At 71.8% G+C, this 113493-nt stretch carries 107 protein-coding genes, 1 tRNA gene and 1 pseudogene (2 of these 109 only partly in view); 49 read left to right on the top strand and 60 right to left on the bottom strand.

Features of this window, described 5'->3' with window-relative positions; translation table 11 throughout:
* The 4 genes in view from qcrB to ctaE are tightly spaced (at most 38 nt apart) and all read right to left on the bottom strand, a layout consistent with a single transcriptional unit that may run on beyond the window.
* Positions 1 to 335: the 5' end (the start) of a cytochrome bc1 complex cytochrome b subunit gene (gene qcrB, locus ACZZ97_RS07270; RefSeq protein WP_399540325.1), read on the bottom strand. Its footprint begins 1333 nt before the window's first position; only the first 335 of its 1668 coding nucleotides appear in the window; its start codon is at positions 333 to 335; its stop codon lies beyond the left edge, outside the window.
* Positions 332 to 1399 carry a cytochrome bc1 complex Rieske iron-sulfur subunit gene (gene qcrA / locus ACZZ97_RS07265; RefSeq protein ID WP_463472709.1) on the bottom strand — a complete coding sequence of 356 codons (1068 nt, stop codon included), beginning with the start codon at positions 1397 to 1399 and terminating at the stop codon, positions 332 to 334. The genes qcrB and qcrA overlap by 4 nt, the downstream gene beginning before the upstream one ends.
* A gap of 38 nt (positions 1400 to 1437) precedes the next feature.
* Entirely contained in the window at positions 1438 to 2283 is an 846-nt protein-coding gene (qcrC, locus tag ACZZ97_RS07260) for a cytochrome bc1 complex diheme cytochrome c subunit (RefSeq protein WP_133737450.1), read from the bottom strand.
* Positions 2284 to 2304: 21 nt separating this feature from the next.
* Positions 2305 to 2949 carry an aa3-type cytochrome oxidase subunit III gene (gene ctaE, locus ACZZ97_RS07255; RefSeq protein WP_123545607.1) on the bottom strand — a complete coding sequence of 215 codons (645 nt, stop codon included), beginning with the start codon at positions 2947 to 2949 and terminating at the stop codon, positions 2305 to 2307.
* A 109-nt stretch (positions 2950 to 3058) separates the two neighbouring features.
* On the opposite strand from ctaE, the gene trpD reads away from it, so the two are divergent.
* The gene (trpD, locus tag ACZZ97_RS07250) at positions 3059 to 4111 is read left to right on the top strand and encodes an anthranilate phosphoribosyltransferase (RefSeq protein WP_463472708.1); all 1053 of its coding nucleotides are present in this window, start codon (positions 3059 to 3061) and stop codon (positions 4109 to 4111) included.
* 154 nt (positions 4112 to 4265) lie between these two features.
* Here the strand turns inward: trpD and glpK are convergent, their stop codons facing one another.
* Complete coding sequence (gene glpK / locus ACZZ97_RS07245) at positions 4266 to 5783, bottom strand: glycerol kinase GlpK (protein ID WP_123545611.1); 1518 nt, start codon at positions 5781 to 5783, stop codon at positions 4266 to 4268.
* Positions 5784 to 5903: 120 nt separating this feature from the next.
* Positions 5904 to 6641 carry an MIP/aquaporin family protein gene (locus tag ACZZ97_RS07240; protein ID WP_314102696.1) on the bottom strand — a complete coding sequence of 246 codons (738 nt, stop codon included), beginning with the start codon at positions 6639 to 6641 and terminating at the stop codon, positions 5904 to 5906.
* Between the two features lie 228 nt (positions 6642 to 6869).
* Between ACZZ97_RS07240 and dhaK the strand changes: the two genes are divergently transcribed.
* Genes dhaK through dhaM form a run of 3 tightly spaced genes read left to right on the top strand, consistent with a single transcriptional unit; the run spans position 6870 to position 9287 of the window.
* A complete protein-coding gene (dhaK, locus tag ACZZ97_RS07235; RefSeq protein WP_314102694.1) occupies positions 6870 to 7871 on the top strand; it encodes a dihydroxyacetone kinase subunit DhaK in 1002 nt (333 codons plus the stop codon).
* Between the two features lie 43 nt (positions 7872 to 7914).
* Complete coding sequence (gene dhaL, locus ACZZ97_RS07230; RefSeq protein WP_314102692.1) at positions 7915 to 8586, top strand: dihydroxyacetone kinase subunit DhaL; 672 nt, start codon at positions 7915 to 7917, stop codon at positions 8584 to 8586.
* A 2-nt stretch (positions 8587 to 8588) separates the two neighbouring features.
* A complete protein-coding gene (dhaM, locus tag ACZZ97_RS07225) occupies positions 8589 to 9287 on the top strand; it encodes a dihydroxyacetone kinase phosphoryl donor subunit DhaM (protein WP_463472707.1) in 699 nt (232 codons plus the stop codon).
* Between the two features lie 68 nt (positions 9288 to 9355).
* Here the strand turns inward: dhaM and ACZZ97_RS07220 are convergent, their stop codons facing one another.
* The 6 genes from ACZZ97_RS07220 to ACZZ97_RS07195 all read right to left on the bottom strand — a co-directional run bounded on the left by ACZZ97_RS07220 (position 9356) and on the right by ACZZ97_RS07195 (position 13527).
* Positions 9356 to 10012 carry a pyrimidine reductase family protein gene (locus ACZZ97_RS07220; protein WP_463472706.1) on the bottom strand — a complete coding sequence of 219 codons (657 nt, stop codon included), beginning with the start codon at positions 10010 to 10012 and terminating at the stop codon, positions 9356 to 9358.
* Positions 10013 to 10142: 130 nt separating this feature from the next.
* Complete coding sequence (gene folP / locus ACZZ97_RS07215; RefSeq protein ID WP_463472705.1) at positions 10143 to 11051, bottom strand: dihydropteroate synthase; 909 nt, start codon at positions 11049 to 11051, stop codon at positions 10143 to 10145.
* Positions 11044 to 11637 carry a GTP cyclohydrolase I FolE gene (gene folE / locus ACZZ97_RS07210; protein ID WP_463472704.1) on the bottom strand — a complete coding sequence of 198 codons (594 nt, stop codon included), beginning with the start codon at positions 11635 to 11637 and terminating at the stop codon, positions 11044 to 11046. Before folE ends, folP begins: the two co-directional genes overlap by 8 nt.
* 70 nt (positions 11638 to 11707) lie before the next feature.
* Positions 11708 to 12178 (bottom strand): hypothetical protein, encoded by a 471-nt coding sequence (locus tag ACZZ97_RS07205; RefSeq protein WP_463472703.1) that lies wholly within the window; start codon positions 12176 to 12178, stop codon positions 11708 to 11710.
* Between the two features lie 112 nt (positions 12179 to 12290).
* Positions 12291 to 12746 (bottom strand): NUDIX hydrolase, encoded by a 456-nt coding sequence (locus ACZZ97_RS07200; RefSeq protein ID WP_463472702.1) that lies wholly within the window; start codon positions 12744 to 12746, stop codon positions 12291 to 12293.
* Between the two features lie 13 nt (positions 12747 to 12759).
* Positions 12760 to 13527, bottom strand: a complete 768-nt coding sequence (locus tag ACZZ97_RS07195; RefSeq protein ID WP_314100989.1) for an SDR family oxidoreductase — start codon at positions 13525 to 13527, stop codon at positions 12760 to 12762.
* Between the two features lie 159 nt (positions 13528 to 13686).
* Between ACZZ97_RS07195 and ACZZ97_RS07190 the strand changes: the two genes are divergently transcribed.
* The 4 genes from ACZZ97_RS07190 to ACZZ97_RS07175 all read left to right on the top strand — a co-directional run bounded on the left by ACZZ97_RS07190 (position 13687) and on the right by ACZZ97_RS07175 (position 16530).
* Positions 13687 to 14151, top strand: a complete 465-nt coding sequence (locus ACZZ97_RS07190) for an NfeD family protein (protein ID WP_133737457.1) — start codon at positions 13687 to 13689, stop codon at positions 14149 to 14151.
* An 11-nt stretch (positions 14152 to 14162) separates the two neighbouring features.
* Positions 14163 to 15287: an SPFH domain-containing protein gene (locus ACZZ97_RS07185; RefSeq protein ID WP_463472701.1), complete on the top strand. Its 1125-nt coding sequence runs from the start codon at positions 14163 to 14165 to the stop codon at positions 15285 to 15287.
* On the top strand, positions 15287 to 16078 hold the full coding sequence (locus ACZZ97_RS07180; protein WP_463472700.1) for a glycerophosphodiester phosphodiesterase family protein: 792 nt from the start codon (positions 15287 to 15289) through the stop codon (positions 16076 to 16078). The genes ACZZ97_RS07185 and ACZZ97_RS07180 overlap by 1 nt, the downstream gene beginning before the upstream one ends.
* An 86-nt stretch (positions 16079 to 16164) precedes the next feature.
* On the top strand, positions 16165 to 16530 hold the full coding sequence (locus ACZZ97_RS07175; RefSeq protein ID WP_314100996.1) for an RNA polymerase-binding protein RbpA: 366 nt from the start codon (positions 16165 to 16167) through the stop codon (positions 16528 to 16530).
* Positions 16531 to 16701: 171 nt separating this feature from the next.
* Here the strand turns inward: ACZZ97_RS07175 and lnt are convergent, their stop codons facing one another.
* The 9 genes from lnt to ACZZ97_RS07130 all read right to left on the bottom strand — a co-directional run bounded on the left by lnt (position 16702) and on the right by ACZZ97_RS07130 (position 27102).
* On the bottom strand, positions 16702 to 18369 hold the full coding sequence (gene lnt / locus ACZZ97_RS07170; RefSeq protein ID WP_463472699.1) for an apolipoprotein N-acyltransferase: 1668 nt from the start codon (positions 18367 to 18369) through the stop codon (positions 16702 to 16704).
* Positions 18370 to 18465: 96 nt separating this feature from the next.
* On the bottom strand, positions 18466 to 20988 hold the full coding sequence (locus ACZZ97_RS07165) for a DEAD/DEAH box helicase (RefSeq protein ID WP_463472698.1): 2523 nt from the start codon (positions 20986 to 20988) through the stop codon (positions 18466 to 18468).
* A 4-nt stretch (positions 20989 to 20992) separates the two neighbouring features.
* Positions 20993 to 21829 (bottom strand): twin-arginine translocase subunit TatC, encoded by an 837-nt coding sequence (gene tatC / locus ACZZ97_RS07160; protein WP_314100999.1) that lies wholly within the window; start codon positions 21827 to 21829, stop codon positions 20993 to 20995.
* A 3-nt stretch (positions 21830 to 21832) separates the two neighbouring features.
* Positions 21833 to 22090: a twin-arginine translocase TatA/TatE family subunit gene (gene tatA, locus ACZZ97_RS07155; RefSeq protein ID WP_314101001.1), complete on the bottom strand. Its 258-nt coding sequence runs from the start codon at positions 22088 to 22090 to the stop codon at positions 21833 to 21835.
* A gap of 112 nt (positions 22091 to 22202) precedes the next feature.
* Entirely contained in the window at positions 22203 to 23177 is a 975-nt protein-coding gene (locus ACZZ97_RS07150; RefSeq protein WP_314101003.1) for a helix-turn-helix transcriptional regulator, read from the bottom strand.
* Positions 23174 to 24232: a helix-turn-helix transcriptional regulator gene (locus tag ACZZ97_RS07145; protein ID WP_314101005.1), complete on the bottom strand. Its 1059-nt coding sequence runs from the start codon at positions 24230 to 24232 to the stop codon at positions 23174 to 23176. The genes ACZZ97_RS07150 and ACZZ97_RS07145 overlap by 4 nt, the downstream gene beginning before the upstream one ends.
* 74 nt (positions 24233 to 24306) lie before the next feature.
* Positions 24307 to 25236, bottom strand: coding sequence for an FKBP-type peptidyl-prolyl cis-trans isomerase (locus ACZZ97_RS07140; protein WP_463472697.1), 930 nt, complete (start codon positions 25234 to 25236; stop codon positions 24307 to 24309).
* 67 nt (positions 25237 to 25303) lie between these two features.
* Positions 25304 to 26335 (bottom strand): tRNA (adenine-N1)-methyltransferase, encoded by a 1032-nt coding sequence (locus ACZZ97_RS07135; protein WP_314101009.1) that lies wholly within the window; start codon positions 26333 to 26335, stop codon positions 25304 to 25306.
* Positions 26336 to 26409: 74 nt separating this feature from the next.
* Positions 26410 to 27102, bottom strand: coding sequence for an HAD family hydrolase (locus ACZZ97_RS07130; protein ID WP_314101011.1), 693 nt, complete (start codon positions 27100 to 27102; stop codon positions 26410 to 26412).
* A 167-nt stretch (positions 27103 to 27269) separates the two neighbouring features.
* On the opposite strand from ACZZ97_RS07130, the gene ACZZ97_RS07125 reads away from it, so the two are divergent.
* A complete protein-coding gene (locus ACZZ97_RS07125; RefSeq protein ID WP_133738066.1) occupies positions 27270 to 28169 on the top strand; it encodes a proteasome assembly chaperone family protein in 900 nt (299 codons plus the stop codon).
* A gap of 49 nt (positions 28170 to 28218) precedes the next feature.
* Here ACZZ97_RS07125 and ACZZ97_RS07120 read toward each other — a convergent pair whose 3' ends face one another.
* The 5 genes from ACZZ97_RS07120 to ACZZ97_RS07100 form a co-directional block, all read right to left on the bottom strand.
* A complete protein-coding gene (locus ACZZ97_RS07120) occupies positions 28219 to 28950 on the bottom strand; it encodes a response regulator (protein ID WP_463472696.1) in 732 nt (243 codons plus the stop codon).
* Positions 28947 to 30278, bottom strand: a complete 1332-nt coding sequence (locus ACZZ97_RS07115) for a sensor histidine kinase (protein WP_463472695.1) — start codon at positions 30276 to 30278, stop codon at positions 28947 to 28949. Before ACZZ97_RS07115 ends, ACZZ97_RS07120 begins: the two co-directional genes overlap by 4 nt.
* Before the next feature lie 86 nt (positions 30279 to 30364).
* Positions 30365 to 31624, bottom strand: coding sequence for a cysteine--1-D-myo-inosityl 2-amino-2-deoxy-alpha-D-glucopyranoside ligase (gene mshC, locus ACZZ97_RS07110; protein ID WP_463472694.1), 1260 nt, complete (start codon positions 31622 to 31624; stop codon positions 30365 to 30367).
* On the bottom strand, positions 31621 to 32463 hold the full coding sequence (locus ACZZ97_RS07105; RefSeq protein ID WP_314101019.1) for an undecaprenyl-diphosphate phosphatase: 843 nt from the start codon (positions 32461 to 32463) through the stop codon (positions 31621 to 31623). Before ACZZ97_RS07105 ends, mshC begins: the two co-directional genes overlap by 4 nt.
* 25 nt (positions 32464 to 32488) lie before the next feature.
* A complete protein-coding gene (locus ACZZ97_RS07100; protein ID WP_314101021.1) occupies positions 32489 to 33811 on the bottom strand; it encodes a M20/M25/M40 family metallo-hydrolase in 1323 nt (440 codons plus the stop codon).
* Between the two features lie 98 nt (positions 33812 to 33909).
* Here ACZZ97_RS07100 and ACZZ97_RS07095 point away from each other — a divergent pair.
* The 5 genes from ACZZ97_RS07095 (at position 33910) to ACZZ97_RS07075 (ending at position 37990) form a co-directional block, all read left to right on the top strand.
* Positions 33910 to 33994 (top strand) — tRNA-Leu (locus ACZZ97_RS07095).
* 121 nt (positions 33995 to 34115) lie between these two features.
* The gene (locus ACZZ97_RS07090; RefSeq protein WP_463472693.1) at positions 34116 to 35003 is read left to right on the top strand and encodes an alpha/beta hydrolase fold domain-containing protein; all 888 of its coding nucleotides are present in this window, start codon (positions 34116 to 34118) and stop codon (positions 35001 to 35003) included.
* A 106-nt stretch (positions 35004 to 35109) separates the two neighbouring features.
* Positions 35110 to 36087 carry an aldo/keto reductase gene (locus tag ACZZ97_RS07085; protein ID WP_314101024.1) on the top strand — a complete coding sequence of 326 codons (978 nt, stop codon included), beginning with the start codon at positions 35110 to 35112 and terminating at the stop codon, positions 36085 to 36087.
* An 82-nt stretch (positions 36088 to 36169) separates the two neighbouring features.
* Positions 36170 to 36415 (top strand): hypothetical protein, encoded by a 246-nt coding sequence (locus ACZZ97_RS07080; protein ID WP_463472692.1) that lies wholly within the window; start codon positions 36170 to 36172, stop codon positions 36413 to 36415.
* 180 nt (positions 36416 to 36595) lie between these two features.
* The gene (locus ACZZ97_RS07075; RefSeq protein ID WP_463472691.1) at positions 36596 to 37990 is read left to right on the top strand and encodes an NAD(P)/FAD-dependent oxidoreductase; all 1395 of its coding nucleotides are present in this window, start codon (positions 36596 to 36598) and stop codon (positions 37988 to 37990) included.
* A 276-nt stretch (positions 37991 to 38266) separates the two neighbouring features.
* Here the strand turns inward: ACZZ97_RS07075 and ACZZ97_RS07070 are convergent.
* From ACZZ97_RS07070 to ACZZ97_RS07060, 3 genes and pseudogenes are all read right to left on the bottom strand, one after another.
* Positions 38267 to 38584 (bottom strand): annotated as a pseudogene (locus ACZZ97_RS07070) (PadR family transcriptional regulator); the annotation flags it as partial.
* A gap of 768 nt (positions 38585 to 39352) precedes the next feature.
* Positions 39353 to 39991, bottom strand: coding sequence for a response regulator (locus ACZZ97_RS07065; protein ID WP_463472690.1), 639 nt, complete (start codon positions 39989 to 39991; stop codon positions 39353 to 39355).
* An 8-nt stretch (positions 39992 to 39999) separates the two neighbouring features.
* Complete coding sequence (locus tag ACZZ97_RS07060; protein WP_463472689.1) at positions 40000 to 41271, bottom strand: sensor histidine kinase; 1272 nt, start codon at positions 41269 to 41271, stop codon at positions 40000 to 40002.
* Between the two features lie 163 nt (positions 41272 to 41434).
* On the opposite strand from ACZZ97_RS07060, the gene ACZZ97_RS07055 reads away from it, so the two are divergent.
* Together ACZZ97_RS07055 and ACZZ97_RS07050 are read left to right on the top strand one after the other, a co-directional pair.
* On the top strand, positions 41435 to 42019 hold the full coding sequence (locus ACZZ97_RS07055) for a small multidrug efflux protein (RefSeq protein ID WP_463472688.1): 585 nt from the start codon (positions 41435 to 41437) through the stop codon (positions 42017 to 42019).
* Between the two features lie 1205 nt (positions 42020 to 43224).
* Positions 43225 to 43599 carry a hypothetical protein gene (locus ACZZ97_RS07050; protein ID WP_314101042.1) on the top strand — a complete coding sequence of 125 codons (375 nt, stop codon included), beginning with the start codon at positions 43225 to 43227 and terminating at the stop codon, positions 43597 to 43599.
* 328 nt (positions 43600 to 43927) lie between these two features.
* Here ACZZ97_RS07050 and ACZZ97_RS07045 read toward each other — a convergent pair whose 3' ends face one another.
* Both ACZZ97_RS07045 and ACZZ97_RS07040 read right to left on the bottom strand, forming a co-directional pair.
* Complete coding sequence (locus ACZZ97_RS07045) at positions 43928 to 44497, bottom strand: recombinase family protein (RefSeq protein WP_463472687.1); 570 nt, start codon at positions 44495 to 44497, stop codon at positions 43928 to 43930.
* Between the two features lie 246 nt (positions 44498 to 44743).
* The gene (locus ACZZ97_RS07040) at positions 44744 to 45967 is read right to left on the bottom strand and encodes an MFS transporter (RefSeq protein ID WP_463472686.1); all 1224 of its coding nucleotides are present in this window, start codon (positions 45965 to 45967) and stop codon (positions 44744 to 44746) included.
* A 79-nt stretch (positions 45968 to 46046) separates the two neighbouring features.
* On the opposite strand from ACZZ97_RS07040, the gene ACZZ97_RS07035 reads away from it, so the two are divergent.
* The 15 genes from ACZZ97_RS07035 (at position 46047) to ACZZ97_RS06965 (ending at position 66323) form a co-directional block, all read left to right on the top strand.
* Entirely contained in the window at positions 46047 to 47435 is a 1389-nt protein-coding gene (locus tag ACZZ97_RS07035; RefSeq protein ID WP_463472685.1) for an LLM class flavin-dependent oxidoreductase, read from the top strand.
* Between the two features lie 285 nt (positions 47436 to 47720).
* Entirely contained in the window at positions 47721 to 48371 is a 651-nt protein-coding gene (locus ACZZ97_RS07030; protein WP_463472684.1) for an ABC transporter permease, read from the top strand.
* Positions 48358 to 49728, top strand: coding sequence for an ATP-binding cassette domain-containing protein (locus ACZZ97_RS07025; RefSeq protein ID WP_463472683.1), 1371 nt, complete (start codon positions 48358 to 48360; stop codon positions 49726 to 49728). The genes ACZZ97_RS07030 and ACZZ97_RS07025 overlap by 14 nt, the downstream gene beginning before the upstream one ends.
* Before the next feature lie 14 nt (positions 49729 to 49742).
* A complete protein-coding gene (locus tag ACZZ97_RS07020) occupies positions 49743 to 50510 on the top strand; it encodes an ABC transporter permease (RefSeq protein WP_463473774.1) in 768 nt (255 codons plus the stop codon).
* The gene (locus ACZZ97_RS07015; protein WP_463472682.1) at positions 50507 to 51532 is read left to right on the top strand and encodes a glycine betaine ABC transporter substrate-binding protein; all 1026 of its coding nucleotides are present in this window, start codon (positions 50507 to 50509) and stop codon (positions 51530 to 51532) included. Before ACZZ97_RS07020 ends, ACZZ97_RS07015 begins: the two co-directional genes overlap by 4 nt.
* 679 nt (positions 51533 to 52211) lie before the next feature.
* Positions 52212 to 53891, top strand: a complete 1680-nt coding sequence (locus ACZZ97_RS07010) for a sugar transferase (RefSeq protein ID WP_463472681.1) — start codon at positions 52212 to 52214, stop codon at positions 53889 to 53891.
* Positions 53891 to 54496 carry a hypothetical protein gene (locus ACZZ97_RS07005; protein ID WP_314104019.1) on the top strand — a complete coding sequence of 202 codons (606 nt, stop codon included), beginning with the start codon at positions 53891 to 53893 and terminating at the stop codon, positions 54494 to 54496. The genes ACZZ97_RS07010 and ACZZ97_RS07005 overlap by 1 nt, the downstream gene beginning before the upstream one ends.
* A complete protein-coding gene (locus tag ACZZ97_RS07000; RefSeq protein WP_463472680.1) occupies positions 54493 to 55923 on the top strand; it encodes a hypothetical protein in 1431 nt (476 codons plus the stop codon). The genes ACZZ97_RS07005 and ACZZ97_RS07000 overlap by 4 nt, the downstream gene beginning before the upstream one ends.
* Positions 55920 to 59966, top strand: a complete 4047-nt coding sequence (locus tag ACZZ97_RS06995) for a LamG-like jellyroll fold domain-containing protein (RefSeq protein WP_463472679.1) — start codon at positions 55920 to 55922, stop codon at positions 59964 to 59966. Before ACZZ97_RS07000 ends, ACZZ97_RS06995 begins: the two co-directional genes overlap by 4 nt.
* Positions 59967 to 59969: 3 nt before the next feature.
* Positions 59970 to 61259, top strand: coding sequence for a glycosyltransferase family 4 protein (locus ACZZ97_RS06990; RefSeq protein ID WP_463472678.1), 1290 nt, complete (start codon positions 59970 to 59972; stop codon positions 61257 to 61259).
* Complete coding sequence (locus ACZZ97_RS06985; RefSeq protein WP_463472677.1) at positions 61256 to 62065, top strand: CDP-alcohol phosphatidyltransferase family protein; 810 nt, start codon at positions 61256 to 61258, stop codon at positions 62063 to 62065. Before ACZZ97_RS06990 ends, ACZZ97_RS06985 begins: the two co-directional genes overlap by 4 nt.
* Positions 62062 to 63873 carry a Wzz/FepE/Etk N-terminal domain-containing protein gene (locus ACZZ97_RS06980; RefSeq protein WP_463472676.1) on the top strand — a complete coding sequence of 604 codons (1812 nt, stop codon included), beginning with the start codon at positions 62062 to 62064 and terminating at the stop codon, positions 63871 to 63873. The genes ACZZ97_RS06985 and ACZZ97_RS06980 overlap by 4 nt, the downstream gene beginning before the upstream one ends.
* Positions 63870 to 65168 carry a hypothetical protein gene (locus tag ACZZ97_RS06975; protein WP_463472675.1) on the top strand — a complete coding sequence of 433 codons (1299 nt, stop codon included), beginning with the start codon at positions 63870 to 63872 and terminating at the stop codon, positions 65166 to 65168. The genes ACZZ97_RS06980 and ACZZ97_RS06975 overlap by 4 nt, the downstream gene beginning before the upstream one ends.
* Entirely contained in the window at positions 65165 to 65677 is a 513-nt protein-coding gene (locus tag ACZZ97_RS06970) for an FAD synthase family protein (RefSeq protein WP_314103841.1), read from the top strand. Before ACZZ97_RS06975 ends, ACZZ97_RS06970 begins: the two co-directional genes overlap by 4 nt.
* A gap of 130 nt (positions 65678 to 65807) precedes the next feature.
* Complete coding sequence (locus ACZZ97_RS06965; RefSeq protein WP_463472674.1) at positions 65808 to 66323, top strand: hypothetical protein; 516 nt, start codon at positions 65808 to 65810, stop codon at positions 66321 to 66323.
* On the opposite strand, the gene ACZZ97_RS06960 is transcribed toward ACZZ97_RS06965, so the two are convergent.
* From ACZZ97_RS06960 to ACZZ97_RS06940, 5 genes are all read right to left on the bottom strand, one after another.
* Positions 66272 to 66526 carry a hypothetical protein gene (locus tag ACZZ97_RS06960; RefSeq protein WP_314103837.1) on the bottom strand — a complete coding sequence of 85 codons (255 nt, stop codon included), beginning with the start codon at positions 66524 to 66526 and terminating at the stop codon, positions 66272 to 66274. The two genes, ACZZ97_RS06965 and ACZZ97_RS06960, sit on opposite strands and share 52 nt — an antisense overlap.
* A 71-nt stretch (positions 66527 to 66597) precedes the next feature.
* A complete protein-coding gene (locus tag ACZZ97_RS06955; protein WP_463472673.1) occupies positions 66598 to 67482 on the bottom strand; it encodes an MSMEG_6728 family protein in 885 nt (294 codons plus the stop codon).
* Positions 67483 to 67505: 23 nt separating this feature from the next.
* Positions 67506 to 69299 (bottom strand): DEAD/DEAH box helicase, encoded by a 1794-nt coding sequence (locus ACZZ97_RS06950; protein ID WP_463473773.1) that lies wholly within the window; start codon positions 69297 to 69299, stop codon positions 67506 to 67508.
* Positions 69300 to 69394: 95 nt separating this feature from the next.
* Positions 69395 to 70702 carry a DNA polymerase IV gene (gene dinB / locus ACZZ97_RS06945; protein ID WP_463472672.1) on the bottom strand — a complete coding sequence of 436 codons (1308 nt, stop codon included), beginning with the start codon at positions 70700 to 70702 and terminating at the stop codon, positions 69395 to 69397.
* A gap of 66 nt (positions 70703 to 70768) precedes the next feature.
* Positions 70769 to 71959 carry an acyl-CoA dehydrogenase family protein gene (locus tag ACZZ97_RS06940; RefSeq protein ID WP_463472671.1) on the bottom strand — a complete coding sequence of 397 codons (1191 nt, stop codon included), beginning with the start codon at positions 71957 to 71959 and terminating at the stop codon, positions 70769 to 70771.
* Between the two features lie 45 nt (positions 71960 to 72004).
* Here ACZZ97_RS06940 and ACZZ97_RS06935 point away from each other — a divergent pair, with 45 nt between their 5' ends.
* Positions 72005 to 72802 (top strand): SGNH/GDSL hydrolase family protein, encoded by a 798-nt coding sequence (locus tag ACZZ97_RS06935; RefSeq protein WP_123545760.1) that lies wholly within the window; start codon positions 72005 to 72007, stop codon positions 72800 to 72802.
* Positions 72803 to 72848: 46 nt separating this feature from the next.
* Here ACZZ97_RS06935 and ACZZ97_RS06930 read toward each other — a convergent pair whose 3' ends face one another.
* Positions 72849 to 74078 (bottom strand): D-alanyl-D-alanine carboxypeptidase family protein, encoded by a 1230-nt coding sequence (locus ACZZ97_RS06930; RefSeq protein ID WP_463472670.1) that lies wholly within the window; start codon positions 74076 to 74078, stop codon positions 72849 to 72851.
* A complete protein-coding gene (locus tag ACZZ97_RS06925; RefSeq protein WP_463472669.1) occupies positions 74075 to 74926 on the bottom strand; it encodes a TrmH family RNA methyltransferase in 852 nt (283 codons plus the stop codon). Before ACZZ97_RS06925 ends, ACZZ97_RS06930 begins: the two co-directional genes overlap by 4 nt.
* 171 nt (positions 74927 to 75097) lie before the next feature.
* On the opposite strand from ACZZ97_RS06925, the gene ACZZ97_RS06920 reads away from it, so the two are divergent.
* Complete coding sequence (locus tag ACZZ97_RS06920) at positions 75098 to 76027, top strand: NAD-dependent protein deacetylase (RefSeq protein ID WP_463472668.1); 930 nt, start codon at positions 75098 to 75100, stop codon at positions 76025 to 76027.
* The gene (locus ACZZ97_RS06915; protein ID WP_314101353.1) at positions 76024 to 76683 is read left to right on the top strand and encodes a histidine phosphatase family protein; all 660 of its coding nucleotides are present in this window, start codon (positions 76024 to 76026) and stop codon (positions 76681 to 76683) included. The genes ACZZ97_RS06920 and ACZZ97_RS06915 overlap by 4 nt, the downstream gene beginning before the upstream one ends.
* On the opposite strand, the gene ACZZ97_RS06910 is transcribed toward ACZZ97_RS06915, so the two are convergent.
* Together ACZZ97_RS06910 and ACZZ97_RS06905 are read right to left on the bottom strand one after the other, a co-directional pair.
* Positions 76680 to 77795, bottom strand: coding sequence for a glycosyltransferase family 4 protein (locus tag ACZZ97_RS06910; protein WP_463472667.1), 1116 nt, complete (start codon positions 77793 to 77795; stop codon positions 76680 to 76682). The two genes, ACZZ97_RS06915 and ACZZ97_RS06910, sit on opposite strands and share 4 nt — an antisense overlap.
* Complete coding sequence (locus ACZZ97_RS06905) at positions 77792 to 78697, bottom strand: alpha/beta fold hydrolase (protein ID WP_463472666.1); 906 nt, start codon at positions 78695 to 78697, stop codon at positions 77792 to 77794. Before ACZZ97_RS06905 ends, ACZZ97_RS06910 begins: the two co-directional genes overlap by 4 nt.
* Positions 78698 to 78768: 71 nt before the next feature.
* Here ACZZ97_RS06905 and treS point away from each other — a divergent pair, with 71 nt between their 5' ends.
* Positions 78769 to 80505 carry a maltose alpha-D-glucosyltransferase gene (gene treS / locus ACZZ97_RS06900; protein WP_463472665.1) on the top strand — a complete coding sequence of 579 codons (1737 nt, stop codon included), beginning with the start codon at positions 78769 to 78771 and terminating at the stop codon, positions 80503 to 80505.
* Positions 80506 to 80586: 81 nt separating this feature from the next.
* Positions 80587 to 81297, top strand: a complete 711-nt coding sequence (locus ACZZ97_RS06895) for a 3'-5' exonuclease (RefSeq protein WP_233569040.1) — start codon at positions 80587 to 80589, stop codon at positions 81295 to 81297.
* Positions 81298 to 81433: 136 nt separating this feature from the next.
* On the opposite strand, the gene ACZZ97_RS06890 is transcribed toward ACZZ97_RS06895, so the two are convergent.
* The 3 genes from ACZZ97_RS06890 to glgA form a co-directional block, all read right to left on the bottom strand.
* On the bottom strand, positions 81434 to 81682 hold the full coding sequence (locus ACZZ97_RS06890; protein ID WP_043594989.1) for a type B 50S ribosomal protein L31: 249 nt from the start codon (positions 81680 to 81682) through the stop codon (positions 81434 to 81436).
* A gap of 137 nt (positions 81683 to 81819) precedes the next feature.
* Positions 81820 to 82605 (bottom strand): ABC transporter ATP-binding protein, encoded by a 786-nt coding sequence (locus tag ACZZ97_RS06885; RefSeq protein WP_463472664.1) that lies wholly within the window; start codon positions 82603 to 82605, stop codon positions 81820 to 81822.
* A 10-nt stretch (positions 82606 to 82615) separates the two neighbouring features.
* Positions 82616 to 83800, bottom strand: a complete 1185-nt coding sequence (gene glgA / locus ACZZ97_RS06880) for a glycogen synthase (protein WP_314101340.1) — start codon at positions 83798 to 83800, stop codon at positions 82616 to 82618.
* 47 nt (positions 83801 to 83847) lie between these two features.
* On the opposite strand from glgA, the gene ACZZ97_RS06875 reads away from it, so the two are divergent.
* Both ACZZ97_RS06875 and serB read left to right on the top strand, forming a co-directional pair.
* The gene (locus tag ACZZ97_RS06875) at positions 83848 to 85089 is read left to right on the top strand and encodes a glucose-1-phosphate adenylyltransferase (protein WP_146900896.1); all 1242 of its coding nucleotides are present in this window, start codon (positions 83848 to 83850) and stop codon (positions 85087 to 85089) included.
* A gap of 100 nt (positions 85090 to 85189) precedes the next feature.
* A complete protein-coding gene (gene serB, locus ACZZ97_RS06870; protein WP_314101337.1) occupies positions 85190 to 85828 on the top strand; it encodes a phosphoserine phosphatase SerB in 639 nt (212 codons plus the stop codon).
* A gap of 78 nt (positions 85829 to 85906) precedes the next feature.
* On the opposite strand, the gene fabG is transcribed toward serB, so the two are convergent.
* Positions 85907 to 86617 carry a 3-oxoacyl-ACP reductase FabG gene (fabG, locus tag ACZZ97_RS06865; protein WP_463472663.1) on the bottom strand — a complete coding sequence of 237 codons (711 nt, stop codon included), beginning with the start codon at positions 86615 to 86617 and terminating at the stop codon, positions 85907 to 85909.
* Positions 86618 to 86743: 126 nt separating this feature from the next.
* Here fabG and ACZZ97_RS06860 point away from each other — a divergent pair, with 126 nt between their 5' ends.
* The 3 genes from ACZZ97_RS06860 to ACZZ97_RS06850 all read left to right on the top strand — a co-directional run bounded on the left by ACZZ97_RS06860 (position 86744) and on the right by ACZZ97_RS06850 (position 88199).
* Positions 86744 to 87085, top strand: a complete 342-nt coding sequence (locus tag ACZZ97_RS06860; protein ID WP_314101334.1) for a DUF3099 domain-containing protein — start codon at positions 86744 to 86746, stop codon at positions 87083 to 87085.
* A gap of 68 nt (positions 87086 to 87153) precedes the next feature.
* On the top strand, positions 87154 to 87330 hold the full coding sequence (locus ACZZ97_RS06855) for a hypothetical protein (RefSeq protein WP_399540006.1): 177 nt from the start codon (positions 87154 to 87156) through the stop codon (positions 87328 to 87330).
* Positions 87327 to 88199 carry an SURF1 family cytochrome oxidase biogenesis protein gene (locus ACZZ97_RS06850; RefSeq protein ID WP_463472662.1) on the top strand — a complete coding sequence of 291 codons (873 nt, stop codon included), beginning with the start codon at positions 87327 to 87329 and terminating at the stop codon, positions 88197 to 88199. The genes ACZZ97_RS06855 and ACZZ97_RS06850 overlap by 4 nt, the downstream gene beginning before the upstream one ends.
* 56 nt (positions 88200 to 88255) lie before the next feature.
* On the opposite strand, the gene ACZZ97_RS06845 is transcribed toward ACZZ97_RS06850, so the two are convergent.
* On the bottom strand, positions 88256 to 89854 hold the full coding sequence (locus ACZZ97_RS06845) for an ABC-F family ATP-binding cassette domain-containing protein (RefSeq protein WP_123545786.1): 1599 nt from the start codon (positions 89852 to 89854) through the stop codon (positions 88256 to 88258).
* 150 nt (positions 89855 to 90004) lie between these two features.
* Between ACZZ97_RS06845 and ACZZ97_RS06840 the strand changes: the two genes are divergently transcribed.
* Positions 90005 to 90610: a biotin transporter BioY gene (locus ACZZ97_RS06840; RefSeq protein WP_194612137.1), complete on the top strand. Its 606-nt coding sequence runs from the start codon at positions 90005 to 90007 to the stop codon at positions 90608 to 90610.
* A gap of 81 nt (positions 90611 to 90691) precedes the next feature.
* Here the strand turns inward: ACZZ97_RS06840 and ACZZ97_RS06835 are convergent, their stop codons facing one another.
* Genes ACZZ97_RS06835 through sufB form a run of 5 tightly spaced genes read right to left on the bottom strand, consistent with a single transcriptional unit; the run spans position 90692 to position 94808 of the window.
* Positions 90692 to 91024 carry a metal-sulfur cluster assembly factor gene (locus tag ACZZ97_RS06835; RefSeq protein WP_146900878.1) on the bottom strand — a complete coding sequence of 111 codons (333 nt, stop codon included), beginning with the start codon at positions 91022 to 91024 and terminating at the stop codon, positions 90692 to 90694.
* 2 nt (positions 91025 to 91026) lie between these two features.
* Positions 91027 to 91818 (bottom strand): Fe-S cluster assembly ATPase SufC, encoded by a 792-nt coding sequence (gene sufC, locus ACZZ97_RS06830; protein WP_314101325.1) that lies wholly within the window; start codon positions 91816 to 91818, stop codon positions 91027 to 91029.
* A gap of 12 nt (positions 91819 to 91830) precedes the next feature.
* Positions 91831 to 92166: a non-heme iron oxygenase ferredoxin subunit gene (locus ACZZ97_RS06825; protein ID WP_463472661.1), complete on the bottom strand. Its 336-nt coding sequence runs from the start codon at positions 92164 to 92166 to the stop codon at positions 91831 to 91833.
* Complete coding sequence (sufD, locus tag ACZZ97_RS06820; RefSeq protein WP_463472660.1) at positions 92166 to 93389, bottom strand: Fe-S cluster assembly protein SufD; 1224 nt, start codon at positions 93387 to 93389, stop codon at positions 92166 to 92168. The genes ACZZ97_RS06825 and sufD overlap by 1 nt, the downstream gene beginning before the upstream one ends.
* Positions 93390 to 94808: a Fe-S cluster assembly protein SufB gene (gene sufB / locus ACZZ97_RS06815; protein ID WP_146900868.1), complete on the bottom strand. Its 1419-nt coding sequence runs from the start codon at positions 94806 to 94808 to the stop codon at positions 93390 to 93392.
* A gap of 288 nt (positions 94809 to 95096) precedes the next feature.
* Here sufB and ACZZ97_RS06810 point away from each other — a divergent pair, with 288 nt between their 5' ends.
* A complete protein-coding gene (locus ACZZ97_RS06810) occupies positions 95097 to 96068 on the top strand; it encodes a COX15/CtaA family protein (protein WP_223269379.1) in 972 nt (323 codons plus the stop codon).
* On the opposite strand, the gene ACZZ97_RS06805 is transcribed toward ACZZ97_RS06810, so the two are convergent.
* Complete coding sequence (locus tag ACZZ97_RS06805) at positions 96029 to 96448, bottom strand: GNAT family N-acetyltransferase (protein WP_463473772.1); 420 nt, start codon at positions 96446 to 96448, stop codon at positions 96029 to 96031. The two genes, ACZZ97_RS06810 and ACZZ97_RS06805, sit on opposite strands and share 40 nt — an antisense overlap.
* 130 nt (positions 96449 to 96578) lie before the next feature.
* On the bottom strand, positions 96579 to 97502 hold the full coding sequence (locus tag ACZZ97_RS06800; protein WP_314101313.1) for a heme o synthase: 924 nt from the start codon (positions 97500 to 97502) through the stop codon (positions 96579 to 96581).
* A 319-nt stretch (positions 97503 to 97821) separates the two neighbouring features.
* Between ACZZ97_RS06800 and tkt the strand changes: the two genes are divergently transcribed.
* The 6 genes from tkt to pgl all read left to right on the top strand — a co-directional run bounded on the left by tkt (position 97822) and on the right by pgl (position 106030).
* A complete protein-coding gene (tkt, locus tag ACZZ97_RS06795; protein ID WP_463472659.1) occupies positions 97822 to 99915 on the top strand; it encodes a transketolase in 2094 nt (697 codons plus the stop codon).
* Between the two features lie 26 nt (positions 99916 to 99941).
* Positions 99942 to 101072: a transaldolase gene (gene tal / locus ACZZ97_RS06790; RefSeq protein ID WP_314101307.1), complete on the top strand. Its 1131-nt coding sequence runs from the start codon at positions 99942 to 99944 to the stop codon at positions 101070 to 101072.
* Positions 101069 to 102664, top strand: coding sequence for a glucose-6-phosphate isomerase (locus ACZZ97_RS06785; protein WP_314101305.1), 1596 nt, complete (start codon positions 101069 to 101071; stop codon positions 102662 to 102664). The genes tal and ACZZ97_RS06785 overlap by 4 nt, the downstream gene beginning before the upstream one ends.
* A gap of 107 nt (positions 102665 to 102771) precedes the next feature.
* Positions 102772 to 104307 (top strand): glucose-6-phosphate dehydrogenase, encoded by a 1536-nt coding sequence (zwf, locus tag ACZZ97_RS06780; protein ID WP_314100833.1) that lies wholly within the window; start codon positions 102772 to 102774, stop codon positions 104305 to 104307.
* Positions 104304 to 105245: a glucose-6-phosphate dehydrogenase assembly protein OpcA gene (locus ACZZ97_RS06775; RefSeq protein ID WP_314100832.1), complete on the top strand. Its 942-nt coding sequence runs from the start codon at positions 104304 to 104306 to the stop codon at positions 105243 to 105245. The genes zwf and ACZZ97_RS06775 overlap by 4 nt, the downstream gene beginning before the upstream one ends.
* A gap of 14 nt (positions 105246 to 105259) precedes the next feature.
* Positions 105260 to 106030 carry a 6-phosphogluconolactonase gene (gene pgl, locus ACZZ97_RS06770; protein WP_314100831.1) on the top strand — a complete coding sequence of 257 codons (771 nt, stop codon included), beginning with the start codon at positions 105260 to 105262 and terminating at the stop codon, positions 106028 to 106030.
* Positions 106031 to 106143: 113 nt separating this feature from the next.
* Here pgl and ACZZ97_RS06765 read toward each other — a convergent pair whose 3' ends face one another.
* From ACZZ97_RS06765 to uvrC, 8 genes are all read right to left on the bottom strand, one after another.
* Positions 106144 to 106500: an RNA polymerase-binding protein RbpA gene (locus ACZZ97_RS06765; protein WP_123545816.1), complete on the bottom strand. Its 357-nt coding sequence runs from the start codon at positions 106498 to 106500 to the stop codon at positions 106144 to 106146.
* Positions 106500 to 106751 (bottom strand): preprotein translocase subunit SecG, encoded by a 252-nt coding sequence (secG, locus tag ACZZ97_RS06760; RefSeq protein ID WP_056054823.1) that lies wholly within the window; start codon positions 106749 to 106751, stop codon positions 106500 to 106502. The genes ACZZ97_RS06765 and secG overlap by 1 nt, the downstream gene beginning before the upstream one ends.
* A gap of 104 nt (positions 106752 to 106855) precedes the next feature.
* Positions 106856 to 107644 carry a triose-phosphate isomerase gene (gene tpiA / locus ACZZ97_RS06755; RefSeq protein WP_463472658.1) on the bottom strand — a complete coding sequence of 263 codons (789 nt, stop codon included), beginning with the start codon at positions 107642 to 107644 and terminating at the stop codon, positions 106856 to 106858.
* Complete coding sequence (locus ACZZ97_RS06750) at positions 107638 to 108849, bottom strand: phosphoglycerate kinase (RefSeq protein ID WP_463472657.1); 1212 nt, start codon at positions 108847 to 108849, stop codon at positions 107638 to 107640. Before ACZZ97_RS06750 ends, tpiA begins: the two co-directional genes overlap by 7 nt.
* A 94-nt stretch (positions 108850 to 108943) precedes the next feature.
* Positions 108944 to 109948, bottom strand: coding sequence for a type I glyceraldehyde-3-phosphate dehydrogenase (gene gap, locus ACZZ97_RS06745; RefSeq protein ID WP_314100827.1), 1005 nt, complete (start codon positions 109946 to 109948; stop codon positions 108944 to 108946).
* A gap of 161 nt (positions 109949 to 110109) precedes the next feature.
* Positions 110110 to 111090, bottom strand: coding sequence for a DNA-binding protein WhiA (whiA, locus tag ACZZ97_RS06740; RefSeq protein WP_314100825.1), 981 nt, complete (start codon positions 111088 to 111090; stop codon positions 110110 to 110112).
* Between the two features lie 85 nt (positions 111091 to 111175).
* Positions 111176 to 112057 (bottom strand): RNase adapter RapZ, encoded by an 882-nt coding sequence (gene rapZ / locus ACZZ97_RS06735; RefSeq protein ID WP_314100823.1) that lies wholly within the window; start codon positions 112055 to 112057, stop codon positions 111176 to 111178.
* A gap of 52 nt (positions 112058 to 112109) precedes the next feature.
* On the bottom strand, positions 112110 to 113493 hold the 3' portion of the coding sequence (gene uvrC / locus ACZZ97_RS06730) for an excinuclease ABC subunit UvrC (protein ID WP_463472656.1). 569 nt of this gene lie beyond the right edge of the window; 1384 of the gene's 1953 nt are visible here — the last part of the coding sequence; the start codon falls outside the window, past its right edge; it ends in the stop codon at positions 112110 to 112112.

The following is a 113493-nucleotide window of genomic DNA, read 5'->3' as shown; positions in this document are numbered from 1 at the left end:
ATGTTGAGGCCCTTGAGCGGCACGTACGAGCCGTTGTAGTTGACCTCGGCCATCGACGGCTGGAAGAAGAACGTCAGGAACGTGCCTGAGAGCAAGATCACGACGAACGAGTACAGCGCGACCTCGCCGAGCATGAACGACCAGTGGTCCGGGAAGATCTTGCGACCCACCTCGCGGACCAGGCCCGACATGCTGGTGCGCTCGTCGACGTAGTTCGCCGCCGCGCCGAAGATCTTGTTCGTCTTGGTCGGCGCGAAGGCCGGTGCCGTGGTGGTGGTGTTCGAGCCCTCGGACGGAGTCGTCTCCGTGCTCGGTGCCGGTGTGGTGGTGATCACTTTTCGCGCTCCCAGAAGCTAGGGCCCACAGGTTCGTGGAAGTCGCTCTGCGCGACGAGGTACCCGTCGGAGTCCACGGCGATGGGCAGCTGCGGGAGGGGCCGCTTGGCCGGTCCGAAGATCACTTCGCAGTTGTTCGTCACGTCGAAGGTCGACTGGTGGCAGGGGCAGAGCAGGTGGTGTGTCTGCTGCTCGTAGAGTGCCACGGGGCACCCGACGTGCGTGCAGATCTTGGAGTACGCGACGATGCCGTCGTACTGCCATCCCTCGCGGCCTTCAGGGATGTTGAGGTCCTCGGGCTTCAGGCGCATGAGCAGCACGGCTGCCTTCGCCTTCTCCTCGAGGAGGTGCTCCGACTCGTTCAGGTTCTCGGGGATCACGTGGAACACCGAGCCCAGGGTCACGTCGGACGCTCTGATGCGCGAGCCGTCAGGGTCGCGGGTGAGGTGCATGCCGTCTTCCCAGAGGGTGTGACGGAGGACCTCGTTGGGGTCCTCTGCCGGGGCCAGGTCGCGGAAGATCACGACGGCCGGCAGGGGAGTGGCGACGAGGGCGCCGATGAGGCTGTTGCGGATCAACGCACGGCGGCCGAAGCCCGACTCCTGGTTGCCCAGGGCGAAGACCTCGACGGCCTTCTCGCGGGTCTCGTCGGTGCCACGGGTGCTGTGGCGCATCTCCGTGATCTCACGGGCCGGCATCAGCGTCTTCGACCAGTGGACGGCGCCGATCCCCACGGAGATCAGGCCCAGGGCGATGCCGAGGCCGAGGAAGAGGTTGTTCAGGCGGACGGAACCCGAGTCGCCCGATGTGATCGGGAACGCCACGTAGGCGCCGATGGCGCCGATGCTGCCGACGATCGAGAGGAAGAACCAGATGCTGACCTGTCGCTCGGCCTTCTTCTCGGCCTTGGGGTCGATGTCCGTGACCCGGTCGCGGTGGGGCGGCTCACCCGGGTTCTCGAAGACGTCCGTCGTGACGACGGCCGTTCCGGCCGACACCTGTCGAGGCTCATGCTTCTCGACAGCCGAGCCCGCGATCGGGGCCTCGTCGTCGTGCTGTGCCATGGTTTCTTGCCTTTCGTGGAGTGCGGGAGAGTCGCGGGTCAGTTGGACCGTGCGGTGAGCCAGATGGTCACGGCGACGATCGCGCCGAGGCCGAAGATCCAGATGAAGAGGCCCTCGGCGACGGGGCCGAGGCTCCCGAGCTCGAACCCGCCGGGCGACGGGTTGTTCTCCAGGTACTTGAGGTAGGTGATGACGTCGGCCTTGTCCTGGGGGGACAGGTTGAGGTCGTTGAAGACGGGCATGTTCTGCGGGCCGGTGAGCATGGCCTCGTAGATGTGCGCACCGCTGACGCCGTCGAGAGCGGGGGCGTACTTGCCCTCGGTGAGGGCGCCTCCTGCACCGGCGACGTTGTGGCACATGGCGCAGTTGATGCGGAACAGCTCGGCACCGTTGGTGGTGTCGCCGTCGGCCTGCAGGTACTCCTCGTCGGGGATCGCGGGGCCGGGGGCCAGCGACGCGACATAGGCGGCGAGGTCGTAGACCTGGTCGTCGGTGAACTGCGTGGGCTTCTCTTCTGCCTGGGGGCCGTTGGCCGCCATGGGCATCCGGCCGGTGCCGACCTGGAAGTCGACCGAGGCGGCGCCGACGCCGATGAGGCTGGGGCCCTCGCCCGTGCCGTCGGCGGCGAGGCCGTGGCAGGTCGCGCAGTTGGAGGCGAAGAGCTTCTGGCCCTCGTCGATGCTCTGCTGCGAGGCGGCGGAGGTGGTGCTCTCGTCGGCGGTGGCCGTCGACGAGAAGAGGGCGTACGCACCGCCGGTGGTCAGCAGGCCGACCAGGAGGAGCGAGGCCGTGGCCAGGGGGCTGCGGCGACCGGTCTTGGCCGGGCGGCGCTTGGGCGTGCGGCCCTCGGGAGAGGACGTGGCTGCTGAGCTTTTGAGGAACATGCTGTGCGAGGGATCCAATGCCTATTTGAGGACGTAGACGACCATGAAGAGGCCGATCCACACCACGTCGACGAAGTGCCAGTAGTACGAGACGACGATGGCGGTCGTCGCCTCCTTGTGACCGAAGTTCTTGACGGCGAAGGCGCGGCCGATCGTGAGCAGGAACGCGATGAGCCCGCCGATGACGTGGGCCCCGTGGAAGCCGGTCGTCATGTAGAAGGCCGAGCCGTAGGCGCTCGAGCTGAGGGTGACGTGCTCGGAGATGAGGTGGGCGTACTCGAAGACCTGGAGGCAGATGAACGCGGCGCCCATGGAGTAGGTGAGGAAGAACCACTCGACCATTCCCCACGAGCCGACCTGGAACAGCTTGCCGGTGCGTCGTGCCTGCATGCGCTCGGCGGCGAAGACGCCGAACTGGCAGGTGACCGACGAGAGCACGAGCATGATCGTGTTCGTCAGGGCGAACGGCACGTCGAGCTTGGCGGTCTCGGCAGCCCACAGCCCCGGGGAGGTGCTGCGTAGCGTGAAGTAGATCGCGAAGAGGCCGGCGAAGAACATGACCTCGCTGCCGAGCCACACGATGGTGCCCACGGCAACCGTGCTCGGCCGGTTCACGACCGGTCCTGCAGAAGGTCTCGAGAGAGAGGTACTTGTCACGAGGACCATTATGCCTGGTAACCGGCCCAGGGTTTGCGCAGGAAACCCCGGGTGGTGGATTTTGCGTTGACGACGAGCTATGTGATGGGCCACCCTGTGCGCCGATAGCCTTGGCGGCATGATCCACGACCTGACCTGGCCCTTCCTCATCGACCAGCTGCTCTCCGGGCACGACCTCTCGATCAGCGAGGCGACCTGGGCGATGGAGCGCGTCATGGTGGGGGAGGCGACCCCGGCCCAGCTCGGCGCGTTCCTCGTGGCCCTCCGTGCCAAGGGCGAGACCGTCGACGAGATCGTCGGCTTCCGTGACGCCGTGCTGGCCCACGCGGTGCCGCTGCCCGTCGACTCCATGGCCGTCGACATCGTGGGCACGGGCGGCGACCGGTTCGGCACGGTGAACGTGTCGACGATGGCGTCCGTCGTCGTCGCGTCGACCGGCGTCCCCGTCATCAAGCACGGCAACCGCGCCGCCAGCTCGTCGTCGGGGTCGTCGGACGTGCTGGCGGCCCTCGGCATCGACCTGGGGCTCGGTGCCGACCGGGTCGCCGAGGTGCTCGGCGAGGTGGGTCTCACCTTCGCCTTCGCCGCGGCGTTCCACCCGGGCTTCGGCCACGCCGCGGCCGTGCGGCGCGAGATCGGCGTGCCCACCGTGTTCAACTTCCTCGGCCCGCTCGTCAACCCGGCGCGTCCCGAGGCCAGCGCGGTCGGCGTCGCGTCGCCCGAGAAGGTCGCCCTCATCGTCGGCGTCTTCCAGACCCGCGGGGCGACGGCGCTGGTGTTCCGGGGCGACGACGGGCTCGACGAGCTCACGACCACGGGCCACAGCCACATCTGGGAGGTGTCGGCCGGCTCGGTGACCGAGCACGACCTCGACCCCCTCGAGCTGGGCATCCCGCGGGCCTCCACCTCTGACCTGGTCGGCGGCGACGCCGAGCACAACGCCGGCGTTGCTCGTCGTGTCCTCGACGGGGAGGCCGGTCCCGTCCGCGACATCGTCCTGCTCAACGCCGCGGCGGGGCTCGTCTCGTACCGCCTCGCCCAGGACCCGAGCCAGCGCGACCGGCCGATCCTCGCCCGGTTCCGCGAGCAGCTCCTGGTCGCCGCCGAGGCGATCGACTCGGGCGCCGCCTCCCGCAAGCTGGCCGACTGGGTGGCCGCCACGCGGCGCTGAGTCGTGCTGACCGCCTCCAGCGGGGCCGCCTGCAGAGGTCCCGAGGAGGCGGTCGTCCCGGGCACGACGGAGGGCCCGTTCCAGACGGAACGGGCCCTCGTGCTGCCACCTCAGGGAGGTCGGCGTCAGCGTGTCGCCTCAGAGGGGGCTGGCGTCAGTTGACGTCCTCGTCGACCCAGTCGAAGGTCTTCGTGACGGCCTTCTTCCAGAGGCGGAGAGTGCGGTCGCGCTCGTCGGCCTCGATGTTGGGCGTCCAGCGCTTGTCCTCCTGCCAGTTCGAGCGCAGGTCGTCGAGCGTCTCCCAGAAGCCGACCGCGAGGCCGGCCGCGTAGGCGGCGCCCAGCGCGGTGGTCTCGGCGACGACCGGACGCACCACGGGCACGTTCAGGATGTCGGCCTGGAACTGCATCAGCGCGTCGTTGCCGGTCATGCCGCCGTCGACCTTGAGCTCGGTCAGGTCGACGCCCGAGTCGGCGTTGACCGCGTCGAGCACCTCGCGCGTCTGGAACGCCGTCGCCTCGAGGGCGGCACGGGCGATGTGGCCCTTGTTGACGTAGCGCGTGAGGCCCACGAGGGCACCACGGGCGTCCGAGCGCCAGTAGGGAGCGAACAGGCCGGAGAACGCGGGGACGAAGTAGACGCCGCCGTTGTCCTCGACGCTCTTGGCGAGCTCCTCGACCTCGGGGGCGGAGCCGATGATGCCGAGGTTGTCGCGCAGCCACTGGATCAGCGAGCCGGTGACGGCGATCGAGCCCTCGAGTGCGTAGTGCGGCGCCGCGTCGCCGAGCTTGTAGCCCAGCGTCGTGAGCAGGCCGTTCTTCGAGTGGACGATCTCCTCGCCCGTGTTGAAGATCAGGAAGTTGCCGGTGCCGTAGGTGTTCTTCGACTCGCCCTGGTCGAAAGCGGCCTGGCCGAACGTCGCGGCCTGCTGGTCGCCCAGGATGCCGGCGATGGGGACCTCGCGGAGGAGGCTGGAGGCCTCGACCGTGCCGTAGACCTCGGACGAGCTCTTGATCTCGGGGAGCATCGAACGGGGCACGTCGAAGGCCTCGAGGATGTCGTCGCGCCACTCGAGCGTCTCCAGGTCCATGAAGAGGGTGCGCGAGGCGTTGGTGACGTCGGTGACGTGCACGCCGCCGTCGGTGCCGCCGGTGAGGTTCCAGAGGACCCAGGTGTCGGTCGTGCCGAACAGCAGGTCGCCGGCCTCGGCCTTCTCGCGAGCGCCCTCGACGTTCTCGAGGATCCAGACGACCTTGGTGCCGGAGAAGTAGGTCGCGAGCGGCAGGCCCACGACGGGCTTGAAGCGCTCGACGCCGCCGTCGGCCGCGAGGCGGTCGACGATCGACTGGGTGCGGGTGTCCTGCCAGACGATGGCGTTGTAGACGGCCTTGCCGGTGGTCTTGTCCCAGACGACGGCGGTCTCGCGCTGGTTGGTGATGCCCACGGCCTTGATGTTGTGGCGCGTGATGTCGGCACGGGACAGGGCCTGGCCGATGACCTCACGGGTGTTCTCCCAGATCTCGGCGGGGTCGTGCTCGACCCAGCCGGCGCGCGGGAAGATCTGCTCGTGCTCCTTCTGGCCGGTCGAGACGATCGAGCCGGAGTGGTCGAAGATGATGGCGCGGGTGCTGGTGGTGCCCTGGTCGATCGCCAGGATGTAGTCGTCGCTCACGGGTGGTTCTCCTTCGTCGTTGATGGTGTGCACCGGGCAGGGGGGACACGCCCCGGCCGTGGCCGGAGCGTGTCCCGGGTGTCCCCGTGGTGCAGTCGTGGAACGGGTGTGGCCGGCCTGCTAGCCGTTGATGAGGGGGAGGAGCGGGTACGACAGGAGCGCTGCGAGCGACCCGCCGACGAGGGGGCCCACGACGGGCACCCAGGCGTAGGACCAGTCGCTGGAGCCCTTGCCCTTGATGGGCAGCAGGGCGTGGGCGATGCGCGGGCCGAGGTCACGGGCCGGGTTGATGGCGTAGCCGGTCGGGCCGCCGAGGGAGGCGCCGATGCCGACCACCAGGAGGCCGACGGCCAGGCCGCCGAGGCCGCCGAGGTCGACCGGTGCGGCGCTGCCGTTGGTGAAGGCGATGATGACGAACACCAGCACGAAGGTGCCGATGATCTCCGTCACGAGGTTCCAGCCGTAGTTGCGGATGGCCGGACCGGTCGAGAACACGCCGAGCTTCGAGGCCGGGTCGGGCTCCTCGTCGAAGTGGTTCTTGTAGGCCAGCCAGACGATGACCGCACCGATGATCGCTCCGACCATCTGCGCCGCGACGTAGACGAGGAACTGCGGGAAGTCGATGTTGCCGAGGATCAGCTGCGCGATGCTGACCGCGGGGTTGAGGTGCGCGCCCGACTTGTACGAGACCGCGATGCCGGCGAAGACCGCGAGGCCCCAGCCGAAGTTGACCATCAGGGTGCCGCCGTTGAAGCCCTTCGACTTCGTGAGGGCCACGTTGGCGACCACGCCGCCACCGAGGGTGAGGAGCATGGCGGTGCCCACCAGCTCAGAGAGAAAAATCGTTCCCAGGTCCACGTCGACCTTCCTTAGTCGTCGGGCGGAGGGCGACTGTGCACCTCCGCGGTGAGCGTGTGGCATCACCATAGACCCGGGCCGCACCCTGGCCGCCACTCGAATCACCACGGATGCACATATGTGCAGGCACGGCGTCGCGCGCCCCGCCTGCACCAGCCCCGGCCGGAGTAGCTTCGAGGCGCGACGGTGCCGTCCGAGCACCGCGCCCGCACCCAGGGAAGGACTTCGATGAAGAAGCTCATCAACGATCCGAAGGACGTCGTCGAGGAGGCGGTGGCCGGCATGGGCGCCGCCCACCCTGACCTGCTGGTCGTCTCGCACGACCCCACCTTCGTGCGCCGGGCCGACGCGCCCGTGGCGGGCAAGGTCGCGATCGTCAGCGGCGGAGGCAGCGGCCACGAGCCCCTGCACGCCGGCTTCGTCGGCCACGGCATGCTCAGTGCCGCAGTTCCGGGCCCGGTGTTCACCTCGCCGACGCCCGATCCGATCGTCGCCGCTACCCAGGCCGTCGACGGGGGAGCGGGCGTCCTCTTCATCGTCAAGAACTACACCGGCGACGTGCTCAACTTCGAGACCGCGGCCGACCTGGCCGAGGCCGAGGGCATCACCGTGGCGTCGGTGCTCGTCGACGACGACGTCGCCGTTAAGGACTCCCTCTACACGGCCGGCCGACGCGGCGTCGCGGGCACGGTCGTCGTCGAGAAGACCGCCGGGGCCGCGGCCGAGCGCGGTGACTCCCTCGAGCAGGTCGCCGAGGTGGCCCGCCGCACGAACGCCGCGACCAGGACGATGGGCGTCGCCCTCGCCGCTGGCGTCGTGCCACACGCCGGAGAGCCTAGCTTCACGCTCGCCGACGACGAGATCGAGATCGGCATCGGCATCCACGGCGAACCCGGTCGCGAGCGCGTGCCGCTCGAGCCGGTCGACCGGATCGTGGACCGCCTGCTCGACGCCGTCCTCGACGACCTGGGCACCGCCTCCGGCGATCGCGTCCTGCTGTTCGTCAACGGGATGGGCGGCACGCCGCTCGTCGAGCTCTACATCGCGTTCCGGCGTGCCGCGGAGGTGCTGGCCGAGAAGGGCGTGGAGGTCGCACGGACCCTCGTCGGCAACTACGTCACGTCGCTCGAGATGCAGGGCATGTCGATCACCGTGACCAGGCTGGACGACGAGCTGACCGAGCTGTGGGACGCGCCCGTCGAGACCGCTGCCCTGCGGCACGGCCGCTGACCCTCCCGCCGCCACCAGACCAGACACCCGAGAGAAGGACGACATGACACTGGACTCCACCTGGGCCCGCCGCTTCGTCGAGCGCGCGGCCGACACCGTCAGCGAGAACCGCTCGGCGCTCGTCGAGCTCGACCGCGAGATCGGCGACGGCGACCACGGCGAGAACCTCGAGCGGGGCTTCTCGGCCGTCCGCGCGAAGCTCGCCGCGCAGCCGGACGACGCCACGCCCGGCGCCCTGCTCAAGATGGTCGCGACGACCCTCATCTCGACCGTGGGAGGCGCCTCCGGGCCCCTGCTCGGCACCGCCTTCCTCAAGGGGGCGGGCGCCCTCGGCGACGCGACGGAGCTCGACTCCGCTGCCGTCGCGGCCTTCGTGGCCGCGGCTCGCGACGGCGCCGTCCTCCGGGGCAAGGCGGAGGTCGGCGACAAGACGATGATCGACGCCTGGACTCCGGCGACGGACGCGGCGCGGGCCGCCGCGGACGAGGGCGACGAGCCCGGGGCGGTCCTGCGTGCAGCGGCCGACGCCGCAGCTGCCGGTGCCGAGTCGACCGAGCCGCTCGTCGCCCGCAAGGGACGAGCGAGCTACCTCGGCGAACGAGCGGTCGGCCACCGGGACCCGGGCGCGCAGTCGTCCGCGCTCATCCTGGCCGCCGCCGCGGACGCCGCCGACGACGTCGCGGCAGCCGCGACCACGACCTCCGGGGAGGCGTGACCATGGCCTCCGTCGGCATCGTCGTCGTCTCCCACAGCTCGAAGATCGCCGAGGGCACGGTCGAGCTCGCCCGACAGATGGCGCCCACCACGACCCTGGTCGCCGCGGGCGGCACCGACGAGGGCGGCATCGGCACGAGCTTCGACGCCGTCTCCGCCGCGCTCGGCACCGCCGACGGCGGCGGGGGAGTCGTGGTGCTCTGCGACCTCGGCTCCGCGGTGCTCACCTCGGAGACGGCGGTCGACTTCCTCGACGACGCGGATCGCGAGCGCGTCGTCATCGTGGACGCGCCGATCGTGGAGGGGGCAGTGGCCGCGGCCGTCGCGGCCGAGACCGGCGGTTCGCTGGCCCAGGTCGCCGAGGCGGCCCGCAGCGCGACGGGCGTCGCGGACCCCCACGCCGACGAGCGCGAGCTGCGCGGCGGCGACGCGGTCGAGCGCTCCGCCGTGCTCGTGAACGCGTCGGGCCTGCACGCCCGACCGGCCGCGGAGCTGGTGACCCACGCCTCCCGGTTCCAGGCCGACGTCACGGTGAACGGCGTCGACGCGAAGAGCCTGCTCCGCATCATGGGCCTGGGTCTCGGCATCGGGTCGACCGTGTCGCTGATGGCCACCGGGCCGGATGCGCAGCAGGCGGTCGACGACCTCGTCGAGCTGATCGAGGGCGGGTTCGGCGAGGGAAAGGCGGCCCCACAGGGCTGACGCGAGGAGGTGCGACGCACGTCGGGCGGGGGAGCGGAGCCGATCTCGGTGCCGTTCCCCTGCTCGTGTCAGGCGGTCTGCGCCCGGTCGCGCACGTACCAGGTGAGCAGCTCGTCGCCGTCGCGCAGCACGTGGGCGAGCCGCATGCGCCGCAGCGGGCTCGAGTCGTCACCGTCGGATCCTTGGCTGACCCGCAGTCCGTGGCCGCCCTCGAGCAGCGGAGCGAGGGTGAGGAACAGCTCGTCGACGGCGTCGGCCCGCACCAGGTCGCCGAAGAGACGAGGGCCGCCCTCGCAGTGCATCTGCGTCAGGCCGCGCTCGACCAGGGCGCCGCGCAGGAGGTGCGGGTCGACGCGCTCGTCGCCGCAGGCCACGACGTCCGCGACGCGCTCGAGCGCCCGACGTGCTCCGGGGTCGGCCCGGTCGGTGGTCAGGACGAGCGGCCGCACCGGCGCCTCCGTGAAGACCGTCGACTCGGGGTCGAGCCGGAGCGATCCCGAGACGAGGGCGAAGACCGGCTGCGGAGCGAGACCGGCCTGCTCACGCCAGGTCGCCGCGTCCTCGCTCAGCCGCATCGCGCCGTAGCCCTCGTCGCGGACGGTTCCGGCGCCGACCACGACGACGTCGGTGACGCGCCTCAGGAGGTCGAAGACCCGGCCGTCGGCCGGCCCGCCGAGCGAGCCGGACACGCCGTCCGAGGTGGAGGCGCCGTCGAGGGTCGTCACGAAGTTGACGCGGAGGCACGGGCGGCTGCGGTCGCGGGGGAGAGAGTCGCCAGCAGGTCCGCGTCGGTGAGGGACGCCTCCTCGGGGCCGCCGGGGACCACGCGGACGAGACGCGAGCCGTCCGAGCCGGTCACGAGACGTTGTGCACGGCGTGCACGGGTCGTCGCCAGCCGAGGATCGCCTCGACCATGCGGGCGGCGTCGACGGAGGCGCGGGCGTCGTGCATCCGCACGATGCGGGCGCCGAGGAACACGCTGGCGACAGCGGCCGCCAGGGAGCCGGCAAGGCGGTCGGGCTTGGCGCGGTCGAGGGCCTCGCCGACGAAGTCCTTGTTCGAGACGGCCGCGAGCACGGGGTGCCCGAGCGCGGCCACCTCGCCGAGACGGCGGGTCAGCTCCAGGGTGTGCACGGTGGTCTTGTTGAGGTCGTGGCCGGGGTCGACGATGATCTGGTCCTCCTGGACGCCGTGGGCGAGGGCGACGTCGACGCGGCGCGCGAGCAGGTCGGTGACCTCGCGGGCGACGTCGTCGTAGTGCGGCCGCGGGTGCGGTCGCCGCGGGGCGGCGAGGCTGTGCGTGACGACCAGGGTCGCACCGCTGTCGGCGACGACGTCGGCGAGGCGCGGGTCGTGCAGCCCGGTGGTGTCGTTGACGACCCCTGCCCCGGCCTCGATCACGGCGGCGGCGACCTCCGGCCGGAACGTGTCGACCGAGATGACGACGTCGGACACGGCGGCGAGGGCCTGGACGACCGGCAGCACCCGGTCGAGCTCGTCGGCCGCCGACAGCTCGGGGCCCGGCGCGAAGGGGACGCCCCCGATGTCGACCCAGTCGGCCCCCGCCTCGGCCGCGGCGACGGCCGCCTGCACGGCGGCGTCGAGCGCGAAAGTGCGGCCCTGGTCGAAGAAGGAGTCGGGGGTGCGGTTGACGACGGCCATCACGGCCACCTGTCGGGAGAAGTCGAAGGTGCGGCGGCCGATCGTGCGCACCGGCAGGCGCAGCGGGGGAGCGACGAAGACCGGGAGCGAGGTCTCAGGCACGGTCGTCACCCGAAGTGATGAGGGCGATCGCCTCGGCCCGGGCCGCGGGCTCGGCGAGGGCTCCGCGGCTCGCGACGGTGACCGTCGAGCTGCCGACCTGGCGAGGACCGCGCGTCGTGACGCAGCCGTGCACGGCGTCGAGGACGACGAGGACGCCGGCGGGGGAGAGGCCCTCGACGAAGGCGTCGGCGATCTCCTCGCCGAGGCGCTCCTGCAGCTGGGGCCGCGAGGCCAGGGCGTCCACGACGCGAGGCACGGTGCCGAGGCCGACGATCCGTTCGCTCGGCACGTAGGCCACGTGCGCCTGGCCGACGAAGGGCAGGAGGTGGTGCTCGCAGACGGACCGGAGCGCCATGCCGCGGACCACCACCAGCTCGCCGAGCTTCTCGGGATCGGAGGCGACGGCCGACGAGCGGACGAGCTCGGCGGCGTCGACCTCGAGGCCGGCGAAGAACTCGGCGTACGCCTCGGCGACGCGTCGGGGCGTCGCGCGGAGGCCTTCGCGCGTGTCGTCCTCGCCGATCGCCGCGAGGATCTCGGTGACGGCCGCCTCGATGCGGGGCCGGTCGACGGGTGGCGGGGTCATCTCGCCATCCTGGCAGGTGGCCGGTCGGGCCTCGGCCCGCCGGGGGCAGTTCCCAGGAGCCTCAGTGCGGTCAGCGGGAGTCGTCGCCGGGGGAGCCGTGCTGCTCGGCGGGGCGCGCCTCGTGGTGTCGCCGACCGGGGCTGCGCCGCTCCTCCTTCATCTCGGACTCGAAGACGTGCCGTCTGCCGCCCGCGAGGGCGTCGCGCACGGTCTTCTCGCTGCGCCGGAACTCGGACCAGTAGGTGTCGTCGTAGTCCTCGACGATCTGGAACGTCCAGCGGCCCTCGACGACGTTGCGCCCGACCAGGTCGCGCTCGAGGGCGTCGGCGTGCTCGTCGTGGCCGGCCTCGCGGAGCAGGTCGACCGCCTCCCCGAGCGCCAGGTCTGCCTTGCCGGTGAGCCGGTGGAAGCCGTAGAGCAGGCCTCGGGCGTGCTCCACGACCTCGAGCGCCTCGGAGAGCTTGCCGAGGGCGGTGATGGTCGCGTCGTCGACGCCGTCGGGTCGGAGGTGGGCGTCGTCGGGGGTCTCGTCGTCGGGCATGGGGCGACTGAACACCGGGAGGCTGTCGGGCAGCAGGGAGCAGGGGGTACGGATCGTCAAGCTGACATAATGTGCATTATCAGCGCACCTGTCAGGTTCGAGCGGAGGCGTCTCAGCCTCGTGGGAGCACGTCGCGGAGCAGGGACGTCAGGTCGGCTGGCTCGACCGGCTCGGCGGTGGACTCGAGCTCGTCGAGCGTCCACCACCGCGACTCGTTGATGTCGACGCGCTCGTCGTCGGTCCACCCGTCGTCGGCCACCTCGAAGTGCGGCAGGCGCACGACGAACCACTCGGCATGGCCGTGGGTGTGGTCGGCGTCGTCCCACTCGACCTCGAAGTCGTCGACCCGGACGACCGGACCAGGATCGGTGACGACCTGACCGGTCTCTTCACGGAGCTCCCGGATCGCCGCGGCGACGTGGTCCTCGCCCGGGTCGACTCCCCCGCCCGGCGTCACCCAGCGGGCGGTGCCGCTCGTGTCGGGCGCCCTGGTCATCATGAGCAAGATCCGGTCCGCCTCGTCGAGGACGAGGAGGCGGGAGGTCGGACGGACGACGCGCTCGGTCACGAGGTGCCCCGTCTCAGACCAGCGGGGCGAAGTCGCTCGTGTCGCCCACGTAGCGCGTGTGGTCGGCGGGGATCGGGTCGACCGCCGCCGAGGCCACCTCGGCGGCGAACTCGGCGACGTTGTACAGCTTGCCGGCGCTCTCCTTCCGCGACGAGATCGCGCCCGGGTTCGAGCGCTCGAGCAGCGTCGCGGTGATCGTGCCCTCGATCATGTCGCCCGAGACGACGACGAACTCGACGCCGGCGGCCTCGAGCTGCGGCAGCATCTCGCGCAGGGCGTCCTCCCCCGCGCGCTTGCTGAGGGCGACGGGCAGGTACTCGGGCATCGTCTCGGTCGTGCGGATGAAGTGCGCCTGGTGGCTCGTGACGAAGACGACGCGCGAGCCGGGCGCCATCAGCGGCAGGGCCGCCGTGAGCAGGGCGACCTGCGCGTCGCGGTTGAGCTTGAGCGCGTAGTCCTCGGCCATGCCCGTCTCCATGCCGCCGGAGGCGTTCATGACGAGGACGTCGAGGCCGCCGAACGCGTCGCGGACCTGCGCGAACATGGCGTCCAGGCTCTCGGCGTCGGTGAGGTCGGCGCCGACGGCGATCGCCTCGCCGCCCGCGGCCTCGATCTTGCCGACGAGCTGGAGCGCGCGCTTCTCCTTGTTGCGGTAGTTGACGACCACGCGGGCGCCGGCCTCAGCGAGGTAGCCGACCGTGTCGGCGCCGATGCCCCGGGACGAGCCGGTGACGAGGGCGCGCTTGCCGGTGAGGGATCCTGCGGCGAGGGGGTTGGACACGGTGGGCTCCAGACTGTCGTGGGGGCGTACGGCGGGTCGCGACGGACCGTCTCGAGACTATCGGTCCCCGTCCGGCTGTCGGTCGCCCCTGATACCGTCGAGGACACGGTGCGTCGGCGACACAGCGAGTCGACCGCACGCGAGGCGAAGGAGGCTGACGTGGACGTCGTGACCCAGTGGGCGTGGCTGATCTGGATCGGGCTGCTCCTCGTGTTCGTCGTGGTCGAGGTCACGACCCTCGAGCTGACCTTCCTCATGCTGGCGATCGGCAGTGCGGGCGGCCTGCTGGCCGGTCTGTTCGGTGCGCCCTGGTGGCTGCAGATCCTCGTCGCCGGGCTGATCGCCGTCCTGTTGCTCTTCACCGTCCGGCCTCCCCTGCTCCGAGCGCTCGGCAAGGGCGGAGACCCGACGCCGAGCAACCTGGCGGCGCTCATGGGGATCCGCGGCACCGTCGTCGTCCCCATCGGCGTCGACGGCGGCCAGGTGAAGCTCGCCAACGGCGAGACCTGGACGGCCCGCCTCCTCCCTCCTCCCCCGGCCTCGGCCGGCATCGTCCTCGACACCGGCGCGCCGGTCGTCGTCACCGCCATCGAGGGGTCGACCGCCCTGGTCGTCCCCGCCTGAAGGGACTGACCATGGACCCCACCACCATCGTGACCGTCGTCGTCGTCGCGATCGTCGTCGTCTTCGTGCTCGTCGTGCTGTTCCGAGCCGTGCGGATCATCCCGCAGGCCAGCGCCGGCGTCGTCGAGCGCCTCGGCAAGTACCACAAGACCCTCATGCCGGGGCTGAACCTGCTCGTCCCCTTCATCGACCGGGTCCGGCCGCTGATCGACATGCGCGAGCAGGTCGTCTCGTTCCCGCCGCAGCCTGTCATCACCGAGGACAACCTGGTCGTCTCCATCGACACGGTCGTGTACTTCCAGGTGACGGACGCCCGGGCGGCGACCTACGAGATCGCCAACTACCTCGGTGCCGTCGAGCAGCTGACCACGACGACCCTCCGCAACGTCGTCGGCGGTCTCAACCTCGAGGAGGCCCTCACGAGCCGGGACAACATCAACGGCCAGCTCCGCATCGTCCTCGACGAGGCCACCGGCAAGTGGGGCATCCGCGTCGGACGCGTCGAGCTCAAGGCGATCGACCCGCCCCTGTCCATCCAGGACTCGATGGAGCAGCAGATGCGCGCCGAGCGCAACCGCCGCGCCGCCATCCTCACCGCCGAGGGCACGAAGCAGTCGCAGATCCTCGAGGCCGAGGGCTCGCGCCAGTCCGCCATCCTCCGCGCCGAGGGCGAGGCCCGGGCACAGGTGCTTCGGGCGCAGGGCGAGGCCGAGGCCATCGACACCGTCTTCAACGCCATCCACCTCGGCGACCCCGACCCGAAGCTGCTCGCCTACCAGTACCTCCAGACGCTGCCGAAGCTCGCCGAGGGCTCGGCGAACAAGCTCTGGATCATCCCGAGCGAGCTGACCGAGGCGCTCAAGGGCATCGGCTCGGGCTTCTTCGCCCCGAAGGACCCGTCGGCGCCCGGCTGGGTCGACCGCGGCACGACGAAGGTGTCCGACACCGAGCAGACGCCCGACCTCGCGACCACCGTCGACCTCGGCAGCGAGCCCGACCTGGGCTTCCCGACCGTCACCCGCCCCGGCTCGGGCGACCTGCCGGGATCCGACGGGGCGACGGGCGCCTCGGACACGACGGGTGCCTCGGACGGCAGCACGGACGTGCCGCCCACGGCTCCCCCGGCCGCTCCCTAGTGGAGCCGGCCCGCGCCTCCGACTGGTTCGACGCGCCGACGCCGCGGGTGCTGGCGCATCGAGGCCTGGCACTCGACGTGCCCGAGAACACGACGGCGTCGTTCCTGCAGGCGATCGTGGCGGGGGTGCTCTACGTCGAGACCGACGTGCACGCCACGCGCGACGGCGTCGCCGTCGTGAGCCATGACCCTGACCTCTCGCGGGTCGCGGGCCGTGACGTGTCGGTGCGCGACCTCACCCTGGCCGAGGTCCGGCTGGTCCGGCTCGAGGGCGGCTACGAGATGCCGACCCTCGAGGAGGCGCTGGACGCGTTCCCCGAGACCCGCTTCAACGTCGACGTGAAGGTCGCCGAGGCCGTGGGCCCGACCATCGACGCGGTGCGTCGGGCGCGGGCCGAGCACCGCGTGCTGCTCACCTCGTTCGACCAGCGCATCCGATGGCGGGTGCTGGCCGGGCTCCCCGGCGTCGCCACGTCGGCGTCGTCCTGGGGCGTGGTCGCCGTGGTCGCCCTCGGCGCCGTGCCCGTGACGTCGCTTCGGCGTCGGCTGATGGCCCGTGCGCTGCGCGGCTGCGGGGCCGTCCAGGTGCCCGAGCGCCAGGGACCGCTCCGCGTCGTCACCCGTCGCCGGGTCCGCGACCTCGAGGCGATCGGCGTCGAGACCCACGTGTGGACCGTCAACGACCCCGTCGCCATGCGCCGTCTGCTCGCCCTAGGTGTGCACGGACTCGTGTCCGACCGGGCCGATCTCGCCCTCGCCGAGGTGCGGGCGGCCACTGCCAGGGCACTGTGAGCGGACTGTGAATCCGTCTCGGATGAAACAGGCGGACCCGACCTGACGTTACAACGGGAGATTGCAACGCGAGAGGAGACCACACAATGGCAGATCGCAGTTTGCGTGGCATGCGGCTCGGCAGTCAGAGCCTGCAGAGCGAAGAGGGCGTGGAGTTCTCACCCCGGAAGCGTGCCGTCTACCAGACGGCTGACGGCACGGAGTTCGACATGGTCTTCGCGGCAGACGCGGAGATCCCCGACATCTGGCAGTCGCCCAAGAGCGGCCGGGAGGGTCGTCTGCTCGCCGCGGACGGCAAGCCCGTCGAGATCGAGGCCGGAGACGTCAAGGTTCCCAGGAGCCACTGGGACATGCTGTTGGAGCGTCGCAGCCGTGAGGAGCTCGAGGAGCTTCTCGAGGAGCGTCTGACGTTCCTCCGCGCGCGTCGCGGCAAGCAGGCCATCGGAGCCTGAGCTCCCGACCCGCTCCCCCACCATCGGCCCCGGTCGTCGTCACGACGCCGGGGCCGATGTGCGTCCCGGGGCCCGCCGTGACGGCCTGCCTGCCGTGACGGCCTGCCTGCCGTGACGGCCTGCCTGCCGTGACGGCCTGCCTGCCGTGACGACGTGCGTCCCGTGGCTTCGTCAGCGGCGGCGGCCGCGCCGTACCGAGTCGAACTGGCCGGGGTCGTCGAGTTCGTCCTCGAGTGCCACGGGCTTCTCGGCGGCCAGCCGCGGCGTGGTGAGCTCGGCCCACGGAGCCGAGGTGAGGAGGCGCCGGCGCCGGCTCCGGCGGCCGCCGATCAGCACCCGCGAGAGGACCAGCAGGGCGAGCCCGAGGAACGAGACGAAGAGCTCGATCGCCCGGCTGTCGACGACCGCGGGGGTCGTCCCGGTGCCGAGGTCGACCGTGTGCACCATGGTGCCGGCCGTGAAGTCCTGGACGCCGGCGACGATGTCTCCCCGCGCGTCGATGACCCGGCTGGAGGCGATGGTCGACACGTTGACGACCGGGCGCGCCGTCTCGATGGCCCGCAGCCGGGCGATCGCCAGCTGCTGGGCGTTCTCGTCGGTGTCGCCGAAGTCGGCGTTGTTGGTCTGCGCGATGATCACCTGGGCGCCGTCGCGCATCATGTTCGTGACGAGCTGGTCGTCGACGATGTCGAAGCAGATCGAGATGCCGGCGGTGAAGTCGCCGATCGTCATCGCCTCCGGTCGCGTGCCGGGCGTGTAGTCGCGCGCGATGAGGTCGATCAGGTCGGGTGCGAAGGGCCGCCAGAAGGAGCGGTCGGGCACGTACTCGCCGAACGGGATCGGGTGCTTCTTGTCGTACTGCCCCCGCACCTCGCCGTCGTCCCAGAGGATCGAGGAGTTCCAGACGGTGTCGCCGTCGTCGCTCTGCGTGATGACGCCCGACAGCAGGGGCGCGTCGTAGCCCGTCGTGATGGCGTCGAAGACGTAGCGGCCGTAGGCGTCGCGGGTGGGGTCGCGGTCGCTGCCGCCCTCGGGCCAGACGACGAGGTCGAGGTCGTCGCCGGGCTGGAGGCCGCTCATCGCGAGCACCTGGGAGTTGAGCAGGTCGCCCTGCTCCCGCTCGTCGAAGTAGCCGGCCGGACCGTTGCCCTGCACGCCGGCGATGCGGGCGGTGCCGCTCGACGACGTGGGCCAGGCGGGGACCGCGAGCACGGCGACGACGGCGATCGCGCCTGCCAGCAGCCGGGTCGCGCGCGGCAGCGTGACCATGAGGGCGAGCTGGATCAGGGCCGCCACGAGGGCGACCATGAGGAAGCTCAGCCCCGAGATGCCCACCCACGCCACGAGCCCGGCGAACGGGCTCTGCGACTGGCTGAGCGCCATGCGGCCCCACGCGAACCCGCCGTAGGGCCAGTTGCCCGCGACGAACTCGCGGAGGGTCCAGAGGCCGGCGACGACGACCGGGACGACGACGGCCTGGCCGACGAGTCCGGGCCAGATGCGGGGCACCCAGCGGTAGGCGAGGGCGATGAGCACGGCCCCGCCGCCGAAGAAGAGGGCCTCGAGGGTCGAGAGCGCGGCCCACGGCAGCAGCCCGAGGTAGAGGGTCGCCCAGAAGATGTGGACGAGGTAGAACGAGAGGCCGGCGACGAGGCCCACGAGGAACGCTCCCCCGGCCCGCCGACCGCGCAGGCACACCAGCACGAGGGCGATCCCGACGAAGGCGAGGGGCCACACGTCACCGTCGGGGAAGCCCGCGTCGAGGACGACCCCGGCCCCGGCCGCCACGAGGACGGCCACCCAGAGCGGCAGGCGGAAGTCGGTCACGCGGAGGGGCACCGTGCGATCCTACGGGGGCGAGGCTGGGAGGCGGGGCGCACCTCCTGCGGGTCTCGGGCGACGCTGCAGAGCCGGCTCGGACCGTCGAGCCCCGCCTCACACCGCCGAGTAGGAGACGATGCCGCGCCGGACGGCGTCGAGCGCCCGGCGGGCGATCGGCCCGACCGGCAGGTCGGCCACGACGGACAGCTGGTCGAGCAGGTCGATGGTCTGCTTCGTCCAGCGGACGAAGTCGCCCGCGGCGAGCTCGGCGTCCTCGAGGACGGAGTCGAGGTCCGCTCCCCTGGCCCACCGGTGCATTGCCAGCGCCAAGCCAGGAGCCGGCGGGTTGCTGCCGGGCAGACGGTGTTCCTGCTCGAGGTCGTCGAGCTCGGCCCAGAGCTTCTGCGTCTCGTCGAGCGCCTCGCGGTACGCGCCGCGCGGCAGGAACCGCTCGCTGAGCTGGCCCTCGTCGCGGCGGGGCTCGTAGACGAGGGTAGCGGCCATGGCCGCCATCGAGGGCACGTCGAGCGCGTCCCAGAGCCCGAGCCGCAGGCTCTCGGCGACGAGCAGGTCACGGTCGCCGTAGATGCGGCGGAGGGTGCGCCCGGTCGACGTGACCGCGACCTCGGCCGTGCGGTCGCCTCCACGCCTCGACGAGCCGGGTGCGGCCGCGCCGGACGTCGACGAGCGCGGCGACGCGGGCTCGAGGTAGCCACGGTCGAGCAGCACGTCGGTGACCCGGTCGAAGACCTTGGCGACGGCGCCGGTGCGCCCCCGGATCTGGGCGGACAGCTGGTCGGTCTGCTTCTTGAGCTTCCACCAGCGCTCCGACCAGCGGGCGTGCTGCTCGCGCTCGGGGCAGGCGTGGCAGGGGTGCTGGCGGAGGCGACGGCGCAGGTCGGCGAGGTGCCGCTGGCGCTTGTCGTGCTCGGCCCGCGACTGCGCGTCGGCTCGCGCCGCGCCCTGCTTCTCGAGGTCGCCGAGCTCGCGGCGGATGGTGGTGTACTCGCCGAAGTCGCCGAGGTGGCACTGCATGCTGCGGGCGTAGCCGTCGAGGCTCTCCTGCTGCGTGCGGACCTTGCGGGCGAGGTCGACGACGGCGCGGTCGGCCTGGAACTGCGCGAACGACGTCTCGAGCACCTCACGGGTGCGCGACCGGCCGAACTGCTCGATCAGGTTGACCGCCATGTTGTAGGTCGGGCGGAAGCTGGAGTTCATCGGGTAGGTGCGCCGGGAGGCGAGGCTCGCGACCGCCTGCGGGTCGAGGCCCTGCTGCCACTGGATGAGGGAGTGGCCCTCGACGTCGATCCCCCGTCGGCCTGCGCGGCCGGTCAGCTGGGTGTACTCGCCCGGCGTGATCGGCACGCGGGCCTCGCCGTTGAACTTCTCGAGCTTCTCGAGCACGACCGTGCGCGCGGGCATGTTGATGCCGAGAGCCAGGGTCTCGGTGGCGAAGACGACCTTGACGAGCTTCTTCTGGAACAGTTCTTCGACCACCTCCTTGAAGGCGGGCAGCAGGCCGGCGTGGTGCGCGGCGACCCCGCGCTCGAGGCCGTCGAGCCACTGCCAGTAGCCGAGCACGGCGAGGTCCTCGTCACGGAGCGTGCGGCACCGGGCCTCGACGATCTCGCGGATCTCCTGGCGCTGGTCGGCCGTGGTGAGACGGATGCCCGACCGCAGCACCTGTTTGACGGCCTGGTCGCAGCCGACGCGGCTGAAGACGAAGAAGATGGCCGGGAGCAGGTTCTGGTCGTCGAGCATCTCGACGATCTTCCAGCGGTCGAGGCGCCCCTGGGCGTGCTGCGTCGGCGGCACGACGTGTCCGCGCGGGCCGCGACCCGAGAAGCCGTCGCGACCGCCGCGCTCGCGCCGGCTGCCGCCTCCTCGTCTCGACAGCGACGTGGCCCGCAGCAGCTCGGGGTTGACGCGGTTGGTCGCCGCCTGCCCGCTCGAGTCGAACAGGTCGAGGAACTTGCCGCCGACGAGGACGTGCTGGTCGAGGGGCACCGGTCGGTCCTCGGAGACGATCACGTCGGTGCCGCCGCGCACGGTCTGCAGCCAGTCGCCGAACTCCTCGGCGTTCGACACGGTGGCGCTGAGCGAGATGAGGCGCACGTCGAGCGGGAGGTGGATGATCACTTCTTCCCACACGGCGCCGCGGAAGCGGTCGGCCAGGAAGTGCACCTCGTCGAGCACGACGTAGCGGAGGTCGTCGAGCATCTCGGAGCCCGCGTAGATCATGTTGCGGAGCACCTCGGTCGTCATCACGACGATGCGGGCGCGGGAGTTGACGTTGGTGTCGCCCGTGAGGAGGCCGACCTCGGACGCACCGTACTCGGCCACCAGCTCCTGGAACTTCTGGTTGCTCAGCGCCTTCATCGGCGCGGTGTAGAAGACCTTGTCGCGGGGGTGCTGCATCGCGAGGTGGATGGCGAACTCGGCGACCAGGGTCTTGCCGGCGCCGGTGGGCGCGGCGACGAGGACGCTCGAGCCCTCCTCGACGGAGGCGCAGGCCGCCTCCTGGAACGGGTCGAGCGCGAAGCCGAGCCGCGACCGGAACGACTGAAGCTGCGGGGTGCGGACGCGGTTCTTCGAGGCGGCGAAGCGGGCGGCCGGGCTGAGGTCGCTGCTGGTCATGGGGTCACCCTCCGGCGAGTTCGGCGTCGAGTGCCGCGGCGCGCCTGGCGACGCCGCGGTCGTGGATCCAGGCGACGCCGGCGGCGACGAAGTAGAGGAACACCATCGGGACCGCCAGCAGGAACATCGAGAAGACGTCGGCCGCGGGCGTCGCGATGGCGGTGAAGACGGCGATCAGCAGGATGGCGACGCGCCAGCCCTTGATGATGGCCCCGGCGCTGATGACGCCGACGAAGTTGAGGAGCACGAGGAAGACCGGCAGGACGAAGGCGATGCCGCAGGCGAGGACGAGCTTGAGGACGAAGTCGAAGTACTGCTTCGCGTCGATGATCGCAGCGTCCTGCTCGGAGACGAAGCCCGTGAGCACCCGCACGATGTTCGGCAGGACGTAGACGCCGCTGAGGCAGCCGAGCAGGAAGAGCGGGATGGCCGAGCCGATGAACCCGACCGCGTAGAGCTTCTCGCGGCGCACGAGAGCAGGGACGATGAAGGCCCAGACCTGGTAGAGCCAGACGGGGCTGCTGAGGATGACGCCGACGGTGACGGCGATCTGCATCCGCAGGTCGAAGCTGCTCGTGATCTGGGCGTAGTTGAGGACCGCTTCGCTCGCGTTGCCCCCCGCCAGCACGAGGACCGGCTGCCGCAGGAAGTCGAGGACGTACTGGGAGACGAACCAGCCCGCGACGCTCGCGAGGATCAGTGCCAGCGCGGAGCGGAAGAGGCGCTTGCGCAGCTCGACGAGGTGCGCGCCCAGGGACATCCGCCCGTCGGCCGAGCGCTTCCGCGAGCCCCGGGGTGCCTGGTCGCCCTCGTCGGTGCCACGAGTCGTCGTCGTGGCCACGCGTCAGTTCTTCAGGTGATCGTCGCCGCTGGTGGGGCGGACGGTCGGGACGTCGGCGTCACGGCGCAGGGTGCTGTCGGTCGCCGCGTGGCGGGTGACGTCGTCGTCGCCGCTCTTCTTGTCGTCGCCGATCTCGTTCTTGAAGATGCGCATCGACTGGGCGATGCTCTTCGCGAGGGCGGGCAGCTTGGGGGCGCCGAACAGCAGCAGGATGATCGCCAGGATGATGATCAGGTGCCAGCCGGTGAGGTTTCCGAGCATGAGGGGTGTCTCCTAGCGGGAAGGGGAGTCCCCAGTGTAACCCGCAGCCTGTGACGGGACCTGGTCGTCGGGCCCACGTCGAGCGACCCGACCGGCCCGGCGGCCGGGCGACTCAGGCGTCGTACCGGGCGGCGGCCTCGGCGGCCCAGCTCGCGACGGCGAGACGGGCCTCGTCGGGCGCGACGACGCGAGCGCGGCCGGGGAGCCCGCTGACGAGACGGGCGACGGTGCCTACGTGGCCGACCCGGAGGGTGAGGCGGGTGCGCCCCTCCCCCGCGTCCTCGACGTCGGAGGGGCGGTAGTCGTCCAGGAGCGGCGCCGCCGCCGCGTCGATCTCGACGACGACGTCGAGGTCGTCCGGCGAGCCCTCGAAGAGGGAGTCGGGCAGCGACAGGTCGGAGGCGCGGTGCGTGATGCGCGCGTCGGTGAGGGCAGGCGACGCGATGCGGTCCAGACGGAACGTCCGGAGCGCCTCCCTCAGGTGGTCCCAGCCGCGCAGGTACCAGTCGGCGTCGAGCGACTCCACCCGGAGGGGGTCGACACGGCGCCGTTCGACCTGCCCTCGGACGCCGGCGTAGTCGAACTCGAGCTGCACCCCGCGCTCGACGGCGTCGCGGACGAGGGCGAGCACCTCGTTCGTGCCCTCCTGCGCCACGGCCACCTGGCTCGGCTCGCCCGAGGCGCCGCGCGACAGCTTCGACATCAGAGAGGCGACGGCCCCGCGATCCGCGTTCTCGGGGAGCGACGACAGGTACTGGAGGCCGGCGATCAGCGCGGCTGCCTCGCGGGCAGAGAAACGGGGCGTGTCGTCGATGGCCACGAGGTTGGTCAGGACGATGACGTCGTTCTGCTCGAAGTCGTCCCACGCGATGTCGAAGAGGTCGGCGTGCTGGTACTGGGCGGTGTCTCCCGGGATGCCCGAGACGGCGATGAGCTCGACGGCACGCCGGATGTCGGTCACGCCCACGCCGAAGTGCGCGGCGGCCTCGGCCACGCTGACGCGCTCGTGGTCGATCAGCCAGGGCACGAGCGAGAGCAGGAACGCGAGCTTGTCGGTCGCGTGCAGGGCGGGACGGCGGTCGGTCACGAGGCGGCTCCCTCGCTCGTGGCGGCACCGGAGCCCGGGGAGGCGCGGCCCGGGGCGGCGTCGACCGCGTGGTCCGCAGCGAGGTCGCGGAGGCGCGACGCCACCAGGTCGCGCAGGTCGTCGGGCGAGAGCACGACGACCTCGGGCCCGAACGACGTCAGTTCCTCGGCCAGGACCTGGCGGTCGCTGTAGTGAACCAGCAGCACGTCGTCGTCGCCCTGCACGGTGCCGCGTCGTGCGCCGAGACGCGTGCGAGCGTCCGAGTGCGGAGCGGCCCGGACGGCGGCCGTGTTCTGCTCCCACAACCGGTCGAGGCCCTCCAGCGCGGAGTCGGCGGTGGCGTCGGCGGGACGCGCGAACGCCTTCGTCGTGACGGTCACCGGGCCCACGATGCGCGACAGCAGGAAGTTCTTGCGGGACGACGTGTCGGGCTCGACGACGGACACCATCCACCGGCCCTGGTGCTGGACCAGCGCGAAGGGCGCCACCTCTCGACGACGGGGCGCAGCCTCCCCCGGCTTGAGGTAGTCGAAGCGCACGACGACGCCGCGGTCCAGGGCGGTGCGCAGCGGCTCGAAGGCGGCGTCGCGACTGCGGACCCGCGGAGCGTAGGCGAGCTCGGGGACGCTCGTCGCGCCTCCCAGGGACCGCAGCTTGAGCAGCGCGCGGCGGGACTCGGCCGAGAGGGTGCCCTCGCGCCACACCATGCCCGCGAGCGTGAGGAGCGCCGTCTCCTCCGGCGAGAAGGAGATGTCGACGGGGAGCTCGTAGTCGCCGCGGAGGATGCGGTAGCGCAGGAGGTGGTTGTCACCGGCCGCGGCAGGGTCGTCGACGGTCTCGAGGGGCACCCCGAGCTCGCGGATGTCGTCCTTGTCGCGCTCGAACTGCCGCTCGAGGGCCGCGTTGTCGCCGCCGGCGACGTACTTCTGGCGGTAGCCCTGGACGGTGGAGAGCACCTCGGTCTTCGTCAGGCCCGCATCGGTCGCGAGGAGGGCGAGGACGAGGCTGAAGAGGCGTTCCTCGACGGGGATGCGCGGAGCGCGGACGGCTGCCACGGGTCGATCCTAGGACACGCCCGCGAGCCCCGCGGCCCCGAGGACGGGGCGGCGGGGCCACATGGGACGGCGGGTCAGAGGGCGCCCAGGACGTCGAAGACGTAGACGAGCGGCTGGGGGACGCCGGCCGTCTCGTCGGCGGGCACGACGACCATGACCTGCGAGCCGATCGGCGTGCCCACGAGCGCGTCGCGGATCGGGGCGGGGATCTGCTCGTCCGCGAGCGGCAGCGACGTGGCCGACCCGCCGTCGGTCCACGACGAGGTCGCTACGGTCGACGGCGAGGCCCACGTCACGGCGGTGAACTGCACGACGGCGGTGTCGTCCGCGGCGAGCTCGCGGCCGGAGCCGTCGAGCACGAGGTGCGACTCGGGCGACGTGGGGGCCTCCGACGCGGGGACCGTCACGCCGGGGGCGCCGCCCGGGGCGCGGACGACGGCGGGCATGCCCTGCGCGCCGAGCACGGGACGGCCGTTCGCCTTGGCGAGGAAGGACTGGCGGATGTCGACGATCGCGACGTACGCCGCGTCGGGGGCGTCGTCGGCGGCACCGGCGCCGCCGTTGACCGACGCCGACAGCTCGGAGGCCTTGATGGCGACCGCGACGCGCGAACCCACGCGTGAGCACTCGAGGGCGGAGGCGAGCGGAGCCAGGGCGCTGCCGCCGACGGTGATGGGCGCGTTGAGGCTGCCGTCGTAGCCCGAGTCCTCGACCTCGGCGCCGGTGGTGCCGTCGTAGAGGGTGTAGTCGATGATGACCGGGGTGCCGTCGAGGATGCGGTCGCCGGTGCCCTCGATCAGGGTCGAGACCTGCGTCTCGGTCGTGACGATCGGGCTCGGCACCTGGGCGTCGGGCTTCTCGCCGAAGGCGCCGGTGGCGGTGACGACCGAGGCGGCGTCGCCCGTGGGAGGGCACCCGGCGGAGCCCGGAGCGGGGGTCGTCGCGCACGCGGTCAGCGAGGCCAGCAGGCCGACGGTCACGACGAGGGCGGGGATCTTGCGCACGGAGGCTCTTTCCTGGGCTGCGGCCGGGGGCCGCGACTGGCGGGTCGCTGGTGATGCGGAGGACAGCTTAGTGCGGCGCGTCGGCCCGGCCGTCGCCGTCGGCCTCGGCGAGGCTGTCGGTCGCGGCGACGGCGCTGTCGGCCGCCGAGCGCGCCTGCCTCGCGGTCTTGCGGAGCTTCTTGTCGCTCGCCGACCGCTCGCCGAGCGCGCCGGGGGTCCACAGCTCGACGTCCTCGTCCGAGTAGTCGGACTTCGACGGGCGGCGCTTGAGCTGGGGCAGCACCGCACCCGGTGCGAGGCGACGGGCGGTGATCAGGAAGCCCGTGTGCCCGATCATGCGGTGGTCCGGGCGGACTGCCAGGCCCTCGACGTGCCAGCCCCGGACGAGCGTCTCTGAGGCGTCGGGCTCGGTGAACTGGCCGGAGGCGCGGAGGGCCTCGGCGACGCGCGAGAGCTGGGTCGCCGTGGCGACGTAGCAGATCACGAGCCCGCCGGGCGTGAGGGCGGCGGCCGTCTCGTCGACGCACTCCCACGGGGCCAGCATGTCGAGGACGACCCGGTCCGCGGTGCCGTCGGGGACGACGGCGGCGAGCTCCTCGACGAGGTCGCCGACGGTCACCGTCCAGTTCTGCGGCTCGGCGCCGAAGAAGCTCACGACGTTGCCCTGGGCGACGTCGGCGAACTCCTGGCGGCGCTCGAACGACGCGAGGCGCCCCTCCGGACCGATCGCGCGGAGCAGCCACAGCGACAGGGCGCCCGACCCGACGCCGGCCTCGACGACCGTGGCACCGGGGAAGATGTCGGCGAAGGCGACGATCTGGGCGGCGTCCTTCGGGTAGACGATGGCCGCGCCGCGGGGCATGGACATGACGAAGTCGCTCAGCAGGGGGCGGAGGGCGAGGTACTCGTCTCCGGTCGTGCTCGCGACGACCGATCCGTCGGGGAGGCCGACGAGGTCGTCGTGGGCGATCATCCCGCGGTGCGTGTGGAACACGGCGCCGGGGGTCAGCACAACGGTGTTCATCTTGCCCTTGGGGCCGGTGAGCTGGACCTTGTCGCCCTCGAGGAACGGGCCGGACTGTCGGCGGGTGGCGCTCATGGTGGGTGCTGCTCTCTGTCGGGCCCGGATCGGGGCCGCGGTGCGGGAGGGGCGGCGCACGCGGCGCCGGGGGGTCAGGAGTCGGAGGTGCGCGCGTCGCGGGAGCGTCGGCCCGCGGCGTGCATCTCGCGCAGGTCAGCCAGGCCGACGCCGACGAGCGTGTCCCGGCGGACGTAGCCGGAGTCGTCGGCGAGCGGCGCCGCGTGCTCGACGCCCAGCGCGACGGCGCCGGCGGCCATCGCCGAGGTGAGGCCCGGGACGCTGTCCTCGATGGCGACGCAGTCGGCGACGTCCACGCCGAGCAGCTCGGCACCGCGCAGGTACGCCTCGGGGTGCGGCTTGCTGTGCTCGACCTCGTCGCCGGCGACGACGGCGTCGAACGAGTCGTCACCGATGGCGTCGACCATGAACTGGGCCATCCGACGGATCGACATCGTGACGAGCGCGGTCGGGACGCCGGCGGCCCGCAGCTCGGCGAGGAGCTCGCGGGCTCCCGGGCGCCACGGCACGTGCTCGGCGCAGCGCGTCAGCACGTCGGTGGTCAGCCGGTCGATGATCTCGTCCGCGGGCAGGTCGACGCCGTGCCGCTGCAGGACGGCGGCCGAGTGCCAGAGGCCCGAGCCGATCAGGGTGTCGCCCTCGGCCTTGGTCCAGGTGCCCCCGAAGGAGGCGACGAGGTCGACCTGGGAGTCGAACCAGTACGGCTCGGTGTCGACGAGGGTTCCGTCCATATCCCAGAGGACGGCGGCAGGCAGGGAGTCGGTCACGGGGCACGAGTCTACGGGAGCGGTCAGGGCCGCCGCGCTGCCGCCTCCTCGACGGTGCCGGGCGGCTATCGTGGAGGGCTAGACGCCGGGGACCGTGCCCGGCCGGTGAGGATCCCGTGCCCGGTGAAGACGCAGTGCCCGACGAGACGACGACCGAGGGGTCGGCGGTGAGCGGCACGCCGTCGTTCGCGACGGGCCGCCTCCTGGTCGTGGCGTTCGAGGGCTGGAACGACGCCGGCGAGGCGGCCAGCGGGGTCGCCCGCAGCATCGTCGACACCCTCGCGCTCGAGCCGGTCGCCGAGCTCGACGGAGAGCGGTACATCGACTACCAGTTCAACCGCCCCCAGGTCGGGTACGACGACGACGGGGTCCGCGCGCTGGTGTGGCCCCGGATCCAGCTGCACGCCTCCCCCGAGGTGGCCTCGACGCCCGCCGGCGGCCCCGCGGGCGACGCCCCGGACGTCTTCGTGCTGCTCGGCGCCGAGCCCTCGCGCAGCTGGCGCGGCTTCGCGGCCGAGGTGGTCGACCTGATCGACGTGCACGACGTCTCGGCCGTCGTGTTCCTCGGCGCGATGCTCGCCGACGTGCCGCACACACGGCCCATCTCGGTCTTCGTCAGCAGCGACAACGAGGAGGTGCGGGGCGAGCTGAGCCTGGAGCGCAGCACCTACGAGGGCCCCGTCGGCATCCTGTCCGTGCTCGGAGACGCGGTGGAGTCCGCGGGTGTCCCGACCCTGTCGATCTGGGCGCAGGTGCCGCACTACGTGCACGCCTCGCCCTCCCCCAAGGCGACCCTCGCGCTGATCGAGAAGCTCGACGAGGTCGCGGGCGTCAGCATCCCCCGGGGCGACCTCGAGGCCGAGTCCGCCGCGTGGGAGCAGGGCATCGACGCGCTCGCCTCCGACGACGACGACATGGCCGGCTACATCGAGCAGCTCGAGCAGGCGCGCGACACGGTCGACTCGCCCGAGGCGAGCGGCGAGGCGATCGCGGAGGAGTTCGAGCGCTACCTGCGTCGGAACGACGGCAAGGGCCCGGACGACCCGCGCCTGCCGCCTGCCCCCTGACCCCGGCCCCTGACCCGGGCCTGCTGCAGGTGGCGGCGGAGTCGTCGCCCTAGCGGGGTCCGTCGCCGGGGACGACGACCCCGTTCTCGTAGGCGAAGACGACGGCGGCCGTGCGGTCGCGCAGGCTGAGCTTCGTGAGCACGTTGGACACGTGCGTCTTGACGGTGGCCTCGCCGAGGAACAGGTCACGCGCGATCTCGGCGTTCGAGCAGCCCGTGGCCATGCGGTCGAGCACCTCGCGCTCGCGGTCGGTGAGCGCAGCGAGCCGGGGGCTCGGAACGATCGCGGGCACGACGGCCTCGGCGATGGCGGCCGCGACGACCCGACGGGTCAGCTCGGGGGCGAGCAGCGCGTCGCCGCGGTGCACGACGGCGATCGCCTCGATCAGCTCCTCCGGGCTGGACGTCTTGAGCAGGAAGCCGCTGGCCCCGGCCCGGAGCGCGCGGAACAGGTACTCGCCGCGCCCGAAGGTCGTGAGCACCAGCACGGCCGGGCCGCCGGGCGCCGCGGCCTCGAGGAGGCGACGCGTGGCCTCCAGGCCGTCGATGCCGGGCATCTCGACGTCCATCACCATCACGTCCGGAGACGTCGAGGCGGCCAGCGCCACGGCCTCGAGGCCGTCCCGGGCCTCGCCCACGACGACGACGTCGGGAGCGGTCTCGAGGATGATCCGGAAGCCGGCGCGGACGAGGTCCTGGTCGTCGGCGAGGAGGACCCTGACCGGGCGCGTGGCGTCGGGGCCGGCGTCGGCAGCGAGGGGGGCACGGGCGTCGACGGTCATCGTGCGGGTGCCTCTCGAGTGCGGGGCCGGGCGGGGTCCTCGGGGGCGGCGACGGTCGCCGTGCGGACGGCGGGCAGCACGGCCCGCACCCGGTAGCCGCCCTTGGCGTGCGGGCCGACGTGCAGCTCGCCGCCGTGCAGGTCGACCCGCTCGCGCATCCCGCGCTGACCGAGGCCCGAACCGGCCGAGCCGTGCTGCTGCGTCGACGAGGAGGCGCCTCCGCCCACTCCGTCGTCGGTCACCTCGACCTCGACGGCGCGGTCGCGGTATCGCAGGCGGACGTCGGCGACGCCGGCCGAGGCGTGCTTCAGGGTGTTGGTCAGCGCCTCCTGGACGACCCGGAACAGGGTGACGCCGACGCTGTCGGGCACGTCGAAGCGCTCGCCGTGGGTGCTGAACCGGACGTCGAGGCCGAGCCGGCGGGTGTCGGCCACGAGCTGCGGGAGGGCGGCGAGCCCGGTCGGGCCGTCGTGCGGGGCGTCGTCCTGGGCGCGCAGCACGGTGAGCATCCGCTCCAGCTCGTCGATGGCGGTGCGCGCCGTGGACTCGACGGCGCCGAGCGCGCCGCTCGCGATCTCGGGCTGGTGGAGCGTGCGTCGCGCCGCACCTGCCTGGATGGCGATCACGGCGACGTGGTGCGCGACGACGTCGTGCAGCTCGCGGGCGATGCGTGCGCGCTCCTCGCCGATCGCGCGGTCGGCCACGAGCTCCTGGGCGGCACGAAGATCGACCCCGGCGCGCTCGAGGGCGCGGCGGCGGGCGGCGGAGACCCGGGACGACCGGCCGAACCAGACGGCCGCGACGAAGAACAGCAGGTTGAGGACGAACGAGTAGACGACGGCAGCGACGGTGGAGCTGAGCATCGGGCCGCCCTGCTGGAGCGGGCCGAGCACGGCGACGCCGAGCCAGACGAGCATGGCGGCCGTGACGACCGCGCTGCCGACCAGGGCGGCCCGCCGCGACCGCGCCCAGGCGTTGGCCGTGTAGATGACGAGGAACTCGACGATCGAGGGGGTCGTCGAGTCGGGGTACCCACGCAGCTGGCTGAGGATGAAGACCGCGCTCACGACCACCATGACGGCCACCGGTGCGCGTCGTCGGAGCACCGTCGGGGCGCACAGGGCGAGGAGCCAGCCGATCGCCTCGGGCGGCGCGGCGGCCTCGAGCTCCGAGCCCTCGACGGCGAGCGAGGCGAGCCAGAGGGTGACGAGGCCGAGGCCGAGCAGGCCGGCCGCGAGCCAGACGTCGCCCCTGGCCTGGCGGCGGGTCAGGACGCCACGTCGCCAGACGGTCTCGTCCCCGTCGGCGGGGCAGTCGGGGGCAGACATCCCGTTCAGTATGTCAGGGACCGTGTGTCGTGAGGTTCCGTCAGTGACGACAAGGACCACGCCGACGGCGACGGAGTCCGCACGGCTCAGCGTCGGAGGTCGATCCCCAGCAGGGCGGCCACCGCGTCGACGTCGACGGCCGTCGCGGGTCGACCGGCTGCGACGTGGTCGTCCACGGCCCGGATCGCGCGGGGCGTGTCGAGGTCGTCGGCGAGGGCGGCGCGCAGGAGCGCGAGCAGCGGGGTCGTCTCTGCCCCCGCCTCCTGCGGGCCGACGCCGTGCGCCCAGGCAGTCCAGCGCTCGAGACGCGACTCGGCGTCGGCGAGGTCGTCGTCGAGCCACTCCCAGTCGGACCGCCAATGGTGCGCGGTGATCGCGAGGCGGACGGCACGGGCGTCCCGGCCGGCGGAGACGAGCTCGCTCACCTTGACGAGGTTGCCGAGCGACTTGCTCATCTTCTCGCCCTGGTAGGCGACCATCCCGCTGTGGGCCCACTGGCGGGCCGACGGCTCGCCGGTGATCGACGTCGCGTGGGCGGTGCTCATCTCGTGGTGCGGGAACACGAGGTCGCTGCCGCCCCCGGCCACGGTGGCCGTCGCGCCGAGGTGCTGCTCGGCGATGACGGTGCACTCGATGTGCCAGCCGGGCCGGCCAGGGCCCACCGACGACGGCCAGGACGGCTCGTCGGCACGGGCCGCACGCCAGAGCAGCGGGTCGAGCGGGTCGCGCTTTCCGGCGCGGTCGGGGTCTCCCCCGCGCTCGGCGAAGAAGCGGGCCATGGTCGGCGCGTCGTAGCGGCTCTCGAGGCCGAGGTGCCACGAGGTGTCGCGCTCGGCGCCCCGGACGTCGAAGTAGACGTCGTCGCCTGCCTCGGAGCCCGGGGTCTCGACCCGGTAGGCGACGCCCGAGTCGATCAGGCCCGCGACGACGTCCGCCACGTCGCCCACGACGTCGGTCACCGCGACGTAGTGCTCCGGCGGGACGACGGCGAGGTGCTCCATGTCCGAGCGGAAGAGGTCGGTCTGCGACGCGGCGAGGGCCCGCCAGTCGACGCCCGTCGCCGTGGCGCGCTCGAGCAGCGGGTCGTCGACGTCGGTCGTGTTCTGCGCGTAGGTCACCCGGAGGCCCGCGTCGCGCCAGACGCGCACGAGCGAGTCGAAGGCGAGGTACGTGCTGGCGTGCCCGAGGTGCGTCGCGTCGTAGGGCGTGATGCCGCAGACGTACAGCGTGGCGGCGCCGTCGACCGGACGGGTCGTGACGAAGGAGGCGGTCGCCGTGTCCCAAAGGGACGGCAGCGGCCCGTCGCCCGGCAGGCTCGGCACGGCAGGCGCGTTCCAGGACCTCATGCCGCCACCACGCCCGTGCCGAGCAGGACCAGCAGGACGCCGCCGAGCAGGATGCGGTACACGACGAAGGGCAGGAAGCTGCGCTTCGAGATGTAGTTCATGAAGAAGGCGATCACGACGAACCCGACGACGAACGCCACGACCGTCGCGGCCAGGGTCTCGCCGAGCGAGTAGGGGCCGGGCTCGCTGAAGCTCTGGACCAGCTCGAAGAGACCGCTGCCGAACACCGCGGGCACGGCGAGGAGGAACGAGAACCGCGCCGCTGCGGGGCGCGTGTAGCCGAGGCTCAGCGCGGCAGTGGTCGTCGCGCCCGAACGGGAGACGCCGGGGAAGAGCGCGAGCACCTGGGCGACGCCGACGGCGATGCCGTGGCCGTAGGTCATCTCGTCGAAGCGGGCCGTCTTCTTGCCGAGCCGGTCGGCGAGGCCGAGCAGGACGCCGAAGACGATCAGCACGATCGCGACGATCCAGAGCGACCGGAAGACGGTGCGGATGTACTCCTGCGCGAAGTACCCCACCAGCACGATCGGGACCGTGCCGATGATGACGAGCCAGCCCATCCGGACGTCGGGGTCGGTGCGGGGGATCTTCCCGGTCATCCCTCGGAACCACTGCGTGACGATCCGCTTGATGTCGCCCCAGAAGTAGATGACGACGGCCAGCTCGGTGCCCAGCTGCGTGATGGCGGTGAACGTCGCGCCCGGGTCGAAGGCGGCGGCTGCGTCGGGATCGGAGAAGAACAGGCCGACGAGGCGCAGGTGCGCGCTCGACGAGATGGGGAGGAACTCCGTCAGGCCCTGGACGAGGCCGAGCAGGAGTGCCTGGAGGAGATGCTCCACGCGGGGTGCCCTTCTGGTGGGGGTGTCAGTAGGTCGCCAGGAGGTCCCGGAGGACGCGACTGCCAAAGGCTAGTGCGTCGAGCGGTACCCGCTCGTCGACACCGTGGAACATGGCCGGGAAGTCCATGTCCTCCCCCAGGCGCAGCGGCGCGAAGCCGTAGCCGGCGATCCCCAGCAGGCTCAGCGCCTTGTTGTCGGTGCCGCCCGACAGCAGGTACGGCAGCACGGGCGCCCCCGGGTCGTGCCGCTGCAGGGTGGCCGTGATCGTCTCGACGAGGTCGCCGGAGAACGGCGTCTCGAGCCCGATGTCGGTGTGGACGGTCTCGATCTCGACGTCGTCGCCGACGAGCTCGCGCACCTGGGCGAGGACCGCCTCCTCCTGGCCGGGCATGCAGCGGATGTCGACCCGCGCCTCCGCCGTGTCGGGGACCACGTTGTGCTTGTAGCCCGCCGTCAGCATCGTCGGGTTCGTCGTCGTGCGGAGCGAGCCGCGGATGAAGCCCTGGGCCGTGCCGGTGTGCAGCACGAGCTCGTCCGGCGCGGTCTGCGTGACGTCGACGTCGAGGATGCGCGCGACCTCGCGGAGCAGCGCCGTCGTCGTCTCGGTGAGGGCGATCGGCCACTCCTGACGGCCGAGCGCGGCGACGGCCTCCGCGAGCCGCGTCACCGCGTTCGCCTTGATCATCTGGGAGCCGTGGCCCGCGGTGCCGCGCGTGCGGAGGGTGATCCAGATCAGCGCCTTCTCGCCCGTCTGCAGCAGGTACGAGCGACGCCCGTCGATGTAGGTCGAGTAGCCCCCCACCTCGCTGATGGCCTCGGTGGCCCCCGCGAAGAGCTCGGGGTGCTCCTTCACCAGGAAGTGCGAACCCAGCACTCCCCCGGCCTCCTCGTCGGCGAAGAAGCCGACGACGAGGTCGCGGGCGGGGCGCTCGCCGGAGCGGATGATGTCGCCGAGCGACGTCAGCATCATCGCGTCCATGTTCTTCATGTCCACGGCGCCGCGGCCCCAGAGCATGTCGTCCCTCACCACGCCCGCGAACGGGTCGACCGACCAGTTCGCCGGGTCGGCGGGCACGACGTCGAGGTGGCCGTGCACGACGAGGCCGGGCTTGGCGCGGTCGGCGCCCTCGACCCGGGCGACGACGCTGACGCGACCCGGCTCGGACTCGAACAGCTGCGGCTCGAGGTCGAGGGCCCGCAGGGCCTCGGCGACGTACTCGGCGGCGTCGGCCTCGCCCTCGGACCGGCCGCCGCCGTAGTTGGAGGTGTCGAAGCGGATCAGGTCGCGCGCGATGACGGCCGTCTCGTCGAGGTCGTGGTGGTCCGGCTGCGATGCGCTCGTCGTCATGCCGTCCACGGTACCCGGCGACCGCCTCCTGCCCGTGGTCAGGAGTGCCTCCGCGGCCGTGCTAGTGTTTCGTGGTCGGCTTCGGCAGGCACCATCCAGTCCGGGTGGCGGAAATGGCAGACGCGCTAGCTTGAGGTGCTAGTGCCCGTATAGGGCGTGGGGGTTCAAGTCCCCCCTCGGACACCGATCGTGAGATCGAGACATTGGTTGAGACAGTGTCAGAAGAAAGGCCCCGCTCCGGCGGGGCCTTTCTTCTTGCCAACGTGTCCGTCGTCGAGCGCGACGGGAGCCGTAGGGTCGGCTCATGTCGTTCCTCATGGCCGCCACGCGCTCGCTGCTGTACCTGTTCCCCCGCACGACGCGCAGCGAGGAGAGCGTGCGGCGCGAGATGGCGAAGCGCGGCCCGGAGGCGGCGCCGTTCCCCCGGGGGCTGCACCGCGTCGCCGTCGTGACGGAGACGACCGTCGAGGGGCAGCGCGTCGTCCGGATCACTCCGCGCCGGGGAGCGACCGGGGCGCACCTGATCTGGACGTGCGGCGGGGCCTACGTGTACCCGGCGCTGCGCACCCACTGGGCCCTGCTCGCCCGGCTGGTCCGCGCCTCCGGCGTGACGGTCACAGTCCCCCTTTACGGGCTCGCGCCCGAGCACGACGTCGCCGACGCGGTGCGGCTGCTCGACGCCGTGCACGACGGCCTCCGTGCCGAGGGAGCCGACGTCGTGCACCTCGGCGGCGACTCGGCCGGCGGCGCGCTCGCCCTCGCCCAGGCGATGCGGCACCGCGACACGGGCCGGCCCGCCGCCTCCTCGGTGTTGCTCGTCTCGCCCTGGCTCGACGCGACCCTGAGCGATCCCGCGGTGCCGTGGCTCGCCGACCTCGACCCCATGCTGGGACGCGACGGCCTCGTCGCCGCCGGAGCCTGGTGGGCCGGCGACCGCGACCGGCGCGACCCGCTGGTCAGTCCCCTGTTCGGCGACCTGGCGGGGCTCCCGCCCGTCTTCACCTACCAGGGCGACCGCGACCTGTTCGTCGCCGACGCGAAGGAGCTGGCCCGTCGCCTCGCCCGGGTCGACGGACGTGGCGAGCTGCGCGTCTACCGCGGGGCGTTCCACGTCTTCGTCGGCGCGCCCTGGACGAGGGAGGCGCGGCGCGCGACGGCGCACCTGGCCGGCGTGCTGCGCGGCCGGCCCTGACCTCCGGGCGTCGGCCCGCGCCTCCGTCCGGCCCGGGATCGGCCTAGTCTCGGCGGCGACGAGTGAGGGCCCGCATGAGCGCGGGCCGGACGAGAGGACGAACACCATGGAGCACACCAGACTCGGCACGAGCGGCCTGCGGGTCTCGACCGTCATCCTCGGCTGCATGAGCTTCGGCGTGCCGGGCAGGGGCACCCACGAGTGGACCCTCGACGAGGAGGCCTCGCGGCCCTTCATCCGTCGGGCCCTCGAGCAGGGCATCACGACGTTCGACACCGCCGACGTCTACAGCGACGGCACGAGCGAGGAGATCGTCGGCCGCGCGCTCGCCGACTTCGCCCGGCGGGACGAGGTCGTCATCGCGACCAAGGTCAACGGCCGGATGAACGACGGGCCGAACGGCGCCGGGCTCTCGCGGGCGCACGTCATGAGCGCCATCGACGACAGCCTGCGTCGGCTCGGGACCGACCACGTCGACCTCTACCAGATCCACCGCTGGGACCCGGAGACGCCGATCGAGGAGACGATGGAGGCGCTGCACGACGTCGTGCGCTCGGGCAAGGCCCGGTACATCGGCGCGTCGAGCATGTGGGCCTGGCAGTTCGCGAAGGCGCAGCACACGGCCGACCTCGGCGGCTGGACCCGCTTCGTCTCGATGCAGGACCAGTACAGCCTGGTGCAGCGCGAGGAGGAGCGGGAGATGCACCCGCTCTGCCTCGACCAGGGCGTCGGCGTGGTCCCCTGGTCGCCGCTCGCGCGCGGCAAGCTGACCCGCGACTGGGACGCCACGACCGCGCGCACCGAGACGGACCGCTTCGGCCAGACCCTCTACAAGCAGCAGGAGGACGGCGACCGTCGCGTCGCCGCGGCCGTGGCGGAGGTGGCGGAGGAGCGGGGCGTGTCGCGCGCCCAGGTCGCCCTCGCGTGGGTGCGCCAGCAGGAGGTCGTCTCCGCCCCGATCGTCGGCGCGACCAAGATGCAGCACCTGGACGACGCCGTCGCCTCCGCCGACCTCTGGCTGACCGACGACGAGCTCGACCGGCTCGAGACGCCCTACGTCACCCGGGAGAACGAGGGGTTCTGACCCACGCGGCGCGGCGTCCGTCTACTGTGAGCCGCACGGGCGGCGAGGACGCCGACCGCCACGACGAACACGGAGGCACCCCATGGGCACCGAGCACCACGGCACCGACGAGCAGCACGAGCACACCTCGCACAGCGAGCACCACGAGCACCACGAGGGCCACGTCGACGGCGACACGCACGTCACGCACGACAGCACGACGTCGAGCGAGTCGGACGGCTCGTACGTCGACAGCGACATCCCGGAGGACGGCGGCACGACCGCCGGCCCCCACGACGGCGAGGCCGACGGCTCGTACACCGACTCGGACGTCCCCTCCGACCGCTGACGCAGCCAGGTCGCACTTCCCCGCACGACGCCCCGCGCCTCCTCGAGGCCGGGGCGTCGTCGTGCCGGCGGGCCACGTCGGACCCGGCCGTGGTCCTGGCCGGGCATCGCCGAGCCCGGCCCGGCGGCTCGACCCGTGCGCTGCCCGCAGAGTACGGTCGTCGCAGGGAGGAACACATCCATGACACAGCGAATCATCATCCTCGGCGGCGGTTCCGCCGGACTCACCGCCGCACTCGAGCTCCAGAAGCGCCGGCCGCCGCAGAGCGCCAGCATCACGCTGGTCGACCAGTCGCCGTACTACACGTACCAGCCGTTCCTGCCGGAGGTCGCGGGCGGGCACATCGCCCCGCGCGACGTGACCGTGCAGCTCCGGAAGGCACTGCGCAAGACGTCCGTGATCGAGGCCGGGGTCACGGGCCTCGACTCGGCCGCGAAGAAGGTCACCGTCACCACGGCCGACGGTCGTGAGCAGGTGCTGGCCTACGACCAGCTCGTCGTCGCCCTCGGCGCCGTCACGCGCACGTTCCCGACGCCCGGCCTCGCCGAGAACGGCGTCGGCTTCAAGAGCGTGGAGGAGGCGCAGTACGTCCGCGACCGCATCCTCGGCAACATCTCCGAGGCCGCGTCGGTGACCGACGCCGCCACGCGTCGCAAGCTGCTCACCGTGGTCTTCGTCGGCGGCGGCTACACCGGCGTCGAGGCGATGGCCGAGCTGGACGACGCCGCCAAGGCGGCCGTGGACCAGTTCCCGAGCCTGTCGCGCGACGAGCTGCGGTTCGTCCTGGTCGAGGCGCTCGACCGCGTCGCGCCCGAGGTCGGCCCCGAGCTCTCGAAGTGGACTCTGGGCCACCTCCGCGGCCGCGGCATCGACGTGCGCCTCGGCACCACGATGCCCTCGTGCGTCGACGGCGACGTCGTCCTCAGCGACGGCGAGACGATCCCCGCGGGCACCATCGTCTGGACGGCGGGCGTCAAGCCCAACCCCGTGGTCGCCGACCTCGGCCTGCCGCTCGGCCCGAAGGGCCACGTCAACGTCAGCGCCACCCTGCAGGTCGAGACCGAGCAGGGCGAGAAGCTCGACGGCGTTTGGGCGCTGGGCGACGTCGCGCAGGTGCCGAACCTGCTCGCCGAGAAGCAGCCCGCCTACTACCCGCCGAACGCGCAGAACGCCGTGCGCCAGGCGGTCACCGTCGCGGACAACGTGATCGCGGCGCTCTCGGGCGCCCCGGCCTCCGAGTACCGTCACGAGTCGCTCGGCACCGTGGCGAGCTACGGCATCGGCAAGGGCGCGGGAGTGCTCAAGGGCGTGTCCGTCACGAACGTGCCCGCCTGGCTCGCGCACCGCGGGTACCACCTGTACGCGATGCCCACGTTGAACCGCAAGTGGCGCATCCTCACCGGCTGGATCACGAACTTCGTCGGCGGCCGTGACCAGACGCCGCTCGTCGGCCTGAATGACCCGCGTGCCGGGTTCCTCAAGGTGACGCCGGTCGTCCAGCCGAAGTCGGACCCCGCGACCGAGGCCAAGAGCGCGGCGAAGCCCGCGACGAAGACCGGCGCGGCGAAGAAGTAGCGCGAGCGTCCGATCGAAGGAGGCGCGTCCCGGGTGACCGGGGCGCGCCTCCTTCGTCGCTGTCCGGGCCCCTGACCCGCCTCGACGCACCCGGCCTGGCGGCCTCACCGTGCCGGTGCACTCCCCTCGTTCAGCGGGGAACGCGTGCGTCAGGGCGACCTGGTCGGCGTCGCCGTGGTGCGGTTCTCGTGCGCCTTCCCGCGCTTCTTGTCGCCGATGAGCTCGGTGGTGAGGTCGGAGATCCTGTCCGTTCGTGAGGTCGGTGAGGTCGGTTCGGTCCTTGAGGTGCTGGAGGCGGTCGGCGAGGAACGTCCAGGCCGTCCAGGAGTCGTCGAGCTGGTCGCGGCCAGCGGCCTTCGGGGTGAACACCTTGCGCGGCGGCCCCTTCCCGGACGGGACCTTCTCGACGTCGACGAAGCCGCGCTGGTCGATGCGCACGAGGAGCGCGTACACAGTGCCCTCTGCGATGTCGACGAAGCCCTGCTCGCGGAGCCACGTCGTGATCTCGTACCCGTGAGCCGGGTGGTCGACGAGCGGCTGGAGGACGATGCCCTCCAGGGTGCCCTTGAGCATCGCGATCTCTTGCCTGGGCATGACGACACCTCCGCGTTTGCCACTCAGCGTCGCTGGGTACTGGTACCTAGCAAGGCTGGCTAGCGAGAGGTCAACGCCGTGCTGGTCGCTCAGCCACCTCGCGAGGTCAGGCCGGGATGAATCTCGGTGAAGGATCGGCTATCGGGCCTCCGGAGGGAAGTCACTGGCTGCGATCTCCGCTTGCGGTTCGCCACGAGGTCGATAGCTTGGAACGATGCTGGGAAACCTCACGGGATGGCACATCGCAGTCATCGTCGGCGTCATCGTCATGGCCCTCGCGGCGATCTGTCTCTTCGCTTGGCTCGTCGCCTTCTTCTCGCGAAGATCGTCTCGCCGCAGATGAACCAGGTCCCGGCTCAGTGGCAGATCGCCTACTGGACGGGGTCAGTCGAGCACGTTTCGTGTACGCAGATGTGCGCCGCACAACCTGCGTGGCTCAGCGTCGAGAGGAGCACCATGTCCGAACCGTGCCCGTCACAGAAGAACTGGTACGCCGTCCTGTTCTTCAACATCGCAGCTGCCGCCGGCACGATCATCGACATTGTCCTCAACTTCTGGGGGCCAGCGCGCGTGCATGGCAGCGCGATCCCTCCCCGGCGTGAGCCTCGCCGAAACCTCCGCATGAACACACCGCAGCGGACGAGCAGCACCGAGAACACTGGGTCCCGCTGACGGATCCGCTATCGGGCGGGCGACATGGGCTCTACGACACGAAATTCACGATAATAGGGGAACGTCAAGTTGCGTGGGCATCGTTCGGCGTCACGGCTAGATCCATCCTCGCTCGAGAGCCATCAGTACTGCCTGCTGCCGAGTCGACACGGACAGCTTCGTGAGGACGGCCGAGACGTGGTTGCGCACGGTGCCGGGCGCGAGAGAGAGCTCGCGAGCGATCTGAGCGGTCGTCTGGCCCTGACGGCCGACCCTCAGCACGTCCCGTTCGCGATCGGTGAGGGGGCATCGTTCGTCGCTCAGCGCGTCGGCCGCGATCTCGGGGTCCACGTAGCGTGCTCCCGCGGCGACCCGGCGGATGACTTCTGCGACTTCCTTCGCGTCGCGGCTCTTCGGCAGGAAGCCAGCTACTCCCGCGGTGAGTGCGCGGCGGAGCACGCCGGGGCGGGCGTGTCGGGTGACGACCACGCAGCGAGCGGTGATGGTGCGTCGGAGCCGCTCGGCGACCTGGACTCCGTCGAGGCCGGGCATCTCGAGATCGAGCAAGCAGATGTCCGGGTGCAGGCGTTCTGCCGCGGCGACGGCTTGTTCGCCGTCGGAGCACTCGGCGATGACCTCGATGTCGCCCTCGAGGCGCAACAGGGCGGCCAGCGCCGAGCGGATCATTGCTTCGTCGTCGGCGAGGAGGACCCGGATGGGCCGGGAGATTCCCTCCACAGTGACGTCAGAAGTCATGTCGATGCTCATCGGAGCCCGCCCGCGTCGGCATCTGCGGGAACGGTCACGATCACGATGAAGTCGTCCTCCCCCGCGAGGACTTCCATCGATCCGCCGACATCTCCCGCGCGCCTGGCCGTGCCCTCGAGCCCGGTGCCCTGCCGCATGCGCTCAGGAGGTGCCTCAGCGCCATCGAGTGACGGTGCCGTCACGGGAAGCAGGGGTGCGGGGACGTCGTTGCTGATCTCGTACCGCCACCCGTCGTCGAGCCTCGTGAGGGCCAGGCGGGCGCGCCTTCCACCGCCGTGTCGGAGGACGTTGGTGGTCGTCTCCCGGATGACGGGTCCGAAGACCGAGGCCGGGGCCGTGTCGGCATCGACGTCGATGACCGCCTCGACTGTGAGGCCGGCGGCGCGCAGCAGGTCACGAGCGTTGGCGAGTTCGTCGGCAAGGGGGACGGTGCGGAACCGGGTCGCGAGATCGCGGGTGCCCTGCCGGGCCTCGTCGACGCTGAGGCGTGCGGCTCTCAGCTGCCCCAGGGCCGCGTCGCGGTCGTCCGGAAGCAGTCTCTCGGCGAGTTCGAGCTGCAGGGCGATGACCTGCAGGTGGTGTCCCTGGAGATCGTGGACGTCGGTGGCGACGGCGAGTCGCTCTTGGGTCGCGGCGAGCCGAGCCTCGGAGACGCGAGCACGGTCGAGTGTGATCAGCACGTCCCACCACCACAGGGACAGCACCGTCGTCAGAGGCAGCAGAACCGAGAAGACACCTGCGACGTACGGGTCTTCCTGAGCTGACAGGGGTGGTTCGGAGAAGGCCGTGTTGACGTCGACGACCAACACGCCCGCCAACAGGGCCGTGACGGCCAACACGATGCGTGCCCGCACGAATCGGGGCCAATGGAGGAGCTGCAGGGACTGGGCGAGAGGCAGGATCAGCAGCACCCAGAGTCCGGACAGCCACCACCCCGTGACGCCGTAGGCGGCGGCGACGACCAGGGGCACGAGGGCGCTGCGCCGGTCGAGAGTCGAGGCGTCTGCTCCGCCGTGCCGATAGGCGCGCAGAAGAGGAGCCGTGGAGAGCACCCAGACGAGACCGCCGACCAGGACGGCGAGGACGGTACCTCGGTCGAGGCGCGCCTGCAGGAGCGTCGCGGCCCAGACCAGCACGACGGTCAGTTCGAAGAGCACGAGCGCAACCACGGTGTACCACCAGGTCGCAGTGACGGCACGTGCCGTACTTCCGACGACCGGCGGGGACGATGCTGCCTCGACGGTGCGGGCATCGGCCTTGGCGGTCATGGCCCCACCCTAGGTCCGTGACAGAAGTCACGGGTCTGACGGGTACATCACCCCCACCCCGGTGACGGCCTGACACTGCCGGTGACATCGCCCCTGCGGTGGACTGGGCACTACAGCGAAGAGGTCGACCAGGCCCCTTCCGAGACCGACAGGAGCGACCCTCATGGACCTGATCGCACGATTCCAGGAGCTGGTGGCGCAGATGCCCGAGATCCTGCAGCCTCTCATCGTCGCCCTCGCCGGCGCGGTCCCGTTCATCGAGGGCGAGGGGGCCGCAGCCATCGGCATCGTCGGCGGCCTGCACCCCGCCGTCGCCATCACCGCAGGCGCCATCGGCAACTTCTTGTGCGTCTTCGTGCTGGTGACAACCAGCTCGAAAGCGCGGTCGGCCGTCGTCGCACGACGCCGCCGGGCGGCGGCGAGCCGGCGCGAGGCCGTCGTCGGGGTCCCCACCGGAGGAGGAGCCGCACTGGCCGCGGCAGAACCGGCCGCCGAGTCCGAGGAAGTCGACGAGAGCGGCAGGAAGTCCGCCCGCAAGGCGAAGTTCCAGAACGCGCTCGTCCGCTACGGCGTTCCCGGCGTGAGCCTGCTCGGCCCCCTTCTGCTGCCCACCCAGTTCACCGCCACCATGCTCGCCAGCTCCGGCGTGAGCAAGGCGCGGGTGCTGTTCTGGCAGGGACTCGCCATCGTCGGATGGTCCACCCTGATCGGCGTCGTCGTCGGAGGCGCCACGCACGCCGTCGCCTGACGTGGCAGGACTCCACCATCGGGAGAACATCCACCCGAGGGACTGCAACGCGAGAATCCGGCCGGTGGCCGATCGGCTATCGAGACAGGGGGACGCTTCGGAATGATCGGTCTCGGCTCAAAGCGTGGATAAGGCGCCAAAAATCCAGACGAGATCAATCGCAATGATGATCAACGCCCAGATCGACCAAGGCCGCATGGGCCGGCCGAAGACACGCGCGTTTCCGTAGCCGTGCTCCCTAATACCCTTGCGGAGCCCGACGTATTGCACAGCTAGGCCGATCACGAGAAGGACAATACTCACAGCGAAGATGACCGAAACGGATAGACCCATTGCTTGAAAGTAATCTCCGTCCCAGGTCTAGGTCCGTCTCACCAAACGATCGGCTATCGGGACGCTTGCGATCACTTCGTTTGCAGGCATGCTTGTCGGCACTACGCGCCGTCCTGCCACCCATCTCACTCGAGCAGGGAACCCCAGGTGACGTCACCGTGGAGAAAGACGACGCGCGTTCCTTCCATGGCCCAGACGTCTGCCCATGTCGGAGTCCCTTGCCTCCTCATGAAGACGGGCGCAGCTGCGGCGGCCGCCGCACTGACGTCGATTGGACTCGGCCAGGCGGGCGTGCATCCACCGCCACCGCATCCACACCCCTCGAACGCCACGGTGGCACCACGCCGAACGAACGTCCGAACCTCCGCCGCATCGACATCCGCGGCCGCTTTCTCGAGTCGACCACCGTCCGGGGTGAAGAACTGTCCAGCGAGGTTGAACGTCCCCGGCCGCACCGCAAAACGGCCCTTCGTCACAGCTCTCCTCGTGACGCCAGACGTCGGATTGTCCGGGGACGGTCGGCTTGCTCGCTTCGACATGGGCCCATCATGCCTTTTGTCGACGAGGGTCAGCGTCGGCGACGAGGACCGCGAGAGACCTGGCACAGTTCGGAGTCGTTACTCGCGCGCGCATGGCTCTTCGTTAAGCCATCGACAATCGAAACGGTGGCATCTAATTCCGGCCCACAGTTCATCCGGGGAAGCGCACTGTCAGCGCCCGATCGGGGATCGACCCGTCTAACGGGACATCCACTTCGATCTCTTCGTCTGTCCGGAAAGCTCATAGCGACATGACGTGTGCACACCCCGCTCACACGAAAGACCACCGAGAGCGCGCAAGGATCACGAACGGGATAGCCGTAGGATTTCGCCATGTCTGCCTTTTGGCGCGGTCTCCGCCAGTTTGTGCGTCAGCGCCCGGAAGTAGACGAGCGCGTCCCTGAACTCTCTCGATGGGATTCTCGCGGCATCGTGGGAACCATAGGCATAGGCGAGAATGCAGGGCTCAAAGTCCTCGCGCTAAAAGAGGTAAATGGTGCAGGGAAATACGTGAGCTACCTCCTCGAGCTGCCTTTCGCATTCATTGAAAACCCCGACTCCTCAATTCGCATGGAGAACGGCATCTTCGATGACAACGTCCCCGGTGAGTCGGGGGGCCTTATCGATGAGCTGACGAGAGCGTTTGATGTCACATGGTCATGCTCATCGGCGGACGTCGACGCCTACTTTCGAGATCTGGACCGGTGAGACCCGATTGGCGGGGAATCACTCCACTTCCCTCTGGACCTAGGTCATCAGGCTGAAGCAACACCCCCGTGGTGGCCCGCGAAAACGAAGCGTTTAGTCGACGGCTACTGGCCTGCTAGAGATTCCCCACAACAGCCTCCAAGAAACGCAGGACGGGGCGGGCCAGCCATCGCCAGAGCCAGAGCAGCGGCCGAGGCCACCAGTCGGGCGCCCCACTATTGGCGCGGTCCCGGCGCCGCCGGGCGCGCTCGGCACGCGTCCGGGGCTGCGGTCCACGGCGCGCGCGGCCTCTAGGGCGTTCCGGTAGGGGCCGCTCCGACTCCGACATCTACGCTTGCTCGGCTCTCTGGATGGCCCGGTAGACAGTTGAGCGTGCGACGCCGAAGAGCTCCGCGATCTCGCTCGTCGTGTGCTCACCGGTTCGGTGCAGCTGGACGAGGTGCTTCTCCTGCGAGGCGGTGAGCTTGGGCTTTCGGCCGCGGAGTTTGCCGGCCGCCTTCGCGATCGCCATGCCCTCACGAGTCCGGGCACGGATCAGGTCCGCCTCGAACTCGGCCACCATCCCGAGGACGTTGAACAGCAGCCGGCCCACGGGGTCGGTGGGGTCGTAGACCGCTCCCCCGAGATTCAGCGCGACACCCTTCGTCGTCAGCTCGTCGGCAATGTCCGTCGCGTCTCGCAGCGATCGAGCCAGACGGTCGAGCTTCGTCACCACTAGGACGTCGCCGGCGCGGCACGCAGCGAGAGCTTCGCGAAGGCCCGGCCGAGCTCGAGTCGTCCCCGAGAGGCCGTGGTCAACATGCACGTGTTGATCGTCAACACCCAGTGCTGCGAGACCATCGCGCTGTGCTGCGAGATCTTGTCCCGAGGTCGAGACCCGGGCGTATCCGATGAGCATCCGACGACTGTAGCGTTTAGACCCCCGTCACCGGGCATTTTTGCGGGACAGGCATACGCGAATCCGCAGGCCAGGAGCTACTTGGTCTCAACCGACCAAGAACGGCCGGGGCAGGTGTCCCGATGAACGACCCTCAAGCGCGATCGCGCATCCTCACCGCGTCCGCGAGATGTCGGACTCGGCGGCTGAAGCTGCCAGGCCAGCCGGCGCTTCGACCCCGCGCTCCGGCTATCACTTCGGCTACGGCTACGGCTGCGGCACCGGCACGCCGCGCGGCAGCCGGATCGCGACGACCGCGCTGACCGCGAGCAGCGCCGCCGCCGTGCCGAAGGCCACCTCGAACGAGGCGACGTCGACGAGCAGCCCCGCGACCAAGGGCCCCGCGATCGCCCCGACGTCCGAGCACATCGAGAAGATCGCCACCGGGCGACCGCCCCGAGCGCCCGCCGCGTCGCCGACGAGGGCGGCCGGGGCCGTGCCCATGAACGCCGTCGCGACGCCGTAGACGGCCAGCAGCGCGCCGAGGGTCACGAGTCCGGGGGCGAACGGGACGGCAGCCAACGACACAGCAGCCACCGCGAACGAGCCGATCACGGCGGGTCGCCGGCCCACGGTGTCGACGAAGCGGGACGCCGGCGCGAGCGCGATCGTCTGCGCCACCGCGGCGACGGCGAACAGGACACCCGTCCACGAGGTCGGCTGGAGCAGCACCTCGACGACCAGCACCGGCACCAGCGCGCTGCGGACGCCCAGGGACGACCAGCCCTGGGCGAAGCTCGCCACGCACGCCGCCCGGAACCGCACGTCGCGCAGCACGTCGGCGAGGGGCCTCGTCGGCTCCGCGGCCGAGGCGGCGGCCGCCGCGTCGCCGCGGCGCGGCGGGCTGAGCAGCAGGATGCCGACGATGCCTGCGACCGCGAGCGTGCCCGCGTAGAAGAAGAACGGCGCGGTGAGCGAGACGGTCGCGAGGAGGCCGCCGAGCGCGGGCCCGGCCATGCCCCCGACGAGGAACCCGCCCTGGTAGAAGCCGATCGACCGGGCGCGGCGGTCCGGGGTCGTCGAGGCGAGCAGCAGGGTCATCGCCGAGATCGTGAACATCGCCGAGCCGATGCCGCCGACCCCGCGCAGCAGCAGCAGCTGCACGTAGTCGTGCGCGAGGCCCGCCAGGCCGCTCGACACGGCCACGATGCCGATGCCGACCGAGAGCACGACGCGCTCGCCCGCGACGTCGATCATGCGCCCGACGAACGGGCTCGCCACGAGGCGCATCAGGGCGAAGGCCGAGAGGACCGCGCCGACGGCGACGTAGCCGACGCCGAAGCTCGCCGCGTAGACGGGGAGCACGGGCACGACGACCCCGAAGCCGACCATGACGAAGAAGGCGATGACGCCCAGGACGACGACGTCCCGTCCGAGCCGGGCACGATGAGGGCGGGGCGAGTCTCGGCGGGTCGGGGCAGGGCGGGTCACCGACCAAGACTAGGCGTCGCGTGTGACGCTGTGTTGCAGGCCCGTGGCGCCCGCGACGGTGCACGACGACGATGGCCCGATGACTCGACGCATCCGGTTCAACGCCTTCGACATGAACTGCGTGGGGCACCAGTCCCCCGGCCTCTGGCGGCACCCCGACGACCGCTCGCCCGACTACACGAAGCTGAGCTACTGGACGTCCCTCGCGCGCCTCCTCGAGGCCGGTCGCTTCGACGGCCTGTTCATCGCGGACGTGCTCGGCACCTACGACGTCTACGGCGGCAACCACGACGCGGCGCTCCGCAACGGCACGCAGACGCCGGTCGGCGACCCGATCCTGCTCGTCTCGGCCATGGCGGCGGCGACCGAGCACCTCGGCTTCGGGATCACGGCCGGCACCGCCTACGAGCACCCCGTGCCGTTCGCGCGGCGCATGTCGACCCTCGACCACCTCACCGACGGCCGTGTGGGCTGGAACGTCGTCACCGGCTACCTCCCCAGCGCCGCCCGCAACATGGGAGCCGACGACCAGCTCGACCACGACGACCGCTACGACCAGGCCGACGAATACCTCGAGGTGCTCTACAAGCTGTGGGAGGGCTCGTGGGAGGACGACGCCGTCGTCCGCGACCGCGAGACCGGCGTCTTCACCGACCCGACGAAGGTGCACGAGATCGGGCACGAGGGCACCTGGTACAAGGTGCCGGGCATCCACGTCTCCGAGCCGAGCCCGCAGCGGACGCCGGTGATCTACCAGGCGGGCGCCTCGCCGCGTGGCATCCGCTTCGCCGCCGGCAACGCCGAGTCGATCTTCGTCGCCGCCCCCACGAAGGAGCGCCTGGCCGCGACCGTCACGAAGCTGCGCGACGCCCTCGAGGAGGCGGGCCGCGACCGGTACTCCGCCCGCATCTACACGCTGCTGACGATCATCACCGACGCGACGCCCGAGGCCGCCGAGGCGAAGCACGCGGAGTACCAGCGGTACGCGTCGCACGAGGGCGCGCTGACCCTGATGTCGGGCTGGATGGGCGTCGACCTGTCGACGTACTCGCTCGACGACCCGGTGGGCGACGTGGAGAGCAACGCGATCCAGTCGGCGCTCGCGAACTTCCAGGCGCAGGCCGGCGACAGCGGCAAGGAGTGGACCATCCGCGACATCGCGGAGGCGGCGGGCATCGGCGGGCTCGGCCCCCGCATCGTCGGGTCAGGCGAGCAGATCGCCGACCAGCTGCAGGAGTGGGTCGCCGAGACGGACGTGGACGGGTTCAACCTCGCCTACGCCATCACCCCCGGCACCTTCGAGGACATCGTCGAGCACGTCATCCCCGTGCTGCAGGCTCGCGGCGTGTACCCGACCGAGTACGAGCCGGGCACCCTCCGCCAGAAGCTCTTCGGCCGCGGCGACCGGCTGCCGGACGAGCACCACGGAGCCCGTCACAAGGCGTCCGCGAGGGTGGCCTCGGCCTGACGGGGAGTCCGCAGGAGGCGCGGTGCAGGCATGTCCTGCACCGCGCCTCCTGCGTTCTGCTCACGATCGTTACACTCCTGTGCTCCCTGCCCGCCGACCCACTGCCTGACCGGGGGTTCCGTGTCCTCGGGCAGGTAACGACGGGCGTGCCCGAGCAGCCCGAACGACACCGGTCGCCTGGACAGGACCCGGCGTGTCCTCGTTATGGTGGACGCCGAACGCCCGGTCCAGGCCGGGCGTTCGTGCGGACGGGTCGACGAGCGAGTGACGAGGAACGGGGATCAGATGGCGTGGGACTACGTGACGGGGCGGTGGGACCAGATCTGGTTCGCCTCGTGGCAGCACTTCTCCCTGGTGGTCCAGTGCCTCGTGCTCGCGGTGGTGATCGCCGTCGTCCTGGCCGCGCTCGTGTACCGGGTGCCCGCCCTCACCGCGGTGGCGAACGGCGTCTCGGCCATCGGCCTGACCCTCCCCTCCTTCGCCGTCGTCGGCCTCCTGATCGTGCCGCTCGGCTTCGGGGTCGTGCCCGCGGTGGTCGTCGTCACCTTCTTCGCGACCCTGCCCGTGCTGCGGAACGCCGTGGTGGGCCTGACCCAGGTCGACCCGGCTCTGGTCGAGTCCGCGCGGGGCATCGGGATGGGGAGCCTCCGCACCCTCGTGCAGGTCCAGCTGCCGCTGGCCTGGCCGATCATCCTCACCGGCGTGCGCGTCAGCGCGCAGATGGTGATGGGCATCGCCGCCGTCGCCGCCTACTCGCTGGGGCCCGGCCTCGGCGGCTTCATCTTCTCGGGCCTGTCCCGAGCCGGCGGCGCGAACGCGCTCGCCTCCGTGGTCACCGGGGTGGTCGGCGTCGTCGTCCTCGCCCTCGTGCTCGACCTCCTGCTCGTCGGCCTCGGCCGCCTGACCATCTCGAGAGGCATCCGTGTCCAGAACTGACTCCCCCACCGCCTCCTCGTCCGCGACGGAGGCGTCGGGCCGAAGCATCCTGCTCGACCAGGTCACGAAGCGCTATCCGGGACAGGCGGCCCCCGCCGTCGACGGCATCACCCTCGAGATCCCCGCGGGCAAGATCGTCATGCTGGTCGGCCCCTCCGGCTGCGGCAAGACCACGACCCTCAAGATGATCAACCGCCTGATCGAGCCCACCGAGGGCCGGGTCGTGCTCGGCGACGACGACGTCACCGACATCGACGGCGACGAGCTGCGTCGCCGCATCGGCTACGTGATCCAGGCCGGAGGGTTGTTCCCGCACATGACGGTGGCGGCCAACATCGCGATCGTCCCCAAGATGCTCGGCTGGTCCAAGGACCGCATCACGGCCCGTGTCGACGAGCTGCTCGAGCTCGTCTCGCTCGACCCGGTGACCTACCGCGACCGGTTCCCCCGCGAGCTGTCGGGCGGCCAGCAGCAGCGCGTCGGCGTGGCTCGGGCCCTCGCCGCCGACCCGCCCGTGCTGCTCATGGACGAGCCGTTCGGCGCCGTCGACCCGATCACGCGCCAGCGCCTGCAGGACGAGCTGATCAACATCCAGCACGAGCTGCAGAAGACGATCGTCATCGTCACGCACGACTTCGACGAGGCCGTCAAGCTCGGCGACTGGATCGTGGTCTTCTCCGAGGGCGCCCACATCGTGCAGTACGACACCCCGGAGCGCATCCTCGCCGAGCCCGCGAACGAGTTCGTCGAGAACTTCATCGGCTCCGGCGCGGGGCTCAAGCAGCTGACGCTCACCCGGGTGCGCGACGTCGACCTGGCGGAGGCGGTGGTCGCCAAGGCCGGCGAGTCCGGCCGCGAGGTGGCCGCCCGCGTCGAGGCCGCCGGGCACGAGCACGCCGTCGTCGTCGACGACCGCGGCCGCCCCGCCCGCTGGCCGTCGCTGCGGCAGCTCTCGCGCCTCGACGTCGTGCCCGACGGGACGGATCCCCAGCTGCCCGTGATCGGCAGCGGGGCCACCCTCAACGACGCCCTCGACACGATGCTCGTCTCGAGCGCCGGCGCCGCGCTGGTCACCGGTCGACGCGACGCCTTCGTCGGCGTCATCACGGTCGAGGTCGTCATGGAGGCCATCACCCGGGCGCGCAAGGCCGCCGCCGTGGCGCTCGAGGGCGCCCCGGTCGGCACGAACACGGGCCCCCTGCCCGTCGTCGGGCAGCCGCACGACGCGCAGCTCGCCGCTCAGGGCGACCCTGCCGAGAGCACCGAGGCCGAGGGCGACCGCGTCGCCGACGGCGCAGGCCCGGCCGGGGGCGACCGCGTCGCCGACGGCGCACGCCCGGCCGGGGAGCGTCCGTGACCGCCGTCGCGGACGTGCCCGCCGCCTCCTCGTCCGCTGGCCGCCCCCGGCGCGCCCGGCCGTCGTGGCTCGGCCTCGTCGTCCAGCCGGCGGCCGTCGCCGTGGTGTTCGCCGCGTTCTGCGTCTGGCTCTCGACCGCCGACCTCACGACCGCCGAGCGCACGACCCTCAACCCGTCCGCGCTGGTCACCTACACGGGCGAGCACCTGGCGCTGACCTTCGCGTCGGCCGCCATCGTGCTCGTCCTGGCCGTGCCGCTGGGCGTCCTCCTCACCCGCCGCCCGTTCCGGCGTGCAGCCGGCCCCGTGCTCGTGCTCGCCAACTTCGGGCAGGCGGCCCCCGCGGTCGGCCTGATCGTGCTGCTCGCCCTGTGGCTCGGGTTCTCGTTCTGGACCGCCGTGATCGCCCTCGTGCTGTACGCGGCCCTGCCCGTGCTGCGGAACACCATGATCGGCCTGCAGAGCGTCGACGCCCGCCTCGTCGAGGCGGGACGCGGCATGGGGATGTCGGCCGTCTCGGTCCTGTTCCGCGTGGAGCTGCCGCTCGCCGTTCCCGTCATGCTCTCCGGCATCCGCACGGCCCTCGTGCTGCTCGTGGGCTCGGCGGCCCTGGCGACCTTCATCGGCGCCGGCGGTCTCGGGCTCCTCATCACGACCGGCGTCAACCTGTTCCTGCCGAAGGTGCTCGTCTCGGGCGCCCTGCTCGTCGCCCTCCTCGCGCTGCTCATCGACTGGCTCGGCCGCGTGGTCGAGCACGTCGCCCGACCGAAGGGCCTCCGATGACCCCCACCGACGACCGACGACCCCGCCTGCGGGCGCTCCGCCGCGCCTCCCTGCTGGGAGTGGTCGCCGCCTCGTCCGCGGCCCTCCTGACGGGCTGCGGGCTGCAGCCCGCGACCGCCTTCGTGCCCGCCGTGGCGCCCGGCTCGATCGAGGCGATCGACGACCTCCCGGACGACGCCGCGATCACGGTCACGGCCAAGAACTTCACGGAGCAGCTCATCCTCGGCAAGATCGCCGTGCTCGCGGCCCAGGCCGCGGGCTTCGAGGTCACCGACATGACCAACGTGCCGGGCAGCGTCGCCGTCCGCCAGCTCATGCTCGACGGCGGCGCCGACATGACCTACGAGTACACGGGCACCGCCTGGCTCACCTACCTCGGAGAGGCGGCGGGCATCCCCGACAAGCAGGAGCAGTACGAGGCCGTGCGCAACGCCGACGAGGCCAACGGCCTCGTCTGGCTCGAGCCCGCACCGCTCAACAACACCTACGCGATGGCGGTCCGGTCGGAGGCGGTGGCCGAGCTGGGCGACGTCGCCACGCTGTCGCAGATCGCGGCCCTCCCCGTCGACCAGCGGACGTTCTGCGTCGAGGCGGAGTTCAACTCGCGGGCGGACGGCTTCGCCCCCATGCTCGAGCGCTACGGCCTCGAGCTCGGCGCGGCGGACGGGGTGCCGACGAGCAACGTGAGCATCCTCGACACGGGCACCGTCTACGAGGCCACCGACCGCGGCCGGTGCAACTTCGGCGAGGTCTTCACGACCGACGGGCGCATCGACTCCCTCGACCTGACCGTGCTGGAGGACGACCAGGGGTTCTTCCCTGCCTACAACGTCGCCCCGGTGCTGACCGACGACGTGCTGGCGACCTACCCCCAGCTGGCCGCGGTCTACGAGCAGATCTCGCCGGCGCTCACGGACGACGAGCTCCGCACCCTGAACCGCCGCGTCGACGTGGAGGGCGAGGAGCCCGCCGACGTCGCCTTCGACTGGATGGTCGAGAAGGGCTTCGTGACACGCCCGTGACACATCGCCCGGGGGGTGATTAACACGGGCTAGACGCAGGGTGAACGGCAGGCGGCGACACCTGCCGTTCGTCGTCCCCCGCTTGCGGGGCGAGGGTGCGCGTCACCCGGTCTGCACGACAGCTGTCGCCGTGAAGTCATCGATCGGCGCCCGTCCCCGCCGGGTCGGCACCAGGTCCCAAAGCGACCTTGACCAGGTCATAACCCTTCGTGACGAGGTGTCGCCCCGTGGGGGCACCTCGCGGCGGGGAACAGGGGCGGTGCGTCCTGGTCACTCGGCGGGCGTCGCCGCGGGCGCGACTCGCCCGGGGTGACGCGGCGCGATGTCCCGCGTGCGGGGGGCAGGGGAACCCCCGAACGGGGGGTCCCCTCCCGGGGGGTCCCCCACCTTAGAGTCGAGTCACCGGCAGCGGCACCCACCGCCCCGGAGAGCCACACCCGAACTGCTCCACCCGAACCGCTCCACCCACCCGAACGGGCCCTGCCGACGATCACCCGTCGTCGGCGACGCCCAGCGACGTCCGTCGCCGTCCTGCCGTACCCGCGGCTGCCGGCAGACGAGCCGTCGACCCCCGTCGTCCGGACGGACCCGAATCCCGACCGGACGGCCGTTCCGTTGCCCGTCGCCGCCCGAATCGGCGCCGGTGTCATTCGTCGCCTACCCGAGCACGAGTCCCCCCATGCCCAGCAGCCCGTCGTCCCTCCGTACCCTCCTGCCCTCCGGCCGCCCCGCCGGGTCCTCCTCCTCCGCGTCCGTGCGTCCCGTCCTCGACGGGTCGGCCGAGCCCGTCGACCTGCTCGTGCCCTCGGCCGCCGCCCCCGCGCCCGTCGTCGCCGCCGAGCCTGTGGCCGGATCCGCGCATCCCGCGCGGACGTCTGCCCCCCTCGCCGAGCCCGCCGCCGAGACGCTCACCGGCGCCCGGTGGGCGCTGCGCTACCGACGCCGCCTCCGGGTCGTCGACACGGCGGTCGTCGCCGTCAGTGTGGTCGCGGCCGCGGTCGTCGACGTGCTCGACGACCTGGTGGACCAGGGCGCCGGCTCGGCCTCGGCGGTCGTGGACGGCGTCCTCGGGGCGCTCTGGCTCCCCCTCGTCGTGGCGGTCGTCTGGACCGCCGCCCTGGCCCTCTACCGCAGCCGTGACCTCGCCGTCGTCGGCAGCGGCGTCCTCGAGTACAAGCGCGTGGGCAGCGCCAGCGTCCTCGCCTTCGTCGTCGTCGCCGTCGGGTTCTCGGTCGCAGGGCACGTCGGCGGCCAGGAGTACTTCCTCGTCGCGCTGCCCGCGGGCGGCGCGGGCCTCGTGCTCGGCCGGTGGGGCATGCGCCGGTGGCTCGAGGCCCAGCGCGGCGCCGGCCACTTCCTCTCCCGTGCCGTCGTCGTCGGCAGCCGCGAGGACGTCGCCTACGTCGTCGACCGCATCGACGCGACGAGCGGCGCCGTCTACGACGTCGTCGGGGCAGCTCTGACCGACGGCGACCGTGACGGCTCCGGCGTCGTCGTCGGCGACCGCGTCGTCCCCGTCGTCGCGGGCCTCGACGACGTGCCGCGTGCCGTCTGGCGCCTGAGCGCCGAGAGCGTGATCGTCGCCGGGGACGCGGGCCGCGGCCGCGACTGGCTCCGCGACCTCGGCTGGTCCCTCGAGGGCCGCGCCACCGAGCTCGTCCTCGCGTCCCGGCTGACCAACGTCGCCGGCCCCCGCATCCACTTCCGTCCCGTCGAGGGACTTCCCCTGATGCACGTCGAGCTGCCCGAGTTCGACGGACCGCGCCACGCGATGAAGCGGGTGTCCGACCTCGTCCTGGCCGGGGGCGCCCTCGTGGTGCTCGCGCCGCTCCTCCTGGTCCTCGCCCTCGTCGTCCGGCTCGACAGCGCCGGGCCGGTGCTGTTCCGACAGCGCAGGGTGGGCCGGGACGGCCGCACCTTCGAGATGCTGAAGTTCCGGTCGATGGTCGTCGACGCCGAGCAGCTGCTCGGCTCGCTCGGCACGGCGGACGAGGGCGCGGGCCCGCTGTTCAAGATGCGCCACGACCCCCGCGTGACCCGCGTCGGACGCCTGCTGCGGAAGTGGTCGCTCGACGAGCTGCCCCAGCTCTGGAACATCGTCCGCGGCGACATGAGCGTCGTCGGCCCCCGGCCGCCCCTCCCCCGGGAGGTCGCCGACTACGAGCGCCACGTGCACCGCCGGCTCTACATCAAGCCCGGCCTGACCGGCATGTGGCAGATCAACGGCCGCAGCGACCTCAGCTGGGAGGACAGCGTCCGCCTCGACCTCTACTACGTCGAGAACTGGTCGCTCACCGCCGACCTCGTGATCATGTGGCGCACGGTCCGCGTGCTCCTCCGTCACGACGGGGCCTACTGATGCGCCGCCGCACCCTGCTGCTGTCCGGAGCCGGCGTCGTCGTGCTGGCCGCCGCCGTCGTGGTGGCCGTCGTCGTCACGACCGGGTCGAACGAGGCCACGGCCAGCGGAGGAGGCATCGACGCCCCCGCGTACGTCACGACCGAGACCGGCGCACCTGCCGTCGAGCGGGACGGGGCCGAGGCCCCCGAGGACCGGGTGCAGGCCGACGCGGTGCCGTTCGCCGAGTCGGTGGACTACCCCGACGGCCTCACCGTCACCTCGGAGGCGGTCGACCAGGGCACGGTGACCGCGACCGGCGCCGGCGTGGTCACGGGGGCTCCCTACGTGGTCTTCGCCGTCACGGTGCACAACGGCACCGACGCGGACGTCGACCTCACGTCGGTCGTCCCGAGCCTGCGCGCGGGCAGCGACGCCGTCCCCTCCGCACCGCTGTACGACGACGTCGACGTGGCCGACCTCGACAGCGTCGTCACCGCGGGTGCCGACGTCACCGCCCGGTACGCCTTCGTCGTCCCGGAGGACCGCCGCGACCAGGCCACGCTCTACCTCGACCTGGACGGCGTCCACGCGCCGGCCACCTTCACGGGGAGCCTGCCCCGATGACCGCCACGACACAGGACGCGATCCGTCCCGGCGACACCGCCCCCTCAGCCCGGCCCCGACCGCGCCGGAGGGTCGACGTGCTCGGCGCCGTCGGCGGCCAGGGCACCCAGGCGCTGCTCGGCCTCGCCGGCCAGATCGTGGCCGTCCGGCTGCTCGCTCCGTCCGACTGGGGCGTCTACGCGGTGCTCTACGGCGTGGTCGTCGTCTTCGCGGCCCTGGCGAGCGGCTTCGTCGGCGACTCCCTGACCGTGCTCGACCGGGGCTCTGCGGACGTCCGCCGCGGGCTCCTGGCCTGGGCTGCCGTCTGGTGCGTCGCCGCGCCGGCGGTCGCGGGCGTCGTGATCGGCGCCTCCGGCGCGCTCGCGCCGGCCGAGGCCGCCCTCTTCGCCCTGGCCGCGGGCGCCTTCGCCGCCGAGGAGGTCGCGCGACGCCTCCTGATGGCGCAGCTGCGCTTCTGGCGGCTCGTCGTCGTCGACCTCACCGGCCTCGGCGCGCTGCTCGGCACGGCCGGCCTGCTCGCGGTCGGTGGTGCCACCGGGCTGCTGCTGCCGCTCGCCGCGCTCGGCGCAGGGCAGTCCGTCGCCCTCGTGACCGCCCTCGCGCTCGCTGGCCCCCGACGGGCGGCGACGGCCTCGCCGAGCTGGGCCACCGGCCACAGCGGGGTGCGGATCGTCGCCGCCTACGGGTCGCTCCGCGCCGCACAGGCCGTCGTGCGCCCGTCCCTGCTGACCGTGACGCGCCTCCTCGTCGTCCTGTTCGTCGGGACGGTGGCGACGGGCGACCTCGAGGCGGCCCGCGTGTTCGTGGCGCCCGTCCTGCTGCTCGTCGGCGGCCTGTCGACCTACCTCTTCGCGACCTTCGCCGTGGCCCACGCCGTGCCGACCCGGACTCTCGTGCGTCGGGCCGACCGCGCGGTGCTGCGGCTGCTCGTCGGCGCCCTCGCCGTCGGTGCGGTCGCGGTGCTGCTGGCGCCCGTCGCGGGCGAGCTGGTCGCGGGCCGGCCGCTCGACACCCTCGCGGTCGCCGGCTGGGCCGCGTACGCGGTGAGCGTCGCAGCCGTCACCCCGTACGGGTCGCTCGCGGCCGTCCGGGGCGGTCAGGCCCGCGTGCTCGCCGTGCGCGTCGCCGACTCGTTCTTCTCGCTAGCGGCCGCCGTCGCCGTCCTCGGCGTCGGCGCTCCCCCCGCCGCGGTGCCGTTCGCGCTCTGCGCCGGCAGCGTGCTCGGCGGGCTGCTCGTGCGGCGCGTGGTGACCAGCCTCGGCGACGCGGCCGCCGTGCCGGGCCGCCCCCGTCCCGCCGACCTCGAACCTCCTCCCCCCACGTCCGACCCCGACGGCCGCCCCCTCGCCCTCACGACCCGACCCGCACCCGACCGCGGACGAGCAGACCGCTCGCCCGAGACCCTGACCGGAGAGACACGACCATGACCCCCACCCCTCGTCGAACGGCCCGCTCGGCCGTCGGCGTCCTCGCCCTGACGGCCCTCGTGGCCGGGGGCCTCGCCTGGGCGCCCACGGCCGCCTCGGCGGCGACGGCTGCCGCCCCCGGCATGACCGTCACCGGTGCCTACACCAGCAGCTCCCCGGCCGGCAGCGCCGCCGCCGCCAGCACGACCACCGTCAGCTCCGACGTCCTCCCGACGCCGCAGATCAACGGCGTCGTCTGGAGCACCGCGGTCGTCGGCACCACGGCCTACGCGGTCGGCGCCTTCACGGCTGCCCGGCCCTCCGGCAGCGCCGAGGGGCAGAACTCGGTCACCCGCAACAACGCCATGGCGTTCGACGTCCGCACGGGCGCGATCCTGCCCTGGAACCCGAACCTCAGCGCGCAGGGCCGTTCCGTCGAGGTCTCGCCCGACGGCGCGACCCTCTACGTCGGCGGCGACTTCTCGACCGTGGGCGGCGTCGCCAAGAGCAAGATCGCGGCCTTCACCGTCTCGACGGGTGCCCTGAAGACGTCGTTCTCGGCCTCCATCTCCGGGTCCGTGTGGGGCATCGCCCCGACCGCCACGACCGTCTACGTCGTCGGCTCGTTCGGCACCGCGAGCTCGAAGGCCCGCGCCAACGCGGCCGCCTTCACGACCGCGACCGGCGCGCTCACCGCGTGGAACCCCGGCACGGACAACATCACCCAGGCCGTCGTGGCGGCACCCGACGACAGCCGCGTCGTCATCGGCGGCCGCTTCCAGACCATCGGCGGCCAGCCGATCGTCGGCATCGGCGCGGTCGACGGCTCGGTCGGCGCGATCCAGCCCTTCGAGGCCAAGCCCATCTCGGCGCAGCAGGGATCCAACCGTTCCTGGGTGACCGACATGACCGTCGTCGACGGCGTCATCTACGCCACCGGCAACGGCGAGGGCGGCCACTGGTTCGACGGGCGCTTCGCGGCCCGCTTCGACACCGGTGCCCTCGTCTGGCTCGACAACTGCTACGGCGCGAGCTACGGCACGGCCGTCATCGGCCAGGTCGCCTACGCGGTCTCGCACTCGCACGACTGCACCTCGGTCGGTGCGTTCGCCGAGCAGTCGCCGTCCGTCTGGAAGCGCGCGACCGCCAACACGATCGCCGCGACCGGCACCGACCAGGGAGGTCCGAGCGTCGGCAGCATCTACTCCGGCCAGGCCACCCCGACCCAGCTGCCGTGGTACCCACTCGTGAACTCCGGCTCGTACACGAAGCAGTACCAGGGCGGCTGGTCGCTCGGCGCGTCGTCGAGCACGGCCAAGTACCTCGTCATGGGCGGAGAGTTCACGCAGGTGAACGGCAAGGCACAGCAGGGCCTCGCCACGTTCGCCACGCGCGACACGGCGCCGAACAAGGTCGCCCCCCAGTACGCGCCGATGAAGCCCACGGGCCTCTCGCTCGCGTCGGGCAGCGTCCGCGTGTCGTTCCCCACGACGTGGGACTACGACGACGGCAGCCTGACCTACAGCCTCTTCCGCGACTCGGGCACGACCCCGATCGCGACGCAGGTGGCGGACTCGCGCTTCTGGCGCCTCCCGACCCTCGGCTTCGTCGACGCCGGCCTCGCGGCCGGCAGCAGCCACACGTACCGCGTGTCGGTGACGGACGCCGCCGGCAACACCTTCACCGGGTCGCGCTCCGACTCCGTCACGGTCTCGTCGTCGGCCGGCGACCCGTACGAGAAGGCGGTGGCCGCCGACGGCGCCACCAGCCTGTGGACGTTCGGCGAGCCCTCCGGCACCGCCGTCTACGACCACGTCGGCTTCTCCGACGCCACCACGACCGATGCTGTCCAGCGGGGCGCAGGAGGCCCGGTCAGCACGACGGCCGCCTCGTTCCAGGGGCAGCAGGGCTCGACGGCATCGGCGAACTCGCCGGTCGACGGTCCGCAGACGTTCACGGTCGAGTCGTGGTTCCGCACGACGAGCACGTCCGGCGGCAAGATCGTCGGGTTCGGCGACCGTCAGACGGGCAACTCGTCGAGCTACGACCGGCACGTCTACATTGACGGCGAGGGACGCGTCACGTTCGGGGTCTACCCCGGAGGCACGGCGACCGTCTCGAGCTCGCCCGGTCTCAACGACGGGACGTGGCACCTCGCCACGGCGAGCCTCGGCTCGTCGGGCATGAGCCTGTCGATCGACGGCGTCAAGGTCGCCTCGCGAGGCGACGTGACCAGCGCCCAGGCCTACAAGGGCTTCTGGCGCGTGGGCGGCGACTCGAACGGCGGCTGGCCGAACGCCGGCAGCGACTGGTTCACGGGCGACGTCGCGGACGTGGCGGTCTACCCGACCGTCCTCAGCGCCGCGCAGGTGGACGGCCACTGGGTCGCGTCCGGTCGCACCTCGACCGTCCCTGCTCCGCCGACCGACGCCTACGGCAAGGCCGTCACCACCGACGAGCCGTCGCTGTACTGGCGCCTCGACGACACCGGCTCCGGCAGCACCGCCCGTTCGACGACGGCCTCCCCCGCGCCCGGCCTGATCACGGGCGGCGTCACCAAGGGCGTCGCAGGCGCCCTCGGCAGCACCGGCTCCGCCTTCGGCTTCGACGGACAGCAGGGCCAGGTCGTCCAGGTGCAGGACGCGCAGGCGCCCAGCACCTACAGCACCGAGCTCTGGTTCTCGACGACGTCCACCGTCGGCGGGAAGCTGATCGGCTACGGCGACTCGGCACAGGGGCTCTCGGGCAACTACGACCGCCACGTCTACCTGCAGGACGACGGACACCTCGTGTTCGGCACCTGGACGGGCCAGGCGAACACGATCACGACCGACCGCGCCTACAACGACGGTGCCTGGCACCAGGTCGTGGCGACGCAGTCGAGCGCCGGCATGGTCCTCTACGTCGACGGCGTCGCCGTGGGCACGAACGCGCAGACCGGCGCTCAGGGCTACAACGGTCGCTGGCACGTCGGCGGCGACGTCACGTGGGGCTCCTCGAGCTCGTACGTGGCCGGGTCGATCGACGAGGTGTCGGTCTACCCGACGGCCCTCACCGCAGCCCAGGTGGCGGCTCACCACGACGCCGGCACCGGGGTCGTCACCCCGCCGCCGGCCCCGGCGAACGTCGCCCCCACGGCGTCGGCCACGAGCACCTCGGTCGACCTGGCCGCCTCGCTCGACGGCAGCGCCTCGTCCGACACCGACGGGACCGTCGCCTCCTGGGCGTGGGACTTCGGGGACGGCCAGGTCGGCACCGGCGCGACCGTGCAGCACGCCTACTCCGCGGCGGGCACGTACCAGGTCGTCCTCACGGTGACCGACGACGACGGCGCGACCGCCAGCACCACCGTGCCGGTGACCGTGACCGCCCCCGTGGTCGTCACTCCCCCGGTCGTGACCCCGCCTGCCACCACCGCCTACGCCGCCGACGCCTTCGAGCGCCAGACGACGGGCGGCTGGGGCTCGGCGGACATCGGAGGCGCGTGGACGACCCCCAACGCGGTCTCGTCGTTCTCGACCGCGCAGGGCGCCGGGCTGATCAAGATGGCGGCCGCCGGGTCGGGGCCGCAGATCTACCTGAACGGCGTGCAGGCCACCGACGCGGCCACCCGCGTCACCGTTGCCCTCGACAAGGTGCCGACCGGGGCAGGCGTCTACGCGTCGGTCATCGGCCGGGGCGTGACGGGCCAGGGCGACTACCGCGCCAAGGTCACGTTCCGCGCCAACGGCGCCGTCGCCGTCGCGCTGTTCCGGCAGGCGGCGGACGGCACGCAGACGGTCCTCGGCACCGAGAGCGTCGTGCCCGGCCTGACCTACGTCGCCGGACAGAAGATCGCCGTCGCCCTCGAGGTCACCGGCACGTCGCCGACGACCGTCCGGGCGAAGGTCTGGGCCGCCGGCGGCACCGAGCCGACGGCGTGGGCCAAGACCGCGACCGACTCCACGGCGGGCCTCCAGGCCGCGGGACGGGTGGGCTTCCACTCCTACCTGTCGGCCTCCGCCACCAACGCACCCGTCGTCTCCTCGTGGGACGACCTGACCATCACGAAGGCAGGCAACTGACCCATGACCCTCGACACCACCAGAACGACCGGCCGGGGCGCGGGGGCGCCCGGGGCAGCGCCCGCCGACGCGGACGCTGCACCCGGGGCCCGGCGGGCCGAGCAGTGGCTGCTCGACGCGGCCGACCTCCCGGAGGCGCCCCCGCGCCTCCCGGGCGGTCGCCGCAGCAAGGTCCTCGTCGTGCACTCGTCCGACGAGCTGTACGGCTCGGACCGCATCGTCCTCGAGGTCGTCGGCGAGCTCGCCGCCCGCGACGACCTCGACGTGACCGTGTGGCTGCCGTCCGACGTGGCCGTGGGCCCGTTGGGGCCGCAGCTCCGTGAGCTCGGCGCCCGCGTCGAGCGCACGGCGCTGCCGATCCTCCGACGGTCGCACCTCGGCCCGGTCGGCCTCGCCCGCCTCGCGCGGGACGCCGCCCGGACCGCGGCGCGGCTCGCCGGCCGGCACTTCGACCTCGTCTACTGCGCGACGAGCGCCTGCCTCGTCGTCGCCCCCCTCGCGCGCCTGGCCGGCGTGCAGCACGTCGTCGGCCACCTGCAGGAGCCGTGGGGCGACACGGACCGCAAGGGCCTCCGGCCCCTGGCCCGTGCCTGCACCGCCCTCGTGGCCGTGTCCCGCTCGGTCCTCGGCAGTTCCGGCCTCGACGGCGACGACCGTGCCGTCGTCGTGCACAACGGCGTCCCGCGACGGTCGCCCGACCTGGTCGCGGCACCGGAGCACCGCCTCCCCCACTACCTGATGGCCAGCCGCTGGAACTCCCACAAGGGGCACAGCACCCTCCTGACGGCCTGGAACGCGGCGGGCTGCCCCGGCCAGCTCGTCGTCCTCGGCGGCCCGCCCGCCGTCGGGGCCGGCGTCGACGTCCCTGCCCTCGTCCAGGCCATCGTGTCCCGGCCCGAGACCGTCACGGTCGTCGGTCAGGTCGAGGACGCCACCCCGTACGTCCGCGACGCGGACGCCATCGTGCTGCCCACCGACACCCTCGAGGGCTTCGGCCTCGTGGCCCTCGAGGCGTTCAGCGAGGGCCGCCCGGTCGTCGCCAGCCGCAGCGGGGGCCCGGAGGAGGTCGTCGTCGACGGCGAGACGGGCTGGCTCTTCGACCGTCGCGACGTCGACGCCCTCGCCGACCTGTTCGCCGGCCTCGACGTCGACACCCTCGCCGCCGCGGGCCGTCGTGCCCAGGCGGCCTACCAGGAGCGCTACACGCCCGAGAAGATGCGCCGCCGCATCGGTGCCGTCGTCTCCCGTGAGCTGCTCCGCGAGCACGGCCAGGACCTGGCGGTGGCCTCGTGACGCGGCTGGCGGGGGCGCCGGTGCGCCCCGAGGCGACGACCGCCTCCTCGGCCCCGTCGCGCACACCCGTGCCGCACGAGTTCCGTGCAGCACTGGCCGCGCTGGCGTCGGCCCAGAAGTCGTCGAGCGGCGCACCCGCCTACTCGCGGTTCGTGAACCGCCGCCTCGGCCGGTGGGCCGCCGCCGCCGCGCACGTGCTCCGGGCGACGCCGAACCAGGTGACGGCGGTCAGCGCCCTCGCCACCTTCGCCGGCATCGCCGTCCTGGCCACGGTTCCGGCCGGCTGGCTGCCCGCCGTGCTCGTGCCCCTGCTGCTCGTCGTCGGCTACGCCCTCGACTCGGCCGACGGGCAGCTCGCCCGTCTCCGCGGCGGGGGCAGCCCGGCCGGCGAGTGGCTCGACCACGTGATCGACGCGACGAAGATCGCAGTGCTGCACCTCGCAGTCTTCGCGTCGTGGGTCCGCGAGCCCGAGGGACGAGAGGCCGTCCTCGCGCTGCCCCTCGCCTACCAGGTCGTCGCGACGGTCGCCTTCTTCGCGATCGTCCTCACGGAGCAGCTGCGCCGGGCCGAGTCGGTCGCCGCGGGCTCGCCCGTGCTCGTCCGCCGCCAGACCGGTGCCCTCTACTCGCTGGCGGTCGTGCCGACCGACTACGGCCTGATGTGCCTCGTCTTCGTCCTGCTCGCCTGGCCCGGCGCGTTCACCGTGGCCTACCTCCTGCTCTTCGCGGCCAACGCCGCCTACCTGCTGCTCGCCCTCCCCAAGTGGTTCCGCGAGCTCCGCACCGACCCGATGAGGACCTCATGACCAGCACCGCCCGCGCCGTCGTCGTCGACGACCGCCTCGACCTCGGGGACTACCTCCGCTACGTCGCCCAGCACGTCCTCGTCGTCGTCCTGGCCGTCGTCCTCGGCCTCGCCGCCGGGGTGGGCCTCTCGCAGCTGGCCCCCGCCTCCTACACGGCCCAGGCCACGGTCTTCGTCCGGGCCGACGCGCCCGGCTCGAACCTCGACGAGCGCTCGGCCTTCGCCCTGCGCCAGGTCTCGTCGTACGCGCAGCTCGGCACGAGCGCCCAGGTGCTCGGGCCGGTCGCCCAGGCCCAGGGCGTCTCGCTCGCCGACCTGGGCGACCGCGTGACCGTGACGAACCCCGTCGACACGGTGGTGCTCCTCGTCTCGGCCACCGACGTCACGGCCACCGGCGCCGCCCAGCTCGCGGACACCGTCGCGGGGCGCCTGTCGGACACGGTCGACCAGATCGAGTCCACCGACGGTGCCGACGGGCAGACGATCTCCCTCGACCTGACCGCGCCTGCGCCCGTCCCGACGACGTCGACGGGCCCGAGCACGGTCGTCCTCGGGCTGCTGGGCCTGCTGGTCGGCCTCGGCGTCGGTGTCGCTCTCGCGATCGTCCTCGCCCGGACGCGTCCCCGCGTCAGCACGGTCGACGACGTCCGTCGCGCGACCGGCCTGCCGGTGGTCGGCCAGCTGCCCGCCGTCGTGCGCAGCTCGGACGACCCCGACGGGCGCGGCGCCTTGGCGGCCACCCGCACGGCGCTCCGCGAGACCGTGCAGAACCTCCGCGCCCTGCGTGGCGGCGAGCTGCCCCGCGTGCTGCTGCTCGCCCGCACCGACACGGTGTCGGAGGCGGCCGGCGTCGACGGTGGCCTCGCACGCGCCGTGGTGGAGCTCGGCTCGACCTGCGCCCTGCTGCAGTCCGACTTCGACACCCGCACCGTGTCGCGGCCCTCGACGGTCCCCGACAGCGCTCTCCCGGAGCTGACGGAGGCGGACCTCGCCGGCTACGACCGCGTGCCGGTCCCCGACGTCGTCGGCGCCTCCACCCGGTCCTTCGTCCGGTCGGGCGTCGGGCGGTTCTTCGCGGACCTGCGCGGCACCTACGACGTGACCGTCGTGCAGTCGGCCTCGGACTCGCACCCCTTCGCCCTGCGGACCGTGACGGCCGAGTCGGACGAGGTGGTGCTCGTCGTCCGTGCCGGGGCGACCCGCCTGGAGTCCCTCCGCAGCCTGACCGCGGAGCTGATGAGCCTCGACGTCGAGCCGATCGGCGTCGTGCTCGCGGGCGTGCCCCGCTGGCGCCGGGTGCTGCTGCGCGCCACCTGGCGCGACGAGGACTTCCGCCGTGTCGACCGCTCGGGCTCGGGCCACGCCCCGGCCGTCCACGTGCGGTCGTCGGCGCCCGTGTCGTCCTCTCCGGGCGTGCCGTCCGGGACGGTCTCGTCGTCCGAGGCGTCCGCCTCGTCCCCCTCGCGGGCTGAGGGCTCGACGAGCATCGCCGACCTCGTCCGCGACCCGTTCACGACGCCCGAGCCTGCCGCCGAGGCGCCGGTCGCCGAGACGGCCGTGGCTCCCGTCGCACCTGGGGACCAGTCCACGGTGCCGGCCGAGTCCGAGGCCGACGCGGGGGCCGGGGCCGACGAGGCGACGGCGCCCGCCGTGGCGCCGACCTCGAAGTCCGCGCGCAAGCCCCGCGGCAAGGGCCGGATCGTCCCTCGCCGTCCTGCACGCCCGGCCCGTGGACAGGATGACGCTCCGGACGCTGACCGCGACGCCGCCGCCGACGGCTCCGACCCGCGTCCGTCCGACGGCGAGTGACCGTGTCCTCCCCCGCGCGGATCGCCTCCGGTCCCGTCGTCGTGCCCGCGGCCTCGCCGCGCACGACGCCGTGGCGTGTCGCGACCGCGCTGCACGACGACCTGCCGGCCGCGCGCCACCTGGTCCGTCCGGCGGTCGTCATGACGGTGCTCGTGGCGTCCGTGGTCCCCTGGCGCACGGGCGTCATCTACGAGGGCGGCCTCGACCCGGTCGTCGTCGCCAAGGCGTTGCTCGCCGCGGTGGCGCTGGTGCTCGCCCTCACGGGAGCGCCCGCCGGTCGTGACGGCCGTCACCTCGCGAACCGCGTCGGGCCCGTCGCCGTGGCGTTCCTGCTCGCCTACCTCGGGATCGCCTTCGTCGGGGGCGTCTCGGCCGGGCTGACGACGTCGACGACCGTGCTCGTGATCCGCGTGCTGATGGTCGCGGCGACGATCGTCGCCGTCGTCCACCGCAGCGAGCCGCGCGTCGTCGTCCGGTCGCTGCTGCTCGCCCTCGGCATCGTCGGGGCCGTCTCGGCGCTCTCCGGCCTGCAGATCTACCTGGCCGGGGGCCGCCTCGCAGGGACCCTGCCGGCCCTGAGCCCGAACGAGATCGCGTTGTTGCTCGGCCTGCCGCTGATCGGCGTGGTCCACCGCCTCCTGGTCCAGAAGGCGACCGTGGGGTCGCTCGCGCTGCTGGTCGTCCTGACCGGCCTCTTCGTCACGACGGGCTCGCGGGCCGCGTTCCTCGCGGTCCTCGTTGCCGTGGCCGTGGCCGTCGTGGCGGCGCGCCGTGTCCGGCCCACGGTCGCGGTCGTCGTCGCGGTCGCCGTGCCCCTCGCCGTCGCGTTCCTCGCGAGCACCGACGTCCTCGCCCGGGTCATCGAGCGCGGGGGCGACTCCGCGAGCATCGCCACCCTGAACTCGCGCACCATCGCCTGGAACACGGTGCTGCAGACCGACCCGGGCACCTGGGCCCGGTGGATCGGCTCGGGCCTCACCGTCAAGCAGGTCCCCGTCGCCGGTCAGTACTGGGCCGAGCAGGTCCTCGACAGCAGCTGGATCTCGGCGCTCGCGCAGGCCGGCGTCGTCGGTGCGGGGCTGCTCGCGATCTGGGTCGTCGTCGGCCTCGCCACGGCCGGCCGCGCCAGCCTCCGCGTCGTCGGGTTCGGCGCCGTGCTGCCCGCCTTCGTCTTCATCGTCATCAGGAGCGTCGTCGAGAGCGGGCTGGTCGACTCCAGCAGCGCGTTCGTGGCCTTCTTCACCCTGGTCGTGCTCGCCGAGTCGGCCCCTCGTCCCCGGAGCGTGACCCCGTGACCTCGTCCACCGACCTGCTCGATCCCCTGACCGCCCGCCCCGGAGGCGCCGGTCGGGTCGGCTACGCCGCCGGCGCCTTCGACCTGTTCCACATCGGGCACCTCAACCTGCTGCGGCACGCGCGCCAGCACTGCGACCACCTGATCGCCGGGGTCGTGTCCGACGAGATGCTCGCCCTGACGAAGGGCATCACGCCCGTCGTGCCCCTGGCGGAGCGGCTCGAGATCGTCGACCACATCGACGTGGTCGACACGGCGTACGCCGAGACGGTGCCCGACAAGCTCGACGTCTGGCGCGAGCTGCGGTTCGACGTCTTCTTCAAGGGCGACGACTGGCGCGGCACCGAGAAGGGCCTCCGGCTCGAGCGCGAGTTCGCCGAGGTCGGGGTCGAGGTCGTGTACTTCCCCTACACGATGAGCACGTCCAGCACGGTGCTGCGACGTGCGCTGAGGGCCTTGTCCGGCGGAGCCCCGGCACAGGAGGCGGCGACGGCCGAGCGGGCCCGCTGACGCGTCGCCCGCCCCAGGGTCCCGAGGTGCGGCAGCGGTGGTCCCTCCCCAGGCGGGCCCGGCGGACGCGACGCCGGGCCCGCCTGTGGACGACCGCAGGAGGCGGGTTCCGGGAGACGACGCTGGTCCCATGACCGTCACCCCCGCCTCCCCGTCCTCGCCCGCCGCCGACCCGCACCGGCCCGTCGTCTCCGACGACGAGCTGATCGCCCGGGTCGCGAGCCTGGTGCCGGTCGCCGTGCGTCGGCAGCTCTGGACGCTGTTCCTCGACGCCGACCAGGTCCAGCTGCCCATGGTGGTTCCCCTCGAGGGCATCCCCGAGCGTCCGGACCGCCTCGCCGTCGAGCGCTGGGGCGACGCCCTCGACGAGGTCGCGAGCGAGTTCGGGGTCGCCGCCGTCGTGTTCGTGCTCGAGAGTCCCGGGCCCGTGGTCGACTCGGCGTCCGACCGGGCGTGGCGAGACGCGCTCACCGGCCTCTCCGAGGCTCGCCGCTACGCCGTGCGGGCGGTCCTCACCTGCACGTCCGACGGCGTGGTGGCTCCCCCCGACCCCCGCTCGGTGATCACGACCGAGCGCGACAGGTGCCCACGGCCTCAGTCCTCGCCGAGCCGCCTGCGGCTCTCCGAGGTGCTCGCCGTGCGCTGACCCCGTCCCCGGTCGAGATGCCGCCACCAGGCGGTCTCGGCGAGCTCGGCCGACGTGTAGACCCCGAGGGCCTCCTGCTCGGACTCGACGAACGACCAGCGACGCAGCCGCCAGCCGGTGCCGAAGGCCTCGACGACCGCCATGACCGCGCCGTCCGGCGCCCGGCGGACGAACCAGCGGTCATCGGAGGCACGGTCGAGCATGACCCGATCGTACCGGGAGCGTCGCGACCGCCAGCGTGCCCGGACGACGGGCCGTGAGGGGGTCCGGACGGTCAGGCGAGCGCGAGGGGGAACAGGCTGCGCGTGTCCTGCGCGAGAGCCGGGTCGGGCAGATCCTGCCGCCGCACCTCCTGGCCCTCCCACTCCACCCGGCGGAGCAGCACGGGCGCCCGGTCGTCGTCCTGGGCCGACACGGCGTCGCCGACCAGGCGGCCGAGTGAGAACGACCCTTGTCCGGCGTCCGGCACCGCCACGAGCTCCCCCTCGCCGAGGTGGGCGAAGGCCTCGCGCTGCGCGGTCCACGCGGGCGTCGTCCGGCCCCTGGGCGACGACTCGGAGATGGTGACCACGCCCGCCCGTCGCCAGTCATCACCGGTCCGCTCGTCCCCGGGGCGCACCACCCAGGCACGCCGGGTCGAGGAGAGCGCCGCGTCGTCCGTGGGCGCGAGCATCCCGGCATCGGCGCCCGGCCAGACGTAGTCGAGGTCGTCCGGCACGCCCGGGAACCTGCCGCGGTACCACTCGGGCTCCTTCTGCACGAGCTTCGACCGGTGGCTCCGGTGCACGGCATCGTCGCCGAGCCAGCTCGGCAGGTCGTCGGTGACCGAGACGGCCGCCGACGCGTGTCCTGCGTCGCGGTCGCGGTGGACGCCGAGCGCGGCGTCGCCGAGCGCGGGGGCGAACTCCAGCACCTGCGGCCGCACCGTGTCGGAGTGCCCCTGGGCGATCCACTCGTCGGTGATCGCGAGGGCGTAGGCCGTCAGCGCGGTGCGGTGGCCACGCCACATCGCGATCGCGGGGTGGGACTGCCACCCGTAGCCGGGCAGCGTGACGGCCCGGAGCACCTGGAGGGCCTCGACGCGTTGCTTGCCGAGCCTGGCCTGGTCGAGCACCCGCGCGCTCTCGACGAAGTCGGGGTACGGGAGGAAGGTCTGCACCCCTCCCACGCTAGGCGCGCGGCCTAGGTGCGGTTGCCGATCCGGCCCCGCAGCACGTCGATGCGCTTCTGGATCTGCTCGGTGCTCGCCTGGGCCACGGAGGGGCCGCCGCTGACGCGACGAAGATCGGCGTGGATGATCCCGTGGGGCTCGTTCGACACCCTCGACCAGATCGACACCAGCCGACTCAGCTCTTGTCGCTGTTCCTTGATCGTCTGGTAGAGCGGGCGCGCGTCGGCGACGGGCGTGGCCACGGTCGGCATGCCGGTCTTGCGCGACCGGGTGGCCTGCTTGGCCTGGCGCTGTCGCAGCAGGTCGCGCACCTGGTCGGGCTCGAGCAGACCCGGGATGCCGATGAAGTCGAGTTCCTCGAGGCTGCCGATCTCGCCGCCGGTGCCGAACTCGCCGCCGTCGAAGAGGACGCGGTCGAACGAGGCCTGCGAGTCGAGCGCCTCGAAGGGCTGCTGGTCGAGCAGGCTCGACGCCTTCTCCTCGCGGTTCGCGGCCGCCATCATGTCTTCCTCGGGCGCGAAGATGCCGTCGTCGGCGTTCTCCGGCCGGTCGAGCGCGTGGTCGCGCTCGAGCTCGAGCTGCCCCGCGAGGGCCATGAGGCTGGGCACGCTCGGCAGGAAGATCGAGGCGGTCTCGCCCCGGCGCCTCGCCCGCACGAAGCGACCCACTGCCTGTGCGAAGAACAGGGGCGTCGAGGCCGAGGTGGCGTACACGCCGACGGCGAGGCGCGGCACGTCGACGCCCTCGGACACCATCCGCACCGCGACCATCCAGCGGCCGTCGCCGTCCGAGAAGGCCTGGATCCGGTCGGAGGCGGCCTTCTCGTCCGACAGGACGACCGTCGGTCGTTCCCCCGTCAGCTTCTGCAGCACGGCGGCGTACTGCCGGGCCGCCGTGTGGTCGGTGGCGATGACGAGTCCCCCGGCGTCGGGGACCCCGCGACGGACCTCGGTCAGGCGGGTGTCGGCCGCCGACAGGACGGCGGGGATCCAGTCGCCCTGCGGCGACAGGGCCGTCCGCCAGGCCTGGGCCGTGATGTCCTTGGTGACCGCCTCGCCTAGGGTCGCGCTCATCTCGTCGCCCATGCGGGTGCGCCAGCGCATCTGCCCGGCGTAGGCCATGAACAGCACCGGACGCACGACGCCGTCGGCCAGAGCACGCCCGTAGCCGTACGAGTAGTCGGACCGGGAGGTGCGGATGCCCTGCTCGTCGAGGGCGTAGGTGACGAAGGGGATCGGGGCCGTGTCCGATCGGAACGGCGTCCCCGTGAGCGAGAGCCGGCGGGTGGCCCGACCGTAGGCCTCGCGGATGCCGTCGCCCCAGCTGAGCGCGTCGCCGCCGTGGTGCACCTCGTCGAGGATGACGAGCGTGCGGCCGGCAGCCGTCAGGTCGGCGTGCACCTTCGGGTTCATGCCGACCTGGGCGTAGGTGACGGCGACCCCGTGGTAGTGCCGGCCGAACGAGACGTCGGCGTTCTTGAACATGGGGTCGAGCCTCAGGTTCACGCGGTCGGCCGCGTCGGCCCACTGTCGTTTCAGGTGCTCGGTCGGGGCGACGACCACGACCCTGTCGACCTCGCCCCGCGAGAGCAGCTCGGTGGCGAGCCGCAGTGCGAACGTGGTCTTGCCGGCGCCGGGCGTGGCCGCGGCCAGGAAGTCCTGGGGGGACGTCGCGAAGTACTGCTCGAGTGCCTCCGCCTGCCAGGCGCGCAGCTTGCTCGCCGTGCCCCAGGCTGCCCGCTCGGGGAACGCCGGTGAGAGGTGCTCGGCGGCCGAGTTGCCGGCCGTGGCACCGACCTCGCCCAGATCGAGCTGGTCGTCGACGCCGACCGGTACGCCGGCGCCGGACTGGTCGCCCCCGGCCGGGTCGTGCTCGTTCGCTGTGCTCACTTGGACCGATCTTACCTGCCGCCGACGCCCGGTCGGTCACGACCGAGCTGGCTGTCGCCGGGCTGGCCGCGGTCGTGTCGCGATCGACGTCGGGAATCGTCGCCGCCGCGCAGCAGCGACGCCGGCGTCGGCGCGGCCGCCCCGAAACGCGCCCGCAGGGCGTCCACCGTCGACTCGGCTCCGCGCCACTCGGCGTCGTCGTCCCACAGGCCGAGCGACAGCCCGCCGTCGTCGCCCGTGCCCAGCTGCTCGACGCGCACGCCGACGAGCCGGATGCGCTCGTGCTGCTTGCCCGTCGCCTCGTAGACCGAGCGCACTTCGTCGTAGATGCGGCGTCCGAGGTCGGTCGGCTCTGCGAGGGTGCGCGACCGCGTGATCGTGACGAAGTCGGTCGTGCGCAGCTTGAGCACCACGGTGCGGCCGCTGAGACCGGCCGCGCGGAGGCGTGCCCCGACCTTGTCGCTGAGCCGCAGCAACTCGCGCCGGATGACGTCGGGGTCGACGACGTCGGTCGAGAAGGTCATCTCGTGGCCGACGCTCTTCTCGACCGTCTCGGTGTGCACCCGGCGTGGGTCGCGTGCCCAGGCGAGGTCGTGCAGCTTCGCGCCCGCGGCCGGGCCGACCGCGCGGACGAGGGTGTCGAGCGAGGCCGTGGCGACGTCGCCGACCGTGCGCAGCCCGAGGTTCGTGAGGACCTCCTCCGTCTTGCCGCCCACGCCCCAGAGGGCGCTGATCGGCCGCGGGTGGAGGAACTCGATCGTGCGGTCGTGCGGGACGACGAGGAGGCCGTCGGGCTTGGAGACGCTGGAGGCCAGCTTCGCGACGAACTTCGTGGACGCGGCCCCGATGCTGCAGCGCAGCCCCGTCTCGGCGTGCACGCGGCGCCGCAGCTCGGTCGCGATCCGCCACGGCGGGCCCATGAGCCGGATCGCCCCGGACACGTCGAGGAACGCCTCGTCGATGCCGAGGCGCTCGACGAGCGGCGTCACGTCGTCGAACATCGACATCACGACCGACGACCAGTACCGGTACTTCTCGCCGTGCGGCTCGAGCACGATCGCCTGCGGGCACCGCCGGAGCGCGATCGCCATCGGCATCGCGGAGTTGACGCCGAACTTGCGTGCCTCGTACGTCGCGGCCGTGACGACCGAGCGGTCGGACCGGTGGCCGATGACGACCGGCTTGCCGACGAGGTCGGGGCGGTCGAGCAGCTCGACCGAGGCGAAGAACGCGTCCATGTCGACGTGCAGGATGGGCGCCGACACGTCGTCGGTGGGGTCCGCGGTGACGAGTCGCCCGCTGCCGTCCTGTTTGCTCACTCGGTGATCCTCACACGGACCGCCGACATCGCCGTCCGGCACGGGCCGCGGGCGCCCTCGCCGCGGCTACTGCTCCGCCGGCCCGAGCAGGCGCGCCGCGATCGTCGCGTGCGCCGAGTCGGTGCTCGACGGGTGGAACCGCCCGGCGAGCACGTCGCGCTGCAGCCGCCCGAGCTCCGACGACGCCCGGTACGACCCGCCTCCGGCGACCGCGACGGCCTGGTCGACGACGGCCCGCGCCGCCTCCGTCACACGGGTCTTGAGGCCGACGAGGAGCGGCGACCAGTCGGCGCCGTGGTCGACGAGCCGGTCGACGTCACGGGCCAGCGAGTCGACCTGCGGCTCGAGGCCGTCGAGCACCAGGCGGGCGTCGGCGACCCGCCAGCGGACGATCGGTTCGAGGGCGAGCGACTCGCCCGTCCGGCGCGAGGTCCGTCCGGACGCGGACTCGACGGCGAGCTCGACCGCTCGCCGGGCGATCCCGCGGTAGACGGCGGCGACGAGCGTCTCGAAGACCGCGAAGACGCCGAACACGAGCGGGTCGGCGCTCGATCCGACCGGCAGCTGCCGGACGATGCGCGAGGCCGGCACCTCGACGCCGTCGAGCCGGGTGCTGTGGCTCTCGGTCGCCCGCATGCCGATCGTGTCCCAGTCGCCGAGCGAGGTCCAGCCCGGCTGGTCGCGGTGCACGAAGCCGTGCACGAGCACCGGCGCCGCGGGGTCCGTGTCGTCACGGCCGAAGACGCCCAGCCGGGTCCAGACCGGCGAGAGCGAGGTCGCCGTCTTCGTGCCGGTGAAGCGCCAGCCGCCGTCCCCCGTGGGCTCGGCGCGGGTGACCGAGTCGAAGAGGACGAGGTCGTTGCCCGGCTCGCTCACCCCGAAGGCGAACACCTCCCCGGCGGCGGCGTCCGCGAGCACGAGGTCGAGCGACCGGTCGCCCCGGGCGCGCAGCACGGCGGCGCAGCCGGTCCAGACGAGGTGCATCCCGACCGCGAGGGCGGTGGCGGGAGCGGCGGCCGCGAGGCGGGACTGCAGGGCCGCGACCTGCTCGAGTCCCAGGCCCGCGCCTCCTTCGCCCTCGGGCACGAAGACGGTCAGGTAGCCCCGCTCGCGCAGCTCGGCGAGGTCGTCGTGCGGGAACGAGCCGTCCCGGTCGTGACCGGCGGCACGCTCGCGGAACCGAGCGAGCAGGTCGTCCGGAAGCAGCGCCGAGGGCGACCACGAGGAGGCGGTGGCAGGTCGGGCGCCGTCGGTCATGCACCGAGGGTAGCCACGTCGGCACCCGGCGGTAACGTGGAGGCCATGACTCAGCTGCACCCCTGGTCCCGGTACGTCGCGATCGGCGACTCGTTCACGGAGGGGATCGGCGACCCGGAGGAGCGTGCGCCCGGCGGTCACCGCGGCTGGGCCGACCGCGTCGCCGAGGTCCTGGGCTCGTCGGCCGACGACTTCGCCTACGCCAACCTCGCCGTCAGGGGGCGCCTGCTGGCGCAGATCGCCGACGAGCAGGCCGACGCCGCCCTGTCGCTCCGGCCCGACCTGATCTCCGTCTCGGCCGGCGGCAACGACATCATCCGCCCCGGGACCGACCCCGACCAGGTCGCCGCCGGCTTCGACGCCCTGGTCGAGAAGCTGGGCTCCCAGGGCGCGACGGTGGTCGTCTTCACGGGCCCGGACATCGGGCTGACCCCGGTGCTCGGGCGGCTCCGCGGCAAGGTCGCCATCTACAACGAGCACGTCCACGCGATCGCGCTCAAGCACGACGCCGTGGTCGCCGACATGTGGGCCCTCCGCCAGCTGTCCGACTCCCGCATGTGGGCCCCCGACCGGCTGCACTTCAGCCCGCTCGGCCACCACACGATCGCCCGGGCCGTGCTCGGCGCCCTCGCCGTCGAGAACGACCTCGAGCCCTGGCGGCCCGAGCCCCTCGAGCGTCGTCCGTGGCGCCAGGCGCGCTCGGAGGACATGGGCTGGGCGCGCGAGTACCTGGTGCCCTGGGTCGTCCGCCGCCTCCGGCACCAGTCGTCCGGCGACGGGCGCCAGGCGAAGCGACCCGACGCGGTGACGGTCATCTACCGCGACGAGCAGCCGCCGTCGTAGCGGCGGGCGCGGCCGCGGCGGGGCGCGTGGCCCCGACGATGAGGCGTCAGCCGCGTCCGCCGAGGACGTCCTGCGGGTGCGTCAGCCGCCACCACGCGCCGGGCTCCGGGATCGTCGCGTCGAGCACCAGCGGCACGTCGATCTCCTCGCCGCCGACGTCGAAGCGGACGGTGCCCACCTCGTCGCCGGCGTCGTCCGGTCCGACCTCGTCGGTCTGCAGGGCGGAGGTGATCGTCTTGTCGCCCCAGACGAGCAGGTCGGCGTCCTCGGCCGCCACCGCCTGGGCCGACGCGCCCCACGGCAGGTCGTAGCGGGCCCAGACGTCGTCGCGGCTCGTCAGCGTGATGGTCTGGAACTTGCCCGTCACGCTCTGCAGCAGGCGCTGCACGTCGGCGTCGAGCGCGTCGTGGTCGACGCCGCCCAGGACGACGCCGACGACCGTCACGGTCCGGTCGGCCACCGTGAAGTCGGCCGCGAAGAGCAGGCAGGCGCCGGCCTCGTCGAGCGTGCCGGTCTTGATCCCCTTGACGCCGTCGAGGCCGAGCAGCTCGTTCGAGTTGTCGATGACCCCCACGCCGGGGATCGTCGTCTCGTCGGTGCCGACGACGGCCGCGACGTCGGGGTCGGCGAGGGCGAGGGCGCCGAGGGCGACGAGGTCGGTCGCCGTGCTCGTGTTCTGCGGCGACAGCCCGGTCGGCTCGACGATGGTGGTCGCGGCGAGGTCGTTCTCGGCGAGCCAGGCGGCCGCCGCGGACACGAAGGCGGCGTCCGACCCGAAGGCCCACCGGGCCAGCGTGGTCGCGTAGTTGTTCGCCGACTCGATCAGGGTCACCTCGAGCACCTGCCGTTCGGTGAGGACGGAGCCCGCCGTCATCGGCACGACCTTCCCGTCGACGGCGCGGTACGTGTCGTAGAGGGCCGCGTCGGCGGCCGAGAGGGTGATCGACGGCCCGTCGCCCCCGTCCAGGGGCTTCGCGTCGAGGACGACGAGGGCGGTCACCACCTTGCTGATGCTCGCGATCGGCCGAGGCTGCGCGTCGCCGCTCGTCGTCAGGCTCTCATCGAAGCCGAGGGCCTCGACGGCCGTGGCCCCGTACGCCGGGAACGCGAGCTGCGCGCCCGGCTGGGCGGGCGCCTCCCAGGTCGACGCGGCGGCCGCGGCAGGCGCCAGCGGGCCGAGCAACGTGAGGGGCAGGTACGTGCCCACGGCGAGCACGAGCACCACGACGGCGGCCACGGCGGCCCGACGACGTCTGAGGACGGCGCCCCGCGTCACGAGGGCGACGCTCCCCCGGCCTCGGGCGTCGCCTCGCCGGCGGCGGGCGGGACCCGCAGCGCCCACAGGGCCACGGCGGAGGCGGCGGCGACGTTGAGGCTGTCGACGCCGTGCAGCATGGGGATCGTCACGACCCGGTCGGCGGCGCGGAGGGCGTCCCGGCTGAGGCCGTCCCCCTCGGTGCCGAGCAGCAGGGCGACGCGCTCGGGGGCGGAGGCGGCGTACTCGTCGAGGGGCACGGCGTCGTCGGCGAGGGCGAGGGCCGCGACCTCGAAGCCCGCGGCGCGGAGCAGCTCGGCGCCGAGGGGCCACTCCGGGAGGCGCGTCCACGGCACCTGGAGCACGGTGCCCATGCTGACGCGGACGCTGCGCCGGTACAGCGGGTCGGCGCACCGGGGAGTGACGAGCACGGCGTCCGCGCCGAGCCCGGCGACCGCCCGGAAGATGGCGCCCACGTTCGTGTGGTCGACGATGTCCTCCAGCACGACGACCCGTCGCGCGCCCTCGAGGAGCGACTCGACGCTGGGCAGCTCGGGGCGGTGCATCGCCGCCAGGGCGCCCCGGTGCAGGTGGTAGCCGGTCAGCGTCTCGAGCAGGGCCGCGTCGCCGACGAAGATCTCGCCGTCGAGGTGCGCGACCAGGGGCTCCACGTCGGCCAGCCAGCGCTCGGTCATCAGCACCGAGCGGGGCACGTGCCCGGCACGGAGCGCGCGCTCGATCACCTTGCTCGACTCGGCGATGTAGAGCCCTCCCTCGGGCTCCGAGACGCGACGCAGCGCCACGTCGGTCAGCCGGGCGTAGTCCGCGAGGTCGGGGCGGTCGAGGTCGGTGATGCGGGTGATGCGCACGGCGCTCCAGGGCAGGACGTCCGGTCGGCGACGAGGCGGGAGGCGACGCGGGAGGACGAGGGGGCAGGGACGAGGTCCAGGCTAACGTCCGGGGAACGAATCGCCAGGCCTCGCCGTTTAGGCTGACGTCGACCCGATCCGGAGGTCGACCGCCCCGAAGGAGGCCCCACCGTGACTGACCCGGCCACGCCGCCGGCCGCAGCCGGCCCCGCCGGGCCGGCTCGCGCCTCCTCGGCCACCGTCGGCGACGCCCTCGAGGCCGCGGTCGCGGTCCTGGCCGGCCGTCGCGTCGCGGTGCTCACCGGTGCCGGCATCAGCACCGACTCCGGCATCCCCGACTACCGGGGAGCCGGGGCGCCTCCGCGCAACCCCATGACCTTCCAGCAGTTCCTCTCCAGCGAGCGGTACCGCAAGCGCTACTGGGCGGGGAGCCACGTCGGCTGGAAGACGTTCCGGGCGTCCGCGCCCAACGGCGGGCACCGGGCCCTCGCCGAGCTCGAGCGCGCCGGGGTCGTCAACGGCGTCGTCACCCAGAACGTCGACGCGCTGCACGAGCGCGCGGGGTCGCGACGCGTGGTCGACCTGCACGGCACCGTCGACCGCGTGCTCTGCCTCACCTGTGGCCAGTCGTTCGCCCGCGACACCGTCGCCGCCCGCCTCGCCGGCGACAACCCCTGGATCGACGAGCCCGAGAGCGTCCGCCTCGCCCCGGACGGCGACGTCGAGGTCGACGACATCGACGCCTTCGTCGTCCCCGCGTGCACCGTCTGCGGCGGCATGCTGAAGCCGGACGTCGTCTTCTTCGGGGAGTTCGTGCCCGTCGAGCGCTTCGCCGAGGCCCGGTCGCTCGTCGTCGGCGCCGAGGCGCTGCTGGTCGTGGGGTCGTCGCTCGTCGTCAACTCCGGCATCCGGCTGCTCGACCAGGCCACGCGCCGCAGGCTCCCCGTGGTGATCGTCAACCGGGGCGAGACGAAGGGCGACTCGCGGGCCGCCGTGAAGATCGACGCCGGGACGACCGAGACCCTGGCCGCCCTGGCCGAGCGCCTCGTGCCGGCGGCCCGCACCGCGGCGGCGACAGGCCCTGCCGGAGGAGCACGATGACCCTGCTCTACCTCGTCCGCCACGGCGAGACCGACTGGAACCGCGCCCGCCGCATCCAGGGCGCGACCGACATCCCGCTGAACGACCTCGGGCGTGCCCAGGCCGCCGAGGCGGGAGACCTGCTCGCCCGCCGGTCGTTCGACCGGGTCGTCGCGAGCCCCCTGTCGCGCGCCGCCGAGACCGGCTCGATCATCGCCGCCCGGCTCGGGCTGCCCGCGCCGGAGCTCGTCCCGGCCGTCGCCGAGCGCCGCTACGGCGACGCCGAGGGCCTGACCGGCAGCGAGGTCGAACGGCGCTTCCCCGCCGGCACGCCTGTCCCGGGTCGCGAGGGCCGTCGCGAGCTCCTGGCCCGGGTGCTGCCGGCCCTGGTCGAGATCGCCCGCTCTGCCGGCGACGTGGACGACGGTGGTGCGGCCGGCCGCGTCGTCGTCGCGACGCACGGTGCCGTCATCCGCGCCGTGGTGACGCACGTCGCGGGCGACGACGTCCTGCACCTCGGGACGCCCATCCGCAACGGCTCCGTCCACTCGTTCGAGCTGCTCGACGGCGCCCTGGTGCTCCGCGAGTTCGACGACCCGATCGAGGTCGAGTCCGAGCGCGCCGGCACGTCCTCCCTCGGCTGGCAGAACGCACTCGAGCGCCCCGCCGCCGACTAGTCGCTGCGGCTGCGGCTGCGCCTGCTCCGGCGGCGCGGCGCACCGCCGGTCGTCCGGAGCAGCTCGAGCAGCACCTCGGCCGAGGCCGCCCAGCTGAAGCGGGCCGCCTGCTGCACCGACGCGGCCGACCGTGCCGCCCACTCCCCCTCGAGACGGCGCACCGCCGCCGCGATCGACGAGGGCGACTCCGGGTCGAAGTACAGGGCCGCGTCGCCGCCGATCTCGCGGAAGATGGGGATGTCGCTGACGACGGCGGGAGTGCCGAGGGCCATGCCCTCGACGAGCGGGATGCCGAAGCCCTCCGCCCGGCTCGCCGTCACGACGGCGGTGGCGCCCAGCAGCACGTCGCGGTACTCCTCGTCGCTCGCCCCGTCGTGGAACACCAGCGAGCCCGCAGGGGCGAGGGCCGTCAGGGAGGCGCGTTCCCGGTCGGACACGCGGCTCATCAGGTGCAGTCGATGTCCGTCGAGCAGGGGCAGCGCCCTGGCGAGCGCGGCCACGTTCTTGTAGGGCATGAACGACCCCATGTAGACGAGGTCGCGGTGCTCGGGCGCCGTGCGGGGCCGTGCGTCGGCGACCGGGTCGGCCGCGTTCGAGACGACGGTGACGGGGCGCCGTGTGAGCCGGTGACGGGTCATCTCGTCGCGGGTCGTCCGGCTGACGGTGACGACCGCGTCGGCTCGGTCGAGCAACATCCGCTGGGGCCACCAGGCCAGGTGGTAGAGCCGCCAGAGCAGGCGCAGCGGCAGGGCGAACTCGGGCGGCGGCGTGCGGTTCGTGTAGTAGATGAGGTCGTGCAGGGTCAGCACGAGCCGGTGGCGGCGCCCCCACGAGCCCATCGTCTGCATGGGCGACCACACGACGTCGGGGCGGGCCGCCGCGACCTGCAGCGCGACGAGCGGCTCGCGCGGGCTCGTCGGGTCGCTGACGAGCAGGTGCGGCAGGTCGGGCAGCTTGTCGAGCTGGCGCAGGTCGGAGACGAGCATCGTCAGCTCCACCTCGTCGTCACCGCGGGCGAGCTCGGCGAGAGCGCCGACGACGCCGGCGGTGAACCGGCTGATGCCGTCGTGCCGCCCCGTGCGGACGTAGCGGCAGTCGATCGCGACCCTCACGCGACGAACCCCTGGATCGCGGCGGCCGCCTCCTGCGGCTTCTCGTAGTGGATCAGGTGCCCCACGCCGTCGATCACGGTGAGACGCGCGTCGGGGAACAGCGCCCGCAGCTCGTGCTGGGCGGGCAGCGCCGTGATGTCGTCGCGGTCGGCCGCGATCAGCAGCGTCGGCACGGCCACGCGCGCCGCGTAGCTGCTGACGTCGCTCGACACGGAGGCGCGGAACGCGTCGAGCACGACGCGCCGGTCCGCGAAGCGAGAGAAGTACGAGTCGTGCTGGTCGTGGATCCACCGCCGGAGGGCCCCGTCGCGGCTCTTGACCATCGCGAGGCTCGTGAACCGCACGACAGCCGCGTTCTGCAGCACGGACAGCCCCGCGGCCTCGGGGAGGGCAGCCCCGGCCCAGTAGTAGAAGACGGCGAGGCGGGTCACGACGCCACGAGGACCGGAGAGCGCCGGCGCGGCGATCGGGTTGACGAGCACGAGCCGGGAGGCGCGGAGCCCGTCCGCGAGGGCGGCGGAGGCGACGATCGACCCGAACGAGTGCCCGAGCACGACGACCGACTCGTCGATCCCGACGGCGGCCGCGAACGCGGTCAACCAGGCGGCGTAGGCGGCGACGCTGTGCTCGCCCACGAGAGGCGTCGACTCGCCGAAGCCCGGCAGGTCGGGCATGACGACCCGCACGCCCGTGAGGTGGGCGACGACCGGCTCGAGGCCGTGGTGGTCGCCACGGAAGCCGTGCACCGCGAGCACGACCGGGCTGTCGTCGTCGGTGCCCGGCGTGTCGTAGGTCCACCACGCGGTGTCGCTGCCAGCGACACGGACGACGTCCTCGCGCACCGCGACGGACTCGAGGAGGCGCCGGTACGGCGACGGGACACGGGGCTCTCTGACGATCACGGGCCGAGTCTACGGAGGCGGTCCTGGCGGAACGCGCGCGCTCGGCCGTCGGCCGTCCTAGAGTTGGCCGGGTGAGCTTCACTGCCCCCATCCAGCAGCCCGGTCTGACCCTCGATCCCGCATGGCACCGACGTGCCGTGTTCTACGAGGTGATGGTCCGCTCGTTCGTCGACAGCAACGGCGACGGCGCCGGCGACCTCCAGGGGCTGCTCTCGCGGCTCGACTACCTGCAGTGGCTCGGGGTCGACGCCCTGTGGCTCCCGCCGTTCTTCCAGTCGCCCCTGCGCGACGGCGGCTACGACATCGCCGACTACAAGGCGATCCTGCCGGAGTTCGGCACCCTCGACGAGTTCCGCGACCTCGTGACGAAGTCGCACGAGCGCAACATGCGCATCGTCATCGACATGGTGCTCAACCACACGTCGGACCAGCACGAGTGGTTCCAGCAGTCCCGCGAGGACCCCGAGGGCCCCTACGGCGACTTCTACGTCTGGCGCGACACCGACGAGGAGTACTCGAACATCCGCGTCATCTTCGTCGACACGGAAGAGTCGAACTGGACCTTCGACCCCGTGCGCCGCCAGTTCTTCTTCCACCGCTTCTTCTCGCACCAGCCCGATCTGAACTTCGAGAACCCGGCCGTTCAGGAGGCCGTCTTCGACGTCGTCCGGCACTGGCTCGACCTGGGCGTCGACGGCCTGCGGCTCGACGCCATCCCCTACCTCTTCGAGACGGAGGAGGGCAACGGCGAGGGCGAGCCCGCCACCCACGAGTTCATCAAGCGGCTCCGTCGCATGGTCGACGACGAGTTCCCCGGCCGCGTGCTCATCGCCGAGGCGAACCAGTGGCCCGCCGAGACGGCCGCCTTCTTCGGCACCGAGGAAGAGCCCGAGTGCCACATGGCCTTCGACTTCCCGGTCATGCCCCGCATCTTCTACTCGCTGAGGGCGCAGAACGGCTCCGAGCTGAAGCGCATCCTCTCCGAGACCACCGAGGTGCCGCCGGGCGCCGCCTGGGCCGTCTTCCTCCGCAACCACGACGAGCTGACGCTCGAGATGGTGAGCGAGGAGTACCGCCAGGCGATGTACGGCTGGTACGCCTACGACCCGCGGATGCGCTCGAACATCGGCATCCGCCGCCGCCTCGCTCCCCTGCTCGACAACTCCCGGGCGGAGCTCGAGCTCGTCCACGCCCTGCTGTTCGCGCTGCCCGGCAGCCCGTTCCTGTACTACGGCGACGAGATCGGCATGGGCGACAACATCTGGCTGCCCGACCGCGACTCGTCGCGCACGCCGATGCAGTGGACGCCCGACCGCAACGCCGGCTTCTCGACGGCCGACCCGGGCAAGCTGTTCCTGCCCGTCGTGCAGTCGCTCGTCTTCAACTACAACCTGGTCAACGTCGAGAGCCAGCTGGCCCAGTCGCGGTCGCTGCTGCACTGGGTGCGGAACGTCATCCACGTTCGCAAGGCGCACCCGGTGTTCGGGCTCGGCACCCTCGAGGTGGCCGAGACGGACCAGGAGTCGGTGCTCGCGTTCGTCCGGTCGTACGAGGGCGAGGGCACCCAGTTCGGCGCCTCCGCCGAGGACGTCCTCTGCGTGTTCTCGTTCGCGCACAACCCGTCCGCCGTCACCGTCACGGCACCGCACCTCGCGGGCCGGACGCTCTTCGACCTCTTCGGCGGGGCCCAGTTCCCGTCGTTCGACGACGAGGGCAAGGTCACCATCACGCTCGGCACGCAGCAGTTCTTCTGGCTGCACGTCGGCGACGTGCCCCCCGCGCCGGCTGCTGTCGGCGGCGCCTCCTAGGCTCTGAGGGTGAGCCAGACCGACCCTGCCGAGACCGTGCCGTCCACTCCTGTCCTCGACTCCCCCGCTGCGGCGGGTGACCTGCCGTCGGCGTGGTGGAAGGCACTCGGCGTGTTCGACCTGGAGACGACCGGCATCGACGTCGAGACGGCCCGGATCGTCACGGCTCACGTCGGCCTCATCGACGCGACGGGCGCGACGGTCGCGCACGGCGAGTGGCTGGCCGACCCCGGCGTCGAGATCCCCGAGCAGGCCAGCGCCGTGCACGGCATCTCGACGGAGCGCGCGCGGGCCGAGGGGCGGCCCGCCGCCGAGGTCGTGGCCGAGATCGTCGCCGCGGTCAGGGCGGTCTTCGCCCGTGGCGTGCCGCTCGTCGTCTACAACGCGCCCTACGACCTGACCCTCCTCGACCGCGAGGCGCGTCGGCACGGCATCGAGCCCCTCGGCGAGGTCGGCGAGATCGGCTGCGTCGTCGATCCGCTCGTCATCGACAAGGCCGTCGACCGCTTCCGCAAGGGCAAGCGCACCCTCGAGGCCGCCGCCGGCGTCTACGGCGTGGTCCTCGACGACGCGCACGACGCCGGTGCGGACGCCGTGGCTGCGGGTCGCGTCGCCCAGGCGATGGCCAAGCGGTACCCCGACCAGCTCGACGTGCCGACCACCGACCTGCACGACCTGCAGGTCGGCTGGTGCTCGACCCAGGCGGCGTCGTTCCAGGAGTACATGCGCCGCAAGGACCCGACGTTCACGACGTCCGGCGAGTGGCCGCACCGCTCGCTGCCCGCCTCCTGAGTCGGACGGCCTGGCCGCCTCCTGAGTTCAGACGGCCTGGCCGCCTCCCGCGGCGCCCGCGCAGACGACGAGAGGCGGTCCACCGAAGTGGACCGCCTCTCGCGGTGACCAGGGCACGTGCCCTGGTAGGTGCTGCCTACTTGCCGAAGTTCTTGTAGCGCGAGTTGAACTTCTCGACGCGACCGGCCGAGTCGAGGATGCGCTGCTTGCCCGTGTAGAACGGGTGCGACTCGGACGAGATCTCGACGTCGATGACCGGGTAGGTCTCCCCGTCCAGCTCGATGGTCTTGTCGCTCGTCGTCGTGGAGCGCGTGAGGAACGTGGCGCCCGATGCGAGGTCGCGGAAGACGATCTGCTTGTACTCGGGGTGGATGTCGGTCTTCATGAGAGTCCTAGGTCTAGCGGTGGATGGTGGTGTGAAGTTCGAGGAGGCGCTGCGCACGCATGCGCAGGACCAGCTGTCAACGATACCAGACGCGCGGCCCCGATCCGAGGAACGAACCGTCCGGCGACGTGGACCCGTCAGCGGGCGGCGCGAGCCGTGTAGCGGCCGCCCTCCGAGGTGACCTCGAGCTCGACGCCGAAGGTGGCGCCGAGGGTCTCGGCCGTCACGACCTCGTCGATCGGGCCGGCGGCCACGACGGAGCCGTGGTCGAGGAGGAGCGCGTGCGTGAAGCCGCGCGGGATCTCCTCGACGTGGTGGGTGACCATGACGATGGCGGGGGCGCCCTCGGACTGCGCGTAGCCGGACAGCATCCGCAGCAGCTCTTCTCGGGCCCCGAGGTCGAGGCTCGCGGCCGGCTCGTCGAGCAGCAGGAGCTCGGGGTCGGTCATGACCGCACGCGCGATCTGGACGCGCTTCTGCTCACCGTCGCTCAGCTCGCCGAAGGTGCGCTCCGACAGGTGGTCGAGGCTCCACTCGTCGAGCACGCGGTGGGCACGACGCACGTCGACGCCCTCGTACTCCTCGTTCCAGCGGCCGGTGACCGAGTAGGCGGCGGTGAGGACGACGTCGACGACCTTCTCCTTGGCCGGGATGCGCCGGGCGATCGTCGTCGAGGCGAAGCCGATGCGCGGGCGGAGGTCGAAGAGGTCGACGGAGCCCAGGTCGCCGCCGAGCACCTCGGCGGTGCCGGAGCTCGGGTGAGTCTGTGCCGCCGCCACCTGGAGGAGGGAGGACTTCCCGGCGCCGTTCGGCCCCAGCACGATCCACCGCTCGTCCGAGTCGACGGTCCAGGTCAGCGAGTCGACGACGGGGACGCCGCCGCGGACGAGGGAGACATCGGTCAGCTGCAGGACGGTAGGCATGCTCGACAGCCTATCGACGCAGGGAGCCGTAGACCTGGAGGGTGCGGTCAGCGATCCGCGTCCAGGAGAACTCGCTCTCGGCGCGCATCCGGCCCGCCCGCCCCATCAACCGGGCGAGCGCCGGGTCGGAGACGACCTCGGTGAGGATGCGAGCGAGGTCGGCGACGAACTGGTCGGGGTCGAGTGGAGTCCCCGTGCCGTCCTGCGCCTGCTCGAGCGGGACGATGCGGCCGGTGAGGCCGTCGGCCACGACCTCGGGGATCCCGCCGGTGTCCGACCCGACCACAGGCACGCCACAGGCCATGGCCTCGAGGTTGACGATGCCGAGCGGCTCGTAGACGGACGGGCAGACGAAGGTCGTGGCGGCGCTGAGGACGGCGCTGAGCTGGTGACGAGGCAGGATCTTCTCGATCCAGACGACGCCGGTCCGCTCCTCCTGCAGTTCGCGGACCAGGCCGCTCACCTCCGCCATGATCTCGGGGGTGTCGGGTGCGCCGGCGCAGAGCACCAGCTGGACGTCCGCGGGCAGCAGCTTGGCCGCGCGCAGCAGGTACGGCAGGCCCTTCTGGCGGGTGATGCGCCCGACGAAGACGACCGAGGGGCGATCGGGGTCGATGCCGAGCTCGCGCACCAGGTCGGCGTCGTCGACGCGCTGCCACGCCTCGAGGTCGATGCCGTTGTAGACGACGCTGACCTTCTGCTCGTCGATGCCGGGGTAGGAGCGCAGGATGTCGCGGCGCATCCCCTCGCTGACGGCGATCACGGCATCGGCCGTCTCGTAGGCCTGGCGCTCGATCCAGCTCGACACGCGGTAGCCGCCGCCGAGCTGCTCGGCCTTCCAGGGGCGGAGCGGCTCGAGGCTGTGCGCCGTGAGCACGTGCGGCACGTCGTGCAGCATCTGGGCGAGCTGGCCGGCCGCGTTCGCGTACCAGGTGTGGCTGTGCACGATGTCGGCGCCCGCCACGTCCTGGGCGATGCGGACGTCGGTGCCGAGGGTGCGGAGCGCACCGTTGACCTGGGCGAGCTCGGCCAGGTCCGGGTAGCCCGTCGTGTCGGGCTCGGGGTCCACGTCGCCGAAGGCCCGGACCTGCACCTCGATCGACTGCCTCAGCGCCTTCGCGAGCTCGACGACGTGGACGCCGGCGCCTCCGTAGACGTTCGGCGGATATTCCTTGGTGATGACATCGACTCGCACGAGCATCACCGTAGTCGTGCACCGGAGAAACGTGCCATTCTGGCCCCATGGCATCAAAGAAGATCTTCGGCATCGTCCTGGCCGGGGGCGAGGGCAAGCGCCTCATGCCCCTGACCGCTGACCGGGCGAAGCCCGCCGTCCCGTTCGGCGGCAACTACCGCCTCATCGACTTCGCGCTCTCGAACCTCATCAACTCGGGCCTGCGTCAGATCGTCGTGCTGACGCAGTACAAGTCGCACAGCCTCGACCGCCACGTCTCGCAGACCTGGTCGATCGAGGGGCTGCTCGGCGCGTACGTCGCCTCCGTGCCCGCACAGCAGCGCCTCGGCAAGCGCTGGTTCGCCGGCAGTGCCGACGCCATCCTCCAGAGCCTCAACCTGCTCCGCGACGAGAAGCCCGACATCGTCGTCGTGGTCGGCGCGGACCACGTCTACCGGATGGACTTCGAGCAGATGGTGGAGGCGCACATCGCCTCGGGCGCCGGCGTCACCGTCGCGGCCATCCGCCAGCCGATCTCGCTGGCCGACCAGTTCGGCGTCATCGAGGTGGACCCCGACGACCCGACGCGCATCGGCCGGTTCCTGGAGAAGCCGAAGGATGCCACGGGACTGCCCGACTCCCCCGACGAGATCCTCGCGTCCATGGGCAACTACGTGTTCGACGCCGACGTGCTCATCGACGCGGTGCTCCGCGACGGCGAGAAGGCCGACTCGGACCACGACATGGGCGGCGACATCGTCCCCGACTTCGTGTCCCGCGGCGACGCTGCCGTCTACGACCTGAACCGCAACGAGGTGCCCGGCTCGACCGAGCGCGACCGCTACTACTGGCGCGACGTCGGCACCATCGACTCGTTCTACGACGCGCACCGCGACCTGATCTCGGCCCTGCCGATCTTCAACCTCTACAACACCGACTGGCCGATCTTCAGCCAGCAGCTCAACTCCCCGCCGGCCAAGTTCGTCCGCGACGGACTGGGCAACCTCGGCACGACCATCGACTCGGTGGTCTCGCTCGGATCGCTCCTCTCCGGCGCGCACGTCGAGCGCAGCGTCCTCGGTCCGTGGTGCACCCTCGACTCCGGCTCGCGCGTCGTCGACTCGATCGTCTTCGAGCGGGCCCACATCGGGCCGAACGCGACCGTGAACAGGGCCATCCTCGACAAGGACGTGGTCATCGCCGAGGGGGCCTCCGTCGGCGTCGACGCCGAGGCTGACCGCGCCAGGGGCTTCACGGTGACGCCCTCGGGCATCACGGTCGTCGGCAAGGGCGTCCGCGTCGACCAGTAGCCCCTGTCCCGCCGCCGACGGCGCCGCCGCCTCGTCCACCTCGTGACGAAGGATGACGGCGCCGTCCGGCCGTCCGGCGGCCGGACACTAGGGTGATCGCGTGCCCCGCTTCCTGACCGTCCTCGACGTCGACTCCACGCTCATCGAGGACGAGGTCATCGAGCTCCTCGCCGACGCCGCAGGTGCGCGGGACGAGGTCGCCGCCATCACCGAGCGCGCGATGGCCGGCGAACTCGACTTCGCCGAGAGCCTGCACGCGCGCGTCGCGACCCTGGCGGGGCTGCCCTCGACGGTGTTCGCCGAGGCCGCGTCCCGGATCCGCCTCACGGCCGGCGTGCCCGAGCTGGTCGCCGGCCTGCACGCCCACGGCAGCGTGATCGGCGTCGTCTCGGGCGGGTTCCACGAGGTGCTCGACCCGATCGCGGAGAGCCTCGGGCTCGACTTCTGGCGCGCCAACCGGCTCGAGGTCGTCGACGGCGCCCTGACCGGGCGGGTCGACGGTCCGGTCGTCGACGCCGCGGGCAAGGCCGCCGCACTCCGCGAGTGGGCCGAGGAGGCGAGGGTCGCCCCTGCCCACACGGTCGCGGTCGGCGACGGGGCGAACGACCTGCTGATGATGGACGCCGCGGCGCTCTCGGTGGCGTTCAACGCCAAGCCCCGGGTGCGCGACCACGCGGACCTGGTCGTGACGCACTGCGACCTGTCGCAGGTCCTGCCGCTGCTCGGCCTCCGCGGCTGAGCAGGCGGTCCGGGCCTGGGCCCGGGCCTGGCGACGCGTCGCTCGGCGACGTCGCGGTGCAGTGAGGCCGCTGTGGCCCTAGTGGCCCATCCCGAGGCCGCCGTCGACCGGCACGACCGCGCCGGAGATGTAGCCGGCGTCGTCGCTCGCGAGCCACGCGATCGCCTTGGCGACCTCCGAGGCCGTGCCGAAGCGTCGCGCGGGGATGCTCTTCTTGTAGTCGGCCTGCTGCTCGTCGGGCAGGACGGCCGTCATGTCGGTCTCCACGAACCCCGGGGCGACGACGTTGGCGGTGATGCCGCGGGCGCCCACCTCCCTCGTCAACGACCGCGCGAAGCCCACCAGGGCCGCCTTCGACGCCGAGTAGTTCGCCTGGCCGGCGCCGCCGAGCAGGCCGACGACGCTCGAGACCAGGACGATGCGACCGAACCGGGCCTTGAGCATGCCCTTGGAAGCGCGCTTGACGACGCGGAACGCCCCGCCGAGGTTCGTGTCGACGACCGAGGTGAAGTCCTCCTCGGTCATGCGCATGAGCAGGCCGTCCTTCGTGATGCCCGCGTTGGCGACGACGACCTCGACCGGGCCGAGCTCGGCCTCGACGGCGGTGAAGGCGGCGTCGACGCTCGCGGCGTCGGTCACGTCGGCGACGACCGTGAAGCTGCCCTCGGGGCCCTGGCCGCTGCGTGCGGTGACGGCGACGCGGTGGCCCTGGGCGACGAACTCCTCGGCGATCGCGAAGCCGATCCCTCGGTTGCCGCCGGTGACGAGGACGGTGCGGGGGGTGGTCATGATGGTGCTCCTCGGTGTGGGCGTCAGGGGTGCTCGGGTCCGTGGACCGCGTGCCAGCCTACTGTCGGACGCCGGGATTACGATCTAGTCAACCGCCGACCCTCGGCGTCCCGAGCCCGTGAGGCCATGAAGACATCCACCCCGATCACCACGCTCCCCCCGTCGCCCGCCGACGATCGCCATGCCCGCATGCGTCGGTACCTGCTGGCCACGGGCATCCGCATCGTCTGCATCATCTTCTGCTTCGTCATCCCGCTCAGCTGGTGGACGCTCATCCCCGTCTTCGGTGCCGTCGTCATCCCGTACGTGGCCGTGGTGCTGGCCAACGTCGGCCACGAGAGCGGTCAGGACGTCGAGCGGCCCGGGGGCCTCGAGGTCTACCGGGGGCCTCAGCAGCCGTGGACTCCCCCGGCCCCCCACGACCCGGACGACGACCCCGTCGTCGGCTCGGACGGAGTGCCCCGGTGATGCTCGGCCTCGGGCAGCAGGGCCCTGGCGACGTGCAGTGCTCCCGGTCAGGGTGCACTGCAGCCGCCGTGCACGCGGTCAACTGGCGCAACCCCAAGATCCACGGCCTCGAACGCGTCAAGGTCTGGTCCGCCTGCGACGAGCACGTCGGCTACCTCGCCGAGTTCCTCCGGGCCCGTGACTTCCCGGTCGTCCTGACGCCTGCGGGCGAGACGGTCGACCGGGTCGAGCAGGAGGCGCGTTGAGCGCCCCGCAGGCGTCGGAGGCTCGCCCGGCCACCGCCTCCAAGTGGCTGGGCTACCTCGCCGTCGTGGTGGTCTTCGCGGTCATCTGCGGCCTCCTCGCCCATTGGCAGTGGAGTCGTCACGAAGAGAAGATGGCGGTCGTCCACCAGCTCGAGCAGCGGTACGACGCCGCTCCGATCCCCCTGCAGGAGGCGGTGCCCGAGCTGGGCTCGTACGACCCCGCCCTCGAGTGGCAGCCCGTCTCGATGACCGGTCGCTACCTCGTCGACGAGGAGCTGCTCGTCCGCAACCGCCCCCTGAACGGCCAGCCCGGCTTCGACGTGCTCGTGCCGTTCCAGGTGAGCGGCGGCGACGTCTTCGTGATCGACCGCGGCTGGGTCCCGACCGGGAACGACCAGGACGCTCCCGACGTCGTCCCCGCCCCGCCGACCGGCGAGGTCACCGTGACCGCACGGCTCAAGCCGGGCGAGCCCGCGCTCGGCGACCGGACCGGCGTCCCCGGCACGAACCAGATCGCCACGATCCAGCTCAGCGAGGTGCAGAAGCGGGTCGACGGCCAGATCTACGACGCGAGCTACGGCCTGCTCGCCTCAGAGGACCCGACCCCCGCGACCGCTCCCGTGAAGGCCAGCGCGCCGGAGATCGACACCGGCCTCAACCTGTCGTACTTCGTGCAGTGGATCATGTTCGCGGTCGGCGCGTTCGGGTTCCTGTTCTACGTGTTCCGGCAAGAGAGGCGGAACAAGCTGCTGGACGCCGCCGACGACGAGACCCCGGAGGAAGCGGCCGAGCGCGAGCGTCGGCGTGCGTCGCGTCCCCGTGCGGATCACGAAGAGGAAGACGAGCTGCTCGACGCCGCCGGGCGCTGAGGTCGTCAGCGCCCGGTCGGCGTCGGGGCGGACGCCCCCGGTGACGCCGGACGGTCTCAGGCCAGGTTGATCAAGTCGGAGTAGTCCGGGGTCCAGTGGTCCTCGGTTCCCTCGGGCATGATGAGGACGCGCTCGGGGTTCAGCGCCTCGACGGCGCCCTCGTCGTGGCTCACGAGCACGACGGCGCCCTCGTAGTTCGCCAGGGCGTCGAGGATCTCGAGGCGGCTGGCGGGGTCGAGGTTGTTCGTGGGCTCGTCGAGCAGCAGCACGTTCGCGCCCGAGACGACGATCATCGCCAGCGCGAGGCGGGTCTTCTCTCCACCGGAGAGCACACCGGCAGGCTTGGCCGAGTCGTCTCCCGTGAACAGGAACGAGCCGAGCACGCGCCGCGCCTCCATCTCGGTGATGTTCGGCGAGGACGACACCATGTTCTCGAGGACGCTGCGCTTGACGTCGATCGTCTCGTGCTCCTGGGCGTAGTAGCCCACGCGCAGGCCGTGCCCGGGTTCCAGCTGGCCGGTGTCGGGCTCGTCGACGCTCGCCAGGATGCGCAGCAGGGTGGTCTTGCCGGCACCGTTCAGGCCGAGGATGACGACCTTCGAGCCCCGGTCGATGGCGAGGTCGACGGCGGTGAAGATCTCGAGCGAGCCGTAGCTCTTCGACAGGTTCGAGGCCATCAGGGGCGTCTTGCCGCAGGCGACCGGGGTGGGGAACCGCAGCTTGGCGACGCGGTCGACGGCGCGGACCTCCTCGAGGCCGGAGAGCAGCTTCTCGGCTCGGGCGACCATCTGGTGGGCCGCGGCGGCCTTCGAGGCCTTCGCACCGAAGCGCGCGGCCTGCTTCTGCAGCGCCGACGCCTGCTTCTCGGCGTTGCTGCGCTCCTTCTTGCGACGTTCCTCGTCGGCGGCGCGCTGGCGCTGGTAGTTGCGCCAGCCCATGTTGTAGATGTCGATGGCCTGGCGGTTGGCGTCGAGGTAGAAGACGCGGTTCACGACCTCCTCGACCAGCTCGATGTCGTGGCTGATCACGATGACGCCGCCCTGGTAGGTCTTGAGGTACTCGCGCAGCCACACGACGCTGTCGGCGTCGAGGTGGTTGGTGGGCTCGTCGAGGATCATCGTGTCCGCGGCCGAGAACAGGATGCGCGCGAGCTCGATGCGTCGGCGCTGACCGCCCGACAGCGTCGAGAGGGGCTGGTCGAGGATGCGGTCGGGCAGGCTCAGGTTGCTGGCGATGGAGGCGGCCTCGGCCTCGGCGGCGTAGCCCCCGAGGGCGTTGAACTGGTCGTCGAGGTCGCCGTACCGCTTCATGGCCCGCGCTGCGACGTCCGGGTCGGGATCGCCCATCGCGAGGGTCGCCTCCTGGATGCCCAGCAGCAGCTGCCCGAGCCCGCGGGCGTCGAGGATCCTCGTGCGGGCGAGGTCTTCCGGGTTGCCGCTGCGAGGGTCCTGCGGCAGGTAGCCGATCTCGCCGTGACGGTCGATCTTGCCGCCCGTCGGGAGGGTCTCGCCGGCGAGCGTCTTGGTCATGGTGGTCTTGCCGGCGCCGTTGCGGCCGACCAGACCGATCTTGTCGCCCTTGTCGACGCGGAAGCTCACGTCGGCCATGAGCAGACGCGCGCCGACGCGGATCTCGAGATCGTGCACGGAAAGCACAGCAGAAGTCCAATCGATTGGGGAGATGTCCACAACGGGGCCCGGCGTGGGGCCGCCTCTAGGATGAGGACGTCGCGTGGAGAGGGGTCGCAGCACTGCGCTGCCGACCAGCCGCTCGGCCGATCAACCTACCCATACTAGGAGACTTGCATGACTGACACCGCCGCATCGATCTCGCGGCCGGTCCTCGCCGACCGGCTGGTGGCCCGCAGCTGGGCCACCGACGTCGCCCTGGTGCTCGGCGGGGTCGCCTTCACGTCGGCCCTCGCGCAGGTGCAGGTGCCCATGTGGCCCGTGCCGATCACCGGTCAGACCCTGGCCGTGATGCTCGTCGGCGCCACGCTGGGGGCCCGACGCGGCGCCCTGTCGATGCTCACGTACCTCGTCCTCGGCGTCGCCGGGCTGCCGATCTTCGCCGAGTTCTCCGGCGGTCCGCTCAGCGTGCTGCGTCCGAGCTTCGGCTTCATCCTCGGCTTCGTCCCGGCAGCGCTCGTCATCGGCTGGCTCTCGCAGCGCGACTGGGACAAGAAGTGGGCCCTGTCCGCCGCCGCGTTCTTCCTCGCCAGCCTGATCCCGTTCGCCACGGGACTCCCCTACATGGCGGTCGTGCTGAACTCGCTCGGCATCGACGCGTCGCTCGGCAGCGTCCTGGCGCTCGGCGTGTACCCGTTCATCGTGGGCGGGGTCGCGAAGTGGCTGATCGCCGCGTCGGCCCTGCCGCTCGCCTGGCGCGCGCTCGGGCGTCTCGGCAAGTAGGAGCGCCGCTCGCTCAGCGGGCGCGCACACGAAGGACGCCCCCGGTCATCGACCGGGGGCGTCCTTCGTGTGCGGGGTGGATCAGATCGAGAAGCCGATGGCACGCATCATGTCGCGGCCGTCGTCGGTGATCCGGTCGGGGCCCCACGGCGGCATCCACACCCAGTTGATGCGGAAGGCGTCGACCACGCCGTCGAGGGCGTTGGCCGTGTCGGCCTCGATCACGTCGGTGAGCGGGCAGCCAGCCGACGTCAACGTCATGCTGATGATGAGGGCGTTCTCGTGCTCCTCGTCCATGGCGAGGTCGTAGATGAGGCCGAGGTCGACGATGTTGACCCCGAGCTCGGGGTCGACGACCTCCTTGAGAGCCTCGATCGTGGCGTCGAACTTCTCCGGGGCGAGGGCGACGGCCATGGTCAGCTGACCGCCGGCGTCGTCGCGGCCGCCGCGGCGGCCGCAGCGGACACGTAGCGGTCGTAGCCCTCGTCCTCGAGACGGTCGGCCAGCTCGGGGCCGCCCTGCTCGGCGACGTGGCCGTCGACGAAGACGTGGACGAAGTCGGGCTTGATGTACCGGAGGATCCGCGTGTAGTGCGTGATCATCAGCAGGCCGAGGCCCGTGTTGGCCTTGGCGCGGTTGACGCCCTCGGAGACGATCTTGAGGGCGTCGACGTCGAGACCGGAATCGGTCTCGTCGAGCACGGCGAACTTCGGTTTCAGCAGCTCGAGCTGCATGATCTCGTGACGCTTCTTCTCGCCGCCCGAGAAGCCCTCGTTGACGTTGCGCTCGGCGAACGAGGCGTCCATCTTGAGGTCGCTCATGTGGGTGCGGAGGTCCTTGATCCAGGTACGGATCGCGGGAGCCTCGCCGTCCAGGGCGGTCTTGGCGGTGCGCAGGAAGTTCGCGACCGTCACGCCGGGGATCTCGACCGGGTACTGCATGGCCAGGAAGAGACCGGCCTTGGCTCGCTCGTCGACCGACATGTCGAGGACCTCGCGACCGTCGAGCAGGATGCTGCCGCCGTCGACGTTGTAGCGGGGGTGACCGGCGATCGTGTAGGCGAGGGTGGACTTGCCGGAGCCGTTCGGGCCCATGACGGCGTGGATCTCGCCCTCGTTGATGGTGAGGTCGACGCCCTTGAGGATGGGCTTGACGCCCTGGTCGGTGTCGATGCTGACCTTGAGGTCGCGGATCTCGAGAGTGGACATGCGTTCTTTTCCTTACTGTGCGACGTCGGCGGACGACGCGGTGGTGTCGACGTACACGTCACCGTCGACGACGGTGACACGGAAGACCGGTACGGGTTCGTAGGCAGGGAGTGTGAGCGGCTTGCCGGACGTCAGCTCGAACTTGGAGCCGTGCGCCCAGCACTCGAGCGTGTCGTCCTCGACGAAGCCCTCGGAGAGCGAGATGTCGCCGTGGGTGCAGGTGTCGCCGATCGCGTGGATGTCGCCCGAGCTGTCCTTGACGACGGCGACGGCGACTCCGTCGACGACGACGCGCATCGCCTGGGCCGGCGTGACGTCGTCGACGCCGCAGACCTTGACCCCGGCCATCAGGCGGCGCCGCCTGCCGTCGGGAGGCCCTCACCTGCGGTGAGCTCGACCTCGAGTGCGTCGATGAGACGTTCCTGCAGCTCGGGCTCGCCGATCTTCTGCACGACCTCGCTGAGGAACCCGAGGACGACGAGCCGACGTGCCTCGTGCTCCGAGATGCCGCGCGACTGCAGGTAGAAGAGGTGCTCGTCGTCGAACCGACCGGTGGCGCTGGCGTGGCCGGCCCCGGCGATGTCGCCCGTCTCGATCTCCAGGTTCGGGATCGAGTCAGCCCGCGTGCCCTCGCTGAGGACGAGGTTGCGGTTCTGCTCGTAGCTGTCGGTCCCGGGTGCGGTGCGGGCGATCAACACGTCGCCGATCCAGACCGTGCGGGCGCCCACGCCCTGCAGCGCGCCCTTGTAGTTGACGCGGCTGCGGCTGTTGGGGGCGTCGTGGTGCACGTAGACCTGCTGCTCGAGGTGCTGGCCCGCGTCGGCGAAGTAGACGCCGTAGAGCTCGGTGTCCGAGCCCTGCCCGGCCAGATGGGCCGAGGGATTGACGCGCACGATCGAGCCGCCGAGCGAGACGACGAAGTGCTTGAGCTGGGCGTCGCGACCGATGGTCGCGAAGTGGCTCGCCAGGTGGATCGCGTCGTCGTCCCACTCCTGCAGGCTGACGACGGTCAGGTGCGCCCCGTCGTCGACGACGATCTCGACGTTCTCGACCAGCTGCGCCGAGCCCGTGTTGCGGAGCACGACCAGCGAGCGGGTGTTCGCGGTCGCGTGGATGACGGTGTGGCCGGCACGCGGCTCGCGGTCGAGGCCGCTCCGACCGATCGTGACCGTGGACGGCTCGTCGCCGGTCAGGGTCACGACGAGGACCTTCTCGGTCGAGGCCCAGGCGTTCGCCGAGGCCTTGTCCTCCGGCGCGCCGGCACGCCCCACGCGGGCGTCGGCCCGGTCGAGCCACTCGACGGCCGCCCCGCCGGTCTCCCGGGCGAGGTACGCGTACGGCGAGCCGTCGAGCGGTCCGTCGATGAGCGGGCGGAGGCGGTCGACGGGACTGAGCTTCCAGTCGACCTCGCGGCCGGTGACGGCCGCGAAGGCTGCAGGGTCGGTGGAGCGGAAGCGGCCAGAACGGGTCTGGACGGGCACGAGGCCCCATCCGCCGTCGCTGTGCGCCCCTGCGCCGTGCTGGACGCCCTCGGGCGCGGTGTCTGTGGTGGTGGGTGCTGCGGCGGACATCTAGCCGACTGATCCTTCCATGCTCATCTCGATGAGCTTGTTGAGCTCGAGGGCGTACTCCATCGGCAGCTCCCGGGCGATCGGCTCGATGAACCCGCGCACGATCATGGCCATTGCCTCGTCCTCCGCCATGCCTCGCGACATGAGGTAGAAGAGCTGTTCCTCGCTGACCCGGGACACCGTCGCCTCGTGGCCGAGCTGCACGTCGTCGACGCGGATGTCGATCGCCGGGTAGGTGTCGGACCGCGAGATGGTGTCGACCAGCAGCGCGTCGCAGCGCACCGTGTTGGCGGAGTGGTGTGCCGCGTCGTCGACGCGGACCTCACCGCGGTACCCGGCGCGGCCGCCGCCCCGGGCGATCGACTTGGAGACGATCGACGACGTCGTGTAGGGCGCCATGTGGATCATCTTCGCGCCGGCGTCCTGGTGCTGGCCGGGACCCGCGAAGGCGACGGACAGGGTCTCGCCCTTGGCGTGCTCGCCGACGAGGTAGATCGAGGGGTACTTCATCGTCACCTTGGAGCCGATGTTGCCGTCGATCCACTCCATGGTCGCGCCCTCGTGGGCGATGGCGCGCTTGGTCACCAGGTTGTAGACGTTGTTCGACCAGTTCTGGATCGTGGTGTACCGAACGCGGGCGTTCTTCTTCACGATGATCTCGACGACGGCCGAGTGCAGCGAGTCGCTCTTGTAGATCGGCGCCGTGCAGCCCTCGATGTAGTGGACGTAGCTGCCCTCGTCGGCGATGATCAGCGTCCGCTCGAACTGGCCCATGTTCTCGGTGTTGATGCGGAAGTAGGCCTGCAGCGGGATCTCGACCCGGACGCCCTTCGGCACGTAGACGAACGAGCCGCCCGACCAGACGGCCGTGTTCAAGGCGGCGAACTTGTTGTCGCCGGCCGGGATCACCGTGCCGAAGTACTCCTGGAAGATCTCGGGGTGCTCGCGGAGGGCCGTGTCGGTGTCCATGAAGATGACGCCCTGCTCCTCCAGGTCCTCGCGGATCTGGTGGTAGACGACCTCGGACTCGTACTGGGCGGCGACGCCCGCGACGAGGCGGTTGCGCTCCGCCTCGGGGATGCCGAGCTTCTCGTACGTGTTCTTGATGTCGTCGGGGAGTTCCTCCCACGTCGTCGCCTGCTTCTCGGTGGAGCGGACGAAGTACTTGATGTTGTCGAAGTCGATGCCGGAGAGGTCGGCGCCCCAGGTCGGCATGGGCTTCCGCTCGAAGAGCGCCAGGCCCTTGAGCCGGTTCTTGAGCATCCACTCCGGTTCGCTCTTCAGCGCCGAGATGTCGGTCACCACCTCGGGCGACACTCCACGGCGCGCGGAGGCGCCCGCTGCGTCGGAGTCGGACCAGCCGAACTCGTACTGCCCCAGGCTCTCGAGCTCTGGTCGGTCGATCAACACGTCTGACATGACTACCTCTTTCTCTGCTGGGCCGAACGTGGGTCGGGTCGTGACCATTCCCCGTCGGATGGGGGCCCAGCTGCTCGCGCTGCGAGACGGACTCCCGGTCGAGCTCCGACGGCTGCCTGCGTGGAGCGGAGGCGGAGCCAGCGTTGCTTAGACTGATGTGAGGTCCGCGTACCGCTTCTGCGGATCCCACGGCCCTCGGGCGTCGTCGTCGACGCTCGTGTCGGGTGTGTCCCTGAACTCATCGACTCTACAGGGCAGAGCGGCGGATGTGACGAAAGGCAGCAACTCGTGAGCAACGCACAGGTGACCCGGCCCGGACCCGTGACGCGCCTCTGGCGGTGGCTGCCGACGACGACCGACCGCCGCGTCCGGTTCATCGCCTGGGCCTCGCTGGTCTGCCAGGTCCTGCTGATCGGCACCGGAGGCGCGGTGCGGCTGACCGGGTCCGGCCTCGGCTGCCCGACGTGGCCTCGCTGCACCGCCGACTCGTTCGTCAGCACGCCCGAGATGGGGATCCACGGGGTGATCGAGTTCGGCAACCGCCTCCTCACCTTCGTCCTCACGGCAGTCGTCGTGCTGGCCTTCCTCTTCGTCCTCCGCATGCGCAAGCAGCGTCGTGAGCTGTTCTGGCTCACCTTCGCCCAGGGGATGAGCATCCCGCTCCAGGCCGTGCTGGGCGGCATCACCGTCCTGACGGGCCTGAACCCGTACATCGTCGGGGCGCACTTCCTCGTCTCGATCGCGCTGGTCGCCCTGTCCACGGTCCTCGTCTGGCGGGTGCTCCGCGGCCCGCGGGGTCACCACGCGGCGACTCCCCCGGCCTACGCCAGGCTCGTCCACGTCCTGTCCGGCGTCGTCCTCCTGACCGTGGTCGTGGGCGTCCTCACCACCGGCTCCGGACCGCACGCCGGCGACGCCGCCACTCCCCGCAACGGCCTCGACCCGGCCGTGATGGACCACGTGCACAGCTGGCCCGCCTACGCCACCCTCGCGCTGACCCTCGCGGTCGTCGTCTGGACCCTCCGGACGGGTCTCCCGCGCCGGTTCCCCCTCGCCCTCCTCGGCGTCGAGCTCGTCCAGATCGCGGTGGGCATCGCCCAGGCGCGGACGGGCCTGCCGCCGCTCCTCGTCGGCTCGCACATGGTGCTGGCGGCGCTCTTGGTGGCTGCGACGACCGCGCTCGTCCTCTCCCTGCGTGAGGACCAGAGCCCGTCCGAGGCTCAGCTGACCGTCGACTCCGCGGAGTCCGTCCGCGTCTGAGCGGGCCGGTCGGCCGGAGCCTCGAGCGCGTCCGATGCGTCGGGCCCGTCCGGCGCGTCCCGCCGCATGATCACGTCGACGCCGTCGTCCTCGACCGGGACGAAGCCGTGCCGGAGGTACAGGCGCGCCGCCCGGCTGCCCGTCAGCACGTCCAGCAGCACGGGCCGCGACCCGAGCGAGGCGAGCGCCTCCCGGAGCAGGCGCGTGCCGATTCCCCGGCCCCGCGCCTCCTCGGCCAGGTAGAAATGGCGCAGCCAGACGTCGTCGCCCTCCGGGTGCACCGCGAGGCAGCCGAGGAGGCGCCCCCGACCTCGACCACGCGGGTCTCGGTCGGCACGAACTCGCGCTCGAAGCGCGCACGGTTGTACGGCGGACGCCAGACGCCTGCCCGCCTCAGGTCGGGCTCGAGGGCGGCGAGCTTCAGGTCGGCGAGGGCGTCGACGTCGTCGGGTCGCCCCTCACGGACGGTCCAGTCGAGGACGTCCTCGGCGCCGGCGCTCACCGGACGCCTCAGAACGGCAGCAGCGGATCGATGCCGACGGCGATGAAGAGCAGCGTCAGGTAGGTGATGGAGCTGTGGAACACGCGCATCGGACGGACCTCGGCGACGTGCTGGATCGCACGGCTGTACAGGCGGTGCGACTCCCACACGAACCAGGTGCCGCTCGCCAGGGCGACGACCGTGTAGAGCACGCCCATGTGGGCGACGGGGACGAGCAGCAGCGAGCACGCGACGGTGGCCCACGCGTAGAGGATCACCTGGAGGCCGACGGACGACCGGCCGCGGACGACGGCGAGCATGGGCACCGACGCGGCGGCGTAGTCGTCCCGGTACTTCATCGACAGAGGCCAGTAGTGCGGCGGCGTCCAGAGGAAGATCACCATGAAGAGGATGACCGGAGGCCAGCTGAGGTCGTTCGTGACGGCGGCCCAGCCGATCAGGACGGGCATGCACCCGGCGATGCCGCCCCAGACGATGTTCTGGGGCGTGCGGCGCTTGAGCCACAGCGTGTAGACGAGCACGTAGAAGAGGATCGCGCCGAGCGACAGGGCGGCCGAGAGGAGGTTGACCGTGAGGGCCAGCCAGACGATGGAGGCGAGGCCCACGATCCAGGAGAACGCCAGCGCCTCCCGGTCGGTCACCTCTCCGGTGACGAGCGGCCGGCCCTGCGTCCGCTTCATGATGCGGTCGATGTCGCGGTCGATGTAGCAGTTGAACGCGGAGGCCGAGCCGGCGCTGAGCGCCCCGCCGATGAGGGTGGCCGCGACGAGCCAGAGGTTCGGGACGCCGCCCTGGGCGAGGAACATGGTCGGGGCCGTGGTGACGAGCAGCAGCTCCATCACGCGGGGCTTCGTGAGCGCGACGTAGGCGCCAGCCTTGCGACGGATGCCCCGGGGTCCGGTGGTGGGGCGGGTGTCGATGGCTGCGGTCATGGGTCCCTCTGACGAGATGTACGGTTCGGCGCGGAGAGTCTAGGCGAACCAGCGAGTCTAGGCGATGACCGGCGACGCTGACGGCGTAACGGACCGCTCCCTGCGGGCGGAGCGAGCCCTTTCGTCCCTATACTTGCAGGTGCTTGCCAGTCGCACGCCCGCACGGCGACGGAATCCTCGACATCGAACCATCGGCTCCCTGTCGCGCGACCTCCGGTCCGTGCCCGAGCGGCCGCAGCCGACGACGTCTCGGCAGGCGCATGTCAGCGCGGGAGCGAATCGACCCCGCGCAGTTCGCAACAAGAAGGGTCATCTCCAAGTGGCAGATCTGCAGTGGGAATCCATTGACAACAAGGCCGTCGACACGGTCCGCGTCCTCGCGGCCGACTCGGTCGAGAAGGTCGGGAACGGCCACCCGGGGACGGCGATGAGCCTCGCGCCCGCCGCGTACCTCCTCTTCCAGAAGGTCATGCGTCGTGACCCCAGCGACAGCGAGTGGATCGGCCGCGACCGCTTCGTCCTCTCGGTCGGGCACAGCTCGCTGACCCAGTACGTCCAGTTCTACCTCGGCGGCTACGGCCTCGAGCTCGACGACCTCAAGGCGCTGCGCACCTGGGGCTCGAAGACGCCCGGCCACCCCGAGTACGGCCACACCGACGGCGTCGAGATCACCACCGGTCCCCTCGGCCAGGGGCTCGCCTCCGCCGTGGGCATGGCCTACGCCGCCCGCTTCGAGCGCGGCCTGTTCGACCCCGAGGCCGCCGTCGGCACCTCGCCGTTCGACCACTTCGTCTACGTCATCGCCGGCGACGGCGACCTGCAGGAGGGCGTCACCAGCGAGGCGTCCTCGCTCGCCGGTCACCAGCAGCTCGGCAACCTCGTCGTGATCTACGACTCCAACCAGATCTCGATCGAGGACGACACCAACATCGCCTTCACCGAGGACGTCCACGCGCGCTACGAGGCGTACGACTGGCAGGTCCAGGTCGTCGACTGGAAGAAGACGGGCGAGTACGTCGAGGACGTCGCCGCCCTCAACGACGCGATCGAGGCCGCCAAGGCCGAGACGAGCAAGCCCTCGCTGATCATCCTCAAGACGATCATCGGCTGGCCCTCGCCCAAGAAGCAGAACTCCGGCAAGATCCACGGCTCGGCGCTCGGCGCCGAAGAGCTGGCGGGCCTCAAGGAGGTGCTCGGCTTCGACCCCGAGAAGACCTTTGACGTCGACCCCGAGGTCCTCGAGCACACCCGCAAGGCCGTCGAGCGCGGCCAGGCACAGCACGCCGAGTGGCGCACGTCGTTCGACGAGTGGGCGTCGGCCAACCCCGACAAGAAGACCCTCCTCGACCGCGTCCTCAAGGGCGAGTTGCCCGAGGGCCTCGACGAGGCGCTGCCGGTCTTCCCGGCCGACAAGGAGGTCTCGACCCGAGCCGCCTCCGGCAAGGTCATCAACGCCATCGCCGGCGTCGTCCCCGAGTTCTGGGGCGGCTCCGCCGACCTCGCCGAGTCGAACCTCACGACCATCAACGGCGGCGGTTCCTTCGTGCCGACCGAGTGGTCGACGCACGAGTGGCAGGGCAACCCCTACGGTCGCGTGCTGCACTTCGGCATCCGCGAGCACGCCATGGGCTCGATCATGAACGGCATCGCCCTGCACGGCAACACGCGAGTGTTCGGCGGCACGTTCCTCATCTTCAGCGACTACATGCGACCCGCCGTGCGTCTGGCCGCGCTGATGAAGTCGCCGGTCACGTACGTGTGGACCCACGACTCCGTCGCGCTCGGCGAGGACGGCCCCACGCACCAGCCGGTCGAGCAGCTCGCCGCCCTCCGCGCGATCCCCGACTTCGCCGTGGTGCGCCCCGCCGACGCCAACGAGACCGCCTGGGCCTGGAAGACCATCCTCGACCGCTTCGACGGCCCGGCCGGCCTGGCGCTCAGCCGTCAGAACCTGCCCGTCTTCGAGCGCGGCGACGGCGACGCCGAGGGCGACGTCTTCGCGTCGGCGAAGAACGTCGCGAAGGGCGCCTACGTCCTCGCCGAGGCTCCCGGCGGCACGCCCGACGTGATCCTGATCGCCACGGGCTCCGAGGTGCAGATCGCCGTCGAGGCCCGTGAGGTCCTGCGCGGCGAGGGCATCAACGCCCGCGTCGTGTCGGCTCCCAGCCTCGAGTGGTTCGACGAGCAGAGCGCCGAGTACAAGGAGGCGGTCCTCCCGGCCGCCGTCAAGGCCCGCGTCTCGATCGAGGCAGGCGTCGCGCTCCCGTGGCGCGGCATCGTCGGCGACGCCGGACGCAGCATCTCCATCGAGCACTTCGGCGCCTCCGCCGACTACAAGACGCTCTACCGCGAGTTCGGCATCACCACCGAAGCCGCCGTGGCCGCCGTCAAGGACTCGCTGGCCGCTCTCTGAGCGCCGGCAAGAAAGAAGAGAACGACATGACCGACACCAACACCGCACAGCTCTCCGCCGCGGGCGTCAGCATCTGGCTCGACGACCTCTCGCGTGAGCGCATCAACGCCGGCGGCCTCGAGAAGCTGATCGCCGAGCGCAACGTCGTGGGCGTCACCACGAACCCGACCATCTTCGCGTCGGCCCTCGCCAAGGGCGAGGCCTACGACGACCAGGTCGCGCTGCTCGCCAAGACCGGCGTGAGCGTCACCGACGCGGTCTTCGAGATCACGACCGACGACGTCACCCGCGCCTGCGACATCTTCCGCGGCATCTACGACGACACGAAGGGCTTCGACGGCCGCGTGTCGATCGAGGTCGAGCCGGGCCTCGCGCACGACGCGCAGGGCACCATCGACCAGGCCGTCAAGCTCGCCGCCAAGGTGGGTCGTCCCAACGCGCTCATCAAGATCCCCGCGACGGTCGAGGGCCTCGAGGCCATCACCGCCGTGATCGCCAAGGGCATCAGCGTCAACGTCACCCTGATCTTCAGCCTCGAGCGCTACCGCGCGGTCATCAACGCCTACCTCACCGGTCTCGAGCAGGCCAAGGCCGCGGGCATCGACATCAGCGAGATCCACTCCGTCGCGTCGTTCTTCGTGTCGCGCGTCGACAGCGAGATCGACAAGCGCCTCGAGGCCGTCGGTACCGACGAGGCCAAGGCCCTCAAGGGCAAGGCGGGCGTCGCGAACGCCCAGCTCGCCTACGAGGCCTACGTCCAGGCCTTCGACACTGAGCGCGCGAAGGGCCTGCTCGCTGCTGGCGCCAACAAGCAGCGTCCCCTGTGGGCCTCCACCGGCGTCAAGGACCCTGCCGTCCTCGACACGACCTACGTGGTCGAGCTCGTCGCCGCCGACGTCGTGAACACGATGCCCGAGAAGACCCTCGAGGCCACGTTCGACCACGGCGAGGTCCGTGGCGACTCGATCAGCGGCTCCTACGCCTCCGCCAACGAGGTCATGGACGCGATCGCGGCCCAGGGCGTCTCGTACGACGAGGTCACCGAGCTGCTCGAGAAGGAGGGCGTGGAGAAGTTCATCGTCTCCTGGAACGAGCTGCTCGACACCGTCACCGCAGCCCTCGAGTCCTCGAAGCCCACCGCGGAGGACGCCAAGTGACCATCACGATCGCCGCGAGCGGCGACGCGGCCACCGCCGTCGAGACCGTCGTGCCCCAGCTGGTCAGCGACCTCGTCGCCTCCGGCATCACGGCTCAGAACCCGACCCTCTGGGGCCCGGACGCCGAGGAGGAGTCGGCCAAGCGTCTCGGCTGGACCGAGGCCGTCGTGGTCTCCACGCCCCTCCTCGACGAGATCGACGCGCTCCGGGAGGAGCTCGCCGCCAAGGGCGTCGACCATGTCGTGCTCGCGGGCATGGGCGGTTCGTCGCTGGCTCCCGAGGTGATCACGCGCACCTACGGCGTCGAGCTGACCGTGCTCGACGCCACGGAGCCCGGGCAGGTCCTCACGGCCCTCCACGACCGCCTCGAGCGGACCGTGCTCGTCGTGTCGTCGAAGTCCGGGTCCACGGTCGAGACCGCCAGCCAGCGCAAGACCTTCGAGAAGGCCTTCCGCGACGCCGGCATCGACCCGGTCGAGCGCATCGTGGTCGTCACCGACCCGGGCTCGCCCCTCGACGGCCAGGCCCGGGAGGCCGGCTACCGCGTCTTCAACGCCGACCCCGCCATCGGCGGCCGCTACTCGGCGCTGTCGGCCTTCGGCCTCGTGCCGTCCGGCCTCGCCGGCGCCGACATCCGCGAGCTGCTCGCCGAGGCGGACGCGGTCACGGTCGAGCTCTCGCAGGACAGCGCGGACAACCCCGGCCTCGTGCTGGGCGCGGTCCTCGCGGGCACCTCGCCCCTGCGCGACAAGATCGCGATCGTCGCCGACGGCACCCACATCATCGGGTTCCCCGACTGGGCCGAGCAGCTGATCGCCGAGTCCACGGGCAAGCAGGGCCGCGGCCTCCTCCCCGTCGTGCTCGGCACGGACGCTCCGGAGATCAGCCTGGGCCTGCACGACGTGCAGGTCGTGCGCCTGGTCGCCAACGCGGCGGAGACCCGTGAGGTCGCCCCCGGCGAGGTCGAGATCTCCGGTTCGCTCGGCGGTCAGATCATGGTCTGGGAGTACGCCGTCGCCGTGGCCGGGCGCCTGCTCGACATCAACCCGTTCGATCAGCCCGACGTCGAGTCGGCGAAGGTCGCGACGCGTGCGCTGCTCGACGACCGTCCGGCCCCGACTCCCCCGGCGTTCACCGCCGAGGGCGTCGAGGTCCGCGAGGTCGGCGGCGTCGAGCTCGGAGACTCGCTCGAGTCGGCCGTGTCGGCCCTCCTGTCGGCGCTGACCGACGACGGTTACCTGTCGATCCAGGCCTATGCCGACCGGGTTGCCTACCCGCAGCTCGAGGAGCTCCGCGACGTGCTCGCGGCGCGCACGAAGCGACCCGTCACCTTCGGGTGGGGGCCCCGCTTCCTGCACTCCACGGGCCAGTACCACAAGGGCGGACCCGCCAACGGAGTGTTCCTCCAGATCACCCAGACGGCGTCCACCGACCTGGAGATCCCGGAGAGCCCGTTCACGTTCGGACAGCTCGTCCAGGCGCAGGCCGCCGGCGACGCGACCGTGCTGGCCGACCACGGTCGCCCCGTGCTCCGGCTGACCGTCGACGACGTGGCGGGCGCACTGCCCGCACTGCTCGCCGCAGTCCGCTGAGCGTGAGGGGGCCGGCGTCCGTGAGGACGCCGGCCCCTTCGCCGTGGTCGGACGGCCACGTGCCGCGCGACCGTGCCCGAGAGAACGACCCTGAAGGAACCACCACGATGTCACCAGTCGAGATCACGCCGGAGCACAACCCGCTGCGGCTGCCCTCCGATCGACGCCTGAACCGGATCGCCGGCCCGAGCGGCCTCATCATCTTCGGCGTCACCGGCGACCTGTCGCGCAAGAAGCTCATGCCGGCCGTGTACGACCTCGCCCACCGCGGCCTCCTGCCCCCCGGGTTCGCGCTCGTCGGGTTCGCCCGCCGCGAGTTCGAGGGCCAGGACTTCGAGCAGGTCGTCTACGAGGCCGTCAAGCAGCACGCCCGCACCCCCTTCGACGAAGACGTCTGGCGCCAGCTGAAGGAGGGCTTCCGCTTCGTGCAGGGCACCTTCGACGACGCTGACTCGTTCACGCGCCTGAAGGACACGATCGAGGAGCTCGACCGAGAGCGCGGCACGATGGGCAACCACGCCTTCTACCTCTCGATCCCGCCCAAGGCCTTCCCGATGGTCACCGAGCAGCTGCGCAGCAGCGGCCTGGCCGAGGAGAAGGACGGTGCGTGGCGTCGCGTGGTGATCGAGAAGCCCTTCGGCAGCGACCTCAAGACCGCCCGCGAGCTGAACGCCGTGGTCGAGAGCGTCTTCGAGCCCGACTCCGTCTTCCGCATCGACCACTACCTGGGCAAGGAGACGGTCCAGAACCTCCTGACCCTCCGGTTCGCCAACCAGATGTACGAGCCCCTCTGGAACTCGAACTACGTCGACCACGTGCAGATCACGATGGCCGAGGACATCGGCGTCGGCGGCCGCGCGGGCTACTACGACGGCATCGGTGCCGCTCGCGACGTCATCCAGAACCACCTCCTCCAGCTCCTGGCCCTTACGGCCATGGAGGAGCCGGTCACGTTCGCCGCGCCGCACCTCCGTGCCGAGAAGGAGAAGGTCCTCTCCGCGGTCCGGATCCCCGAGGACATCGCCGCGGGAACCGCCCGTGGCCAGTACTCGGGAGGCTGGCAGGGCGGCGAGAAGGTGCTCGGGTTCCTCGACGAGGAGGGCATGAACCCGGAGAGCGTCACCGAGACCTTCGCCGCGGTGAAGCTCGAGATCGCGACGCGCCGCTGGGCCGGCGTGCCCTTCTACCTCCGGGCCGGCAAGCGCCTGGGGCGCCGCGTGACCGAGATCGCCGTGGTGTTCAAGCAGGTGCCCGAGAACATCTTCGGCACGCAGACCTCGCTCGGCCAGAACGCCCTCGTCATCCGCGTGCAGCCCGACGAGGGCGTCACCCTCCGCTTCGGCTCGAAGGTCCCCGGGATCGGCACCCAGGTGCGCGACGTCACGATGGACTTCGGCTACGGCCACGCCTTCACCGAGGCGAGCCCCGAGGCCTACGAACGGCTCATCCTCGACGTGCTGCTGGGCGATCCGCCCCTGTTCCCGCGTCACGAGGAGGTCGAGCTCTCCTGGAAGATCCTCGATCCGATCGAGGAGTTCTGGGCGACGCAGGGCCAGCCCGAGCAGTACCGCCCCGGCACGTGGGGCCCCCAGTCCGCCGATGAACTCATGGCCCGCGACGGCCGTACCTGGAGACGCCCGTGATCGTCGATCTGCCCGCCAGCACCATCAGCCGAGTGCAGAAGACGCTCGTCACCATCCGCGAGGAGGGCGGAGTCGTCGCCCTCGGGCGCGTCCTCACCCTCATCATCTCGACGAGCCACGGAGAAGAGGAAGAGGCCATCGAGGCCGCCAACGACGCTTCCCGAGAGCACCCCATGCGCGTCATCGTCGTGTCGACCGCTCCGGGCGGCGACGACGAGGAGCCTCGGCTCGACGCCCAGATCCGGGTCGGCGGCGACGCCGGCGCGAGCGAGGTCATCCTGCTGCGCGCCTACGGCGACACCGCGAGCGACGAGGAGGGGCTGGTCACCGGTCTCCTGCTGCCTGACGCCCCCGTCGTCGTCTGGTGGCCCGGTCGAGCTCCGGAGGTCGTCGCCGAGTCGGCTCTCGGGCGCATCGCCCAGCGCCGCATCACCGACGCGGCGAGCCAGCCGAACCCGCGTCAGAGCATCGTCGACCTCGCCGAGACCTACCAGCCGGGCGACACCGACTTCGCCTGGACGCGCCTCACGCTCTGGCGCACGCAGCTCGCCGCCGTCCTCGACCAGCCGCCCTACGAGCCCGTCACCGAGGTGCGCGTCGACGGCGCCCCCGACTCTCCGTCGACGCTCCTGCTGGCCGCGTGGCTGCGGCTGCAGCTCCAGGTGCCCGTCGTGAACGAGCTGACGCGGGGCAACGGGTCGAGCGGCATCCACGGGGTCCGGCTCGTCCGGCCGTCCGGGCCGATCGTGCTGGAGCGAGCCGTCGTCGACGTCGCCACGTTGACGCAGCCCGACCAGCCCACCCACGACCTCTCGTTGCCACGCCGGTCGCTGCGCGACTGCCTCGCGGAGGAACTCCGTAGACTCGACCCCGACGACCTCTTCGGCGAGGTCGTGAAGCAGGGTGTCCGCCAGCTGGCCGAGCCCGTCGAGAACTAAGGCAGACTGACACAGTGAGCAACGAACGCCGGGTGCTGGTTCACCCCGACAAGGAATCGCTGGGCGCCTCGGTCGCCGCGCGCTTCATCACCAAGATCATCGACGTGCTGGAGGAGCAGAACTACGCCTCGGTCGTCGTCAGCGGCGGGTCGGTGAGCACGGTCGTGCTCGCCGCGATCAACGCCTCTCCGGCGCGGGACAGCGTCGACTGGTCGAAGGTCTCGTTCTGGTGGGCCGACGAGCGCTGGGTCGAGAGCGGCGACGCCGACCGCAACGACCGTCAGGCCGAGATCGACCTGCTCGGGCACATCGGTGTCGAGTCGCAGAACGTGCACCGCTTCGGCGCCGTGGGCGAGTTCGCCGACGTCGAGGCCGCCGCGGTCGCGTACCGGGCCGAGCTCCTCGAGCACGCCCAGGGCGACGACGAGGCGCCTCGCTTCGACATCACCCTGCTCGGCGTGGGCCCCGACGGCCACGTCGCGTCCCTCTTCCCGGACGCGCCCCAGGTGCGGATGAGCGGACCGACCGTGCTGACGGTGGACGACTCCCCCAAGCCGCCGCCCGTCCGTCTCACGCTGAGCCTGCCGGTGATCAACAACTCGCAGCGCGTGTGGATGATCCTCGCCGGCGCGGAGAAGGCGTCGTCGCTGGGCCTCGCCCTCGCCGGTGCCGGTGCCGACCAGGTCCCCGTGGCGGGGGTCAAAGGCCGTAAGCGCACGGTGTTCTTCGTGGACAGCGACGCCGCGTCCGAGGTCCCCGAGAACCTGATCGCCTCGACCTACTGATCCGTGGGCCCGGTCCGTCGCCGGACCGGGCCTCGACACGAGAGAAGCCCCGCAGCCGAGCTGCGGGGCTTCTCTCGTGGGCGGGCCGTGACGACCGGCCGCGGTCGGTCTGGCTAGGCCTTGCCTCGGCGGACGCGCAGCTGCTGCAGCGCCTCCTCCAGGAGCTGGGCCGCCTCCTCCTCGGAGCGCCGCTCCTTCACGTACGCGAGGTGCGTCTTGTACGGCTCGAGCTTGGCGACGGTCGGCGGGTTGGCCTTGTCGCGTCCGGCGGGGAGGCCGCTGGACGGGGAATCGACCGTCTCGGGGATCTCTTCGTCAGGCACGTTCGCGGCGAAGTGGCGGACGACCTCGTTGCCCAGGGCGTCCCAGTACGAGATGGTCACGCGCTCGGCGTGGTACCCGCGGTCCTGCTCGCCCATGGGGCCGGCACCGACGCGCGAGCCACGGATGGCGCTGCCTCCGGAGGCCATCAGCTGACCGCCGAGAACTTCGTGATGAGGCCGAGGACCACGATGCACGTGATCCAGACGAGCCCGAGGAACACGGTGATGCGGTTCAGGTTGCGCTCGGCGACCCCGGATGCACCGAGGTTGCTCGTGACACCGCCGCCGAACATGTCGGACAGGCCGCCGCCGCGACCGCGGTGCAGCAAGATGAGGAGGGTCAGCAGGAGGCTCGTGATGCCGAGCAGCACCTGCAGGATGACCTGCAGAATTTCCAAGGGGGACCTTTCGATGCGGTGAGACCGTTGACGAGTATAACTGCCGCAGGCGGCGACGGGTCCCTCACCCGCGGGCGGGAGAGGGACCCGTCTGTCGGTCCGCGTCAGACGCCGACGTGTGACTCGAAGCGCACGATGCGGGCGAACTCGTCCACGTCGAGGCTCGCACCGCCGACGAGCGCACCGTCGACGTTCGGCTCGCGCAGGAACGAGGCGATGTTCGTCGACTTCACCGACCCGCCGTAGAGGATGCGGGTCGCCGCGGCGCGGTCGGCCCCGACGAGCTCGACGAGGGCCTCACGGAGCGCTGCGCAGACCTGCTCGGCCTGGTCGGCGGTCGCCGCCTTGCCCGAGCCGATCGCCCAGACGGGCTCGTAGGCGACCACGATCTCGGCCGTGGCGGGGACCTCGGCCAGGGAGGCACGGAGCTGGGCGACCGGGACGGCGCTCGGCCCGTGCGTCTCGAGGTCGTCCGCGGTCTCGCCGACGCAGATGACGGGGACGAGCCCGTTGCGGTGCGCCGCCGCGACCTTGGTCGCGACGACCGTGTCGTCCTCCGCGTGCAGGGTGCGGCGCTCGGAGTGGCCCACGAGGACGTAGTGCACGTCGAGCTTCGCCAGGGAGGCGCCGGAGACCTCGCCGGTGTAGGCGCCGCTGTCGTGCGCCGAGAGGTCCTGTGCGCCGAGGACGAGCGAGAGCCCGTCCGCGTCGAGCAGGGTCTGCACGCTGCGCAGGTCGGTGAAGGGCGGGAAGACGGCTGCCTCGACGGAGGAGTGGTCGTGCTTCGCGTCCTTCAGGCTCCAGGCCAGCTTCTGCACGAAGGCGATGGCCTGCAGGTGGTCGAGGTTCATCTTCCAGTTGCCGGCGATGAGGGGCGTGCGCGTGGTCACCATCCGAGGACCTCCAGTCCGGGGAGTCGTTTGCCCTCGAGGAACTCGAGGCTGGCTCCACCACCGGTGGAGATGTGGCCGAACTGGTCGTCGTCGAAGCCGAGGGCACGGACGGCCGCGGCCGAGTCCCCTCCCCCGACGACGCCCAGGCCGTCGACGCGCGTGAGCGCCTCGGCGACGGTCTTCGTGCCGTGGGCGAAGGCGTCGAACTCGAACACGCCCATGGGCCCGTTCCAGAACACGGTCTTCGAGGCGGCGACGATCTCCGCGAAGCGGGTCGCCGTGTCCGGTCCGATGTCGAGGCCGATCGCCCCGTCCCCGAGGTCGGAGGTCTCGATGCCGTCCGCGGGGACCACCGCGTGCTCGGCGTCGGCCGAGAAGGCCGAGGCGACGACGACGTCGGTGGGCAGGACGATCTGGACGCCGCGCTCGTCTGCGTCGGCGAGGTAACCCCTCACCCGGTCGAGCTGGTCCTTCTCGAGGAGGCTGCCGCCGACGGCGTGGCCCTGTGCGGCCAGGAACGTGAAGAGCATGCCGCCGCCGACCAGGAGCGAGTCGACCCGGGGCAGCAGGTGCTCGATGACGCCGAGCTTGTCCGACACCTTCGAGCCGCCGAGCACCACCGTGTAGGGGCGCTCAGGCGTCTCGGTGAGCTTCTCCAGGACGGAGAGCTCGGTCTCGATGAGCGTGCCGGCCGCGCTCGGGAGGAGCTGCGGCAGCTCGTAGACGCTGGCCTGTTCGCGGTGCACCACACCGAAGCCGTCCGAGACGAACAGGTCGCCGTGCGCGGCGAGCTGCTCGGCGAAGGCGCGACGCTCGTCGGCGTCCTTCGAGGTCTCGGCAGGGCTGAACCTGAGGTTCTCGAGGACGGCCACCTGGCCGTCGGCCAGGCCGGCCACCGCCTCCTCGGCCTCGCTGCCGACGGTGGAGGGAACGAACGCGACGTCGGCGTCGAGGAGCTCGCCGAGGCGGGCCGCCACGGGGCGCAGGCTGAACTCGTCGACGGGCTGGCCGTCGGGACGGCCGAGGTGCGAGATGACGACCACGCGGGCGCCGTCGGCCACGAGCGTCTGCAGGGTGCCGACGGAGGCGCGGACGCGGCCGTCGTCGGTGATGGCGCCGTCCTTCAACGGGACGTTCAGGTCGCAGCGGACGATCACGCGCTTTCCCGACGTCGAGCCGAGCGACTCGAGGGTTCGGAGGGTCATGGGACTCGATTCTGTGGAGTGGTTCGGTGGAGAGACGAGGAGGCGGCCAGGCCGAGGGCCTGACCGCCTCCCGGGTCGATCGTGGTGCGGACGCCTACAGGCGGTCGGCGACGTACTTCGTCAGGTCGACGAGACGGTTGGAGTAGCCCCACTCGTTGTCGTACCAGGACGTGATCTTGACCATGTTGCCGATGACCTTCGTGAGGCCCGAGTCGTAGATCGACGAGTGCGGGTCGGTCGTGATGTCGGACGAGACCAGCGGGTCCTCCGAGTAGAGGAGGATGCCCTTGAGGTCGCCCTCGGCCGCGGCCTTGTAGGCCGCGTTGATCTGCTCGACCGTGACGGGGGTGCTCGTCTGCAGGGTGACGTCGGTGATCGAGCCGGTCGGCACCGGGACGCGCAGCGCGTAGCCGTCGAGCTTGCCCGACAGCTCGGGGATGACGAGGCCGATGGCCTTGGCGGCACCGGTCGAGGTGGGGACGATGTTGACCGCGGCGGCGCGGGCACGACGCGGGTCCTTGTGGGGGCCGTCCTGCAGGTTCTGGTCGGCCGTGTAGGCGTGCACCGTCGTCATGAGGCCGCGCTCGACGCCGAAGTTGTCGAGGAAGACCTTCATCAGGGGCGCGAGGCTGTTCGTGGTGCACGACGCGTTCGAGATGATGTGGTGGTTGGCGGGGTCGTAGATGCCCTCGTTGACGCCGAGGACGATCGTGGCGTCGTCGCCGGTGGCGGGCGCCGAGATGAGGACCTTCTTCGCGCCGGCGTCGATGTGCTTCTGCGCGTCCTCCGCCTTCGTGAAGAAGCCGGTCGACTCGACGACGATGTCGACGCCCAGCTCGCCCCAGGGCAGGTTGGCGGGGTCGCGCTCGGCCAGGACCTTGATCGGCTTGCCGTCGACGACGATCGAGTCGCCGTCGAGCTCGACCGTGGCGTCGAGACGACCCGTGATGGAGTCGAACTTGAGCAGGTGCGCGAGGGCGGCGTTGTCGGTGAGGTCGTTGACGGCGACGATCTCGATGTCGGTGCCCTTGGCGAGCGCCGCGCGGAAGTAGTTGCGGCCGATGCGACCGAAGCCGTTGATGCCGATCTTGACGGTCAAGGGAACTCCTGTTGATCAGGCGTCGCGGGGACGCGTGGAGGGGGCGGGCGACCAGGCCCGTGGCTCACGATCCGGCCGGGGCGACCGGGCTTCGCGTCCGTCTACGACAGTACCAGTCGACCGCCTCCGTGACTCCGGGAGCGTCACCCGCGTCGGAGGTGTCAGTCGAGGTCGAGGTCGGACGGCAGGCTGGCCTCGGTGCCGGGCAGGCCGAGGTCGGACGCCTTCTTGTCGGCCATGGCCAGGAGGCGGCGGATCCGCCCGGCGACGGCGTCCTTCGTCATGGGCGGGTCGGCGTGGTGGCCGAGCTCGTCGAGGCTCGCGTCCCGGTGCGCCAGGCGGAGGTCGCCGGCGTACTTGAGGTGGTCGGGGATGTCCTCGCCGAGCAGCTCCATGGCCCGCTCCACCCGGGCGCACGCGGCGACGGCGGCCTGCGCGCTGCGTCGCAGGTTCGCGTCGTCGAAGTTCACGAGCCGGTTGGCCGTCGCCCGGACCTCGCGACGCTGGCGCATCTCCTCCCATTCGCTCACGCTCTTGAGCGCGCCCATGACCGTCAGCATCGCGCTGATCGCCTCGCCCTCACGGACCAGCACCCGGTGGACGCCGCGGACCTCACGGGCCTTGGCGGCGATGCCGAGCCGCCCGGCCGCGCCGACGAGCGCCATGGCCGACTCGTTGCCCGGGCAGACGACCTCGAGCGAGGCGGACCGGCCGGGGTCGGTCAAGGTGCCCTGGGCCAGGAAGGCACCGCGCCAGATCGCCGCCAGGTCGTCGCGCGACCCGGTCGTGAGCCGGTTCGGCAGCCCGCGGACCGGACGACGGCGGGCGTCCATCAGACCCGTCTGGCGGGCCAGGGTCTCGCCGGCCTCGTGGACGCGCACGAGGTACTGGGTGGTTCGTCGCGTCCCCGACGCGGACACGACGGACACGTCGCTGCGCGCGCCGTACAGCTCGGCCAGGTCCTTGCGGACACGGCGGGCGATCACCGGGCTGTCGAGCTCGGCCTCGACGGCGATGCGGCCCGAGATGACGTGCAGCCCGCCGGCGAACCGCAGGATGGTCGCGACCTCGGCGGCCCGGACCGTCGTCCTGCTCACCTCGACGCGGGCGAGTTCTTCTTTGACGTCGGCGGTCTGTGCCACTGGTCGTTCCTCTTTCATCAGTCGTTGTCGGGCGTGCGGGGCACGGCCCCGCGCAGCCGGAGGGCGCGCCCGTGCGACCCCCGGGTCACTCCCGGCCCAGGTCGCGGTGCTTCACGGCGACGGCCACCCCGGGGAGCCCGCGCAGATGCGCCGCCAGCTCGCCGACCAGGGTGACGGATCGGTGCTTCCCGCCCGTGCAGCCGATGGCGATCGTAGCGTGTCTCTTGTTCTCGCGCTGGTAGCCGGCGAGAACGGGCTCGCAGGCGGCGCCGAAGGCCCGGACGAAGTCGTGGGCCCCGCTCTGGGCCATCACGTAGCTCGTCACGGGCTCGTCCAGGCCGGTCTGCGAGCGGAGCTCGGGGACCCAGAACGGGTTCGGCAGGAACCGGGCGTCGCCCACCATGTCGGCGTCCGCGGGCAGCCCGTACTTGAAGCCGAAGCTCAGCACCGTGACCTGCACCCCGGCCCGCTCGGACTCGGCGAACTTCTCGGTGATTGTGGTCGCGAGCTGGTGGATGTTGAGCTCGGAGGTGTCGATGATGACGTCGCTCGTCTCGCGCAGCTCCTCCATCCGGGAGCGCTCGGCGACGATGCCGTCGAGCAGCGTGCCGTCCCCCTGCAGCGGGTGCGGTCGACGGACCTGCTCGAACCGGCGCACGAGGGCAGCGTCGGTGGCGTCGAGGAACAGGACGCGGACCTTGCTCGGCATGCTCTCGCGGAGCGTGCGCACCGCCTCCTGCGCCTCGGAGAAGAGGCGACCGCCTCGGACGTCCACCACCGCGGCGATCTTCGGCAGCGAGTCGCCGGCGCGCTCGGCGAGGTCGAGGAGGGGCCGCAGCATCTGGGCGGGCAGGTTGTCGACCACGTACCAGCCCAGGTCTTCCAGGGCGTTGCCGACCGTCGAACGGCCGGCACCGGACATCCCGGTGACGATCATGACCTCTTGCTGCTCGTGTGCGTCGCTCATGGTGGCGGGGCCTTCGCTGGTGGCGGGTCGGTGCGGGACGGGCGGATCGAGTCTAGGCGGGGGCGCGGGCGCCGTCGGCCTCGCTCGGGGTGTCGACCGCAGCGTCGGCGTCGGTGTCGGTGTCGAGCTCGACGTCTCCGGCCTCTGCGGACCCGAGCTGACCGACGACGGCCGCGGCGAGCGTCGGGCCGATGCCCCGGATCGACGAGATCTCGTCCGGCGTGGCCTGCTTGAGCCGCTTCACCGAGCCGAAGTGCTTCAGCAGGCGTGCGACACGCGACGGCCCGAGGCCGGGGATCTCGGCCAGCTGGGTCGTGATGTCGCGCTTCCGACGCTGTCGCTGGTGCGTGATCGCGAACCGGTGGGCCTCGTCGCGGATCCGCTGGATCAGGAAGAGCGCGTCGGAGTTGCGCGGCAGGATGACGGGGAAGTCGTCGTCGGGCAGCCAGATCTCCTCGAGCCGCTTGGCGATCCCGCAGAGCGCGATGTCGGTCACCCCGGCGTCGTCGAGCGCCCGCCGGGCGGCGGCGACCTGGGGCTGGCCCCCGTCGACGATCAGCAGGTTCGGCCGGTAGGCGAAGCGCTTGCGCTCCTCGCCGACCTCGGTGACCGGGGCGAGCTCGTCGTCGAGGCGCGAGAGCCGCCTGCTGAGCGTCTGGTAGATCGACTCCGTGTCGTCGGTCGACTGGGGGATGTTGAAGCGCCGGTACTGGTCCTTGCGGGGCAGGCCGTCCTCGAAGACGACCATCGAGGCGACGATGTTGGTCCCGGACAGGTGCGAGACGTCGTAGCACTCCATCCGGAGGGGCGCCTCCGTCATGCCCAGCGCCTCCTGGATGTCGGCCAGGGCAGTGGACCGCGTCGCGAAGTCGGCGCTGCGACGTGTCTTGTAGAGCATCAACGACTGCTGCGCGTTCAGGGTCGCCGTCTGCATGAGCGCGGCCTTCTCGCCACGCTGCGCGGTGCGGACCTGCACCTTGCCCCTCCCCCGGATCTCGCTCAGGACGGCCTCGAGGGCGTCGTTGTCGTCGGGCACCGTCGTCACGACGATCTCGCGCGGCACCTCGGAGCCGGCGGTGTACCGACCCTGCAGCACCTGCTCGACGAGCTCGCCCGAGGTGATGTCGATCTCCTTGTCGACGACCCAGCCCCGGGAGCCTCGGATGCGGCCGCCACGGACGGTGAAGAGCTGCACGGCAGCCGCCAGCTCGTCCTCGACGAGGGCGTAGAGGTCGAGGTCGACGGAGTCGCGGAGCACCACGGCGGACTTGTCGAGGACGGCCTCGAGCGCCTGCACCTGGTCGCGGTAGCGCGCCGCGTCCTCGTAGCGCTGCTCGAGCGCGGCCGTCTTCATGGCCTTCTGCTTGTCGGCGATGACCTTCTTGTCGTAGCTGCCCATGAACTTGACGAACTCGTCGACGATCGCGCGGTGCTCG

The sequence above is a fragment of the Frigoribacterium sp. AC512 genome, from assembly GCF_979258295.1.
This window is presented reverse-complemented; position numbering and strand designations above follow the sequence as displayed.

Excerpts from the sequence above, each read along its gene's own strand:
- ACZZ97_RS07045 (WP_463472687.1), bottom strand. The coding sequence starts at position 44,497 with ATGCTCATCGGATACGCCCGGGTCTCGACCTCGGGACAAGATCTCGCA.
- sufB (WP_146900868.1), bottom strand. The coding sequence starts at position 94,808 with ATGTCAGACGTGTTGATCGACCGACCAGAGCTCGAGAGCCTGGGGCAG.
- ACZZ97_RS06825 (WP_463472661.1), bottom strand. The coding sequence starts at position 92,166 with ATGGCCGGGGTCAAGGTCTGCGGCGTCGACGACGTCACGCCGGCCCAG.
- ACZZ97_RS07050 (WP_314101042.1), top strand. The coding sequence starts at position 43,225 with ATGTCTGCCTTTTGGCGCGGTCTCCGCCAGTTTGTGCGTCAGCGCCCG.
- ACZZ97_RS07165 (WP_463472698.1), bottom strand. The coding sequence starts at position 20,988 with ATGACCAGCAGCGACCTCAGCCCGGCCGCCCGCTTCGCCGCCTCGAAG.
- ACZZ97_RS07175 (WP_314100996.1), top strand. The coding sequence starts at position 16,165 with ATGGCAGATCGCAGTTTGCGTGGCATGCGGCTCGGCAGTCAGAGCCTG.
- ACZZ97_RS06800 (WP_314101313.1), bottom strand. The coding sequence starts at position 97,502 with ATGACCGCAGCCATCGACACCCGCCCCACCACCGGACCCCGGGGCATC.
- ACZZ97_RS07100 (WP_314101021.1), bottom strand. The coding sequence starts at position 33,811 with ATGACGACGAGCGCATCGCAGCCGGACCACCACGACCTCGACGAGACG.
- ACZZ97_RS06885 (WP_463472664.1), bottom strand. The coding sequence starts at position 82,605 with ATGCCTACCGTCCTGCAGCTGACCGATGTCTCCCTCGTCCGCGGCGGC.
- ACZZ97_RS07080 (WP_463472692.1), top strand. The coding sequence starts at position 36,170 with ATGGGCACCGAGCACCACGGCACCGACGAGCAGCACGAGCACACCTCG.
- ACZZ97_RS06990 (WP_463472678.1), top strand. The coding sequence starts at position 59,970 with ATGACCCTCGACACCACCAGAACGACCGGCCGGGGCGCGGGGGCGCCC.
- tal (WP_314101307.1), top strand. The coding sequence starts at position 99,942 with ATGACCGACACCAACACCGCACAGCTCTCCGCCGCGGGCGTCAGCATC.
- ACZZ97_RS06915 (WP_314101353.1), top strand. The coding sequence starts at position 76,024 with ATGACCCTGCTCTACCTCGTCCGCCACGGCGAGACCGACTGGAACCGC.
- ACZZ97_RS07075 (WP_463472691.1), top strand. The coding sequence starts at position 36,596 with ATGACACAGCGAATCATCATCCTCGGCGGCGGTTCCGCCGGACTCACC.
- ACZZ97_RS06960 (WP_314103837.1), bottom strand. The coding sequence starts at position 66,526 with ATGCTCGACCGTGCCTCCGATGACCGCTGGTTCGTCCGCCGGGCGCCG.
- ACZZ97_RS07135 (WP_314101009.1), bottom strand. The coding sequence starts at position 26,335 with ATGAGCGCCACCCGCCGACAGTCCGGCCCGTTCCTCGAGGGCGACAAG.
- ACZZ97_RS06940 (WP_463472671.1), bottom strand. The coding sequence starts at position 71,959 with ATGACCGACGGCGCCCGACCTGCCACCGCCTCCTCGTGGTCGCCCTCG.
- qcrC (WP_133737450.1), bottom strand. The coding sequence starts at position 2,283 with ATGTTCCTCAAAAGCTCAGCAGCCACGTCCTCTCCCGAGGGCCGCACG.
- ACZZ97_RS07000 (WP_463472680.1), top strand. The coding sequence starts at position 54,493 with ATGACCGCCACGACACAGGACGCGATCCGTCCCGGCGACACCGCCCCC.
- ACZZ97_RS07185 (WP_463472701.1), top strand. The coding sequence starts at position 14,163 with ATGGACCCCACCACCATCGTGACCGTCGTCGTCGTCGCGATCGTCGTC.
- rapZ (WP_314100823.1), bottom strand. The coding sequence starts at position 112,057 with ATGAGCGACGCACACGAGCAGCAAGAGGTCATGATCGTCACCGGGATG.
- ACZZ97_RS06765 (WP_123545816.1), bottom strand. The coding sequence starts at position 106,500 with ATGGCCTCCGGAGGCAGCGCCATCCGTGGCTCGCGCGTCGGTGCCGGC.
- ACZZ97_RS06935 (WP_123545760.1), top strand. The coding sequence starts at position 72,005 with ATGACTCAGCTGCACCCCTGGTCCCGGTACGTCGCGATCGGCGACTCG.
- ACZZ97_RS07035 (WP_463472685.1), top strand. The coding sequence starts at position 46,047 with ATGACTCGACGCATCCGGTTCAACGCCTTCGACATGAACTGCGTGGGG.
- ACZZ97_RS06860 (WP_314101334.1), top strand. The coding sequence starts at position 86,744 with ATGAAGACATCCACCCCGATCACCACGCTCCCCCCGTCGCCCGCCGAC.
- trpD (WP_463472708.1), top strand. The coding sequence starts at position 3,059 with ATGATCCACGACCTGACCTGGCCCTTCCTCATCGACCAGCTGCTCTCC.
- ACZZ97_RS06750 (WP_463472657.1), bottom strand. The coding sequence starts at position 108,849 with ATGACCCTCCGAACCCTCGAGTCGCTCGGCTCGACGTCGGGAAAGCGC.
- qcrA (WP_463472709.1), bottom strand. The coding sequence starts at position 1,399 with ATGGCACAGCACGACGACGAGGCCCCGATCGCGGGCTCGGCTGTCGAG.
- dhaL (WP_314102692.1), top strand. The coding sequence starts at position 7,915 with ATGACACTGGACTCCACCTGGGCCCGCCGCTTCGTCGAGCGCGCGGCC.
- sufC (WP_314101325.1), bottom strand. The coding sequence starts at position 91,818 with ATGTCCACTCTCGAGATCCGCGACCTCAAGGTCAGCATCGACACCGAC.
- ACZZ97_RS06995 (WP_463472679.1), top strand. The coding sequence starts at position 55,920 with ATGACCCCCACCCCTCGTCGAACGGCCCGCTCGGCCGTCGGCGTCCTC.
- mshC (WP_463472694.1), bottom strand. The coding sequence starts at position 31,624 with ATGAGGTCCTGGAACGCGCCTGCCGTGCCGAGCCTGCCGGGCGACGGG.
- ACZZ97_RS07090 (WP_463472693.1), top strand. The coding sequence starts at position 34,116 with ATGTCGTTCCTCATGGCCGCCACGCGCTCGCTGCTGTACCTGTTCCCC.
- ACZZ97_RS06965 (WP_463472674.1), top strand. The coding sequence starts at position 65,808 with ATGACCGTCACCCCCGCCTCCCCGTCCTCGCCCGCCGCCGACCCGCAC.
- fabG (WP_463472663.1), bottom strand. The coding sequence starts at position 86,617 with ATGACCACCCCCCGCACCGTCCTCGTCACCGGCGGCAACCGAGGGATC.
- ACZZ97_RS07010 (WP_463472681.1), top strand. The coding sequence starts at position 52,212 with ATGCCCAGCAGCCCGTCGTCCCTCCGTACCCTCCTGCCCTCCGGCCGC.
- zwf (WP_314100833.1), top strand. The coding sequence starts at position 102,772 with ATGTCACCAGTCGAGATCACGCCGGAGCACAACCCGCTGCGGCTGCCC.
- ACZZ97_RS07085 (WP_314101024.1), top strand. The coding sequence starts at position 35,110 with ATGGAGCACACCAGACTCGGCACGAGCGGCCTGCGGGTCTCGACCGTC.
- sufD (WP_463472660.1), bottom strand. The coding sequence starts at position 93,389 with ATGTCCGCCGCAGCACCCACCACCACAGACACCGCGCCCGAGGGCGTC.
- ACZZ97_RS06840 (WP_194612137.1), top strand. The coding sequence starts at position 90,005 with ATGACTGACACCGCCGCATCGATCTCGCGGCCGGTCCTCGCCGACCGG.
- dhaM (WP_463472707.1), top strand. The coding sequence starts at position 8,589 with ATGGCCTCCGTCGGCATCGTCGTCGTCTCCCACAGCTCGAAGATCGCC.
- ACZZ97_RS07005 (WP_314104019.1), top strand. The coding sequence starts at position 53,891 with ATGCGCCGCCGCACCCTGCTGCTGTCCGGAGCCGGCGTCGTCGTGCTG.
- tpiA (WP_463472658.1), bottom strand. The coding sequence starts at position 107,644 with ATGGTGACCACGCGCACGCCCCTCATCGCCGGCAACTGGAAGATGAAC.
- ctaE (WP_123545607.1), bottom strand. The coding sequence starts at position 2,949 with ATGGTCCTCGTGACAAGTACCTCTCTCTCGAGACCTTCTGCAGGACCG.
- tatA (WP_314101001.1), bottom strand. The coding sequence starts at position 22,090 with ATGCTCGGAAACCTCACCGGCTGGCACCTGATCATCATCCTGGCGATC.
- ACZZ97_RS07055 (WP_463472688.1), top strand. The coding sequence starts at position 41,435 with ATGGACCTGATCGCACGATTCCAGGAGCTGGTGGCGCAGATGCCCGAG.
- ACZZ97_RS07015 (WP_463472682.1), top strand. The coding sequence starts at position 50,507 with ATGACCCCCACCGACGACCGACGACCCCGCCTGCGGGCGCTCCGCCGC.
- ACZZ97_RS06890 (WP_043594989.1), bottom strand. The coding sequence starts at position 81,682 with ATGAAGACCGACATCCACCCCGAGTACAAGCAGATCGTCTTCCGCGAC.
- ACZZ97_RS07065 (WP_463472690.1), bottom strand. The coding sequence starts at position 39,991 with ATGACTTCTGACGTCACTGTGGAGGGAATCTCCCGGCCCATCCGGGTC.
- dhaK (WP_314102694.1), top strand. The coding sequence starts at position 6,870 with ATGAAGAAGCTCATCAACGATCCGAAGGACGTCGTCGAGGAGGCGGTG.
- ACZZ97_RS07120 (WP_463472696.1), bottom strand. The coding sequence starts at position 28,950 with ATGACCGTCGACGCCCGTGCCCCCCTCGCTGCCGACGCCGGCCCCGAC.
- ACZZ97_RS07030 (WP_463472684.1), top strand. The coding sequence starts at position 47,721 with ATGGCGTGGGACTACGTGACGGGGCGGTGGGACCAGATCTGGTTCGCC.
- ACZZ97_RS07060 (WP_463472689.1), bottom strand. The coding sequence starts at position 41,271 with ATGACCGCCAAGGCCGATGCCCGCACCGTCGAGGCAGCATCGTCCCCG.
- ACZZ97_RS06980 (WP_463472676.1), top strand. The coding sequence starts at position 62,062 with ATGACCAGCACCGCCCGCGCCGTCGTCGTCGACGACCGCCTCGACCTC.
- ACZZ97_RS07205 (WP_463472703.1), bottom strand. The coding sequence starts at position 12,178 with ATGCCCGACGACGAGACCCCCGACGACGCCCACCTCCGACCCGACGGC.
- ACZZ97_RS07115 (WP_463472695.1), bottom strand. The coding sequence starts at position 30,278 with ATGTCTGCCCCCGACTGCCCCGCCGACGGGGACGAGACCGTCTGGCGA.
- ACZZ97_RS06835 (WP_146900878.1), bottom strand. The coding sequence starts at position 91,024 with ATGGCCGTCGCCCTCGCCCCGGAGAAGTTCGACGCCACGATCGAGGCT.
- ACZZ97_RS06875 (WP_146900896.1), top strand. The coding sequence starts at position 83,848 with ATGGCATCAAAGAAGATCTTCGGCATCGTCCTGGCCGGGGGCGAGGGC.
- folE (WP_463472704.1), bottom strand. The coding sequence starts at position 11,637 with ATGACCCCGCCACCCGTCGACCGGCCCCGCATCGAGGCGGCCGTCACC.